This is a genomic window from Staphylococcus sp. AS1337 (assembly GCF_051408735.1).
GTDB lineage: Bacteria > Bacillota > Bacilli > Staphylococcales > Staphylococcaceae > Staphylococcus > Staphylococcus xylosus_B.
Genome location: NZ_JBOIHZ010000006.1, coordinates 1 through 115,343, shown reverse-complemented (window position 1 = coordinate 115,343; position 115,343 = coordinate 1). Strand labels below are relative to the sequence as shown.

111 protein-coding genes, 1 tRNA gene, 2 pseudogenes and 1 riboswitch (1 of these 115 running past the window's edge) are annotated in these 115,343 nt (G+C 32.4%); of the genes and pseudogenes, 31 read left to right on the top strand and 83 right to left on the bottom strand.

Annotated elements, in window-relative coordinates:
* The 16 genes and pseudogenes from ACSUE0_RS10660 to ACSUE0_RS10585 all read right to left on the bottom strand — a co-directional run.
* Positions 1-84 carry the 5' portion of a beta-class phenol-soluble modulin gene (locus ACSUE0_RS10660; protein WP_017724203.1) on the bottom strand. 51 nt of this gene lie to the left of the window's left edge, so 84 of the gene's 135 nt are visible here — the first part of the coding sequence; it begins with the start codon at positions 82-84; its stop codon lies off the left edge, out of view.
* A gap of 46 nt (positions 85-130) precedes the next feature.
* Positions 131-265 (bottom strand): beta-class phenol-soluble modulin, encoded by a 135-nt coding sequence (locus ACSUE0_RS10655; RefSeq protein ID WP_017724204.1) that lies wholly within the window; start codon positions 263-265, stop codon positions 131-133.
* Between the two features lie 44 nt (positions 266-309).
* The gene (locus ACSUE0_RS10650) at positions 310-444 is read right to left on the bottom strand and encodes a beta-class phenol-soluble modulin (protein ID WP_436957320.1); all 135 of its coding nucleotides are present in this window, start codon (positions 442-444) and stop codon (positions 310-312) included.
* Positions 445-490: 46 nt separating this feature from the next.
* Positions 491-625: a beta-class phenol-soluble modulin gene (locus ACSUE0_RS10645; RefSeq protein ID WP_436957318.1), complete on the bottom strand. Its 135-nt coding sequence runs from the start codon at positions 623-625 to the stop codon at positions 491-493.
* A 483-nt stretch (positions 626-1,108) separates the two neighbouring features.
* Entirely contained in the window at positions 1,109-2,992 is a 1,884-nt protein-coding gene (locus ACSUE0_RS10640; RefSeq protein WP_436957316.1) for a DUF5776 domain-containing protein, read from the bottom strand.
* 663 nt (positions 2,993-3,655) lie between these two features.
* Positions 3,656-3,862, bottom strand: a pseudogene (locus tag ACSUE0_RS10635) (ABC transporter ATP-binding protein); the annotation flags it as partial.
* A 696-nt stretch (positions 3,863-4,558) separates the two neighbouring features.
* A complete protein-coding gene (locus tag ACSUE0_RS10630) occupies positions 4,559-5,119 on the bottom strand; it encodes a PepSY domain-containing protein (RefSeq protein ID WP_119615213.1) in 561 nt (186 codons plus the stop codon).
* Between the two features lie 545 nt (positions 5,120-5,664).
* Positions 5,665-5,787, bottom strand: a complete 123-nt coding sequence (locus tag ACSUE0_RS10625) for a hypothetical protein (RefSeq protein ID WP_436957314.1) — start codon at positions 5,785-5,787, stop codon at positions 5,665-5,667.
* Between the two features lie 323 nt (positions 5,788-6,110).
* Entirely contained in the window at positions 6,111-6,842 is a 732-nt protein-coding gene (erm, locus tag ACSUE0_RS10620; protein ID WP_436957312.1) for a 23S ribosomal RNA methyltransferase Erm, read from the bottom strand.
* Between the two features lie 52 nt (positions 6,843-6,894).
* On the bottom strand, positions 6,895-6,957 hold the full coding sequence (locus ACSUE0_RS10615) for an erythromycin resistance leader peptide (protein ID WP_436957358.1): 63 nt from the start codon (positions 6,955-6,957) through the stop codon (positions 6,895-6,897).
* Positions 6,958-7,225: 268 nt separating this feature from the next.
* Positions 7,226-7,762: a hypothetical protein gene (locus ACSUE0_RS10610; RefSeq protein ID WP_436957310.1), complete on the bottom strand. Its 537-nt coding sequence runs from the start codon at positions 7,760-7,762 to the stop codon at positions 7,226-7,228.
* A 63-nt stretch (positions 7,763-7,825) separates the two neighbouring features.
* Complete coding sequence (locus ACSUE0_RS10605; protein WP_436957308.1) at positions 7,826-8,716, bottom strand: N-acetylglucosaminidase; 891 nt, start codon at positions 8,714-8,716, stop codon at positions 7,826-7,828.
* Positions 8,700-9,332 carry a hypothetical protein gene (locus ACSUE0_RS10600; RefSeq protein WP_436957306.1) on the bottom strand — a complete coding sequence of 211 codons (633 nt, stop codon included), beginning with the start codon at positions 9,330-9,332 and terminating at the stop codon, positions 8,700-8,702. Before ACSUE0_RS10600 ends, ACSUE0_RS10605 begins: the two co-directional genes overlap by 17 nt.
* Positions 9,333-9,740: 408 nt before the next feature.
* On the bottom strand, positions 9,741-9,917 hold the full coding sequence (locus ACSUE0_RS10595) for a hypothetical protein (RefSeq protein WP_436957304.1): 177 nt from the start codon (positions 9,915-9,917) through the stop codon (positions 9,741-9,743).
* Between the two features lie 607 nt (positions 9,918-10,524).
* Positions 10,525-11,121: a CHAP domain-containing protein gene (locus ACSUE0_RS10590; RefSeq protein WP_436957302.1), complete on the bottom strand. Its 597-nt coding sequence runs from the start codon at positions 11,119-11,121 to the stop codon at positions 10,525-10,527.
* Positions 11,122-11,281: 160 nt separating this feature from the next.
* A complete protein-coding gene (locus ACSUE0_RS10585; protein WP_436957300.1) occupies positions 11,282-11,698 on the bottom strand; it encodes a hypothetical protein in 417 nt (138 codons plus the stop codon).
* A gap of 99 nt (positions 11,699-11,797) precedes the next feature.
* Between ACSUE0_RS10585 and ACSUE0_RS10580 the strand changes: the two genes are divergently transcribed.
* Positions 11,798-12,334: a tyrosine-type recombinase/integrase gene (locus ACSUE0_RS10580; protein ID WP_436957298.1), complete on the top strand. Its 537-nt coding sequence runs from the start codon at positions 11,798-11,800 to the stop codon at positions 12,332-12,334.
* A gap of 52 nt (positions 12,335-12,386) precedes the next feature.
* On the opposite strand, the gene ACSUE0_RS10575 is transcribed toward ACSUE0_RS10580, so the two are convergent.
* From ACSUE0_RS10575 to zapA, 13 genes are all read right to left on the bottom strand, one after another.
* Positions 12,387-12,460, bottom strand: a tRNA-Arg gene (locus ACSUE0_RS10575).
* A 321-nt stretch (positions 12,461-12,781) separates the two neighbouring features.
* Positions 12,782-13,291 carry a YfcE family phosphodiesterase gene (locus ACSUE0_RS10570; protein ID WP_017724198.1) on the bottom strand — a complete coding sequence of 170 codons (510 nt, stop codon included), beginning with the start codon at positions 13,289-13,291 and terminating at the stop codon, positions 12,782-12,784.
* Positions 13,291-13,872 carry an XTP/dITP diphosphatase gene (locus tag ACSUE0_RS10565; protein WP_119613978.1) on the bottom strand — a complete coding sequence of 194 codons (582 nt, stop codon included), beginning with the start codon at positions 13,870-13,872 and terminating at the stop codon, positions 13,291-13,293. Before ACSUE0_RS10565 ends, ACSUE0_RS10570 begins: the two co-directional genes overlap by 1 nt.
* Positions 13,873-13,883: 11 nt before the next feature.
* Positions 13,884-14,684: a glutamate racemase gene (racE, locus tag ACSUE0_RS10560; RefSeq protein ID WP_119613979.1), complete on the bottom strand. Its 801-nt coding sequence runs from the start codon at positions 14,682-14,684 to the stop codon at positions 13,884-13,886.
* Positions 14,685-14,892: 208 nt separating this feature from the next.
* Positions 14,893-15,705 (bottom strand): succinate dehydrogenase iron-sulfur subunit, encoded by an 813-nt coding sequence (gene sdhB, locus ACSUE0_RS10555; protein ID WP_029379029.1) that lies wholly within the window; start codon positions 15,703-15,705, stop codon positions 14,893-14,895.
* A gap of 2 nt (positions 15,706-15,707) precedes the next feature.
* The gene (gene sdhA / locus ACSUE0_RS10550; protein ID WP_017724194.1) at positions 15,708-17,471 is read right to left on the bottom strand and encodes a succinate dehydrogenase flavoprotein subunit; all 1,764 of its coding nucleotides are present in this window, start codon (positions 17,469-17,471) and stop codon (positions 15,708-15,710) included.
* A gap of 45 nt (positions 17,472-17,516) precedes the next feature.
* Entirely contained in the window at positions 17,517-18,128 is a 612-nt protein-coding gene (locus ACSUE0_RS10545; RefSeq protein ID WP_119613980.1) for a succinate dehydrogenase cytochrome b558 subunit, read from the bottom strand.
* A 329-nt stretch (positions 18,129-18,457) separates the two neighbouring features.
* A complete protein-coding gene (gene uvrC / locus ACSUE0_RS10540; RefSeq protein ID WP_017724192.1) occupies positions 18,458-20,245 on the bottom strand; it encodes an excinuclease ABC subunit UvrC in 1,788 nt (595 codons plus the stop codon).
* Between the two features lie 333 nt (positions 20,246-20,578).
* The gene (trxA, locus tag ACSUE0_RS10535; protein WP_017724191.1) at positions 20,579-20,893 is read right to left on the bottom strand and encodes a thioredoxin; all 315 of its coding nucleotides are present in this window, start codon (positions 20,891-20,893) and stop codon (positions 20,579-20,581) included.
* 81 nt (positions 20,894-20,974) lie between these two features.
* A complete protein-coding gene (locus ACSUE0_RS10530) occupies positions 20,975-23,323 on the bottom strand; it encodes an endonuclease MutS2 (protein ID WP_119613981.1) in 2,349 nt (782 codons plus the stop codon).
* Between the two features lie 9 nt (positions 23,324-23,332).
* Complete coding sequence (gene polX / locus ACSUE0_RS10525) at positions 23,333-25,045, bottom strand: DNA polymerase/3'-5' exonuclease PolX (RefSeq protein ID WP_436957294.1); 1,713 nt, start codon at positions 25,043-25,045, stop codon at positions 23,333-23,335.
* A gap of 115 nt (positions 25,046-25,160) precedes the next feature.
* The gene (locus tag ACSUE0_RS10520; protein WP_119613983.1) at positions 25,161-25,682 is read right to left on the bottom strand and encodes a CvpA family protein; all 522 of its coding nucleotides are present in this window, start codon (positions 25,680-25,682) and stop codon (positions 25,161-25,163) included.
* A complete protein-coding gene (gene zapA, locus ACSUE0_RS10515) occupies positions 25,682-25,948 on the bottom strand; it encodes a cell division protein ZapA (protein WP_017724187.1) in 267 nt (88 codons plus the stop codon). The genes ACSUE0_RS10520 and zapA overlap by 1 nt, the downstream gene beginning before the upstream one ends.
* A 301-nt stretch (positions 25,949-26,249) precedes the next feature.
* Between zapA and rnhC the strand changes: the two genes are divergently transcribed.
* A complete protein-coding gene (gene rnhC / locus ACSUE0_RS10510; protein WP_436957291.1) occupies positions 26,250-27,179 on the top strand; it encodes a ribonuclease HIII in 930 nt (309 codons plus the stop codon).
* 313 nt (positions 27,180-27,492) lie between these two features.
* Here rnhC and pheT read toward each other — a convergent pair whose 3' ends face one another.
* The 6 genes from pheT to ACSUE0_RS10480 form a co-directional block, all read right to left on the bottom strand.
* On the bottom strand, positions 27,493-29,895 hold the full coding sequence (pheT, locus tag ACSUE0_RS10505; protein ID WP_436957289.1) for a phenylalanine--tRNA ligase subunit beta: 2,403 nt from the start codon (positions 29,893-29,895) through the stop codon (positions 27,493-27,495).
* Positions 29,895-30,953, bottom strand: a complete 1,059-nt coding sequence (gene pheS / locus ACSUE0_RS10500) for a phenylalanine--tRNA ligase subunit alpha (protein WP_119613986.1) — start codon at positions 30,951-30,953, stop codon at positions 29,895-29,897. The genes pheT and pheS overlap by 1 nt, the downstream gene beginning before the upstream one ends.
* Positions 30,954-31,282: 329 nt before the next feature.
* The gene (locus ACSUE0_RS10495) at positions 31,283-32,023 is read right to left on the bottom strand and encodes a TrmH family RNA methyltransferase (protein WP_017724183.1); all 741 of its coding nucleotides are present in this window, start codon (positions 32,021-32,023) and stop codon (positions 31,283-31,285) included.
* A 26-nt stretch (positions 32,024-32,049) separates the two neighbouring features.
* Entirely contained in the window at positions 32,050-33,009 is a 960-nt protein-coding gene (locus ACSUE0_RS10490) for a M23 family metallopeptidase (protein ID WP_436957286.1), read from the bottom strand.
* Between the two features lie 114 nt (positions 33,010-33,123).
* Positions 33,124-33,297: a 50S ribosomal protein L32 gene (gene rpmF, locus ACSUE0_RS10485; protein WP_017724181.1), complete on the bottom strand. Its 174-nt coding sequence runs from the start codon at positions 33,295-33,297 to the stop codon at positions 33,124-33,126.
* A gap of 80 nt (positions 33,298-33,377) precedes the next feature.
* Complete coding sequence (locus ACSUE0_RS10480) at positions 33,378-33,926, bottom strand: YceD family protein (RefSeq protein WP_436957284.1); 549 nt, start codon at positions 33,924-33,926, stop codon at positions 33,378-33,380.
* Between the two features lie 126 nt (positions 33,927-34,052).
* On the opposite strand from ACSUE0_RS10480, the gene ACSUE0_RS10475 reads away from it, so the two are divergent.
* Entirely contained in the window at positions 34,053-35,186 is a 1,134-nt protein-coding gene (locus ACSUE0_RS10475) for a nucleotidyltransferase (RefSeq protein ID WP_119613988.1), read from the top strand.
* 118 nt (positions 35,187-35,304) lie between these two features.
* Here the strand turns inward: ACSUE0_RS10475 and coaD are convergent, their stop codons facing one another.
* Both coaD and rsmD read right to left on the bottom strand, forming a co-directional pair.
* Positions 35,305-35,790 (bottom strand): pantetheine-phosphate adenylyltransferase, encoded by a 486-nt coding sequence (gene coaD, locus ACSUE0_RS10470; protein ID WP_017724178.1) that lies wholly within the window; start codon positions 35,788-35,790, stop codon positions 35,305-35,307.
* A gap of 1 nt (position 35,791) precedes the next feature.
* Positions 35,792-36,334 carry a 16S rRNA (guanine(966)-N(2))-methyltransferase RsmD gene (gene rsmD / locus ACSUE0_RS10465; protein ID WP_436957282.1) on the bottom strand — a complete coding sequence of 181 codons (543 nt, stop codon included), beginning with the start codon at positions 36,332-36,334 and terminating at the stop codon, positions 35,792-35,794.
* Between the two features lie 72 nt (positions 36,335-36,406).
* Here rsmD and ACSUE0_RS10460 point away from each other — a divergent pair, with 72 nt between their 5' ends.
* The gene (locus ACSUE0_RS10460) at positions 36,407-36,796 is read left to right on the top strand and encodes a DUF7147 family protein (protein WP_119613990.1); all 390 of its coding nucleotides are present in this window, start codon (positions 36,407-36,409) and stop codon (positions 36,794-36,796) included.
* A gap of 120 nt (positions 36,797-36,916) precedes the next feature.
* On the opposite strand, the gene ACSUE0_RS10455 is transcribed toward ACSUE0_RS10460, so the two are convergent.
* Positions 36,917-37,168 (bottom strand): YlbG family protein, encoded by a 252-nt coding sequence (locus ACSUE0_RS10455; RefSeq protein WP_107529720.1) that lies wholly within the window; start codon positions 37,166-37,168, stop codon positions 36,917-36,919.
* Positions 37,169-37,352: 184 nt separating this feature from the next.
* Between ACSUE0_RS10455 and ACSUE0_RS10450 the strand changes: the two genes are divergently transcribed.
* The gene (locus ACSUE0_RS10450; RefSeq protein WP_182475153.1) at positions 37,353-38,219 is read left to right on the top strand and encodes a glycerophosphodiester phosphodiesterase; all 867 of its coding nucleotides are present in this window, start codon (positions 37,353-37,355) and stop codon (positions 38,217-38,219) included.
* A gap of 59 nt (positions 38,220-38,278) precedes the next feature.
* On the opposite strand, the gene ACSUE0_RS10445 is transcribed toward ACSUE0_RS10450, so the two are convergent.
* Both ACSUE0_RS10445 and ACSUE0_RS10440 read right to left on the bottom strand, forming a co-directional pair.
* Positions 38,279-38,713 (bottom strand): YlbF family regulator, encoded by a 435-nt coding sequence (locus tag ACSUE0_RS10445; RefSeq protein ID WP_119613992.1) that lies wholly within the window; start codon positions 38,711-38,713, stop codon positions 38,279-38,281.
* A 17-nt stretch (positions 38,714-38,730) separates the two neighbouring features.
* Positions 38,731-39,780, bottom strand: a complete 1,050-nt coding sequence (locus ACSUE0_RS10440) for a CAP-associated domain-containing protein (RefSeq protein ID WP_436957279.1) — start codon at positions 39,778-39,780, stop codon at positions 38,731-38,733.
* A 187-nt stretch (positions 39,781-39,967) separates the two neighbouring features.
* Here ACSUE0_RS10440 and ACSUE0_RS10435 point away from each other — a divergent pair, with 187 nt between their 5' ends.
* Positions 39,968-42,226, top strand: a complete 2,259-nt coding sequence (locus ACSUE0_RS10435; protein WP_436957277.1) for an ATP-binding cassette domain-containing protein — start codon at positions 39,968-39,970, stop codon at positions 42,224-42,226.
* Between the two features lie 380 nt (positions 42,227-42,606).
* Here ACSUE0_RS10435 and ACSUE0_RS10430 read toward each other — a convergent pair whose 3' ends face one another.
* Positions 42,607-43,068 (bottom strand): DUF420 domain-containing protein, encoded by a 462-nt coding sequence (locus ACSUE0_RS10430; RefSeq protein ID WP_070053150.1) that lies wholly within the window; start codon positions 43,066-43,068, stop codon positions 42,607-42,609.
* A gap of 24 nt (positions 43,069-43,092) precedes the next feature.
* On the bottom strand, positions 43,093-44,004 hold the full coding sequence (cyoE, locus tag ACSUE0_RS10425; protein ID WP_119613213.1) for a heme o synthase: 912 nt from the start codon (positions 44,002-44,004) through the stop codon (positions 43,093-43,095).
* A 326-nt stretch (positions 44,005-44,330) separates the two neighbouring features.
* Between cyoE and ACSUE0_RS10420 the strand changes: the two genes are divergently transcribed.
* Positions 44,331-45,239 carry a COX15/CtaA family protein gene (locus ACSUE0_RS10420; RefSeq protein ID WP_119613212.1) on the top strand — a complete coding sequence of 303 codons (909 nt, stop codon included), beginning with the start codon at positions 44,331-44,333 and terminating at the stop codon, positions 45,237-45,239.
* A 600-nt stretch (positions 45,240-45,839) separates the two neighbouring features.
* Here ACSUE0_RS10420 and ACSUE0_RS10415 read toward each other — a convergent pair.
* The 3 genes from ACSUE0_RS10415 to ACSUE0_RS10405 all read right to left on the bottom strand — a co-directional run bounded on the left by ACSUE0_RS10415 (position 45,840) and on the right by ACSUE0_RS10405 (position 51,536).
* Complete coding sequence (locus tag ACSUE0_RS10415; RefSeq protein WP_436957274.1) at positions 45,840-49,295, bottom strand: pyruvate carboxylase; 3,456 nt, start codon at positions 49,293-49,295, stop codon at positions 45,840-45,842.
* A 360-nt stretch (positions 49,296-49,655) separates the two neighbouring features.
* A complete protein-coding gene (ftsW, locus tag ACSUE0_RS10410; RefSeq protein ID WP_119613210.1) occupies positions 49,656-50,891 on the bottom strand; it encodes a cell division peptidoglycan polymerase FtsW in 1,236 nt (411 codons plus the stop codon).
* A gap of 369 nt (positions 50,892-51,260) precedes the next feature.
* Positions 51,261-51,536, bottom strand: coding sequence for a YlaN family protein (locus tag ACSUE0_RS10405; RefSeq protein ID WP_017724164.1), 276 nt, complete (start codon positions 51,534-51,536; stop codon positions 51,261-51,263).
* 349 nt (positions 51,537-51,885) lie between these two features.
* Between ACSUE0_RS10405 and ACSUE0_RS10400 the strand changes: the two genes are divergently transcribed.
* Together ACSUE0_RS10400 and ACSUE0_RS10395 are read left to right on the top strand one after the other, a co-directional pair.
* Complete coding sequence (locus ACSUE0_RS10400; protein ID WP_119613209.1) at positions 51,886-52,368, top strand: hypothetical protein; 483 nt, start codon at positions 51,886-51,888, stop codon at positions 52,366-52,368.
* Position 52,369: 1 nt separating this feature from the next.
* Positions 52,370-52,543 carry a DUF2197 domain-containing protein gene (locus ACSUE0_RS10395; RefSeq protein ID WP_017724162.1) on the top strand — a complete coding sequence of 58 codons (174 nt, stop codon included), beginning with the start codon at positions 52,370-52,372 and terminating at the stop codon, positions 52,541-52,543.
* 361 nt (positions 52,544-52,904) lie between these two features.
* On the opposite strand, the gene typA is transcribed toward ACSUE0_RS10395, so the two are convergent.
* A complete protein-coding gene (typA, locus tag ACSUE0_RS10390; RefSeq protein WP_107555788.1) occupies positions 52,905-54,752 on the bottom strand; it encodes a translational GTPase TypA in 1,848 nt (615 codons plus the stop codon).
* A gap of 99 nt (positions 54,753-54,851) precedes the next feature.
* Here typA and ACSUE0_RS10385 point away from each other — a divergent pair, with 99 nt between their 5' ends.
* Positions 54,852-55,043, top strand: coding sequence for a DUF5325 family protein (locus ACSUE0_RS10385; protein WP_017724160.1), 192 nt, complete (start codon positions 54,852-54,854; stop codon positions 55,041-55,043).
* A gap of 102 nt (positions 55,044-55,145) precedes the next feature.
* Here ACSUE0_RS10385 and ACSUE0_RS10380 read toward each other — a convergent pair whose 3' ends face one another.
* A complete protein-coding gene (locus tag ACSUE0_RS10380; protein WP_119613208.1) occupies positions 55,146-55,961 on the bottom strand; it encodes an inositol monophosphatase family protein in 816 nt (271 codons plus the stop codon).
* A 265-nt stretch (positions 55,962-56,226) separates the two neighbouring features.
* Here ACSUE0_RS10380 and ACSUE0_RS10375 point away from each other — a divergent pair, with 265 nt between their 5' ends.
* Positions 56,227-56,838 carry a YktB family protein gene (locus ACSUE0_RS10375; RefSeq protein ID WP_119613207.1) on the top strand — a complete coding sequence of 204 codons (612 nt, stop codon included), beginning with the start codon at positions 56,227-56,229 and terminating at the stop codon, positions 56,836-56,838.
* A gap of 619 nt (positions 56,839-57,457) precedes the next feature.
* On the opposite strand, the gene ACSUE0_RS10370 is transcribed toward ACSUE0_RS10375, so the two are convergent.
* Positions 57,458-57,967: a DUF4064 domain-containing protein gene (locus ACSUE0_RS10370; protein ID WP_119613206.1), complete on the bottom strand. Its 510-nt coding sequence runs from the start codon at positions 57,965-57,967 to the stop codon at positions 57,458-57,460.
* A 203-nt stretch (positions 57,968-58,170) separates the two neighbouring features.
* Between ACSUE0_RS10370 and ACSUE0_RS10365 the strand changes: the two genes are divergently transcribed.
* A complete protein-coding gene (locus ACSUE0_RS10365; RefSeq protein WP_119613217.1) occupies positions 58,171-59,526 on the top strand; it encodes an Nramp family divalent metal transporter in 1,356 nt (451 codons plus the stop codon).
* A gap of 95 nt (positions 59,527-59,621) precedes the next feature.
* Here ACSUE0_RS10365 and auxB read toward each other — a convergent pair whose 3' ends face one another.
* The 12 genes from auxB to ACSUE0_RS10305 form a co-directional block, all read right to left on the bottom strand.
* Positions 59,622-60,812, bottom strand: a complete 1,191-nt coding sequence (gene auxB / locus ACSUE0_RS10360; protein WP_436957270.1) for a lipoteichoic acid stability factor AuxB — start codon at positions 60,810-60,812, stop codon at positions 59,622-59,624.
* A 72-nt stretch (positions 60,813-60,884) separates the two neighbouring features.
* On the bottom strand, positions 60,885-61,958 hold the full coding sequence (locus ACSUE0_RS10355; protein WP_436957268.1) for an ABC transporter substrate-binding protein: 1,074 nt from the start codon (positions 61,956-61,958) through the stop codon (positions 60,885-60,887).
* Complete coding sequence (locus tag ACSUE0_RS10350; protein WP_182475121.1) at positions 61,955-62,767, bottom strand: ABC transporter permease; 813 nt, start codon at positions 62,765-62,767, stop codon at positions 61,955-61,957. The genes ACSUE0_RS10355 and ACSUE0_RS10350 overlap by 4 nt, the downstream gene beginning before the upstream one ends.
* A gap of 5 nt (positions 62,768-62,772) precedes the next feature.
* Positions 62,773-63,576, bottom strand: coding sequence for an ABC transporter permease (locus tag ACSUE0_RS10345; protein WP_119613202.1), 804 nt, complete (start codon positions 63,574-63,576; stop codon positions 62,773-62,775).
* Positions 63,569-64,663 carry an ABC transporter ATP-binding protein gene (locus tag ACSUE0_RS10340; protein ID WP_436957266.1) on the bottom strand — a complete coding sequence of 365 codons (1,095 nt, stop codon included), beginning with the start codon at positions 64,661-64,663 and terminating at the stop codon, positions 63,569-63,571. The genes ACSUE0_RS10345 and ACSUE0_RS10340 overlap by 8 nt, the downstream gene beginning before the upstream one ends.
* Positions 64,664-64,675: 12 nt before the next feature.
* Complete coding sequence (locus ACSUE0_RS10335; protein WP_119613200.1) at positions 64,676-65,215, bottom strand: helix-turn-helix domain-containing protein; 540 nt, start codon at positions 65,213-65,215, stop codon at positions 64,676-64,678.
* A 168-nt stretch (positions 65,216-65,383) separates the two neighbouring features.
* Positions 65,384-65,656: a UPF0223 family protein gene (locus ACSUE0_RS10330; RefSeq protein WP_119613199.1), complete on the bottom strand. Its 273-nt coding sequence runs from the start codon at positions 65,654-65,656 to the stop codon at positions 65,384-65,386.
* A gap of 261 nt (positions 65,657-65,917) precedes the next feature.
* A complete protein-coding gene (gene lpdA / locus ACSUE0_RS10325; RefSeq protein WP_119613198.1) occupies positions 65,918-67,324 on the bottom strand; it encodes a dihydrolipoyl dehydrogenase in 1,407 nt (468 codons plus the stop codon).
* 3 nt (positions 67,325-67,327) lie between these two features.
* Complete coding sequence (locus ACSUE0_RS10320; RefSeq protein WP_436957263.1) at positions 67,328-68,623, bottom strand: dihydrolipoamide acetyltransferase family protein; 1,296 nt, start codon at positions 68,621-68,623, stop codon at positions 67,328-67,330.
* Positions 68,624-68,756: 133 nt separating this feature from the next.
* Positions 68,757-69,734 (bottom strand): alpha-ketoacid dehydrogenase subunit beta, encoded by a 978-nt coding sequence (locus ACSUE0_RS10315; protein ID WP_017724146.1) that lies wholly within the window; start codon positions 69,732-69,734, stop codon positions 68,757-68,759.
* A 3-nt stretch (positions 69,735-69,737) separates the two neighbouring features.
* Positions 69,738-70,850 (bottom strand): pyruvate dehydrogenase (acetyl-transferring) E1 component subunit alpha, encoded by a 1,113-nt coding sequence (gene pdhA / locus ACSUE0_RS10310; protein WP_107529743.1) that lies wholly within the window; start codon positions 70,848-70,850, stop codon positions 69,738-69,740.
* A 267-nt stretch (positions 70,851-71,117) separates the two neighbouring features.
* Positions 71,118-71,744, bottom strand: coding sequence for a YkyA family protein (locus tag ACSUE0_RS10305; protein ID WP_119613196.1), 627 nt, complete (start codon positions 71,742-71,744; stop codon positions 71,118-71,120).
* A gap of 123 nt (positions 71,745-71,867) precedes the next feature.
* Here ACSUE0_RS10305 and def point away from each other — a divergent pair, with 123 nt between their 5' ends.
* Positions 71,868-72,419, top strand: coding sequence for a peptide deformylase (gene def / locus ACSUE0_RS10300; protein WP_017724143.1), 552 nt, complete (start codon positions 71,868-71,870; stop codon positions 72,417-72,419).
* A gap of 61 nt (positions 72,420-72,480) precedes the next feature.
* On the opposite strand, the gene ACSUE0_RS10295 is transcribed toward def, so the two are convergent.
* Positions 72,481-72,753 (bottom strand): hypothetical protein, encoded by a 273-nt coding sequence (locus ACSUE0_RS10295; protein ID WP_017724142.1) that lies wholly within the window; start codon positions 72,751-72,753, stop codon positions 72,481-72,483.
* A gap of 503 nt (positions 72,754-73,256) precedes the next feature.
* Between ACSUE0_RS10295 and ACSUE0_RS10290 the strand changes: the two genes are divergently transcribed.
* Both ACSUE0_RS10290 and rnjA read left to right on the top strand, forming a co-directional pair.
* Complete coding sequence (locus ACSUE0_RS10290; RefSeq protein WP_119613194.1) at positions 73,257-73,472, top strand: DNA-dependent RNA polymerase subunit epsilon; 216 nt, start codon at positions 73,257-73,259, stop codon at positions 73,470-73,472.
* A complete protein-coding gene (gene rnjA / locus ACSUE0_RS10285; protein ID WP_436957259.1) occupies positions 73,472-75,340 on the top strand; it encodes a ribonuclease J1 in 1,869 nt (622 codons plus the stop codon). Before ACSUE0_RS10290 ends, rnjA begins: the two co-directional genes overlap by 1 nt.
* Before the next feature lie 304 nt (positions 75,341-75,644).
* Here rnjA and ACSUE0_RS10280 read toward each other — a convergent pair whose 3' ends face one another.
* From ACSUE0_RS10280 to ACSUE0_RS10270, 3 genes are all read right to left on the bottom strand, one after another.
* The gene (locus ACSUE0_RS10280) at positions 75,645-76,304 is read right to left on the bottom strand and encodes a potassium channel family protein (protein WP_017724139.1); all 660 of its coding nucleotides are present in this window, start codon (positions 76,302-76,304) and stop codon (positions 75,645-75,647) included.
* Positions 76,305-76,402: 98 nt separating this feature from the next.
* On the bottom strand, positions 76,403-77,419 hold the full coding sequence (locus tag ACSUE0_RS10275) for a cytochrome d ubiquinol oxidase subunit II (protein WP_119613192.1): 1,017 nt from the start codon (positions 77,417-77,419) through the stop codon (positions 76,403-76,405).
* A complete protein-coding gene (locus tag ACSUE0_RS10270; RefSeq protein WP_436957356.1) occupies positions 77,416-78,771 on the bottom strand; it encodes a cytochrome ubiquinol oxidase subunit I in 1,356 nt (451 codons plus the stop codon). The genes ACSUE0_RS10275 and ACSUE0_RS10270 overlap by 4 nt, the downstream gene beginning before the upstream one ends.
* 198 nt (positions 78,772-78,969) lie before the next feature.
* Here ACSUE0_RS10270 and ACSUE0_RS10265 point away from each other — a divergent pair, with 198 nt between their 5' ends.
* On the top strand, positions 78,970-79,200 hold the full coding sequence (locus ACSUE0_RS10265; protein ID WP_436957257.1) for a glutaredoxin family protein: 231 nt from the start codon (positions 78,970-78,972) through the stop codon (positions 79,198-79,200).
* A gap of 201 nt (positions 79,201-79,401) precedes the next feature.
* Here ACSUE0_RS10265 and ptsP read toward each other — a convergent pair whose 3' ends face one another.
* The 5 genes from ptsP to auxA form a co-directional block, all read right to left on the bottom strand.
* The gene (gene ptsP, locus ACSUE0_RS10260) at positions 79,402-81,117 is read right to left on the bottom strand and encodes a phosphoenolpyruvate--protein phosphotransferase (protein WP_436957255.1); all 1,716 of its coding nucleotides are present in this window, start codon (positions 81,115-81,117) and stop codon (positions 79,402-79,404) included.
* Between the two features lie 2 nt (positions 81,118-81,119).
* On the bottom strand, positions 81,120-81,386 hold the full coding sequence (locus tag ACSUE0_RS10255) for a phosphocarrier protein HPr (protein WP_119613189.1): 267 nt from the start codon (positions 81,384-81,386) through the stop codon (positions 81,120-81,122).
* A 164-nt stretch (positions 81,387-81,550) separates the two neighbouring features.
* Complete coding sequence (locus ACSUE0_RS10250) at positions 81,551-82,093, bottom strand: DUF697 domain-containing protein (protein WP_122064408.1); 543 nt, start codon at positions 82,091-82,093, stop codon at positions 81,551-81,553.
* A 59-nt stretch (positions 82,094-82,152) separates the two neighbouring features.
* Entirely contained in the window at positions 82,153-83,322 is a 1,170-nt protein-coding gene (locus tag ACSUE0_RS10245; protein ID WP_119613187.1) for a class I SAM-dependent rRNA methyltransferase, read from the bottom strand.
* A 313-nt stretch (positions 83,323-83,635) separates the two neighbouring features.
* The gene (gene auxA / locus ACSUE0_RS10240; RefSeq protein WP_436957252.1) at positions 83,636-84,937 is read right to left on the bottom strand and encodes a lipoteichoic acid stability factor AuxA; all 1,302 of its coding nucleotides are present in this window, start codon (positions 84,935-84,937) and stop codon (positions 83,636-83,638) included.
* A gap of 242 nt (positions 84,938-85,179) precedes the next feature.
* On the opposite strand from auxA, the gene graF reads away from it, so the two are divergent.
* From graF to ACSUE0_RS10220, 4 genes are all read left to right on the top strand, one after another.
* Positions 85,180-85,314 carry a glycopeptide resistance-associated protein GraF gene (gene graF / locus ACSUE0_RS10235; protein WP_017724130.1) on the top strand — a complete coding sequence of 45 codons (135 nt, stop codon included), beginning with the start codon at positions 85,180-85,182 and terminating at the stop codon, positions 85,312-85,314.
* A gap of 379 nt (positions 85,315-85,693) precedes the next feature.
* A riboswitch (TPP riboswitch) is annotated at positions 85,694-85,795 on the top strand.
* A gap of 80 nt (positions 85,796-85,875) precedes the next feature.
* The gene (locus tag ACSUE0_RS10230) at positions 85,876-86,451 is read left to right on the top strand and encodes an ECF transporter S component (RefSeq protein ID WP_119613185.1); all 576 of its coding nucleotides are present in this window, start codon (positions 85,876-85,878) and stop codon (positions 86,449-86,451) included.
* 12 nt (positions 86,452-86,463) lie between these two features.
* Positions 86,464-87,873 carry an ABC transporter ATP-binding protein gene (locus ACSUE0_RS10225; RefSeq protein WP_436957249.1) on the top strand — a complete coding sequence of 470 codons (1,410 nt, stop codon included), beginning with the start codon at positions 86,464-86,466 and terminating at the stop codon, positions 87,871-87,873.
* On the top strand, positions 87,866-88,672 hold the full coding sequence (locus tag ACSUE0_RS10220; RefSeq protein WP_436957247.1) for an energy-coupling factor transporter transmembrane component T family protein: 807 nt from the start codon (positions 87,866-87,868) through the stop codon (positions 88,670-88,672). Before ACSUE0_RS10225 ends, ACSUE0_RS10220 begins: the two co-directional genes overlap by 8 nt.
* 109 nt (positions 88,673-88,781) lie before the next feature.
* On the opposite strand, the gene purD is transcribed toward ACSUE0_RS10220, so the two are convergent.
* From purD to purE, 11 genes are read right to left on the bottom strand one after another with little or no spacing between them, the layout of a single operon-like run.
* The gene (gene purD / locus ACSUE0_RS10215) at positions 88,782-90,020 is read right to left on the bottom strand and encodes a phosphoribosylamine--glycine ligase (protein WP_436957245.1); all 1,239 of its coding nucleotides are present in this window, start codon (positions 90,018-90,020) and stop codon (positions 88,782-88,784) included.
* 20 nt (positions 90,021-90,040) lie between these two features.
* On the bottom strand, positions 90,041-91,519 hold the full coding sequence (purH, locus tag ACSUE0_RS10210; RefSeq protein WP_436957243.1) for a bifunctional phosphoribosylaminoimidazolecarboxamide formyltransferase/IMP cyclohydrolase: 1,479 nt from the start codon (positions 91,517-91,519) through the stop codon (positions 90,041-90,043).
* Between the two features lie 15 nt (positions 91,520-91,534).
* Positions 91,535-92,101, bottom strand: coding sequence for a phosphoribosylglycinamide formyltransferase (purN, locus tag ACSUE0_RS10205; protein ID WP_119613181.1), 567 nt, complete (start codon positions 92,099-92,101; stop codon positions 91,535-91,537).
* Positions 92,102-92,103: 2 nt separating this feature from the next.
* Positions 92,104-93,132, bottom strand: a complete 1,029-nt coding sequence (gene purM, locus ACSUE0_RS10200; protein ID WP_436957241.1) for a phosphoribosylformylglycinamidine cyclo-ligase — start codon at positions 93,130-93,132, stop codon at positions 92,104-92,106.
* Positions 93,125-94,612 carry an amidophosphoribosyltransferase gene (gene purF / locus ACSUE0_RS10195; RefSeq protein WP_119613179.1) on the bottom strand — a complete coding sequence of 496 codons (1,488 nt, stop codon included), beginning with the start codon at positions 94,610-94,612 and terminating at the stop codon, positions 93,125-93,127. Before purF ends, purM begins: the two co-directional genes overlap by 8 nt.
* Entirely contained in the window at positions 94,591-96,780 is a 2,190-nt protein-coding gene (gene purL / locus ACSUE0_RS10190) for a phosphoribosylformylglycinamidine synthase subunit PurL (protein WP_436957239.1), read from the bottom strand. Before purL ends, purF begins: the two co-directional genes overlap by 22 nt.
* Positions 96,773-97,444, bottom strand: coding sequence for a phosphoribosylformylglycinamidine synthase I (gene purQ / locus ACSUE0_RS10185; RefSeq protein ID WP_119613177.1), 672 nt, complete (start codon positions 97,442-97,444; stop codon positions 96,773-96,775). Before purQ ends, purL begins: the two co-directional genes overlap by 8 nt.
* Positions 97,444-97,704, bottom strand: coding sequence for a phosphoribosylformylglycinamidine synthase subunit PurS (purS, locus tag ACSUE0_RS10180; RefSeq protein WP_017724119.1), 261 nt, complete (start codon positions 97,702-97,704; stop codon positions 97,444-97,446). Before purS ends, purQ begins: the two co-directional genes overlap by 1 nt.
* A gap of 2 nt (positions 97,705-97,706) precedes the next feature.
* Positions 97,707-98,408: a phosphoribosylaminoimidazolesuccinocarboxamide synthase gene (gene purC, locus ACSUE0_RS10175; protein ID WP_119613176.1), complete on the bottom strand. Its 702-nt coding sequence runs from the start codon at positions 98,406-98,408 to the stop codon at positions 97,707-97,709.
* On the bottom strand, positions 98,408-99,541 hold the full coding sequence (gene purK, locus ACSUE0_RS10170; protein ID WP_119613175.1) for a 5-(carboxyamino)imidazole ribonucleotide synthase: 1,134 nt from the start codon (positions 99,539-99,541) through the stop codon (positions 98,408-98,410). Before purK ends, purC begins: the two co-directional genes overlap by 1 nt.
* Complete coding sequence (gene purE, locus ACSUE0_RS10165) at positions 99,528-100,010, bottom strand: 5-(carboxyamino)imidazole ribonucleotide mutase (RefSeq protein WP_436957237.1); 483 nt, start codon at positions 100,008-100,010, stop codon at positions 99,528-99,530. The genes purK and purE overlap by 14 nt, the downstream gene beginning before the upstream one ends.
* A gap of 202 nt (positions 100,011-100,212) precedes the next feature.
* Between purE and folD the strand changes: the two genes are divergently transcribed.
* Positions 100,213-101,070 carry a bifunctional methylenetetrahydrofolate dehydrogenase/methenyltetrahydrofolate cyclohydrolase FolD gene (gene folD / locus ACSUE0_RS10160; RefSeq protein WP_436957235.1) on the top strand — a complete coding sequence of 286 codons (858 nt, stop codon included), beginning with the start codon at positions 100,213-100,215 and terminating at the stop codon, positions 101,068-101,070.
* A gap of 467 nt (positions 101,071-101,537) precedes the next feature.
* On the opposite strand, the gene ACSUE0_RS10155 is transcribed toward folD, so the two are convergent.
* Positions 101,538-102,683 carry a globin domain-containing protein gene (locus ACSUE0_RS10155; RefSeq protein WP_436957233.1) on the bottom strand — a complete coding sequence of 382 codons (1,146 nt, stop codon included), beginning with the start codon at positions 102,681-102,683 and terminating at the stop codon, positions 101,538-101,540.
* Positions 102,684-102,925: 242 nt separating this feature from the next.
* On the opposite strand from ACSUE0_RS10155, the gene ACSUE0_RS10150 reads away from it, so the two are divergent.
* The 6 genes from ACSUE0_RS10150 to rihC all read left to right on the top strand — a co-directional run bounded on the left by ACSUE0_RS10150 (position 102,926) and on the right by rihC (position 108,574).
* Complete coding sequence (locus ACSUE0_RS10150) at positions 102,926-103,243, top strand: immunoglobulin-like domain-containing protein (protein WP_017724113.1); 318 nt, start codon at positions 102,926-102,928, stop codon at positions 103,241-103,243.
* 264 nt (positions 103,244-103,507) lie between these two features.
* Positions 103,508-104,629 carry a cytochrome aa3 quinol oxidase subunit II gene (gene qoxA / locus ACSUE0_RS10145; RefSeq protein ID WP_436957230.1) on the top strand — a complete coding sequence of 374 codons (1,122 nt, stop codon included), beginning with the start codon at positions 103,508-103,510 and terminating at the stop codon, positions 104,627-104,629.
* Positions 104,629-106,617 (top strand): cytochrome aa3 quinol oxidase subunit I, encoded by a 1,989-nt coding sequence (gene qoxB / locus ACSUE0_RS10140; RefSeq protein ID WP_436957228.1) that lies wholly within the window; start codon positions 104,629-104,631, stop codon positions 106,615-106,617. The genes qoxA and qoxB overlap by 1 nt, the downstream gene beginning before the upstream one ends.
* Positions 106,607-107,212: a cytochrome aa3 quinol oxidase subunit III gene (qoxC, locus tag ACSUE0_RS10135; RefSeq protein ID WP_119613169.1), complete on the top strand. Its 606-nt coding sequence runs from the start codon at positions 106,607-106,609 to the stop codon at positions 107,210-107,212. Before qoxB ends, qoxC begins: the two co-directional genes overlap by 11 nt.
* Positions 107,209-107,499 (top strand): cytochrome aa3 quinol oxidase subunit IV, encoded by a 291-nt coding sequence (gene qoxD / locus ACSUE0_RS10130; RefSeq protein ID WP_017724109.1) that lies wholly within the window; start codon positions 107,209-107,211, stop codon positions 107,497-107,499. The genes qoxC and qoxD overlap by 4 nt, the downstream gene beginning before the upstream one ends.
* Before the next feature lie 166 nt (positions 107,500-107,665).
* Positions 107,666-108,574 carry a ribonucleoside hydrolase RihC gene (gene rihC / locus ACSUE0_RS10125; RefSeq protein WP_436957225.1) on the top strand — a complete coding sequence of 303 codons (909 nt, stop codon included), beginning with the start codon at positions 107,666-107,668 and terminating at the stop codon, positions 108,572-108,574.
* A 107-nt stretch (positions 108,575-108,681) separates the two neighbouring features.
* Here rihC and ACSUE0_RS10120 read toward each other — a convergent pair whose 3' ends face one another.
* A complete protein-coding gene (locus ACSUE0_RS10120; protein WP_119613167.1) occupies positions 108,682-109,857 on the bottom strand; it encodes a serine hydrolase domain-containing protein in 1,176 nt (391 codons plus the stop codon).
* A 19-nt stretch (positions 109,858-109,876) separates the two neighbouring features.
* Positions 109,877-111,538 carry a phospho-sugar mutase gene (locus ACSUE0_RS10115; RefSeq protein ID WP_119613166.1) on the bottom strand — a complete coding sequence of 554 codons (1,662 nt, stop codon included), beginning with the start codon at positions 111,536-111,538 and terminating at the stop codon, positions 109,877-109,879.
* 460 nt (positions 111,539-111,998) lie between these two features.
* On the opposite strand from ACSUE0_RS10115, the gene ACSUE0_RS10110 reads away from it, so the two are divergent.
* The 4 genes and pseudogenes from ACSUE0_RS10110 to ACSUE0_RS10095 all read left to right on the top strand — a co-directional run.
* The gene (locus tag ACSUE0_RS10110) at positions 111,999-113,300 is read left to right on the top strand and encodes an LCP family protein (protein WP_436957223.1); all 1,302 of its coding nucleotides are present in this window, start codon (positions 111,999-112,001) and stop codon (positions 113,298-113,300) included.
* Positions 113,301-113,321: 21 nt separating this feature from the next.
* On the top strand, positions 113,322-113,792 hold the full coding sequence (locus ACSUE0_RS10105; protein ID WP_017724104.1) for a DUF2538 family protein: 471 nt from the start codon (positions 113,322-113,324) through the stop codon (positions 113,790-113,792).
* A gap of 69 nt (positions 113,793-113,861) precedes the next feature.
* Complete coding sequence (locus tag ACSUE0_RS10100) at positions 113,862-114,284, top strand: GNAT family N-acetyltransferase (protein ID WP_436957221.1); 423 nt, start codon at positions 113,862-113,864, stop codon at positions 114,282-114,284.
* Positions 114,285-114,517: 233 nt separating this feature from the next.
* Positions 114,518-115,343 (top strand): annotated as a pseudogene (locus ACSUE0_RS10095) (GW dipeptide domain-containing protein); the annotation flags it as partial.

Genomic DNA, 115,343 nt, shown 5'->3' with positions numbered 1-115,343 from the left:
TACAATACTTGAACCTAAATCTGCACCATTACCTGATTTCGCTGCTTCTACTGTGTTTGCAATTGCTTCTGCTAATTTAGTCATTTGAATATCTCCTTTATTAGTTAATTAATTTATATTAAATTAAAACCTAGAATCCGAATAATTTTGATACTAAACCTACACCATTTTCCACGATACTTACAATGCTTGTCCCTAATTTAGCGCCATCTCCTGCGATGCCTGCTTGTACTGTTTCTTTGATTGCTTCAAATAATCCTGCCATAATTAATTACCCCTTTAATTTGTATTTTTTTATTTATAAAAGACTTATAGTCCGAATAGTTTTCCTACTAAGCTTGCACCACTTGATACGATATCTACAATACTTGAACCTAAATCTGTACCATTACCTGATTTCGCTGCTTCTACTGTGTTTGCAATTGCTTCTGCTAATTTAGTCATTTGAATATCTCCTTTATTAGTTAATTAATTTATATTAAATTAAAACCTAGAATCCGAATAATTTTGATACTAAACCTACACCATTTTCCACGATACTTACAATGCTTGTCCCTAATTTAGCGCCATCTCCTGCGACACCAGCTTGAACTGTACTTTTAATTGCTTCGAATAAACCTTCCATTGTAAACACTCCTCGTTAAATTTTAATTATTATGACTGTTTTTATATTGAAAACGATGCTTTTAATTAATTATTTTGTTTAGCTATCGTTCCTTACGTTCACTATAAAATAATACGTAATTAAATTGTCTGTTTTTTCTTACTTAACTATAAATTTTCTTTATCTGTTAATTTATTTAATTTACGAAACAGTTTTGAATCCCTAAGTGTATTACGCACAATTAAATAAACCACAACTATGTAAATTTAATATTAAAACAGTATTTCGAATTCATTAATATTGTTAGACAATTCAAAACACTGCTTATATTGCATTTTTATTTTTAAATAAAAAGTAATCATTTAACGAGAATATGAATTAAAATTTAACATCACACCTTAAATGATTATGTTATGTAATAGAAAAAAGCTATAAAGACATCTATACAGATATCTTCATAGCTTAAATTCCATTATTTATTATATGTTAAATATCTTTGAAAATTCATGTTTCCGTTACAAATCCAAGATTTGCCGTAATAAAGGTGCCACGGTTAGTTTTGAGTCTCGGTGTACCTTTAGAGGATAAAACTATTTTTTGAATTTCTAAATTATCACCTGAATTTAAAATATTAACTGGTTCGCCCTCAAAATTTCTATTTTTGTACTCTTTACATTTCTTCAATACAGTAACATCATTAGGTTTACGATATATATACTTATCTTCCTTGTCTTTATCAACAGGGTACACATTCTTTTTATTAGCAGTTAAGTAATAACCATCAGATGTAATAAACCTTGGCGTACCTTTAGCAGTTTTCACAACATCCGTAATATCTACCAATTCTCCAATTTCTAAACTTTTTTCAGCAAGTTGTTTAAATTCAACATCTTTATATAAATTCGCTTTTTTAACAAGTGATACCGAATTCGGTTTATATGTTAAATATTCGTTTAAACTATTGGCTTTATTTCTAGACTTTGTTGCTGATACAAACTCGGCTTTAAAATTTTGTCTGTTTAAACTTGCCCTTTGACTTGCATTAGGTAAATTCATATTCACATAAATTGATTTATATCCATCATAAATTAAGAATATATTGAATGCAAAATCACATTGGTTCAAATCTTCCGTATCGATATAAATATAATTATTATTTATTTCAAAATTGATAGTCACATCATGTATTTCATTATTTATTTCATTCAGCATTACTTTATCAATAATTGTTTGATCATCTTTATATACACGAATTACATCTTTAAAAGCTCCCTCTATTAAATGTGTACCTTCATATACAGCAAATACTGGATCTTTAATTGGTAAAGCATCACTTAAAGTTTCTGGCATTAAGAAATGGACTCGGTTATTTTTAACAAATTTATTTGCTTTACCACCTTGTTGTAGCATAGTTATAAATTCTATTAATTTTTGATATTCTTTATTCTTCAAAAATTGATAAATATTTTTAAATGTATCAGTCAATAAATAATCTTCAATATTTTTACCATATGATGCTAACATTAATACCATTTCATCAAATAATTCATAAAATACGGGTTTATTTTCAGCTTTTAAAAACCTGGTATTTTTAAATAATCGCGACATATAATCAACTTCCACAATTCGACTAATCGCTTCAAACTCTGCGTTACTTGGAAGTTCAAGTTTCAGAACTTCATCTAAAACTGTTAAATTTAATTTAGTTTTTTCAATTATATCCGTTTGACCGACTAATGATTGATTATAAGTATAACGATTCACGTGATAAGTCGGCTTAGGATTCATTGAAGCTGTCTTACATTTAGATATTGCTTCTATGAAAAATAATTTATCTTCGCCGTATTTCATATGTTTAAAATAAATTTCATTATCAATGATAATATCACGCTTAATTATTTTGCCCGGTGGACCAACTGCTCTAAATATTTTTTCAATTTCGTATGGAACCAAATGATTATCATTTTTATAAGAACTAAATCTCCCAATTTTCTTTATAGCTTTTTCTGAATGTTTAACACTTTGGCCAAACGCTACATCAGAATGATGAACTTTTGCTTGATTTAATAATATTGGGAGCCCTTCCGGATCTAACCAATCATCAGCATCTAAGAAAGTTATATATTCACCTGTAGCATTCTTCATACCTACATTTCTAGGCTCAGATGGGCTACCTGTATTTTCAGCTAATTGTATTACCTTTATAAAATCATATTTAGTAGCAAATGATTCAACAATTTCTAATGAATTATCACTTGAACGATCATCAACAAAAATTGCTTCTATTTTATCTTTATTGATATTAAGTTTATTGATAGATTCTATACACGTTTCTAGAAAATACGCTTTGTTGTAAACAGGTACTATGATAGATAGTAATTTTTCCAATTCAATAATCTCCTTCTAATTCGCTTTTTGTATTAAAACTATTTATATTGATTATCAAAATGTGTATTTCCTTTCGCAATTGAACTACTCAATATGGAGATATGTTTTATACAAACCCTTAATTATTTTTTTAAATAAAGAACATTAATAAGATAACATAATTTAATAACTTACAACACAAATAACCTATTTGATATAAATTTAAAATCAAAGTTCTTACTATTAAATTTATTTACACTTTTCAATTTATTTTCAAACAATCATTTTAAAAAAACACATAAAAAATAACCACCTTCCAAGGGAGAAGGTGGCTCAAAAAGAATGAAGTAATGGAGTACTTCATAATACTATTTTATTACGTACAACAAAATTGTTCAATGCTTTTTACAGTAACTTAACATTTCTCTTTTTAAAACCTTCAAAATTGATGGTATACAGTGTCAAAGAATATTTAATTTGCTAGATAAAAATTGATACATATTCATAATTACTTATATCTTTATTTTCAAATATTCCATGAACTTCCCTCAATATATTTAAATGCCTCGATTAAACACCTATTATAATCTTCAACTTTATGATTGCTTTTTTATAGTTATAAAATTTTAGTACATTCCTCATGTTTGAAGTAATGTATGATGATTACGAGTTGAATTATTTGACTTCATTAAGTACGATAATCTCATTAGTATTTTTAATCGTTCCTATCCTATGTGCGATAGTCATTAAAGTTTTACCTTTACTTAACTCATCAATTGCTTGTTGTATGAGGTGTTCATTTTCTGGATCAATACTTGTAGTCGCTTCATCTAAAATAATAATAGGTGCGCCTTTCAAAATAACTCTAACAATGGCAATTCTTTGCTTTTCTCATCGTGGAAGTGATAATGGATGATCATATTTTTTATCCAGTAAAGTTCATATTTTCTAAAATATCTTCGGCTTGTGCTTCATCTACTTGAATATTTAGTAATTGCAGTTCTTGTTCTAAGTTTTCTATTGTACTTCATTGTAGACAAAATAAAAGAAACCCCGTCGTTATGAGGTTTCTAAGTTTGGAATGTGCGCTATTTAACGCTATTAGTGTCCTGGGAAGGCTACTATATTCCCCGTATCATCAGTGTTTTTGATGTTTCAGTGCCATGCCAGTGCTATAAAAATACTGATTGTATTTTTCTTTCATTTTAATGGTAGAAACTAGATTTTACTATTTATCTTTACTAAATATATTATTATTAAAATTCAAGCATTCCACCGGATACTATATAGTGGTTTTACAACTGTTCTTCATTGTCTATAAAGGCTGTTATATCAAGGTTTTTTAACTTTATTTAGAAAAAAAATATGTTTCTAAGTGTTTGCCCTTTTTTTGCCCTTAAAAATACCCATCCAAATTGATTGTTTCCACTTCAATAGTTTTATATTTTGTTTCTATTGAATAAGACATTATTTTCACAGAAAAAACACCTCCGTATGATTCATTTTAAATAAATTCAACGAAAGTGTTTTTATTTTATTCCCGTTATTTGGGGTCAGTTCATCATTTAGGTGGGTTTAAATAATTTACTAATCTTGTTCATTACTTAGTATTTCACCATTTTTTGCATCAACACTGATTTCATGTTTAGTCTTACCTTTTTTCAAGTCCATATCATATACAAGTTTACCGTTATCTTCTGATAGAGACCATTCTTTAACATCTCCATCAAATTCTTTTTGTCCTTTTTTGATTGCTTCTTTATAACCGATAGCATCTTTATATTTAAACTCATCGTTTTTATTAACAGAATCTTCTTTTTCAGTTTCTTTATTTAACACTTTTTTATTTTTATCTGAAATTATTACTTCAGATTCTTCTCCTGATTTTTGTTGTTCAATTTTATAAGACCATTCTCCATTACTTTTTTCATAGGAAATCCCTTTTAAATTTTGCCCACTATATACATCTTGAGCTTTCTTCACTGCATCTTCAGGATTTGTTTTTATTTTATTTAGCGCAATCACATTATTATTATTACCTTTATTATTTGAACTGTCTGCTTTAGTATCACTTCCTGATGATCCATTGCCACAAGCCGTTAACAATAATGCTGATACAGTTATAGTAGCTAAACTTTTTATTTTCATAAATATTACCTCCTAAAATGTTTACAAATTTATATTCCCTTTACTACATTCAGCAAAACAAAAAATCATTTTATATCCACATTATCTTTTTTATTGTTTGTAATATCTAAAATAAAAATTAGTTTCAAAAAACAAATTTATGGAGTGGATATAATTGAAAAGTTTATATGAAATAAGGAATGATTATAATTTAAGTATTTCTAAATTAACGCTTGAATTAAATAATATTTATAATACTAATATTAGAAACTCTAAAATATGGGAATGGGGAAAATGAACAAAGCGAAATTTCTGAAAGCGATGCTGAAATGTTATCGGATTATTTTAATGTTCCAATTAAAACGTTTATCTAATATCTAAATTTAAATCAACATGCACAAATTTGTTATAACTAATAAATTTGTGCATGTTGATTTATTACTTTCATACAATTACCTCATGAATAAAATGGAACACTTGTTCGTATTAATCAACAAAAAAATCCCCCCTCTATATAAGGAGGTACTCACATAATCTATAATTTGTTTTTAACTATAAATATACAATTAATAACCTAGAGCTTTCAAAAATGCATTAAGTGTATCTATAGCCGTAGGGGCAATCCAATTTAATATTTTCATGGCATTATTAAGTATGTATGTTATTGTATTAAAATCTTGTTCAAACATAGTATAACCTCCTTATTTTATATAATAATTATAACATTTTTATTATAGTTTACTTTTATATAGAAGTCTACTTATTTCTTAAATTAATTTTTATGTATTCATATATCTTTTTATTAATGTGAAAAATAGCCACCCAGTGACATGCTTGGATGAATTTGTATATAAAGGTAATATAAATATGAAAAAATGCATTTAAGCGTATTCTACCTCGTTTAAATTGTAATTAAACACAAAAAAGACAGCCGAATTAACGGCTGCCTTTAACTTATGGAATACAATAACTAAGTTATCAAAATGGCTATAAATATAAAATTCTTCACAATTTAATTAAACAATTTATAACTATGAAAAATTGATATAAATTGTTCTTTTGATATTTCATTTATATCCTGTATATTGGCGTGTTTTAGTGCCTTATTAAACTGATTCTTGGTAAACAGTTGTTTATAGTCTTTGTTCGTCCATTTATACACAAAAAAGTGATATAAATTTTTGTCTTTTTTTGAAATTAAAGATTTGTGCTGCTTGAGTAAGATTAGCGCCGAATCTACTTTAGGTTTAGGATGAAAATAAGAGTTGGGAATTACTTTTAATATTTCAATATCCATTTCAGATAAAAGTAACAGACTTAGTGCTCTTTTTTTATCCATAATTCGTTTAGCAAACCCTAATTCTACAATCAGGTAATTATATTTAGCATTGCTTTCATAAAATATTTTTTTAACTATTTCCGTACTTATATTATATGGAATATTGCCAAAAATCTTATATTGTCTATTTTCAGGGAATTGATAATCCAAGATATCTTTATTTACTAATTTAATGTTTGCTGAACAATCAATGTCATTTTTCAAATTACTATATAAAGTCTTATCAATTTCTATACCCGTCACAAACATAGCGATATTGGATATTTGTTTTGTAAAATGTCCTTTTCCAGTTCCTATTTCAATTATATTATCATCGGTACATATGCTTGTTTCATTTAATATCTCATAAATATGTTTTTGAGATGTCATAAAATTTTGTGAATTTTTAGGATTTTTGTTATTCATTATATTCTGCTCCTTATTTATCATAACGAACAGATTTCAAAGTTCATTATGATCAGTGTTTTAGGTTTGATATATAATGAACTTTGTTAATAACAAAAATTGAAAATATTCCCATTTTTATCTCCTTTCACTCATATTCATTATGAACGAAAAGAAATTTTATCTACAACAGCTATACTCGTACACATAGAAAATCCTCCTTTTATTTTTTAAATATTATAACATAAAAAAATAGGGCGAGCACATAAGTGCATACCCTAAAGATAGTTTTGATCTCGTGGTGCCATTACGAGTTATCAGTAATTAAATTTTACCACAATTCATTTGCGTGTCATATATTATTTATTTAATTTTATATAAAGTAATCGCTATAAACACATTCATTATTTAACTTCTAATTTACCCCATAATGTTTTTTCTTTTAATAACTTCTCTTCTTTGTCTGTAATTTCACCAATAGGCATAAAGAAGTTATCTTTTTTGTTTGCTCCATCTGCTTGATATTTAAATCTAATCCACCACAAACAATTTTTCTTATCTTTGATAACTTGGTCAAATTTCACATATTCGCCAAGATAAATCCATGAACCTTTATCTACTCCCGCTTTATATAATCCCATTACTCGTCTTACTACAATTGGTTCCGTATTACTTTTACTTGCTGTGAATATACCATTCCAACCCCAAACTGTACGTGGTGGTTTTGCTTTGATAGGTTCTTTTACATCTTTTGCTACTTCTTGTACTGGTGAATCACCCTTCATATGTTTGAGTACTAAGTTATCAAGAACACTTATCTCATTTCTACCGTATCCTGCGGCTGCTAATAAATTCCCTGGGTCTTGTTTATCATATTGTATTTGATGAAAGTACCGAAACCTAACATTAAGTGTAGCACTTCTACAATTGAAACCACACAAGGCGTCTCCTTTCTAAAGATTTTGTCGGTACTTTCATAAGCACCACCTCACTTTATACTGAGATTAGCCACCATAAATACCTTTAGCAGGTGTCGTCCAACCTCTATTTTTAGCATAACCAATGGCTAAATTTGGATTGTTATCATGGGCATTAATACCGAAGAAATTGTATATGCCATACCGACCACTAGCAAAATTAGACGTACCATACGCACTTTCTAAAAAGGCATGTGCAATTAAGTATATTTCGTTTACATTATACTTTTTACATGCATCTGCAAATGCTTTTCCTTGTCCATGTAGCTTGCCTTTACCTTTTAAAATTTGATTAAGTTTATCTACAGATACACCTTGGTATTTACCTAAATCCAACATTTGATATTTTTGTTTACTATCACTCCATATTTTATTTGGATCCATAGCAGCACTTACTTTTGCACGACTAGCATTAAACCATCCACCACCAGTATTAACTACTGGAAGTCCCTTTGCCATTTGAGCATTTAAGGCTTGTGTAAATGTGTATTTACTAATTTCAATATCTACCTTACCTTTCTCTTTGTTTTGAGTGGGTGAATTATTAGTTTTTTTGATAAGTACATTATTAGTAGCTGGTTTAAGTTTAATTCTCTTTTTAGATTTTTTGGGTGTAATTACTTGTTTAAGCAAATCTTCTTTTTTACGATGTATCTCTATTAACTTTTCTATAGTCTCTTTATATTTTTCTATTTCTGGATAACCTTTTGATATCAAATCATAGTTAGTAGTATCTTTCATGATTCTCCAAACGTTTTTATCCAGTTTCAAAGAATTTTCACTTAACTTTAAGTCATTCCATTCCAACATTTTCAACCCGTGAATCATTGCATAAATTAACGTCCCCATATATTCTTCTTTCGTTTCAGACTCAGAACCGCATACTTCTAATACAATCCAATCAGAATAAACTTTCAACTTGAAATTTAGTATGTCGACAATGCCACGTCATTTGTTTATCTACGAAACTGTGAGGAAAATCAAAATGATTATCATATTTATTTCGTTGCTTATAAATGTCTCCCACACTTCTAAACATGGTACTTTCTTTAATATACAATCCCTTAATAGGTGAAGTTTTCTTATTACCACCGACAATATAATGTGTGACGTTTACTCTCTCTTTATCATCTCTAAAACTTGTATAGGTAATATTAATAATATTTTTGAACATTGGCGTATTATCTTTTTTAGTTTCTGTTGGTGTATTATTCTTAATTGGCTCTTTTCCTTTACTAGGCTTTTCTTTCTTCGGTTCAGGGTGATATGGCGGCCTTACAAAATGTGTAACTCCACCTGGAGCATCAGTGTACCTATGTTTTATTTTATAAGGAGGGCTTCCAGACCAATTACCAGTATAATAATTTTGATCTACTGACCAGAAATAATCTTTAGTGGCTTTACCCACAACGATAGATACCTGTCCTGGATCACGATTAGTCCATACTGCCCAGTCTCCTTTTCGAGGTACAAAGTTTTTTGTGTTTTTATAAATTTTAAAATTGCGTCCTCGATAATTTGATTTTTGAGCCATCGCATTAGCATTTCCCCACGTAAAGAATCCCCAATATTTTTTAATATATAATTAGCTAAGTCCCAACATTGCGTATATATTTAATTTAATGCCTTTTCCTGTAATAATTTCTTATTACGCTTGTATAACATTAAATTGCTCTATAAAAAGATCCTCATGCTTTCACATGAGACTATACTATATCTTAATATTCATTTTTAGCTTTTAGGTATGCTTCATATGCTTTTTCAGCAGTTTCATACTTATATTCATCTGGTGCGTTTGGATTTATTACTTTTATGTTAGCACCTCATGAATATAATAGAGCACTTGTTCGTATAAGTAAAGATGAAAATTACATATAAATAGGCATAAAAATAACCACCCAGTGACATATTTGGGTGGTATAAAGTAGTTTTATAATTTTTATTAAGTTCTCTTTCTTCGGAAATAATATGCAAGCAACATGCCTACAGTAGCAGATGCTACCCCTCCAATAAATCTAGCAATCCAAATATTAATAGGAGCACTTTCTAAAATCATTAATACCATATTACCAATGAAAATTGAAAAACAAATTAATAAAAACAATTTTAATGAAGACATATTATACTCCTTTTTATACTTTTTTAATCGCTCAAATCACAAAACTTAATTTTAACATAAAAAAATAGGGTAAGCACATAAGTGCCTACCCTATCATCGAACAACGACAAGTACATAGATTTATTATCTAATACTATTACATTTAAAAAATGGGCACCCTTTGAAAGGAAGGATGCCCAATGTATAGTAAACAATGGTACGTTTGATAAACTTATCAAACATATAGATTAATCAAAATAGAATTCCACTTCCCAAAGCGGATTGAAAGAATAGAGATTCAGGGTCTCTTGTAAATAGAAGAAGTAGATTGGGTTTCTACCTCTTATTCAAGAGTAACACTAATCTCATTTAAAGCAAGTTAATGCATTCATTAATTTAATAACCACTCCGAAGAGTGGCTGTGAAAAGTAAGATATTTTAGACGATTAATTACCGTCTACTTTATTATAACAAATTTAAATTGTGTGTAAATAACAAAACCACCCTCTATAAAGAGAGTGGCTCAAAAAGGATGAAGCTCTGGAGGAACTTCATAAATACTACAATATATCACCCAATCTAATTGTGCAACACTTTTTTACATAAAGTTACTATTTTTTATTTCCACTTAATCGTACCAATTCCATTTTAATTTACCACAATATTTCTCTAATTTAATACGTTCCTTTTTATCAGTGATTTTACAAATAGCACTGTAATAAGTCTTACCTTTAAATGTGTAGCTTATCCACCAATACCCATCGGCTTTAACGATGAAATTAAACTTAATAGTTTTCACTTTTGTAAACGTTGAAACATTATTACTTACTACCTTACCTTTTACTTTAGGTTTCGGAACAGTTGCTACTTTATCTTTAACTTTTTCAACCACAGTAGCTTTCGCTTTGTATAATGGTCTAATGAAGTACATATTCATGTCGTATGTGTGAATTACAAGTTGAGCTACCTCTGTTTTATACCTTCCGCCTCCGTACCAATTTTGTTCTAATCCTACAAAGGTGTTTAGGTTAACACTCCACACCACGCCAGTGTGACCAGCACCTTCACCATACTTTTCATCCATTACAAATATATCTCCAACTTCTGGTAAAAATGATGGTGTATTTTTGTATACAGTAGCTAAACCGTTAAAATTATTTTTGAAAGATATATCTTTAGCATAGTAACCATATAGCTTACCACCTGTTAAATATTTCCATTGCATGTTACTTAGATCAAAGTATTGCCCGTTGTATTATACTTAACGCCTTTCCCTATATTGATTTCTCAATACACTTGTATAACATTAAATAGCTCTTAAAAAAGAGCCTTACGCCTTCACGTAAGACTAGACTATATCATATATAGAATCATTTTACATATTCTCATTTTAATGGTTCACCTGTTATATGGTGTTTTCCTGCAGTTTTTTGTTTATCTGAACATACCGCGCATATATTAATGTTGTTTTTTATTCCAGCATAGGTAGTTGCATCTCTTACTGTAGCAAAAACTTCTTGAGTGTTAATACATCTAACTTTTTTATATGATCTACCACTATTTCTAAAAGTTACACCTTGTCTTTGTAGGATATAGTTGATTTTGGTTTTGCTACAGTTGTACTCTTTAGCTAATTTATCTGTCGAAAACCCCTTATTATACAGCTTCAAAACATCTTTATACGTATCATTAACACATCTAGTACCTAAAAGTTCCTTTATAATTTTTATATCAAAATTTTCATTTTCTAGTTCTTTTATATTAGATATTTGCAGGATGATGTTATTAATATGAACGAACATCAGAAACAGTTAGAAAAGTACACTTGTATATATCTAGTTGTATAAAAGACGCTACTTATAAAGTGAATTATAAAGGGCTAAATTGCCTAAAAGGAAAGTGTGAAGTTTCTTACGATATTAGAGTATGAGCAATTAAGAAAACACTTCAAACGAAAAACTGATAAAAGTACACTCATGTTATATATTCTTTTAATTACTGGCGCAAGATTTTCAGAGGTAAATAGAATGACATATAAGGATTTATATTACAAACCTGGTTTGATTCATTTACCTGGAACCAAAACAGAAAATGCAGACAGAGAAATAGAAGTATCTGATAGTGTCTTAAATTATATTAAAAAAGCAATTTCAAAACATCCGCAAAAAATAAATGGCGATTTATTCGGACTTTCACACAACGCTATATCAACAGTGTTTAATAAGGCGAAAATGGAATTTAACATAAACGATGAAATAACACCTTACTCTTTAAGACATACACATGCTAGTTATGTTATTAGCAAAGGAATATCTGTTGAATATATTAGTAAAAGATTAGGACACGCAAACATATCCATAACACTTGAAGTTTATACTCATTTACTTGATGAACACAAAAAAGAGCAAGGTCAACGTGTCAGAGAATTATTCTCTTGACACATATTTGACACTCGCTCTCTCGAAACGTTGATATATCAACTGGTTATAGTGTCCTGGGAGGGATTCGAACCCCCGACCGATGGCTTAGAAGGCCATTGCTCTATCCAGCTGAGCTACCAGGACATATTCTTTTTGAACACAAGAATTATTATATCTAACTTATCGCTATAAAGCAATACTCCAAGCATTAAAAATAAATATGATTTTTCACTTTAATAGACTTTTTATCATCTTTTTTTAATTTCATTAAAAAATTAACTGATTTTAGCATTTTACTAGGATAAAATAGCTTACTAATTTAATGATTTTAGGAGCGAAACTGAAATCAAACTACATTAATCGCCCCTAAAAAAGATCTATACTCACCAATATTACTTTATTATTCCAATAACTACACATTATTTAACATAATTTATGTATTTTCCAGCTATATAGTTTTAATCATTATAGATTGAATGTTTCACTATCAATGATTTGATGAGTACGATTATAAAAATTTAATTTTACATATTTTTCAGTTTCATCAATCAACAATTCAGCATAGGTCTCTTCTATGTTACTTCTCGATTGTGAAATGCTCCCAGGGTTTATGACATGGACATCACCAATGTGCTCATGTTTAGCCACGTGTGTATGACCATAGAAAGCAAATTGACATCCTGATGCTTTGGCTTGTTCGGCAAGTTGCATACGTGTACGATTCACATTGTATAAATGGCCGTGAGTATAAAATGCCTTAATACCATTTACTGCTATAATTTCTTCATTTGGAAATTCAGGATAAAAATCCGTGTTCCCTTTAACTCTATAAAAATGGCTTAATTCACTGTCATGATACTCAAATTCGGAATCACCTAGGTGAATCGCAACATCAATATCATCATGGTGGCTTATTACGTCAAAAAGAATACCTTGTTCCGTGTGATTATCACTTACTATAATCCATTTCAACATTATTGTTCACCTTCTATGTATTGTTGTAACTTTTCAATTGCTTTACCTCTATGACTTACCTCGCTTTTTTCTTCAGCTGTAAGTTGAGCCATCGTTTTATTTTTGCCATCTAAATAAAATATAGGATCGTAACCAAAGCCTTGTTCTCCTATTTTACTTAAAGTAATTTCACCTTCAACTGTACCTTTAAATTGAACGGTTTCTTCTCCAGGTGCACTCATACTAATGACACACACAAATTGTGCAGCGCGGTTTGTTTCATCACCTAAGTTGGTTAGCAATTTTTCTATGTTGGCATTATCATCTTTTTCAGTTCCAGCGTAACGTGCAGAAAATATACCAGGTTCTCCACCTAAGGCAAATACTTCTAGACCACTGTCATCGGCAATTACTCGTTTATTTAATGCCTTTGCAGCAGCTTCTGATTTCAACTTCGCATTTGCTTCAAATGTATTTCCTGTTTCTTCTACATCAAAGTCCTCAATTAATTCTGTGATGCCTATTACATTATAGTCAGGGAATATGACTTTAAAATCATTTATTTTGCCTTTATTGTTTGATGCAATTACTATATCTTCCATCGTTTCGTCTCCTATTCTTGTATTTCAATTTTTTCAACTTTCACTTTCATTTTTAACCATTCTTCAATAATTAATTCTATATGTTCAGTTTCTCCAGTAGCAAAGAATTTATGTTCGGGTTGTCGTTTATATCCTGCATGTTCATTACTAAAAGTTAATAATGCACTTACCTCACGTGCAGTTTCTAACCCTGAAGAAATCACTACTTTTTCCCCACCAAAATAATCATTTATTGGCTGATATAATAGTGGATAGTGCGTACAGCCTAAAATTACTGTATCAGCGTTACTATTTCTCCAATGCTTTAGTGTTTGATGAATAATAATACTTGTGATTGTAGGGTCTTGGTAACGCATCTGTTCAACTAAAGGTACAAAACCAGGGCATGCTATCCCAGATACTTCTACATTTGGATTTATATTTTTAATCTGATGCCTATAGGCTTCAGATTTAATTGTACCTTCTGTGCCTAAAATTAAAACATCATTGTTTTTGGTAGTCATAATTGCTGTTCTTGCACCAGGTTCTATTACACCAATTACTGGTATTGGTAATATGTTTTGCAAATGTTTTAATGCTACTGCTGTAGCCGTATTACAAGCAATCACTAACATTTTAATATCAAATGCCATTAATTTCTGTGCTAATTCTGTAGTGAATTCCCTAACCTGTGAACCCTCTCTCGGGCCATAAGGGCAACGCTTAATATCACCTAAATAATATATTGTTTCGTTTGGAAGTTGGCGCATAATTTCTTTGGCAACTGTTAAACCACCAACTCCTGAGTCGATTACACCTATCGGTTTGTCCATATTCAATTACATCCTTATTTATTATCTTGTACTTTATTGTAGCATAGTCTTGTTTTCAAAATCATTAATCATGCTAATAGTTAAGTCTTCATTCATAATATATACAATATGTATTTACCCTATTCGACTATAAAATAATTATCTAATTTTATAAAAAAAGACTTAACATTTGTTATTTAAATGTTAAGTCTTTAATAATATTTTTCAATTAATGTACTTGGTGATCTGAACCAAAGAATGATTTGAACATGTGGAATGATGTTTCTCTATTTAAAGCGGCAATAGATGTAGTCAACGGTATCCCTTTAGGACATGCATTTACACAGTTTTGTGAATTACCACATTCTTGTAAGCCTCCACCGCCCATTAATGCTTCCAAACGCTCGTCTTTTGTCATTGAACCTGTTGGATGTAGGTTAAATAGTCTAACTTGTGAAATTGCTTGAGCACCAACAAAGTCGTTTTTACTAGTTACGTTTGGACAAACTTCTAAACAAACACCACAAGTCATACATTTGGAAAGTTCATAAGCAGTTTGACGTTTTTTCTCAGGCATACGTGGACCTGGACCTAAATCATACGTGCCATCTATTGGAACCCATGCTTTCATTCGTTTCAAGTTATCGAACATTCTAGTACGGTCAACTTGTAAATCACGAATAACTGGGAATGTGCTCATTGGTTCTAATTTGATAGGTTGTTCTAATTGATCAACAATTGCAGAACATGATTGTCTTGCTTGTCCATTAATTACCATTGAACATGCGCCACAAACTTCTTCTAAACAGTTCATATCCCAAATAACAGGTGTTGTTTTTTCGCCTTTACTATTAACTGGGTTACGTCTAATTTCCATTAAACATGCTATAACGTTTAGGTTCTCTCTATAAGGAATTTCAAATTCTTCATTATATGGTGTTGATTTGTCGTTGTCTTGACGTTTTATAATTAATTTAATTGTTTTTTGGCTAGGTTGCTCGTTTTGTGCAGGAGTTTCATTAACTTCTTTTGTTTCTACCATAATTATTTACCTCCCTTTGACGCCTTAGAGTAATCACGTTTACGTGGTGGTATTAAACTAATATCAACTGGTTCATAAGTAAACTTAGGTGCTTCTGTTTTGCCTTGATACGTAGCTAATGTTGTTTTCAACCATTCTTCATCGTTTCTTTCTGGGAATTCTGGTTTATAATGCGCGCCACGTGATTCATTTCTATTATAAGCACCAATAGTGATTACTCGTGCAAGTACTAACATATTCCATAATTGACGTGTAAAGAATACGGCTTGGTTACTCCAGGTTTGAGTATCTTCAATATCAATATTTTGATAACGTTCCATCAATTCTACAATCTTCTTATCAGTTTCTAATAGCGATTTATTTTCACGCACAACTGTAACATTTGCAGTCATGATTTCTCCTAATTCTCTATGAAGTTTATAAGCATTTTCAGTGCCTTTCATATTTAATAAGTGATCAAATTTTTCTTGTTGATCTTTAACGTGTTTTTCGTAAATACTCTCATCTAAATCTGTGTATGAATCTTCAATATTTGAAATATAATCTACAGCATTTGGACCAGCAACAGTACCACCGTAAATTGCAGATAGTAATGAGTTAGCACCTAAGCGATTACCGCCATGTTGTGAAAAGTCACATTCACCTGCTGCAAATAAACCTTTAATATTTGTCATTTGATCATAATCTACGTATAAACCACCCATTGAGTAATGTACTGCTGGGAAAATTTTCATTGGTACTTTACGAGGATCATCACCAGTGAATTTTTCATAAATCTCAATAATTCCACCTAATTTAATATCTAATTCATGTGGATCTTTATGAGATAAATCTAGATATACCATGTTTTCACCGTTGATACCTAATTTTTGATTCACACACACATCAAAAATTTCACGTGTCGCGATATCACGAGGAACTAAGTTACCATAATCTGGATATTTTTCTTCTAGGAAATACCATGGTTTACCATCTTTATATGTCCAAATACGGCCACCTTCACCACGGGCTGATTCACTCATTAATCTAAGTTTATCATCGCCAGGGATAGCAGTTGGGTGAATCTGAATAAATTCACCGTTAGCATACATCGCACCTTGTTGGTATACAATTGAAGCAGCTGAGCCAGTATTAATCATTGAATTTGTTGTTTTACCAAAGATAATACCAGGACCGCCAGTTGCCATAATCACAGCGTCTGAACCAAATGATTGAATTTCAGCAGTTGTCATATCTTGAGCAACAATACCTCTTGCCATATTATCATCATCTTTAACTATACCTAAGAATTCCCAGCCTTCATATTTTGTAACTAATCCGTCAACCTCATAGCTACGCACTTGTTCGTCTAATGCATAGAGTAATTGTTGACCTGTAGTAGCACCGGCATATGCAGTTCTGTGATACATCGTACCACCGAAACGTCTAAAGTCTAATAGACCTTCTTTAGTTCTATTAAACATTACGCCCATACGGTCAAGTAAATGAATAATTTTAGGTGCTGCATCAGTCATTGCTTTTACAGGTGGTTGGTTTGCTAAGAAGTCTCCACCATAAACAGTATCATCTAAATGCACTGACGGAGAATCTCCTTCACCTTTCGTATTTACCGCTCCGTTAATGCCACCTTGTGCACAAACAGAGTGTGAACGTTTAACAGGAACAAGTGAGAACAGGTCTACATGCGCACCCTGCTCTGCTGCTTTAATTGTTGACATTAGACCAGCTAGTCCACCACCGACAACAATAATTTTCTTCTCTGCCATAAATTGTCACTCCCTCAAATATATGTGAAACTTTATTTTGTAATTTTATAAAAATGCTAATATTGCGCTAATACCGATGTATGAAACAACTAGGAATACAACAAGTGAAACCCATGTAAAGATTTGTTGTGATTTTTTAGATTGTAATACACCCCAAGTAACTAGGAATGACCATAAACCATTCGCAAAGTGGAATGTTACGGCTAATAAACATACAATGTAAAAAATCAACCATCCTGGATGAGTTACAATGTCATGTACCATATCAAAGTTCACTTCATGCCCTAATGCACGTTGTATTCTTGTTTGCCATAAATGAATCGCTATAAATATGAAAGTTATGATACCTGTGACACGTTGTAACAAGAACATCCAGTTTCTAAACGCTGAATAGTGCCCCACGTTCTCTTTTGCCGTAAAGGCAATATGTACGCCGTATACTGCGTGATACAGAATTGGAATATAAATAACAGCAAATTCCAACACAATTAAAAAAGGTAATGATTCCATAAATCCAGCTGCCTTGTTGAACGCTTCAGCGCCTTTAGTTGCCTGATGGTTAACAAGTAAATGGACTAATAAGAATCCACCTATTGGTATTACACCTAGTAAAGAATGTAATCGTCTTAAATAGAATTGATTTTTCGAGTATGCCAAAAGGAAGTCCCCCCTGTGAAACAATTAATTTTTTAGATTTCTTTTTTTGATGTGAAAGTAATTAGAATTTCTATATAACCCCTGCGTACAATAACTCTTTATGCATTGTATGTTTGTTACAACACAATATTATTGCACAATTTTAAACATAGAAGTATTATACAAAGTCTATTTTTATACATAATTTAAAATACAGTGTTAATGAGAATATTCTCAATTAGAAAACGCTTCCACATACATGTAAAAAAAGAATTCCTGTTATTTGCTATTGTAACACTAATTAAATAGAAAATGGGCATGAGAATGATTCTCATGCCACAAAGTTTTCACTACTTTTTATCGTATAACGCTTGATGAAGATTCTCAGCAACATTTTGTGGGAGTCCTGATTTTTTTAATTCTTCTACGCTTGCTGCTTTCATTTTCTTAATAGAACCAAATGTACGTAATAATTTTGTTTTTCTTTTAGCGCCAATACCATCTACAGTATCCAACACAGATTGTAATCCAGTCTTCTGTCTTGTTTGTCTATGGAATGTAATCGCAAATCTATGCACTTCGTCTTGTATCCTTTGAAGTAAATAAAATGGCTGACTATTTTTCTTCATGGGAACAACCTCTGCATTTTCACCGTAAAGAATTTCTGATGTTTGGTGCTTATCATTTTTACGTAGCCCTGCTACAGGTATATCAAGGCCTAGTTCATTTTCAAGGACATCAAGTACACCACTCATATGTCCTTTACCGCCATCTACAATAATCAAGTCTGGTAATGGACTGCCTTCATTAAGTACTCGCGTATAACGTCGACGCACAACTTCTCGCATAGATTTATAATCATCTGGGCCAACTACCGTCTTTATCTTATATTTACGGTAGCCTTTTTTATTAGGTTTGCCATCCACAAACGATACCATTGCCGAAACAGGATTAACTCCTTGAATATTTGAATTATCAAAAGCCTCTATACGAATTGGTGTTTGAATGCCCATCACATCACCAAGCTCTTCTATTGCTTTTACTGTACGTGATTCATCTTTGGCAATTAATTCAAATTTATTTTCAAGTGTTATTTCCGCATTATGATTAGCTAAGTCTACCATATCTTTTTTTTTACCTTTAAGAGGCTGAACAATTTTAGTATCTACAACTGATTGGATAATTTCTTTATCAAGATGCTTTGGGACATGTACTTCTTTAGGTAAAATATGCTGATTCAAATCATAAAACTGACCAATGAATGTATAAAATTCTTCTTCTTCTGTCTGTTGAATAGGTATCATTGTAGCATCTCGTTTAATCATATTTCCTTGTCTTATAAAGAAGACTTGAATACACATCCACCCTTTTGACACACTATAGCCAAATACATCTCTAATAGTGCTGTCAGAGGATGTAACTTTTTGTTTTTTATTTAAATTGTGTATATGTTGAATTAAATCTCGGTACTCTTTTGCACGCTCAAAATCTAAAGACTCACTAGCTTCTTGCATTTTTTGTTCTAAATTATGCAAAATTGTTTTATCTTCACCGTTTAAGAAATCTGTAATTTCTTTTGTCATCTCTGCATATTTTTCTAAATCAACTGGATAAACACAAGGGCCTAAGCATTGTCCTATATGATAATACAGACATAATTTATCAGGCATTTTATCACATTTCCTAAAAGGATAAATACGATCTAATAGTTTTTTAGTTTCTTGTGCTGAATAAGCATTAGGATATGGTCCAAAGTACTTACCGCTTCCCTTTTTAACTGTACGTGTAACAATTAGTCTTGGATATTTTTCTTTAGTTATTTTAATAAAAGGGTAGCTTTTATCATCTTTTAATAAAATATTGTATCGGGGTTGGTATTGTTTGATTAGGTTCAATTCTAACAATAAGGATTCTGTTTCACTCGATGTTACTATAAATTCAAAATTACGAATTTCACTAACTAAGCGTGTCGTTTTAGCATCATGTGCTCCTGTAAAATAAGACCTTAATCTATTTCTTAACTTTTTAGCCTTACCAACATAAATGATTTGGTTATTGCGATCTTTCATTAAATAACAACCTGGTTCAGTAGGTACCACTGTAAGTTTTTGCTTAATCTCTTTTTGATATGTTTCCATAATTCAAGCAGCCTCCTTTCTTTATCATTTACATTTCAATTTTGTGTAGTTTATAAAGTCATAACAATTACTATTAAAATTCTATATCTACACCATTATAAAATAGCTTAGCTATATTACACAATTTATTGGAATTTTTACGCTTTAACTCTATGAATGATTATATAACATAGTAGCCATTAATTAAGCTGTACTGACCTCTAAATATAAACTGTTTAAATTTATACTCTTTTGAAAGATTAAATCGTTATTATCATTCCAATAAACTATTTTCTATCTGATTAAAAAATCCAGGACATTGATATGTCCCGGACTTGGTAGTTCTTTGGATTATTATAAGTGTTTTTCGATTACTTCAGCTAAGTTTTCTTTAGGTTGGAAACCTACAACTTTATCTACTGGTTCGCCATCTTTAAATACGATTAAAGTTGGGATACTCATAACTTCAAATTTAGCAGCTGTTGATGGATTTTCATCTACATCAAGTTTTAAAATATTAGCCTTACCTTCAAAATCACCAGCTAAATCTTCTAATACTGGAGCAATCATCTTACAAGGGCCACACCAAGTTGCCCAAAAATCTACTAAATTTACCCCTGATTGAATATTTTCATCAAAGTTTGAATCCGTTACTTTTACGATTGCCATAACTGCCAATCCTCCTTAAATTTCAAATGATGAAGAAATTATAACAGACTTTATAATATTCTGCATACCTCTTGCTCACGATTATTTTAATTCTACTACGGTTACGCCAAATCCACCTTCACTTGGCATGCCGTTTCTATATGATGACACACTTTTATGTCGTTTCAAATGATTTTGCACACCTTTTTGTAAAGCACCTGTACCTTTACCATGAATAATATAAACTTGTTCGTAATTACTCAGTACAGCCTGATCTAGATATTGATCTACAGCGACCATTGCTTCGTCGTAGCGATAGCCACGTAAATCAAGTTCCATTTTGATACTTTGTCTATTTTCACGCTTGATCATTTTAGTAGGTTCTTCTTTAGTTTTCTTAGTTTTTTCCAAGTCTTCTAAAGGTAGTTTCATCTTAATGATACCCATCTGCACTACTGCTTCATTATTATCGATTAGTTCTAAGACTTCACCTTTTTGGCCATAAGTCAATACTTTAACTTCGTCACCAGTTTTAATGGTATCCCATTTTTTCTTTTCAACATTTTGCTTAATTGATTTAGCTTCATACTGATCGTCTAGTTGTTTCTTCTTATCAATCAATTCATGTTCTTTTACATCTGCACCTTTTTTATCTCTCAATTCACGTAATTCTTTTAAGATCTCATCTGCTTCATTAGTAGCTGATTTCACACGTTGATTTGCTTTTTCTTTCGCTTCATTCATGAGTTGCTTTTCATGATTTTGGTATTGTTCATACTGTTTTGCTAAAGCATCATGTGTATCTTGAGCTTCTCTAAGCAGGTGGTCTAACTCGATTCGTTGCTCATCTACACGTTTTGAATTTGTTTCAAGCGAAGCAATCATTTCATTAATTTCTTGTTCGTCTTGGCCAATCATAGATTTAGCTTTTTGAATAACTTGAATGTTTAGTCCTAGTTTTTTTGAAATGTCAAAAGCATTAGAACGTCCTGGGACGCCCATCAACAATTTGTATGTTGGACTCAATGTATTAACATCAAACTCCACACTCGCATTCATAACACCGTCTCTATTATAGCTGTATGCTTTTAATTCTGGATAGTGTGTAGTTGCCATTACTAAAGAACCAATATCATGTACGTAATCTAAAATACTCATTGCTAGTGCAGCGCCTTCACTTGGATCTGTACCTGCCCCTAATTCATCAAATAAAATCAAACTATGTTTTGTAGTTTCTTGTAAAATTTCAACGATATTTTTCATATGAGAAGAAAATGTAGAAAGAGATTGTTCAATAGATTGTTCGTCACCAATATCACAGAACACATTTTCAAATACACTCAACTTACTACCATCAAGTGTAGGTATCAACATACCTGATTGTGCCATCATAATAATTAAACCAAGTGTTTTTAACGTAACAGTCTTACCACCCGTATTAGGACCGGTAATAATAACCGTCTCAATATCTTGAGCAAATTCAATCGTATTAGCTACAACAGTATCACGGTCTAATAAAGGATGATAAGCTTTTGGTAAATATACTGTTCTTTCAGCAGTGAACTCTGGTTTAGTCCCTTTAATTGAACTTGCATAACGTGCTTTAGCCGTTAGAAAATCAATTTGACCCATTATAGATTCTGACATCAAACAAGCTTCAGCTTCTTCAGCTACATAGCCTGTGAGTTCCGATAGAATCCTTTCCTTTTCAACTGCTTCATCATTGCGCAAACGACTAATTTGATTACTCATTTCTACTATAGATGATGGCTCAATATATAACGTTTGCCCTGAAGCCGATTGATCGTGAACAATACCATTAAAATCTTGTCTATACTCCGCTTTAACCGGAATAACATTACGCTCATTACGTACAGTTACAATTGCATCGGATAGTTTTTTCTGGTTTCCTTGACTTTTAACAATTTTATCCAAGTTTTGTTTGATTCGCTGTGTCGTACTAGAAATTTTACTTCTAATACCTTGTAATTCATAACTGGCATTGTCATATAAATCATAAGCATCACATTTTTCGTGTATACTTTGATATAAATCAGTCAAAATAGGTAACTGTTCCATTCTGTCATTGAGAATTGGGTAATTAATCGTCTCTTCTTCGTTAATAAGATTGTTGTAAAATGTCTTATATTGATTTTGTATTTGTATAAGACGTTTAATCACATTTAATTCACTCACATTCAGCACACCACCAATACTGGCTCTATGGATAAATGCTGAAACTTTTGCCAATCCGCTTAAACTAGGCATACGATGCTTATTGTAAATCTGTGCAATTTCGTCGGTCTCATTCATTTGAAATTCTACAGTTTCAAAATCCGTTGCAGGTGCCATAGCGACAACTTTTTCTTTTCCTAAATCACTAATTGCTTCATTTTCAACTAACAATTTGATTTTATCGAATTCTAAGACATCTAATGATTTCTGTCTCATCTAACCCCTCTATTTCTTCAATTTAATATTATTTTCTATTAGCGATTTAAAATCTTCGCGAGACATTGTGTTAATAACTCTGTCTTTTTTCACAAATCCTTTTTGTGCAGTTGCAATACCATATTTCATAAATTCTAAATGATCTACATGGTGTGCATCTGTATTAATTGTTAATTTAACATTCGGATGTTTTTTTACAGTTTCTGCATTTAAATCTAAGCGTTTAGGATTTGCGTTAATTTCTAAAATTGTATTTGTTTCAGCTGCTATCTCACATAATCTGTCAATATTCGGTTCATAGCCAGGACGTTTTCCTATGATTCGTCCCGTCGGATGCGCAATATGTCTAACATATGGATTGCGGCATGCGTTTTCCAAACGTTGCATAATTTCATCTTGTGATTGATTAAAACTTTGGTGTATTGCAGCTATAACATAATCTAATTGTGCTAATACTTCATCATCATAATCTAAACGACCATCTGGTAATATATCCATTTCTATCCCTGAATAAATATCAATTTCATCATATTTCTCGTTTAAAGCTTTTATTTCTTCATTCTGGCGTAATAACCTTTCCACAGACAAACCATTTGCTACTTTCAAACTCTTTGAATGGTCTGTTATCACCATAAATTGATATCCTTTTGCGATATTAGCTTTAATCATTTCTTCTAAACTAAATGCACCGTCACTATATGTTGTATGCATATGAATATCTCCTTGGATATCATCTAATTTTATAATTTCTGATAAGTCTTTATCAAACTCACTGCCATCTTCTCTAATTGCAGGTTCAATCCAATTAACACCAAAATGTTCGTAAATCTCTTTTTCGCTTTGGTATTGAATGATGTTTCCGTCTGCTTGTTCAATTCCATATTCGCTCACTTTTTCATCTTGTTCTTTTGCTAATTGACGTATGCGAATATTATGATCTTTGGAACCTGTAAAGTGCTGTAATGTATGATAAAACGCTGATGGTTCTATCAGCCTAAAATCAACACCAATGGTTTCATCATCAAAACTTAGTTCTAATGATACCTTTGTTTGACCAACGGCGACATCTTTTACTTTGTTCGGAATATTTAATAATGCTTGTTGCACATTAGCTGGTTCATCTGTACTAATTATATAATCCAAATCCTTACTCATTTCTTTATACCTTCTAAAACTTCCAGCAACTTCATATTGTACAATAGCGTCAATTTGTGACAAATAAACATCTATAATTTTATTTAACCCACGCATTTGATCAATAGGATAATTATCTTTTTTAGCGCCTAATGCTTTTACAGCTTCCAATATGTTTTGTTCTGTCTTTTTGGCAAAACCACTTAATTCACTTACTAATCCTTGTTCACATGCAGCTTGTAACGCTTCTTTCCCATCAATTTCCAATTCTTTATATAGTTTAGCTATTTTTTTACTACCTAAACCTTGAATTTTCAATAATGGAATAAGACCTTCTGGTACTTCTTGCTTCAAAGATTCTAATGTAGATGAGGTGCCATTTTTACGGTATTCATCTATTACTTCACCTACGCCTTTGCCAATACCTTTTAATTGAGTCACATCTTCTATTTGTTCTATTGGACGTTCGTCAATTTCAAGGCTTTGTGCGGCTTTTCTATATGCCGATACTTTAAATGTATTTTCGCCTTTTAATTCCATATAAGTAGCTATTTTTTCTAATAATTGAATAATATCTTTTTTTGTCATTATTTTCACTCCATAGAAAAAGGTCAAGACAGATTACTGTTCAAATTCAGTAAATTGATTATGTCCTGACCTCCTATATTTTATAAAACCTTATATGTTTATATTCTAAAGCACCCTATATATTTAGTACACATGATGATATGAATGGCGCATGAATTACAAAGTATTCAGCCAAATGCCCTTCCATCAACTGTTGTTGTATGAATTCAAGCGGGTATATTGAAACCATATAAAACAAAGTAGCACAAATAATAGTTGAAGAAATCACACTCATTATTACACCTAACGCACGACTTATCAAATTAGGTTGTCTAGATGTTATTACATTATCAAATAGAACGACAATACCATAGCAAAGTATTTTCGTAACAGTTGCTATAATTAAAAATGCTACGATATGATCAAAACGCTGCTGTAGGTTATCAAATTGAAATGCATAGTTCAAATCATATGCACGCGTTTTAGGAAACGGCACAAATAACTCTAATCGTTGTGAAATTTGTGAATATAAACGATGAGCCACCCAAAGTGAGAACAGTGTTGAACCTAAATGTAATGAACTTAACCAAGTGCCCCTTCTAAATCCAATCATTCCTATGTAAAGGAAAATAATTACGATTATTAAATCAATAATCATTATTCTTCTCTATTTTTTAATTGTTTTATTTCTTGTTGTAAACGGTAATTTTCTTCTTCTAACTGTACTTTTTCATGCATTATGTTTACAGCTGTAAGAATAGCTTTTCTAGTAGTATCAAGACCTGCGCTTTTACTAGCCAGTGTTTTCAGCCTCTCATCTACTAAATGCGCTACATAACGGATATGCTCAGGGTTGTCCTCTCCGACGATTGTATAATGTTGATCATTTATAGTTACGTTAATCCGATTTTTAAACTCACCCATATAATAACTCCTGACTTTGAATGTAAATTTCCGAACTTATTCTTCCATTAAGTATGTAATCTAGTTATTTATAATATTTATCACGAACTATTATACACGACATAATATTATTTTGTAAGTGGTGAGATTTGTTATATTAAAAAATCTTGTGATTTATTTTAATTTTGTCTATATTGGTAAAAATTTTCTTCAACTAAAACATATGTAACCCGTACAATCTGTTCTCAAATTCTACACATGTGATATGATGTTAACTGTCTAAAATTTAATTCAGTTATTTATATAAAGTGAGGTCAATAACATGTCTAATGTTGTACACAAATTAACTAAACAACAGATCGATCAATTAATGTCGAAAATATCTTTTGATACTACAAATGTATCCCAAGGTATGAAAGCTAAAACTAAATATAAAGACACATCTATTTCTGTATATAATTCAAATAAAGTAATGTTTCAAGGTAAAGATGCTGAATCCATCGCATCACAATTATTACCAAATGTCGTTCCAGCTAAAAAAAATACAGCTAAATCCTCAAATTCACAACAAGCAATACAATATAACCGTTATAATTGTATTGGCAGCGATGAAGCTGGTAGTGGTGACTACTTTGGGCCACTTACGGTATGTGCAGCTTATGTTTCTAAAAAAAATGTTCAAATCTTAAAAACATTAGGTGTAGATGACTCTAAAAGATTAACTGATGCTAAGATTATTGAACTAGCAGAACAACTTGTAACTTTCATCCCTCATTCATTGTTAACAATGAACAATGATAAATATAACGAAAAACAACAAGTAGGTTGGTCTCAAGTGAAAATGAAAGCTGTTTTACACAATGAAGCTATTAAAAATGTGACACAAAAAATTAATACAGAAGAATTAGATTATATTGTCATTGACCAATTCGCTGAAGCTGGTGTATACAAGCGCTATGCGTTGAGTGAACTACCCTTTAACAGTAAAACTAAATTCGAAACTAAAGGAGAATCAAAATCCATTGCTATTGCAGCTGCAAGTATCATCTCAAGATACGCATTTGTTAAACATATGGATAATTTATCTCGTTCAGCCAAAATTGAACTCCCTAAAGGCGCAAGTAACAAAGTTGACTTAACCGCAGCTAAATTAATTGAGCGTAGAGGCATAGCTTATCTTGATAGTATTTCAAAAAAACATTTTGCAAATAGGCAAAAGGCTGAAAACTTAGTACAAAAAAAGCATAAATAAGAGTATATATCTACCTTCAATACTATTATTTATCATTATCTTCCCTTTGTACTATGACCAGCCATTGAAATGTTTTTCTATTTACACTGTAAATTCAATAAGTCTTAATTAATACATTAAATAATTCTGATATAAATGTAAAACACACCTCCAAGTTTGAAATCGTACTGTTCCCCAAAAGTTGGACTTTCAGTCTAACTTTTAAGAGTCACTTCAAATGGAGGTGTGTTTTTTATTGATTTGTTTAAATCACTTTCAACTGTATGTCATACTTTTTTTAGCATTAAAAACATCTATCACTCTTTAATTATGGCTATCTGATTGTAGCGCCTTCTGCTTGTAAAGCAGTCAATATTGCTTCATGTACCGCATTTACTTTATCATCAGTAAGCGTATCTTCAGTGTCTAAATATGATAAACGAATTGCTATAGATTTTTCATCTTCAGCGACATGTTCACCTTCATAAACATCAAATACTTCAGCTTCTTGTAATATATCGCCACCATTTTGATGAATTGTATTTACTAATTTTGCTGAAGGCATATCACGGTTAATAACTAATGCAATATCTCTTGATACGCCTGGGAATCTAGGTATTGGTTGATAATTAATATAACCTACAGATACTGCCATTAATTCATCATAATTCAACTCGAACACGTAAGTACGTTTTAAATCGTTGTCTTTTTCAATTTGTGGATGTAATTCTCCTACAAATCCAATAACTTTTCCATTTAATTTCACGTAAGCCGTTCTACCTGGGTTTAAACCGTTAATTTCACCAGCTTCATATTCAAATTGTATATCTAACTTCTCAGCCACTCGATCCACAATTCCTTTAGCTACGAAGAAGTCGATTTCTTCTTTCTTACCTTGCCAAGCGTTCACAGTGTAATCACCTGTTAAAATACCACTTAAATATTCAACCTCGTCTGGTAATTCACCTTCATCGTTACCAAAGAAGACACGACCAAATTCATATAAGCGCACGTGGTTATTTTTACGTGCTACATTGTATGCGACAGCATCAATTAAATGTGGAATCAAACTTTGACGCAACGCAGAGTGAGCTTCACTCATCGGCATTAACAACGCAACTGTATCACGGTTTTGCAATGCAAAGTGATTAGCTCGTTCTTTATCGACAAGTGAATAATTAATTGCTTGGTTTAAGCCTGCACCTTCTAAAGATGCTTTTATAATACGAGACTTAGACTGTCTATCCGTTAACGAACCATGTGTAACATGTTCAAATACTGGTAGTGTTGAAGGAATTTCATCATAACCATATATACGTGCGATTTCTTCAATTAAGTCTTCTTTAATTGTGATGTCTTTACGACGTGAAGGCACCATTACAGTTAGTACATCATCAGTGTTAGTAGTTTCAAAACCAAGTTGAACGAAGATAGCTTCAATGTCTTTTGCAGATAGTTCAAAACCAATTGTTTGATTAACTTTTGCAACTGAAATATCAATAGGTGTTACAAACTCGCCTAAATCACCTTCAGCAACACGTCCTTGTGTGACGGTACCACCTGCGTATGTCTGAAGTAAATAACAAGCACGATCAACCGCTTCATCTACAAATTCTGTAGCAATTCCTTTTTCAAAACGGCTAGAAGCTTCACTTCTTAAATTCAAACGTCTTGATGTATGGCGAATTGATACTGGATCAAAAATAGCACCTTCAATAACAACATTTGTTGTCGCTTCAGTTACCTCTGAGAAATCTCCACCCATAACGCCAGCAATAGCGATTGGTGAATTACCGTTTGTGATTACGATATCAGATGCTACTAATTTACGTTCTTGATCATCTAATGTTGTTATAATTTCATCTGCTTTTGCTTGACGAACTTCGATTTGTTTAGAACCAATTTGGTCTTTATCAAACATGTGTAATGGTTGACCATATTCGATTAAAACATAATTTGAAATATCAACCACATTATTAATTGGACGAATACCTGCTTTAATCAAGCGCATTTGCATCCATTCTGGGGAAGGTTTAATTGTCACATCTTTTACAACACGTGCACTATAATAAGGTACCTTATCGTCATTTTGAACAGTTACGCTGATTTCATCATTAGTTTGTTCATCATTTTCATTACTTTGTGTTTCTGGTTTTACCATTGGCACATTATATAATGCTGCCGTCTCATAAGCTGTACCAATCATACTCAATGCATCAGCTCTATTTGGTGTAAGATCAAATTCCATAACTTGATCGTTTAAGTATAATGCACTTAAAGCATCTGTTCCTGGAGTCACTTCTGATGAAAACACATAGATACCGTCCTCGAATTGTTTAGGAACTAAGTTAGTTGGTACACCAATTTCCTGAAGTGAACAAATCATGCCTTCTGAAAGTTCTCCACGTAACTTTGCACGTTTAATTTTCACTCCACCCGGCAATCTACCTCCTACTGTTGCAACAATAACTGTTTGGCCTGCGTCTACATTAGGTGCGCCACAAACGATTTGGACTGGTTCTTCTTCACCGATATCAACTTGACAAATATTGAGTTTATCAGCGTCAGGGTGTGCTGCTTTTGATTGTACATAGCCTACAACTAGGTTTTTAATATCTTTTGTATAATCAATGATATCGTCTACTTCTATACCAGTTCGTGTAATACGTTCTGCAAGTATGTTAACAGGTTGATCAACCTCAACATATGATTCTAACCATTCTTTTGAAATAAACATTATTTTTCACCTCTATCTTCTACTGCTTTAAATTGACTTAAGAAACGTACATCATTGGTATAGAAATGTCTTATATCTTCTATACCATATTTCAACATTGCAATACGGTCCGGCCCCATTCCAAATGCAAAACCTGAATATTTAGTTGAATCAAATCCTGCCATTTCAAGTACGTTAGGATGTACCATTCCAGCCCCTAAAATTTCAATCCAACCTGTGTGTTTACATACATTACAACCTTCTCCTTTACACTTGAAGCAAGATACATCTACTTCTACTGAAGGTTCTGTGAATGGGAAATAGCTTGGGCGTAAACGAATCTCTCTATCTTCACCGAATAATTGTTTTGCCAATAATTCTAATGTCCCTTTTAAATCACTCATTTTAATATTTTCATCTACAACTAATCCTTCAATTTGTGTAAATTGATGGCTGTGTGTAGCATCATCTGAGTCACGACGATAAACTTTCCCCGGACATAAAATTTTAACCGGTCCTTGTCCATTACGCTTTTCCATAGTTCTTGCTTGAACTGGAGATGTGTGTGTACGCATCAATATTTCATCAGTTATGTAAAAACTGTCTTGCATATCCCTAGCTGGATGAGATTTTGGTAAGTTTAATGCTTCAAAATTATAATAATCTTGCTCTACTTCAAAACCATCTACAATTTCGTAACCAAGACCTAAGAATAAATCTTCAATTTCTTCAATAGTACGTGTTAATGGATGCTTTGCGCCATTAGCAATTTTACGGCCAGGTAATGTTACATCGATTTGTTCTTCTTTAAGTTGTTGTTCTAATTGTTCATTTGCTAACAATTCACGTCGTGAGTCAATTTCACCTGCAATTGTCTGTCTCACTTCATTTACTTGTTGACCATAAGCAGGTTTTTCTTCGTTCGGTAGATCTTTCATATGCTTCATTAAACCAGTAACCGAACCTTTTTTTCCTAAATACTTAACCTTTACATCTTGTAATTCTTTTTCATTTTGAGCTTCATTGATATCGACTAATGCTTGTTGTTTTATTTCTGACATAGCTTCTGTTTGTGTCATACTTAGCCCTCCTATTTTTAAAATATGATCGAGTTATTTAAATTAAAAAACACAAAAAAGACTTTCATCCCTTGAAACTGGGACGAAAGCCTTCCGTGGTACCACCCAAATTTATGCATAAGCATACACTTGTTGTCATTGATAACGGAAATGATATCCGACTTAAATTTCTTTAAGTAACCAAAAAGGTGAAAAAAACTAAATACAGTGGATTATCTTTCAGTCTTGAATAATCTCCCTTATACATCTGTATGGTATAGTTTAAGTCTTTTTATCGGTAATTATTTAAATTTCATTGTCTTTATTATATACGATTATTCACAAAGGGGTCAACCTTTCAAGTGATACATTACGATACTTCCTGCAATAGCAACATTTAAACTTTCAGCCTTACCATAAATTGGAATTATTAAATTTTGTGTTGTTTGTTCTAATAATTTCGAATTTACACCATCGCCTTCATTACCTAGTAATAATGCAAAAGCATCTTGACTTGAAACTTGATGGTAATCTACTGCGTTTTCTAATGCTGTACCATATACTTCGCCTTCAAAGTTTTCAATAAACTCACTTAAATCTTTTGTGACGATAGGTAAGTGGAATACACTCCCTTGGCTTGCACGTAATACTTTATCCTGATAAGGATCTGCAGTACCCTTTTCAAGCACTATCAAATCTAGCCCTGCAGCGTCTGCAGTACGGATTAAAGTGCCTAAGTTGCCTGGATCTTGTATACAATCGATAAGCAACACTTGTTTAGCAGAAGTTATTTCATATTCAGGTTTTTCAATAACAGCGAAAAAACCTTGTGGTGTCACTGTACCTGATAATACTTCCGCAACTTTCAGATTAATTTCAAATACTTCTTGTGCATAATTCTTTAAGTTGTCATCCAATCTATCTGCATCGACAACGTATAATTGTTGGATTATCAAATTACTTTTATATGCTTCTTCGATTAAGTGGTAGCCTTCAATAAGTGCTAATCCAGTTTTATCTCTTTCGCGTTTCTTTTTTAATTTATTCGCGCTTTTAACTTTACTATTTTGTGCTGAAGTAATCATTTCCATAGCATAGCCTCTTTATCAATTTATTTTCAACCTTTGAATAAGTGTGTAATATTTGTATGAATATTTTTTGCGATTTTAGAAAACGGTTGTTCTTTTTCTATTAATATACTATCACCATTATACGTTATTTCATCTCCTTTAACAGGAGCAATATTATTATGGAATTGAATTTTCAATGTTTGTGTTACTTGCAAGTTTTTATCATTCATTACTTGAAAATGAATATGCGGTTCCGATGAATTGCCGGAATTACCAACGTTAGCTATATGTTGACCACGTAATAATTCGTCACCTTTTTCAATTTTAAATGAATGTGGTTTAATGTGTGCAATCAAACTATATTCTTTATGACCATGTTTTATAACTATATAATTACCTTCCGGATGAACTGTATTCATCTCACCCGGTATACTATCTGAGATTCCATCGACAATTTCTTCAACAACGCCATTTGCTGGAGCAACAATGGGCAAACCATAAATATGATAATTTTCACATTGATTTGAATCACCGTTATATGTGCATCCGTCTTCAACTTTTATAAGGTCCATTGCTAGTCTCTGATTTTTATATTGATAGTGATAATTGATTAACTCATTGTCACCGCCCCAATAGACAAAACATTTGGATTTAATTGGTATTGTGTAATATTGCTTTGATTGTTTCATACCACGTATATGTTTAATCGGTACCAACGTCATCCCAATAATTTCCTGATATTTATTCAGAAAAACACTTACACCTGTAGTCATTTTATTATCAAACCAAATGTATTCTTGATGTCGATTTATATGTAAGTGTCTATATAAATGATTCTGACCTCTAATGGCATTATAATTACTTAATATTTGTTCCAAGTCATTTATAGATGTGACATCTTGAAAATATTCACTAAAGTGATTATATAGCCATTGAACCTCATTGTTTTCTATTTTATTTATAATAATTTGCGCATTTATCGTTTCCATCATTTTTACACAACCCATCAGTTGATAATAAAAGAATTCTACCTCTAAAATAAAAAATCGTCCAAAAATTATCAAGTGAATAATTAATGAACGATTCGATTAGGTTATAACGTAACCTTTAAATTATTGAAATTATTTTGATACAACTTCTTCGCCATTGTATGAACCACAGTTCTTACATACACGGTGAGATAATTTGTATTCTCCACAATTTGGGCATTCTGTCATACCAGGTACTGAAATTTTTAAATGCGTACGACGTTTATTTTTTCTTGTTTTTGACGTTCTTCTTTTTGGTACTGCCATGATAATCCTCCTTATATTCAAACACTAAATAGATATTTTTAGATTCAATAATCCATTATACTATAGATTAGTTAAATCCGCTATTGCTCTTCGTCATATAATTGTTGTAGTTTTTGAAGCCTAGGATCGATTTGCTCTGATTCGGAAGATTCCTTCTCTTGTGCAAGTTCAATCGCTTGTTCTTCGTCAATAACTTCCCAACCTTTACCTTCTCGTAACATCTGATCGCTTTCATTTGAAAAAGCACGCATTGGCTTTTCAATAATAACTAATTCTTCAGCAATATCCTTTAGATTTATCATACCGTCTGTTGCATCATGGTAATGTTCATCTTCTTCTTCATCGTTGCTATACTGCTCATATCCCTCTAAATCAAAAATCTCTTGAGATTTAATATCTAAAGGAACTTCAACTGGAACCAATGTACGTGCACACGCCATTGTGTATGTTCCTGTTATATGCATATCTGCAATGACTTCATTTGATCTGACGGTTAATTCACCCTCAACATCAATATCAGATAGATCTATTAAATCTAATGATTTTACTAAATGATCAAAATTAACCGTTTGATGGAACTCAAATGGTTTATCTTGGAATTTTCTTAATTGTGTTATTGACCATTTCATATGGCTTCACCTCTATCAAGCACAAAATTTATTTTAACTTTATAGACATAAGTTGTCAAGATTTTTTCTTAACACAATTATATCTGTTACAATAACTATAATGAATTCTGAAAGGAAGAATTGCAAATGAAAAGTGTTGCACTAGTCACTGAATATAATCCTTTCCACAATGGTCACTTATATCATGCTCAGCAATCAAAGTCAATAACCGGCTCTGAAGTTTCTGTCGCAATAATGAGTGGAAGCTTTGTGATGAGAGGACAACCAGCAATTTATAATAAATTTAAACGCACGCGTATGGCATTAAGTGCGGTCGACTTAGTAATTGAACTTCCTATCTTTGCATCGTTATCGGCAGGACAATATTTTGCTGAATTAGCCATAAAAGTTGCTGATTATTTAAATATTGATCATTTATCTTTTGGTAGTGAGTCTGGAAACATTGATGCTTTTCTAACATTAGCAGAAGACATCTCAAATGCAGAACAATCCATACAATTTGTCGAAAAAACAAAAGAAGGTAAGAGTTATCCTAGAATCCTAAGTGAACTAATAACTAACAATGAATTACTATCTTCACCCAATAACACATTAGGTATTTCTTATATCAGAGCAATTCAAAAATGGGCGCCAACAATACAACCATGGACTATATCACGTTTACAAAGTGCACATCATGACAAAGAAATAGCGAACTTAGGTTTTGCGAGTGGTACTTCAATTCGCAAATCACTTCAAAATGCTAATACACAATGGAAGCAAGTAGTTCCTGAGTCTGTTCACCCCTACTATACTGTTCCAAATGTTTCAGTTGATGACACATTTCACTATTTAAAATACGCAATATTAAGCCAAGATACAGATTCCTTAAACCAAATCTATACCATGAGTGAAGGTTTCGAAAATCGAGTTATTCAATTTATTGACCAAGCAGAGAATTTCGAACAGTTTATGACACTATTAAAAACGAAACGATTTACCTATACGCACATCCAACGATTATTAATGAATATTTTATTGAATTTTAAACAGCAACAAAAGCCTGAAGCAATACATGCTGTTAGGGTCTTAGGCATGACTCAAAAAGGACAACAATATTTGAAAGAATTGAAACAAGTCTTCCCTGAACGCAATTATATTACTCAACTCAATAAACAAAATTCACATTTTTTCAAACATGAAATACAAGCAACAAAAATTTATAACCTCATTTCAGGTGAAACTGCCAATGATTTTAATACACATGTCATACGTGTTTAAAGCATATCTGTATAACATAAACTCATAAACTTTGTTAACCTTACTATTTGTTTATAAATCCAAAAAGAGTGGTTCAATAACCAAAATCTCTAATTAGATTATTGAACCACTCTTTTTGTTATTTCTTGAATTTTTCATTTAAAGCTTTTTCAACATGTACAGGTACAAAATCTGACACATTAGCTTTATATGCTGCTACTTCTTTTACGACACTGGAACTTATAAAAGAATAATTTGTACTTGTCATCATATACATTGTTTCTACGTTGCTGTTAAGTTTTTTATTCATAGATGTAAGTCTTAACTCATATTCAAAGTCACTCACAGCTCTTAATCCCCTGATTATTGTTTGTGCGCCGATTTCGTCACAAAAATCTACCAATAACCCATTAAAATGATGTACTGTCACATTATTTAAATGTTTTACTGATTCCTCAATTAACTCAATACGTTCTTCAATAGAAAAAGTACCTGCTTTGTTACTGTTTTTCAAAACACAAATGTGTAACTCGTCAAAGCGATCCGCGCTTCTATCTATAATATCAATATGCCCATATGTAATTGGATCAAAACTCCCTGGAATGACTGCTTTAGTTGTAGACATTTTAATCTCCTTTTTCTAATAACAAAGTGTCTGTCAATCCATAGTGATAACGTTTTATCACATGGAATGGCTCAGTTTTTATATTCTCGTGATGATGGAACTCACAAACGATAATACCATTTTCTTTTAACAAATTAAACTTTGCGATACCTTCAAGTGCTTCATCTATCAAACCTTTTTCATAAGGAGGATCCAAAAATATCACATCAAATTGTATATCTCGTTTAAATAATGCTTTTAAAGCGCGGTCAGCACTGTTTTTATATACTTCTGCTTGCGCTTCAATATTTAATGTTCTTAAATTTGCTTTAATCACTTTCACAGCTTTAAAATTTTGATCGACAAAAATCATTTGATCCATACCACGTGACAACGCTTCGATTCCTAAAGCACCGCTTCCAGCAAATAAATCCAAACCTATGCCTGAAACTTCATGTAAACTATTAAAAATACCTTCTTTAACTTTATCCATTGTTGGTCTCGTATTGCGCCCTTCCATACTCTCTAACGCTTTACTTTTATGTACACCAGATATTACTCTCATATAATAGACACTTCCATTCTTAAAATAAATTTTATATAATGCTTAATGCACGATTAAGGAGGAACAATACTAATGAAACAATCATTTATAAAATTAGGTGAAGGCCTAACAGATTTGTTTGAGTTTAATACATTAATCGAATACAATTTCGAAAGAATTGATCACCTTGTTTATTTCCATTCACCTAAATCTGAACATCAACGTTCATCTGTCGCTCTAATTATGAAACCAACTAGTGGGCAGCATTTTCAAGCAATGTATATTATGCTTAATGCACTTAATTATCCATATCCAAATTCAAACAAAAAATTTGAAATGATTAACGATCAAGCAGCTAAATATAATATAGACGTAAAAGCCATTGAAGTTCAACCACTCGAATTATTCCACGAAACTGAGCTATATTTCAATTATTTAACTAGTGTCTTAAGATTACAAAGATGGATACCACCTTTACAATAAAGAAAAAAATAAGCCACATTAGACATAGGTTGTACTATTGTGGCTTCCATATATTCATCCGTTGATGAAGCTATTATTTATACACTATTGATGTGTAAAAAGTTGTGACCTGTAGAAAACTTACATGATTTCATGTTGCTCTTTCTCATAAGTTTTCTTCAAATACTTATAAGGTGAACCTTCTACATGTTTAACATATTTAAGTTTCATCAATTTGTTTACAATATCATCTGCTTCTGCCTCATTAATATACATAACTACAAAACGACCTTGTCTATTTGTACTTACAATATGACCAAATTTTCTTATCTGTCGTTCGTGTTTCATGTGTTTCAAATATATAATCAAACTCGTTCTAGGTATAATATTCATATTCTTATCACTCCAATTATTAGCCATTATATAATATCATGTCTTTTTCAATTTATAAATAACAATTATTTTGAACTCTCCTGTACTTTTGCTATATTACTTTATATACACAACTTGAGGAGGAATGTTCGTGACAAAATTCAACAAACTAATTAAAGGTGGATTTTTAGGTACTGTAGGCTTAATGGGTAGTATTTTCTTTTTTACTAAATACAACACTAAACCACATAATCAAAGTATACCACCTTTCTTTTCTAAACCTGCACCATATATTTTTGCACATCGCGGTGGCATGGCGGTTAGACCTGAACAAACTAAATTAGCTTTTGATAACGCGGTTGCCCACGAAATAGATGGATTTGAAACAGACGTTAGATTAACAAAAGATCATGAACTTGTTGTTTTTTATGATAATGACGTCGATCGCACTACAAATGGTTCCGGAAAAATATCAGAACATACGTTAGCAGAACTTAAACAATTGGATGCTGGCTACCACTTTACTGATATTAATGGTGTTCAGCCTTATCGCGGTCATGAAGATGCAAAAATTTTAACGTTTGATGAATTATTAAAAACGTATCCAAATCAACTTATAAGCGTTAATTTACAAGATGATCCAAAAAGTGAACAAGGTCAGCTTGCCCCTGAAATCATCTATGAAATTATCGTTGCTAATAATGCACAACAACGCGTTTTAGTATCAAGTTTCTATAGCAAACAGATTGAGCGCTTTAATATAATAAGTAATGGAACTGTAGCTATTGGTGCAAGTCAAAATGAAGTAGCAGAAGGATTGTTAAAATTTTATATGGGCTTAGGTAATACTTTTCAACCCCGTGCTAACACTTTCCAAATGTTTGTATCATTCAAAGGTATAAAGTTAACTTCACCTAAGTTTATCAAATGGTTAAATGAACGTAATATTGTCCCAGGTTATTGTGGTGTAAATAACCTTGATTTAATGAACGATTTGGTTTTTTACGGTGCACACACATTAGTAACTGACAGACCTGATTTAGCACAACGATTTAAAAATACTTACCATTAAAATTAAAAAGCAGGGCAGCGAAATCAAAATATATTTTTGATTTCGTTGCCCTGTTTTATTTATAATGAACAGCTACATGATCCACCTGTTGCACAACCACCTGCGTCTTTTTGAAAGAATGGGTTACCTGCTTCAATTTTTACATTTTCAGAAACAGCATATGCAATTTTCACAATCACTTGATCAATCAATTCCTGCAATGCAACTTCTTTTTGTTTGTGATCCATAACGACTGGTAGCATTTCATAAGCTCTTTTACGTTTGCGCGTATCTAACATCACGTTCTGGTAATCTGGGTGGTACTTACCAAAACGCATGATTTCATCATATTTATCTTTTGACTTTAAAAAAGCTTGATACAAGAGATGTGCTTCGTCATTATCAGCAAGTGCTTGTTCTGCTTCTCTATATTCTTGATACAAACGAGATTCTAAAATTTTATCGCTTAAGGCTTCTATTTCGTCGAGTACGGTCAGCGTTTCTTCAGTTATCATAATCAACTAACTCCTATCTATTTATCTTCTACAAAAATGAGCGTATAGTAACCGTTCGTTACTTCCCCACCCATTTCATTATATTTTGAGTTCAACATTCTAGATCTATGAATATCCGAATTTAACCAATTATGAATAAGTGTTGGCACTTCATTGAAATCATAACCCACGTTTTGACTCGTAGATACAAATGGTATCTCTTGCTCATTTAATTGCTGTTTTAAAGCATCCTCAGTAAATTCAACACTATCAGTCCCAATTGCTTCATACAAGTTAAATGAAGCAATATGTGCTAAATCATTATTTATACGCAAAGGTTTAGCATCTTTTAATTTTCTCATTTCATTTGTAATTTCATATAATGTCATCAATTGATTTGCATTTTGCTCATATGGTAAGTCTTTTTGTTTACGTGCAACTTCTCCATCTTCTTCGTCACTTAACATTTGATAAGGTTTAAACGTTGCTAATGCGTCACTATCTAAATATCTTACTGCAACAATTTTATTAACTTGTTGATCAATATAGATTTGAGCATAAATGTCTTTAAATTTTATAAGTGTTTGTGTTTTCATATCTGAATCAGAAATTTCTAACTCATATTTTTTCCCATTTGCATTGATTGTTGGTTCTGGATTTATGCTAAATTTCTCAAATACATTTGAAGCATTATCAGATATTTTAACTGGATTTACTTTTGCTTCTTTTCCAGTAGCATATACAGATTTAATTATATTATTTTTAGTTGTAACTAAATAATATTGATCCTTTTCTTTGAATACATAATTTTTAAAATCACCTTTATATGAATACACTCTTTCAGCTTGTCCATATGTATCTGTAAGTTTTTTTAGATTTTGGCCAATCCAAGTTCCTATTCCTTCCTTGGGCATTGGATTTTCAACATTTTGCTCATTTTCTTGAAAGTCTTTGTTTTGAGTTGTTTTTGTCGGATTTTTATTTGGATTTTCCAAAACGTCAAACTTCAAACGTGGCGAGTAAAAAAGATATATCAAGAAAGAAATCAATAACAGTACACCAATAACTTTTATTATTAGTTTTTTCATCACTCACCCACCTATAGTTATCTTTTGTTTATTGTACATGTTTCAATATATCACAAGCAAGGTATGTCATTATATAATGACGAATTATTAAAATATATGTGTTTTCCTACTAGCATATATTTTAATAACCAATTTAAGTATTTCACAACATTTTAAAGGTAGAATGTATTATAAGAGGTGAATGACAATGTCAATGATTCGCGTACATGGCGCTAAGCAAAATAACTTAAAAAACATTTCAATCGATATACCTAAACATCAAATAACCGTATTTACAGGACGTTCTGGATCTGGAAAATCTTCTTTGGTTTTTAGCACGATTGCTGCAGAATCTGAACGTTTATTAAAAGAAACTTATTCAACATACATACAACATCAGTTAGCTCAATTTTCAAAACCTAATGTAGATTTAATTGAGCATTTGCCAGTAGCAATGATAATTAACCAAAAAAGATTAGGTGGTAATTCACGTTCTACAGTAGGCACAATTTCAGATATTTATGCATCTGTCAGATTACTATGGTCACGTATTGGCGTACCATTTGTTGGTTACTCAGACATATTTTCTTTTAATAATCCTAAGGGCATGTGTCCCGAATGTTCAGGCTTAGGTTATGTAGAAGATATCGATTTAGACGAATTGTTAGATTATGATAAATCACTCAACGAAGATGCAATTCAATTCCCATCATTCAGACCGGATAGTTGGCGTGGCAAACGCTATTTATATTCTGGGCTTTTTGATAATGATAAAAAATTAAAAGATTATTCTGAAGATGAATTCAATACTTTACTTTATACAAAACCAACTAAATTAAAAAACCCTCCAGATAATTGGCCAAAAACAGCAAAATTTGAAGGCTTAATCCATCGGTTTAGGCGTTCTTTCCTACTAAATGATAACTTTGAAAAAAATAGATTTAAAGAAGCTATCGACCGCGTAGTCACATCTAAAAAATGTCCAACATGTCTCGGTAAAAGACTAAATCCAGATGTATTACAATGTAAAATTAATAATTTAGATATTGCAGACTTTACTAATTTATCCATAGACGAAGCATTAAATTTCATAAGACGAATTAATTCACCAAAAGCAAAAGTTATCATCGAACCATTGCAGCAACAGCTATCTTCTTTAAGCTATATTGGATTAAATTATTTAACGCTTTCCAGAGAAACAACTACATTATCCGGCGGTGAATCACAGCGTATTAAATTAATAAGGCACCTTAATAGTGCACTAAGCGATCTCGTCTATATTATAGATGAACCAAGCATTGGGTTACATCCTGATGATATACAACGAATTAACGAAATCATTCAATCATTAAAAGATAAAGGCAACACAGTTTTAGTAGTTGAGCATGACCCCGATGTTATAAGTATAGCTGATTATATCATCGATTTAGGCCCTCTAGCTGGTAAAAGCGGAGGAGAAGTTACTTTTACAGGAAGTTATGAAACTTTGTTGAAATCATCTACACACACAGGTTTAGCCTTACGGAAACAACATAAGTTAAAACCAAATCCTAGAATCCCTCATGATTTTATCAACTTAGAACACATTGATAAAAATAATTTAAAAGACGTTTCTGTTAAATTGCCCAAACAGGCAATGACTGTTGTTACGGGTGTTGCTGGTTCTGGAAAAAGTTCACTAATACACGCAGGTTTAACGCAAGAACTTAATACAATTTTTATAGATCAAAAACCCGTACATGCATCAAGTCGCTCAAATTTACTCACTTATTTAAATATATTTGATGATGTGAGAACTTATTTTAGTGAAGAAACTCATTTAAAAAAAGCTATGTTCAGCTACAACTCCGAAGGTGCATGTCCTGAATGTCATGGTAAAGGTGTCATCAAAGCGGAATTAGCCTTTATGCCAGACTTCACTCAAACTTGTGATTTGTGTCATGGAAAGCGTTATAAATCCGAAGTATTAAATGCAAAAATAGGAGGATATAATATTGCAGATATTTTGGCATTAACAGTAGATGAAGCAATTTCATTTTTCCAAGAAAAGAAAAATATTGCTCAACATTTAGAAGCATTAAAATCTACTGGTCTGGACTATATGACTTTAGGTCAAACTCTCGACACATTATCTGGCGGTGAAATACAACGCGTTAAACTTAGTAAATATTTAACACAAACTGTCCACCAACATATTTTCATATTTGATGAACCAACTACAGGATTACATGAAGATGATATCCCTATTTTATTAGACTGTTTTGAAAGTCTAATCCATGATAAAAACACAGTAGTTATTATCGAACATAACTTAACAATGATGACTCATGCTGACTGGATTATTGATATCGGTCCATTTGCAGGAGAAAAAGGTGGTAGGCTGCTTTATCAAGGTATACCTCAAGGATTGTTGGCTGTGAATGATTCTGTAACGGCTAAACATTTACAAAGATATATCACAAACTAATAAAATACTATATCCACTACCAAGTGGTAACGGGACTATATAAGTAGTTATTATTAGATAGATTGAGTTATATAACAAATTCATTTAAATCAAAATTGTTTCCCACTCTACTCTTTTATTTAAATTGTACTATCTACCTCTCTTATAAATTATAATTAAAAATAGCTATGAAGCAGTCTACCTTCCTGGATAGATAGCTTCATAGCTATTTTAATGAGTTGCTTATAAGTATTATTTATCGAATTAGTAAATACATTTCAAGTTTTCTAATCGTGAATAATGGAAACGGGCTATCAAACCTGTTTATAAAACAAATTTCTGCCCGCTGCCCTTTCCATATTCCCTAGTTCAAATAAAAGACTAACATTTTTCAATGTTAATTATAAACCGAATGTCGCTTTAATTAATGACGTTGTTTCTCCGCCTGGATAAAATACATAAAGTAATAAATACACAGCTACACCTGTTATTGCTGTGAAGAACCAGATTATAGAAGCAATTGGTCCGACAAATCTATGTACTTTGAACTTATCTTTAAAAGCAGTAATAATTTGTAAAAGTCCTAAAACTCCACCAATTGTTGCTAAATTTATGTGGAAGACTAAGAAAATTGTATAATAAAGTTTAACTGAGTCTGGACCACCAAATGCTGTATTGCCAATAAAAATAGTCCTTGATGCGTAAATAATAAAGAATGCTAGTGCAAAAACAGCAGCAACTAACATTACTTTTTTATGGCTTTCAATTTTTCTCAGCCAAATTTTGCGCCAACCTATAGCGACAAGGATTGCACTAATTACAATAAAGCTTGTACTGATTGTAGGTAAGATAGGTAAATTCATATATTACATCCTTATTTATAATTATTAAAACATTTGAATTAATGAGACGACAACGACGAGTACAAAGAAAACCACTAAGTAGTTTAATGAGTATATAAACATTTTTGTTGCCCATTTTGTTTGATCTGAATCCTTTTTAAAGCTTGTTAATCCTAAATATAACCATCCTAAATTTAATAATGTAGCCAACACTATAAATGTTGTTCCTAAATTACTTAATAAAAATGGAAGCGGTAATAAGAATACTAGCCATAAAAACATACTTACTCTCGTACGTTTAAACCCTTTCACTGATGGTAACATTGGAATATTTGCTAACGAATACTCATCTTTACGTTTAATTGCTAAAGCGTAAAAATGGATAGGTTGCCAACAGAAGATCACTAAAAATAGTGCTACTGCTACCAAGCTAATATTTCCTTCAATTGCTGTCCACCCAATTAAAGGCGGTACTGCACCTGGAAAACTACCAATCACTGTATTCCATACCGTATGACGTTTAGACCAAATTGAGTAAAACGATACATAACCCACTATACCTAGCAGTCCGATTACACCTGAAGGTATGTTTAACGTAAATAGTAATGCTTCCCCTACTAGCATCATTCCAAAGCTGAGCATTAATAAATTTCTATTCGAAATTCTGTCATTAACTGTTGGTCTCTGTTGTTTACTTGGCATGATACTGTCAATATCTTGATCGTAGTAATTATTTAAAGCACATGCGCCCCCCATAATTAACGTAGAGCCCACCAACATCATTAAGATCTGTGGTATTGACGAGAGGAAGGAATGATTTGCCAACACAATCGCTAACCATGATCCAGCAAACGCAGGGATCAAATTACCTTGTACCAATCCCATCTTGATAATTTGCTGCAACTCTTTAAAAGTCACACGACTAGAATTATGCGACAAAGTTTGTTCTTTGTTCATAATTTCCCTCCTAATTTTTGCATATAATACAATGATATATTAAATTTGTATCATTGACTACATTTATGTAAACTTATTTGTGACACTTTAACGACATTACTAAAAAGTCATTTTTGTGACACAAACAAAATAGTTTTTATTGTTATAATTATATGTGAGATTTATTAAAATAGTTTTTATTGTTATAATTATATGTGAGATTTATTAAAACAACTTTAAATGTATCATTACGGAATAAAATAATTACAGTGATAATAACTATATATTTAATAACTATTTGTAATTTAGTTTCTCAACTGTTTTATTTTTATGTGGGGGGTTAATTCTTGTTTAGCAAAAAAAACCTAAAATGGTTATCCGTGTTGGCAGCTGTAATTATGGCTTTTGTTCAATTAGGTGGCGCATTAGTTACTAAAACTGGATCAGCAGATGGATGTGGATCCGATTGGCCTCTATGTCATGGCGCATTTTTACCTGAGAACTTACCAATACAAACGATTATTGAATTAAGTCATCGTGCTGTTTCCGGCTTATCTTTAATCATCGTGCTCTGGTTAGTCATCGTTGCTTGGAAACACATTGGTTACATTAAAGAAGTTAAACCATTATGTATCATCAGTGTCGGTTTCTTACTAATACAAGCACTTGTAGGTGCTGCAGCAGTATTGTGGCAACAAAATGCCTATGTTTTAGCGTTACATTTTGGAATTTCACTCATTTCATTTTCTTCAGTATTTGTATTAACTTTAATTATTTTTGAAATCGATCGCAAATATGAAGCAGATGAATTATTTATTAGAAAGCCATTAAGAATTTATACATGGATAATGGCAATTATCGTTTATTTAACAATTTATACTGGCGCATTAGTCAGACATAAAGAAGCTAGTTTAGCATATGGTCAATGGCCATTACCTTTTAATGATTTGATGCCTCACAATGTCCAAGATTGGGTAAACCTTACTCACAGAGGCATGGCATTAATCGCTTTTATATGGATAATGGTTACATTCATTCATGCAGTAAATAATTACAAAGATAACCGTACAATACGTTATGGCTACACAGCTGCATTTATATTAGTTATGCTGCAAGTAATTACTGGCGCATTATCTATTATTACAGAAGTTAATTTATTTATCGCCTTATTACACGCTTTATTTATTACATTACTCTTTGGCTTAATAGCCTACTTCATTGTGTTGATGTTACGGACGATTAGAAGCGGCGGCTAAGTAAAACATCGAATATGTTATATCAATAAAAAACTGTCAACGAACTTTTTATGTTGTTGACAGTTTTTTTGCATATTTTTCTGTACATATACTCCAAATACCCCTTTACATTAGATACTTAATGCAACCTTGTAAGTTTTCTAACAATATAATATCCATATTTTTTGTGTAAATTCCAATGTATTCTAGCTTAATTTAGCGTTATTCTACAAAAATACATAAAGACGTGATTGGGACATAAATCCCAGAAAAAAAGCACTCAGATGATTTCATTCAATTCATATGAGTGCTTTTTTTATTCAATACTTCGTATTGTTGGCTCGCTTTCTTAGGGGACTGCTTCAACCTGTAGTCTTCAGCTTGTCCTGTTCCCTCAAGAGTCTCGCCAAAATACGTCTATCCACATATAATTTGACATTATAATACTCAAAAAATTAAGGCCCTTACGTATAATTTAATAAACACTACTAAACTAAACAATAATGAAAAAGACAATTTCTACATTATTTCAGTAGAAATTGCCTTTTTTCACTTGTCCAAGAACTTTATGTCCCAGACTCGTTCCAATTAAAAAGTTTATAATTCATTTGACTATAAAATTTAATCCACAGGTTCTTTTTCAATTTCTATTAATAAATCACCTGTTTCAATTGCCTCGCCACTTTGGATAGTCACTTGCTTCACAACACCGTCGAACGGAGCTTGAATCGTTGTTTCCATCTTCATAGCTTCAGTTATCAATAATGCTTGTCCACTTGTAACTGTTTCGCCTACTGAAGTTTTAACCTCGGTAACAGAACCTGGCATTTGGGCACCGATATGGTTTGGATTTAATTTATCTGCTTTCGGTTTAACACTTTCATTTGCTTTTACATTTTCATCTTGAATGAATATACGTCTCGCTTGTCCATTCATATCATAGAAAATTGTTCGAATTCCTTTTTCATCTGGTTCCGTAATCGTCTTCAATGTAATGATTAGACGTTTACCTGTATCTATTTCTATTTCCACTGTTTCATTTGAACGCATTCCAAAGAAGAATGTAGGTGTATCTAACAGCGATACATTTCCAAACTGTTCTTGCGTAGCAATGAATTGCTCATAAACTTTAGGATATAAAACATAACTTATGATATCTTGTTCTGTTACTTCTCTCTCTTGTTTTTCTTCTAATTCTTCTCTTACCGCTTCAAAATCAACAGGCTCTAAATATTCACCAGGACGATCTGTAATTGCTTCTTGTCCCTTTAGAATTACTTTTTGTAATTCTTTATTAAAGCCATTCACTGGTTGTCCAATATCACCTTTGAAGAATGAAACAACCGATTCAGGGAAATCTAATTTATAGCCATCTTTTATCACTGTTTCTTCATCTAAATCATTTTGTACCATATATAATGCCATGTCACCAACAACTTTCGAGGACGGTGTCACTTTAACAATGTCACCAAACAAGAAGTTTACACGTTGATACATTTCTTTAACTTCATTAAATCTATTACCTAATCCTAAGCTCTTCGCTTGTTGGCTAAGATTTGAGTATTGTCCACCTGGCATTTCGTGTTTATAAATTTCAGTATTTGGTGATTTAATATCACTTTCAAAGTCATTATAATATTGACGTACAGTTCCCCAATAATGTGATAATGCTTCCATTCCATCAACATCGGCACGCATATTTCTATCAAAACCATTTAATGCATAATATAGTGAATTACCACTAGGTTGACTTGTTAAACCACTCATTGAAGCAACAGCTGTATCGATAACATCTACGCCTGCATCTATAGCTTCTTTATAAACTAATAAACCATTACCACTTGTATCATGTGTGTGTAGATGAATTGGTAGGTCGACAGCTGCTTTTAATTCACCAATCAATTCATTTGCTGCTTTAGGTTTCAACAGACCTGCCATATCTTTAATTGCTAATATATGGAAGCCTTCACGTTCAAGTGTTTTCGCCATATTTACGTAATACTCTAACGTATAAATATCAGAGCGATTCGGATTTAGAATATCACCTGTATAACAAATAGTACCTTCTGATATTTTACCAGCTTTTAGTACAGCTTCATTTGCCACTTTCATTTGATCTACCCAGTTTAATGAATCAAAAATTCTGAATACATCAATACCGGCTTCCGCACTTTCTTCCACAAATTTTTCAATGACATTATCAGGATAGTTCTTATAACCGACAGCATTAGATGCACGAAGTAACATTTGGAATAATACGTTTGGAATTGCCTTTCTAAGTCTCTCTAAGCGTTCCCAAGGATTCTCTTTTAAGAAGTTATACGCTACATCAAATGTAGCACCTCCCCACATTTCTAAGGAGAAACTATCTTTCATTACTTGTGCTGTTTTCGAAGCAATATTCATCATATCTTTCGTTCTAACACGCGTTGCTAGTAACGATTGATGCGCATCTCTAAATGTAGTATCGGTTATTAAAACGTCGTCTTGCTGTTTTAGCCATTCAGCTACGGCTCTTGGCCCTTTACTGTCTAATAGTTGTTTGGTACCTTCTAATGCTGCAACTTCTTTTTTAGAAACTTGTGGTATAGGTGATGTTTCATAAATAGGTTTTGGTCGTTTTTCTACGTTTGGAAAACCATTAATTGATACATTACCAATATATTCTAACGTTTTTGTACCTCTATCGAGTGTTGGTGCAATATCAAAAAGTTCCGGTGTTTTTTCTATAAATTTAGTTGTGTAATCACCTGTTTTGAATTGTTCGTTTCTCGTAACATTAATTAAAAATGGAACATTGGTTTTAACACCACGAATTCTCATTTCTTGTAATGAGCGGTCCATTTTTTCATTCGCTTGTTTGAATGACATTGCATGCGTTGATAATTTCACTAATAAAGAATCATAATAAGGTGATATTTCGGCACCTTGGAATCCATCACCAGCATCTAATCTAACTCCAAAACCACCACTTGAACGATAAGCAATGATTCTACCACTATCAGGCATGAAATCATTTGTCGGATCTTCAGTAGTAATACGACATTGGATTGCATAACCTAGTGTTTGAATATTTTGTTGTTGTGGCATACTGATTGCTTCATCATATAAATTCTCTCCATCAGCAACTAATATTTGTGTCTTAACGATATCTACACCTGTAATCATTTCAGTTATAGTATGTTCAACTTGTACACGTGGATTTACTTCAATGAAATAAAATTCATCGCCAGAAACTAAGAATTCTACAGTACCGGCATTCACATACTCTATGTTTTCCATTAATTGAATCGCAGCAGCACATATACGTTCTCTTAAATCATCTTCAAGCGCTACTGAAGGTGCTACTTCAACAACTTTTTGATGACGTCTTTGTACTGAACAATCACGTTCGTATAAGTGCACTATATTCCCATGTTCATCACCGATGACTTGAACCTCTATATGTTTGGGATTATCGATATATTTTTCTATATAAACTTCACTATTACCAAAAGATTTTTCAGCTTCAGATTTAGCACGATGGAATGCATCTTCTAGCTCATCTTCAGAACGGACGATACGCATACCTTTACCGCCACCACCGCTAGTCGCTTTAATCATCAATGGATAACCAGCTTCATTCGCAAATGCAATTGCATCTGGTTGATTATCTATTGGACCGTCCGTACCTGGTATAACCGTCAGGTTTGCATTAATTGCTGTCGTCCTAGCTTTTACTTTATCGCCAAACATATCTAAATGTTCAACACGAGGCCCTATAAACTTAATGCCTTCTTCCTGACATCTTTTTGCAAAAGTTTCATTCTCACTTAAAAAACCATATCCTGGATGAATTGCGTCTACATCTGCTTGTTTAGCAACATCTATGATGCGTTCAATGTCCAAATAAGATTCAGCAGGTCCTAAATCCTCACCTACTAGGTATGATTCATCCGCTTTATATCTATGTAAAGATCCTTTATCTTCATTAGAATAAATAGCAACTGTTTTAACATCTAACTCTGTTGCTGCTCTAAAAATCCTTATTGCAATTTCACCACGATTGGCTACCAAAAGCTTGTTTATTTGTTTCACATCATGGTCCCCCTTAAATTTAGAATTTTCAAAAAAGTTTGATATAAAAATCATTATAGCAAAATCCGAACAATCTAGACAGTAAAAAATATATAGCCATTATTTTAAAACAGCTCAAAATACATATGTCACTCACTGACGGATAGGTAATGACCATCACATTAAAAACTACGTAAGACCTTGATACCATAACTTTCTTACAAAATTATATCATAAGAATTACATAATAAAAAGTTATTATTTACAATAAGTTTTAGTTATCGAAATTGAACTTTGATAAAAGTTTTTCAAAATCACTTTAAAGATGCAAAAAAATAAGCAAACGTTTTCAATACATTTGTATCAAAACGTTTGCCTTTATTAAGAATGTCTGGTTGGACTAATTCTTGTTCTGTTTTTTCTTGTTTTTTTATATTTTGCTTGTTCGATTTTAATTTGTTTTGCTGTTATTAACAATAAGCCCATTGCTATACTTAAACTAATCATCGAAGAACCACCAAAACTAATGAATGGTAAAGGCACACCTGTTAATGGAATAGTTCCAGAAATACCACCTAAATTAACAAAAGTTTGACTACCTATATAACTTGCTACTCCTACACAAACTAACTTATAAAAATAAGAATTTGTTTTGCTTGCGAGTTCAAAAGCTCTATAAACAATAAAAAAGAGTAAGCATATAACGAACAAACCACCTAATAAACCTAATTCTTCACAAATAATAGAAAAAATAAAGTCTGTATGTGGTTCGGGTAAATATCCTAATTTCATGATACTATTGCCTAAACCTCTACCTAGTAATCCACCATTACCAATTGCAATCAACGAATTTGAAATATGGTATCCTGTACCAGATTCTTGACTAAATGGATTGGTTAGCGTACTAAATCTTGCTGTTAAATAATCTGGAACCAATCCAACTAGTAAGAAAAGCGAACCAATAATTACAACCCCTACTATAATCAACAGCCCGTACTTTATTGATTTTTGAACACCAATACCCGCATAGAATAATATTGCAAAGAAAATAATCATAATAAGTAACGTTTGACCAACGTCTCGTTGCAATAATACAAGGCCTATACATATGCCTGCTAAAACAATAGGATATGTTAGCAATTTAGGTTCTTTGAATACTTTAGGCCGTTTCTTTTCAATCATATAAGGTATATATAAAATTATGCCAATTTTTAATAACTCGGAAGCTTGTAAATTCATAAAGCCTAAATTAATCCAACTTTTTGAACCATTGATATTACTACCAATCAATAACGTCGCAACTAATAATATAACGATGCCAAGCATCATGCCTTTTTGAAACCTGCTTGTTTCAAGAAATTTGACATTCATAAAGAAAGCCATAAAAAATACAATAATCAAACTCATAATTACATACATTAACTGTCTAGTATAAAAGTATGTTCCAGCTACTGATATACCGCCAGTTAATGAGCCTTTAGTAGCAGCGACCATACTTGCGCTGTAAACCATTACCAAACCTATCAAACATAGTAATAAGTAGGTAATGACTAACGGATAATCAATATATTTTGCATTTCGACCTATATATCGAAAAAATTGTTTCATATTATTCATTTGACATATCATCCAATTCTCATTATTTATTATCACTAACTAAATACTTTGTATTAATTCGACTTATGTTCAATACCTTAGTTGTCTTTAAAACTTTTTCAACGTTATGTAAAATAAATTGTACTTCAAACATTATAACAAACATTCTATCGATTTTTCGAATAAATATAACAAAATATTCTTTTTTAGATACTCATATATTTAACTTTTTAAACATGACAAAAGTGACTAAGATATAATCAACAATTATTGATATCCTAGCCACCCGCAGTATACTTATGTAGTTTGATAATGAACACCATATAAGTTTTTATATTTTTTGAACATGGAAAAAGTTTCCCAGTAATAAAACTATTTTATTTAACCCAATTAAACATTTGTAAATGCATCATGCAATTTAGAAAGTTCTTTTTCTAATCGAAGCATTAAATCTTTGCCCACTTCTCTATCAACTAAACCAAGTTGTACAGCGAAATCTACTTCTTTTTGTAATCCAAACATCTGTGTATCAAGTACTTCTTCATACAATGGGCATTGAGGTAATGTAAGATTATCCATTTGTACTTTAATAAGTTGGAGAATCCTATCAGCATCTTTATTCAACTGGTCATATGCCACATTACTAATATTTTGATTTTTTACCAAGACATACTCCCCCTATCAATTGTAACTTTATATGACGAGTTTATCTTAATGCATACTAAAAAGCAAGTAAATTCAGGAATATACGTAATACTAGTATTTGTGATAAAATTGTAATTAACAATTATTTATTTTGATTGAATTTATAACGATACTAAGTGTCAGACGGGCAATGCCAATATATAAGTTGATTTTTGTCAGAATATTTTGCTTTAAAATAAAATGTATATTTAATTTTAAACATGTATTTGTTCACAAAAAAGTCAGATTCAACGTAATAATATTAATGTTGTGAGTGATGACTTAATAGCGTTTTAATTTAGAAACAAGATATGCAAATAGGAGTGGGATTATGATTCAAATTAAGGGTGAAGTTAAATTTCCAATTACTTTAGATAGTACAACTTGGATTTTTGACGACAGAAAAGTTCAAATAGAAGATTTAGAGCAAGGTATATTCGACGGTACCAAACCAATCAATTTTGATGATAATCGTGAATGGAATAGAGCAATTTTAGAAGGTCAAACTAATCCACCAACGTTAAATTCTGAAATTAAATATAAAAAAAGAGCTGTTTTAGAAAATTCATTTGTCATTAATATGTCTCCATTTTTCAAAAATGCTGAACCGTTTGATCACGCAAAAACAATTCGTTTATTTAATGATAACGAGTCAATAGAAGTACCTATTGACTTATTACCATATCTTTTTTTCCAATTTGCAAAAGACGGTAAAAAATTATATGACGATTATTCAGTAGATAGTTTTGTATATATTCCAGAAGAAGGTTATTCATACGAATTTAAGTATGTCACTCATATCGAGGTGATTTAATATGAAAAAAGTTCAATGCATAATTTGCGATACTGAAGTATTTATAGATCAAAATACTTTAGAAGCTAAAAGATTACGCAATGATCCAATGCATACTTTTATGTGTGATGAATGTAAAAGTAGACTTGATACACCAAAACAACGTAATCAAATAACTACCTATGATCATCGTTAACATAAATCAGCCCCTTCTTTTTTGCGATGGGCTGATTTTAGACTGTCGACAAAGTTTCTGACTTTGTAGGCAGTTTTTTTGTGCACGCTTTCCGCTGGCACGGCCTTGGCCTGTAGTTTTTGACTAGCGCGCTTCCCTATGTTAATAATAAGCCAGATTGTAAAAAAGATGGCTCAGAACGTAAACAAACCTTAGGTGATAGTTCGCCTAAGGTTGATTTATATATTATAATCTTTTTAGTGTAATATAGTCAGTTATTTGAGCCGACTCCATAGTATTATCACGCTATCACTTTAACAATAAATAGAGCTGAGACATTTATGTCCCAGCTCCACAATCATACTAAATTAAATTTAGTAAGTTATTCATCTTCTTGCATTAATTGTTTAATACGTTTTGCTTCTTTTTCACGAGCATTTTTTTCTAATACCGTTTTTCTAATACGGATATTTTCTGGTGTAGCTTCTACAAGTTCGTCGTCATTAATAAATTGTAACGCTTCTTCAAGAGTTAAAGTTCTAGGGCGTTTCATAGTTACTGTTTGGTCTTTGTTAGAAGAACGTACGTTAGTTTGGTTTTTCTCTTTCGTAACATTGACTGTTAAGTCATTTTCACGATTATGTTCACCAACAACCATACCTTCATAAACTTCAGTACCTGGTTCCATGAAGTTAATACCACGGTCTTCTAAGCCCATAAGTGCATATGAACTTGCTTTACCAGTGTCTAATGATACTAATGCACCATTTCTTCTACCGCCAATACGACCTTTAACACGAGGTTTAAATTCTTCAAATGTGTGGTTTATAATACCATAACCACGTGTTTGAGACATAAATTCAGTAGTATAACCAATTAATCCACGTGCTGGTACCATAAAGATAATACGTGTTAAGCCATTATCTGTAGTTACCATATCTAACATTTCACCTTTACGTTGGCCTAATGATTCAATAACAGCACCTGTATATTCTTGTGGTACTTCACATTGTACACGTTCAAATGGTTCACATTTTACGCCATCAATTTCTCTTAAAATAACTTGTGGTTTAGAAACTTGTAATTCGAAACCTTCACGTCTCATATTTTCAATTAAAATAGATAAGTGTAATTCACCACGACCGGCAACAATCCATTTATCTGGTGAATCAGTTTCTGTAACTTTTAATGACACATCTGTTTCTAATTGTTGATCTAAACGTTCTTGAATTTGGCGAGATGTTACATAATCACCTTCACGACCAGCGAATGGAGAATTATTTACTCTGAACGTCATTTCTAACGTTGGTTCGTCAATTCTTAATACAGGTAAAGCATCTCTATTATCTATTGGGGTAACAGTTTCACCAACGTTGATGTCTTCCATTCCTGATACAGCAATTAAGTCACCTGCATGTGCTTCATTAACTTCTTCACGTTTCAATCCAAAGTAACCAAAGATTTTAGTTACACGGAAATTTTTAACTGTACCATCTAATTTAATTAGTGAAACGTTATCACCTACACGCATTGTTCCTCTAAACACACGTCCAACACCAATACGACCTAAATAATCACTATAATCTAGTAACGCCGTTTGGAATTGTAATGGCTCATCTCTATTATCAACAGGAGCAGGAACATAATCAATAATCGTTTCGTATAATGATTGCATGTTTTCGTCTTGTTTCTCTGGATCTAAGCTTGCTGTACCATTAACAGCTGAAGCATAGACTACTGGGAAATCTAATTGCTCATCATTTGCTTCTAATTCAATAAACAAGTCTAATACTTCATCAACTACACCTTCAGCTCTAGCTTCAGGTTTATCGATTTTATTAACTACAACTACTGGTTTTAAGTTTTGTTCTAAAGCTTTTTTCAATACGAAACGAGTTTGTGGCATTGTGCCTTCATATGCGTCAACTACTAAGACAACACCATCAACCATTTTCATGATACGCTCAACTTCACCACCAAAATCGGCGTGACCTGGTGTATCTAAAATATTAATACGATTATCTTTATAATTTACTGCTGTATTTTTAGCAAGGATTGTAATACCACGTTCTCTTTCGATATCATTTGAATCCATTGCTCTTTCATCTACATGCTCATTCTCACGGAAAATTCCTGATTGTTTTAATAATTCATCTACAAGTGTCGTTTTACCATGGTCAACGTGAGCGATGATTGCTATATTACGCACATCTTCTCTTAATTTAGTCATTTTATACAATTTCCTTTCTCGAGTAAATTCCCACTTTTCTTTGCAACTTTTTTATTATATCATATAATTGGTTAAAGAAAACTATAAAGGTGTGGTATAATGCAACAAAAAAAATCCAAATCAATTTTCTGGGTACTCGCTATAGTAGCTATTGTCTTTTTACTATTATTCAGCTTTAGTATAGCCGCTACAAATGTTCCATTCATGATTTTAACATTTATATTATTCATTGCAACATTTGGTTACGGTTTCACATTAAAAAAGAAATATCGTGAAAATGATTGGCTGTAATTGAATGATTTTGACTATATTTAATAATTGAGTGTCCCATTCCTTCAAAACAGGATTGAGACGCTTTTTTTATAAGTTTATTTATAAAATATACACTAATTCTTAGTTTTTTAATCGCTGCTGTAATAATTCAATAATTTCGTTATTTTTTTGAAAATGATGTTCGATTAATTCAGAATGTAACTGTGCATTGGCCATAATAATTGAATTAGGTTCATAAATCGATAATGTATCGCCCATTAAATTTGTACCAAGCCCCCCTACTTCATTTAAAATAATCAAACCACCCGCGAAATCCCAAGGTTGTAATCTGGGGGTGACATAACCACCCAATTTTCCTGTTGCGACATGTATAATCTCTAAAGCTGCAGAACCATATGCTCGTGCACTCCTAGCTTCTTCTACTATAGGTTTGAACACTTCTCCTAGTCTCGGCTTTGTAAGCCAATTTGGATTAATTCCAATAATACTTGTCTTTAATGGCGTGTTCTCGATTTTAGGTAACAATGTACCATTTTCATACGCGCCTTCACCAGTTTTAGCATGATACAACACATCATTCATAACGTCATAAACAAACCCAGCATATGGGTTCCCGTTATTATAAATACCAATAGATATTGCAAAATTTTCTTTTTGATGTACAAAATTTAACGTACCATCTATTGGATCGATGACCCAAACTACACCTATTTCATCTTTTAAGTCATGTCCATGACCTTCTTCTCCAATCACTAAATGATTAGGATAAGTTTCTGTTATATTATCAAAAAGGTATTTTTCTGTAGATTTATCGACATTTGTCACTAAATCATTAGGATTAGATTTAGTTTCTACTTTTATATCTTCTTTCATTATTTTTCTAACATTAATTCCTGCTTCTAATATAAGTCCTTTGGCAAATTCATAGACAGTCATCGTATCAGCTCCTTATTCATTCTTCATTATACATTAACTAACTTTCAAAAAGATATTAACCAACCTTTATTATTTCAATAATTATACGAATTAAGAATAAGGTGAATTTAAGATTATTCAATATAGTTTACCTTACCCTGTTCAAACATAGTGTACACAATGCATAACAAATCATTTTCTAACTAAAAATAAGAAGCATGTAAAATGTCTATCAGAGTATAATGTGCTACAATACATACTAAAATAATGATTATAGGAGGCACAAATGACTCAATATACATTTAAACCTAAAGACTTCAAAGTATTTACAGTAGATGGCTTAGATGCCAGAATGGAAGCACTTAATAACCATATTAGACCACAATTGCACGCTTTAGGTGATTATTTCTCACAATATTTAGAAACTGCTACAGGTGAAGTTTTCTATCCTCACGTAGCCAAACACGCTCGTCGAAGTGTTAATCCACCTAAAGATACCTGGGTAGCATTCGCAACTAATAAGCGCGGTTATAAAATGCAGCCTCATTTTCAAATAGGACTATTTGAAAATCAATTATTTATTATGTATGGTGTTATGCATGAGGCGAAAGATAAAGCACAACAAGTTACAGCTTTCGAAAATCAATTTGAAACATTAAAAAATCTACCAAATGATTTTAGTATAAGCTTAGACCATATGAGCCAAGAAAAGACATACATACACGAAATGACCGATGAAGACTTATACAAAGCGTTTAAACGTGTTAAAGAAGTTAAAAAAGGTGAATTTTTCGTAGCTCGTACGTTAACTCCAGGCTCTGAAGTACTTAAGAATGATAAGTCATTTTTAGAATTTTTAGAAGACACATTTGAATATCTATTGAAATTTTACAAATAAGTAAATAAAAGCGGGAGTATGATGATAGTCATTTTCTCTAAAATACTTGTGTTATATTATTCCATTACAAATAGTTATTGCATAAGAAGAGCTTGGGACATATATATCCATTCTCAAAATAAAGGACTAATCCATTTTAGAATGGTTTAGTCCTTTTTATATAAAAACTTCACGATTGCGTTCGTGCATGTTTGCCTGGTTTATGGTCCAAGCTTGGATTCCCTCCACTCATACTATCCTCTGGGTCAGCACGTTACTATATCGGTACAATTTTTTTATTAATATAGAATAAACCGGACCCTTTCCTATAATAAAATTAACATCGCATAATTTTGAAACGAGACGGCTTATTTATAAAATTTATAACATGACTCAAATTACACTACCAGTAGAAACTTCAATATTTCATACAATCAAAAAACATCAATTTCTATATATTCTAGTAGAAATTGATGTTTATTCTTTAGTCAGAGATATTTATGTCCGTACCCAATCATTATAGTGGTATTAGCTTGAGGTTTCATTTTTAAGGACACTTCTAAATTTATTGAGTTAGCCGGCCTTACACAAGAGCTTAAAATCTTGTGGATTGACTTAAAATTATCTTATCTAAAGGATTTTAGTAAATATATGGATCATCTTCTTTTTTCTTTTTCATTTCATTTTCTGGGTTAATTTCTGCTTGTTTACGCTGATTATTTTGCTCGTCAAAATTCTGTTGAGGAAACTCTCTGTCATTTTGGTTTATCCCATCATGTGGACCTTTTCTTACAAACAACATGATGGCAACAACAAACCATAATATCAGTGCAATAAAGTTTCCTGCAAATATACCAGTAATTGCTGCAATAATTAAAATGCAGCCTGCTAATATACGATTTCCCTTAATAGTCAATGTACCGATAATACCTAGTATCGTTGAAATGATTAAAAAGCTACCTTGGAAAATCATGGAAGTTTTAAATGCTTCAATTGACATTTCTACACCTTGTTGCTGATTCATCTCTTTAAATGTTTCTTGAAATTCTGGCACATTTAGGAAAGAAAATACAAGGATCATAAGTAACAAAAATAATATACTTAGACCATTTGCTACCCAGGCTGTTATTCTTTCAGCTTTTCTTTTCATAATCTTCCTCCTATTTTTTATTAATTCTATCATAGCAAATTTATATTGCTTTAAAAATCATCACGTCCTAATTGCTACGTATTTTTATTATATATGTTTAAATATAATAATTAATTCAGTAAAAATAAAATAACTTTCACCGTACTGTTTAGGTTGACCTAATCTTTTTTTTGGAGTAATCTATGAAATATTAACAAATGTATATGGAGGTGAGGGTATTGAGCAAAACGATTCAATCCCATAATAAGAGTTTAGATGAAATCAATAATACAGTTTCCGTCAATACTCACGGCAATTTTAGCCAAAAACTTTTTTCTTATCTAGGCCCCGGTCTACTAGTAGCTGTAGGATATATGGATCCTGGTAACTGGATTACATCTATGCAAGGTGGTGCACAGTTCGGTTACATTTTGCTATTCGTGATTTTACTTTCAAGTCTGTCAGCCATGTTATTGCAAAGTATGACAGTGAGGTTAGGAATAGCAACAGGTATGGACTTAGCACAAGCAACAAAACACTATTTAAATAAACCTATTGCTTTTGTATTTTGGATCATTGCAGAATTAGCAATTATCGCAACAGATATAGCTGAAGTAATAGGTAGTGCAATCGCACTTGATTTACTCTTTGGCATTCCCTTATTGGTGGGGGCGTTAATCACTGTGTTAGATGTGTTTCTATTATTGTTCATTATGAAATTTGGCTTTAGAAAAATTGAAGCTATTGTAGGTACACTAATTTTTACTGTGCTTGTTATATTTATCTTTGAAGTCTTTGTAGCTTCCCCACATGTATCAGAAGTCTTAAATGGATTCTTACCTAGTAAGACAATTATCACAGATAACAGTGCACTCTTTATTTCTTTAGGTATAATTGGAGCAACAATCATGCCTCATAACTTATATCTACACTCATCCATTGTTCAATCAAGGATGTATGATCGTAAAAGTACTAAATCTAAAGCGCAAGCAATTAAATATGCAATTATAGATTCAAACATTCAATTGTCCATTGCTTTTGTGGTTAACTGCTTACTTTTAGTACTAGGTGCCGCTCTTTTCTTTGGTGTCAATTCTGAACAACTTGGTGGGTTTTATGACTTATTCAATGCCCTACAAAATCAACCTATATTAGGAGCTTCATTAGGAGCAATTATGAGTACGCTTTTTGCTATCGCATTACTAGCTTCTGGCCAAAATTCTACAATAACAGGGACAATGGCTGGTCAAATTGTGATGGAAGGTTTTATAAATTTAAAAATACCAAATTGGTTACGTAGATTAATTACTCGTTCAATTGCAATACTGCCAATCATATTATGTTTAATTATCTTTAAAGGCAATGAAGCAAAAATGGAACAATTACTAGTATTCTCACAAGTATTTTTAAGCTTAGCTCTACCATTCTCATTAATTCCATTACAACTTTCAACAAATGATTATAGTTTAATGGGACAATTCAAAAATAAATCGTGGGTTAATATCATATCTTGGATCTTAATCATTATTTTAAGTTTGTTAAATATATACTTAATTATACAGACTTTCCAAGAACTATAAACGAAATAAAAAAGGAGTGAGACATCAGTCTCGCTCCTTTTTTAAGTTTCAAATGAACTAGCATATCTCATAGCACATTTTAAAATATTTGTATCTCATTTATTGTCTTCAGAGTTGTCCGATTCAGATGTTTTCTTACTATGATGTTCAGCTGTATCATCAACAGTTTGTGAAGTCATTTTTTTACGTTCTTCAAAATTTTGTCTGCGCTGATTTACTGCACTTGGTTGTTGTTTGCGTCTTTCTTTCTCACGTTTTCTACGTTCTTTCTTCTCTTCTTTAATACGAGCTTTTTCTTCTGCTTTCTCTTGTTTCAATCTTGCCGCTTCTTCTGCTTCAGCTTGCTTACGACGTTGTTCTTCTTCGTATGCTTCTTGCTTTCTTCGTTGCTCTTCTTCATACGCTTCTTGTCTTCTCTGTGCAGCTTCTGCTTCAGCTTGTTCATCATACTCTGTAGTTGTATTATCAACTTCAGTTTGACTTTGATTTGAAACTGTTTCTCCGTTTTCATCATAAACATCGCTTACTGGACCAAATTCATCTGTTTGTTGTTGGTCATCTTCAGTTTGTTTTTTATGTTTATAATTGTATTTCGCTTGTCTCGAAAGTACTTGAGGTCCTTCATGTGCCTCTTGCGTATCAGCGTTTACTTTTTCTGCTACTTCAGAAGAATAGCCGCCTCTTCTTAGCTGGTTCTCTTTTCTCGCTTGTTGTTCAACGTCAGAAGTATGTTCTCTCTCTATATATTGCGGTGTTGGTTCAGCTTGTTGTTCATATTCTGAATAACGACCTTGGTAACCTTCACCATAATAAGTAGGCACCGTTTCCACCTTATCTTTACGTGCAAACATCATAACTGCTACGATTAAAAATAGGATTGGAATAATCAGCGGAACAAATAATAACACTAACGGCAACGTAACTATTGTAGCTAAGAGGAATAAAAACCCTGACAGCATTCTAATATTCATTGAGATAAGTGCTAAGAATGATAATAATAAACACACAATAAAGTAAACGATAATAGCCCACACACCATTTTGTAACCAAATCACAAATTGCGTCGTATTCAAACTATTATTAGCTAAAATTTGCTGAACAAAATCATTCCCATTTAATGTAGTTTCTAAATTTTGTATTGATGTCTCACTGCTAAAAGATACTAGTGCAATAAACATCGTAATAATGGTTAGTAATAATAAAAATACCCAGCTTAACCAACCTAATACTTTTTCTGCTAGTCGACTCACAGGACGTCTAACTTGAGTATATTGCTCTCCTGACATGTCTATACAACTCCTTATAATGCTTTCAAACTATTATAGCGAAAATACGCCAAAATAACTACTAACTTAGATTTATTTTAATGACATTTTAAAATTTAAAAATCTTTCGTTATATTCACTCAATGTTTCTTTACCTAAATCTCTGTATACTTCTAAGTTTTCTTGTGACTCTTGTGATGGATAAAAGCGTTCATCATTTTTCACTTCATCTGGAAGTAAATGTCTTGCTGCTTTATTTGGTGTTGCATAACCAACCCATTCTGTATTCTGCTTATTATTTGGTGCGTCCAATAAGAAATTCATAAACTTATATGCGCCTGCTTTATTTTGAGCAGTTTTAGGTATTACCATATTATCAAACCATAAATTCGAACCTTCTTTAGGCACAACATAATCAAATTCATCACTACCTTGAACCATAGGAGCAGCGACACCACTCCACACAACAGCAACATTCGCTTCATGTTGTTCTAGCATCATAGTGATTTCGTCACCTACAACACCTTTAATGTTTGGACCTAAATGTCTTAAATTCCTTTCCGCTTTTTCTAGGTGTTGTGAATTCGTATCATTTAAACTGTATCCTAATTTATTCAATGCTAAACCTATTACTTCTCTTGCACCATCTACTAATAATATATCATTGCTATACTTTTTATTATATAATTGATTCCAAGAGTCAAAATTATCATTAGGATATGCTTTTTTATTATAGATAATTCCTACAGTTCCAAAAAAATATGGCAATGAATATTGATTATTTTTATCAAAAGACATATTCATATAATCTGAATCTAAATTTTTGATATTAGGAATCTTATCATGATTTATTGGTAATAACATGTTTTGTCTTTTTAATTTTTGAACAGTATATTCACTAGGAAAAGCGACGTCATAATGTGTACCACCGTTACGTATTTTTGCTTCCATAGCTTCATTAGAATCAAAAGTTTCATAGATTACTTCAATCCCTGTTTCCTTTTGGAATTTTTTAATTAAACTAGGATCAATATATTCTCCCCAATTATAAACATAAATTTTTTCGCCATTTTTTGAATGGTCTTTTGCTGTAAACTTATGACTGATAAACAGACATATCAATCCAACAACAACTGAAACTATGATTAATTGTAAGAATCGCTTCATTGCTGTATACCTCGTTTCACTTGCTTTTTATGTTTCATCATATTTTGGATGAAATAATAACCAAAAATACCTAACATAATGACTACAAATAATATTGTAGAAATAGCATTGATTTCCATGCTAATGCCTTTTCTAGCCATAGCGTAAACTTCTACTGATAATACACTAAATCCATTACCAGTCACAAAGAAACTTACAGTAAAGTCATCTAGTGAATATGTGAGGGCCATAAAAAACCCACCAATGATTGCAGGCATCAGATGCGGTAACATTACTTTATTTAATACTTGAAATTCAGTTGCGCCTAAATCACGCGCTGCATTTAGTGTGTAATCATTCATTTCATAAAGTTTAGGTAAAACAATGATGACAACGATTGGTATACAGAATGCAATATGAGAAATTAACACAGTCGTGAATCCAAGCCCTAGACCTGTAAAATGGCCAATAGCCGTAAACATAATTAAAAATGACGCACCGATAACAACATCTGATGAAACCATCAATACATTATTTAATGTTAATAATGAAACTTTTAACTTTTTATTTCTCAAATGAAATAAAGCAATCGCACCCATCGTACCAATCACAGTTGCAAACACTGCTGCTAATAAAGCAACAGCAATTGTATTAAAAATAACTGCCATGAGACGTTCATTATTAAATAAAGATTGATAATGTTCTAATGTAAATCCTTCAAAGTGAATCATGTTACCTGCAGAATTAAAGGAATAAAGCATTAAAAATATAATCGGGATATACAATACTGCCGTTAATATGTAGATATATAACTTACCATACCATTTCACTTGTTTCACCCTCTTCCATTCGAAGATTTAGTATTAGTAATAATCAAGACTAGCGCCATAAATATAATAAGGCATAGCGCAATCGTTGAACCCATCCCATAATTTTGAATTACAAGAAATTGCTCTTCAATCGCAGTTCCTATATTAATTACTTTATTTCCTGCAATTAATCTCGTTATCATAAACAATGATAATGCAGGAATGAACGTTACTTGAATACCTGTTAATACACCTTGCTTAGTCAATGGAAGTATTACTTTTCTAAAAGTAGTAAACGGACTTGCGCCTAAGTCACTAGATGCCTGTAATATATTATTAGGAATGTCTTTCATACTATTAAAAATAGGTAAAATCATAAATGGAATATAAATATAACTTGCTACAATTAAAAACGCAGGAATAGTAAACAATAAATCAATTTCAGGTAAATGTAATAACCTTAACATTTGATTGATAATACCATCATGACTCAATAACCCAATAAATGCATAGGTCTTCAGTAGTAAATTAATCCATGTAGGTATGATTAATATCAATAACCATAAATTTTGGAATTTTGAGGACCTAATAAAATAAGCTGCTGGATAACTGACTAACAATGTAATGAGTGTGATAATAGCTGCAAAAACTACTGAGTCCCAAATCATACGAAAATATTTCCATGTCATAATTTGCTTATAATTGTCAAAACTAAAATGCCCGTGTAAATCAAATAAGGAGAAGTACACAAGCAAAAGTACTGGAACTATAATAAATAGTATCATCCATAACACATAAGGAATGAATAAGAATTTGTTTATTTTACGCATGGTTATGCTCCTCATAACTTTCGATACGTTGATCAAATTCTGCTTCAGTTTCTCCTGGCACCATAATATGGATCGCTTCAGGATCAAAATACAAGCCAACTTTACTTCCTATTTCTGCTTTTTTAGTAGAATGAATCATCCATTCATAGCCTTTTCTGTCTATACAATTAATTTCATAGTGAACGCCTCTAAATAGCATCGAATCAACAGTGACCTCAAACAAACCTTCTGCAGCTGCTATCAAACTAATATCTTCTGGTCTTATAACAACCTCAACCTTTTTCTGAGAAGCTATGCCCATATCAACACAGTCAAAATCTTGACCATAAATATTAACTAAATAGTCATCAATCATTGTACCTTCAACAATATTAGATTCTCCTATAAAGTCTGCCACGAAGCGATTGACCGGTTCATCATAAATATCAGTTGGTGTGCCGAATTGTTGAATTTTACCATCTTTCATAACAAAGATATAATCACTAAGAGCCAAGGCTTCCTCTTGGTCATGAGTTACAAAAATAAACGTTATTCCTAATCTGGATTGTATCTCTCTTAACTCATATTGCATTTGTGTACGTAACTTTAAATCCAGCGCAGACAACGATTCATCTAATAATAGTATTTCAGGCTCATTAACTATAGCTCGTGCAATTGCTATGCGTTGTTTTTGACCACCACTCATACCATCAATTGTGCGTGTCTCATAACCTGTTAATTTCACAAGCTGTAAAGCTTCTTCAACTTTCCTTTTAATTTCAGAATTACTCATTTTTTTAAGTTTTAATCCAAAAGCTATATTGTCATAAATATTAAGGTGTGGAAATAACGCATAATCCTGAAATACTGTATTAACTTTACGTTTATTTGCCGGTGTTTGATTTATTTTCTTGTTTTGATAAATAATCTCTCCATTATCTGCAGTCTCAAAGCCAGCAATGAGTTTTAATATGGTAGTTTTACCACAACCCGATGGTCCAAGTAGTGTATAAAAATAACCTGACTCTATATCAATATCAATCTTGTCTAAAATCTGTAAATCATCATAACTTTTACTTACAGATTTGAAAGATAATAAAGGTTCCATGTATATTTCCTCCTATAAATAAGAAGCAGTAGCGACTATCATCACTTGAGCTTCTTCTGATGTTAGGTTTATTAACCTATGTAACTGGTTAGCCTTAAAATAAAGCGCATCCCCTTCTACAGCATGGTGCTCATCATCACCTAATTTCAAAGTAATTTGCCCTTTTAAACAATAGATAAAAGTATCTGATTCTGAAGGTTCAAAGTTTTTGTATGAGGCATTTCCTTTCAACGTTAGTAATAATGGTTCCATTTCAAATTCATTAGACTGTGTAACCGGCCAATTTAATATATATCCTTTATCATATTCATCATAAGTAACTTGTGATGCCTTTTTATATAACACTTTTTCTGTTCGTGGTTCTTTGAAAAAATCACTGGGAGTCGTGCCCAATACCTCTAATATGCTCAAAAAGGTTTCCATACTTGGCGATGCATGTTGACTTTCTATTTGTGATATATAACCTTTTGATAAGTCAGTACGTTCTGCTAATTCTTCTTGTGTTAAATGCTTAATGATACGTAAATTCTTAATTTTTTTACCTATATCCATTAATTTCACCTTTTCAAAAAATTATAGTGAAAATTTTTAATTTTCATCATAACTATAATTTATGGTCTTAAAAAAATAAAAAAGCCATATTCTGTTTACTCTTATCAAACATTTTGTTTAATGCTTAATAAAAATATCAGAATATAGCTATTATGACAATAGTTATTTTTATTTTGCTGAAAAATATCTTTGTTCTGGTGAAGTTTGTACTGCTTTAACTACTTGATAACTGTTATAACCACTACTATTTTCAAATTCTTTAAAGATCTGTTTCTCTTCAGCTTTGCCAGGTATAATTTCTTTAAATTGCTTATAACGATCTAGTACGCGTTGCCCTTCAACTTTAGATTCATAATAAGCTTCAACAGCATTGAAAAATGACACGACTTGCATCATCTCATCATTTGTCCAATCTAAATCTATTGGATATTGATATTCCATTGTTCATTACCTCCAATTCAACTGACTTATCTTCATTATATTTTAAACCAATATTTTGTATCATCTAAATGGTATATATAGAAAAAATCCGAGACATCTATTTATGTCCCGGACTCAATTGTCATATTGGCAATAAATGATTACGATGAGCATAACTTAATTTAAGCTATGCTCAATCACAAACATTTTTACCAGAGTGTGATAACAAATACTTGTTATGTCACATTCTTTTTTTAATTCTAGTATGAAATTCTAAAGAAATTACATTGTATGGATAGGTAATCCTAATGCTTTTTCAGCAGCTTCCATAGACATTTCACCTAATGTTGGGTGAGCATGAATAGTTAAAGATAAGTCTTCAGCATTCATACCTGATTCAATTGCTAAACCTAATTCAGAAATAATATCTGAAGCGCCAGTACCAACTACTTGAGCACCTACTAATGTATTATCTTCTTTAAGTGTTAGCAATTTAACAAATCCAGTTGTATCATCTAATGATAAAGCACGACCATTAGCTGCATAAGGGAATTTAGAAGCTGTAACTGCTAAACCTTCTTCTTTAGCTTGAGCTTCAGTGTAACCTACAGTAGCAAGTTCTGGTTCAGTGAAACATACAGCAGGCATACCAATGTAGTCTACTTCAGATGCTTCACCAGCGATTACTTCAGCAGCAACTTTAGCTTCATAGCTAGCTTTATGCGCAAGTGGTAAACCAGGAACGATATCACCAATTGCAAAAATGTTTTCAGCTGAAGTACGGCTTTGTTTGTCTACTTCTAATAATCCACGATCTGCAAATTTAAGGCCTAACTCTTCTAAGCCTAATTCGTCAGTGTTAGGACGACGTCCTACAGTAACTAATACGTAATCAGCATCGATAGTTTGTTCTTCGCCTTTTACTTCATAAGTTATTTTAACACCATTTTCAGTTTCTTCAGCAGATTTAGCCATTGCTTCAGTTACAATTTCAACGCCTTTTTCTTTCATACCTTTTTTAACAGGTTGCGTCATTTGTTTTTCGAAACCGCCTAAGATGTCTTTTGCACCTTCTAAGATAGTAACTTCTGAACCAAAGTTAGCAAAAGCAGTTCCTAATTCTGAACCAATATAACCACCACCAACGACAACTAATTTACCAGGAACTTCTTGTAAATTTAGAGCGCCAGTAGAATCGATTACGCGGTTACCAAATTTGAAGTTAGGGATTTCAATTGGTCTAGAACCAGTTGCAATAATTGCGTTTTTGAAGTTATAAGTTTGAGCACTTTTATCATCCATAACACGTAGGCTATTGTTATCAACAAAGTAAGCTTCACCTTTTACGATTTCAACTTTATTACCTTTTAATAATCCTTCAACACCACCAGTTAATTTCTTAACAACTGATTGTTTGAATTCTTGAACTTTATCAAATTTTAGTGAAACACTTTCAGCGATTACACCTAAATTTTCAGAGTTCTTAGTTTCGTCATAACGATGCGAAGCGTGCAATAACGCTTTCGAAGGAATACATCCTACGTTTAGACATACACCACCAAGTTCGCCTTTTTCTACGATTGTTACTTTTTGACCTAATTGTGCTGCACGAATTGCCGCAACATATCCGCCAGGTCCTGCTCCGATTACAATAGTATCTGTTTCAATTGGGAAATCTCCAACTACCATGTTTTACCCCTCCATTAATAATAATTCTGGATTATTTAATAAACGTTTAATATGATTCATAGCATTTTGTCCAGTAGCACCATCAATTTGTCTGTGGTCAAAGCTTAATGATAATGATAATACTGGAGCTGCAACAATTTCACCATCTTTAACGATAGGTTTTTGTGCAATGCGTCCGATACCTAAGATTGCAACTTCTGGGTTATTGATAACTGGTGTGAACCATTGTCCACCAGCTGAACCGATGTTACTGATTGTACAAGTAGCACCTTTCATTTCATCAGCTGATAATTTACCGTCACGAGCTTTAACAGCAAGTTCGTTAATTTCATCTGAAATTGCAAACATAGATTTGCGATCAGCATTTTTAACTACTGGTACTAATAAACCTCTATCTGTATCAGCTGCGATACCAATATTCCAGTAATGTTTGTGCACGATTTCGCCAGCTTCTTCGTTGAATTCTGTGTTAAGTGCTGGATATTTTTTAAGTGCAGAAACAAGTGCTTTTACAACGTAAGGTAAGAAAGTTAATTTAGTACCTTGCTCAGCTGCAACTTCTTTGAATTTTTTACGGTGATCCCATAATTCTTGAACATCAATTTCATCCATTAATGTTACGTGTGGTGCAGTGTGTTTTGAGTTAACCATTGCTTTAGCAATTGCTTTACGCATTGCAGGTATTTTTTCAGTAGTTTCTGGGTATTCCCCTTCAGTCGAAACTGCTGCTGATTGTGAAGCGCTTGTGCTAGTTGTTTCTTCGCTAGCTGCTGCACTTTCGTTTGAAGCAGTTGATTGACCGCCATTTAAGTAAGCGTCAACGTCTTCTTTAGTAGTACGTCCTTTTTTACCTGAACCTGAAACAGCTTTAATATTAACGCCTTTTTCACGTGCATATTTACGAACTGAAGGCATCGCTTTAACGCGTTTGCTTTCATCTACTTCTTCATCATTTGAAGATTGTGCAGGTGCTTCTGGTGTACTTTCTTCTGCTGGCGCCTCTGTTTCTTCACTAGCAGCTTCGTCACTTTCGCTACCTTTAAATTGCATATCTTCTGCATCTGGTGCATCGATTTTAACAATTGTATCACCAACAACTGCTACAGTACCTTCGTCTACTAAAACTTCTTCAATAGTACCTGAAACAGGAGATGGAATTTCTACAACTGATTTGTCGTTTTGTACTTCAGCTAATACATCATCTTCTTCAATTGTATCTCCAGCTTTAACAAACCATTTTACAATTTCACCTTCGTGGATACCTTCACCAATGTCGGGTAATTTAAATTCAAATGCCACGTTATTATCCTCCTAAAAATTCATATTAAGTCAAAAATTAGAAAACAGGTTTATATATACTACTCATACCTTCTTTGTTGTATATATAAACTTGAATGGAGTATCGTATAAGCTACTCCATTCAATGAGTATATTAAAATTCTAATGTTTCTTTTGCTTTTTCAATGATATCGTTTTTGTTTGGTAACCAAACATTTTCAGCCTGTGTAAACGGATAGACAGTGTCAGCCGCTGCAACTCTTGCAATAGGAGCTTCTAATGAAAGAATTGAACGCTCAGCTAATTCAGATGCAACTGTTGCACCAACACCAGCTTGACGTTGAGCTTCTTGAACTACTACCGCACGACCAGTTTTTTCAACTGAAGCGACAAGTGTTTCAATATCAATTGGTTGAACAGTACGTAAATCAATTACTTCTACTGAGTAACCTTCTTTTTCTAATTCTTCTGCTGCTTTTAATGACTCTTGTACCATTGCACCGTATGCAATAAGTGTGATGTCATTACCTTCTTGTTTTACGCTAGCTTTTCCGATTTCAATTGTGTACTCTTCTTCAGGTACTTCGTCACGGAAAGAACGATATAATTTCATGTGCTCTAAATATACAACTGGGTCATTACTTCTAATTGCAGAAATTAATAATCCTTTAGCGTCGTATGGATTTGAAGGGATTACCACGTGTAAACCAGGTGATTGAGCTAAAATACCTTCTAAGTTATCAGCGTGTAATTCTGGTGTATGCACACCGCCACCAAATGGTGCACGAATTGTAACTGGAGCTTGTTTAGAGTTACCAGAACGGAAACGCGTACGCGCAATTTGTCCTGCTACAGAGTCGAATACTTCAAATACAAATCCTAAGAATTGTATTTCCATAACTGGACGGTATCCTTGTGTAGTTAAACCTAGAGCTAAACCACCAATACCAGATTCCGCTAAAGGTGTATCGAATACACGATCTTCACCGAATTCTTTTTGTAAACCTTCAGTTACACGGAAAACACCACCGTTAACACCGACGTCTTCACCGAAAAGTAAGACATTTTCATCATTTTGTAATTCGGTTTTAAGCGCATTATTAATCGCTTGAACCATTGTCATTTGTGCCATCGGTTACTTCGACTCCTTCTCTTTATAAATTTCATATTGCTCAGCTAAATTTTGAGGCATTTCATCATACATATTTTCCATCAAGTCAACAACTGTTTGTTTTTCAGTGTTGTCTGCTTCTTTAATAGCAGCTTTGATTTCAGATTTAGCACGTTCAATAACTTCATTTTCTTTTTCTTCAGTCCATAAGCCTTTATTTTCAAGGAATTTTCTGAAGCGTACTAATGGATCCTTTTTCTCCCATTCAGAATCTTCATCAGATGTTCTGTATTTAGTTGGATCGTCACCAGCCATTGTATGAGGACCATAACGATATGTCATTGTTTCAATTAAAGTTGGACCTTCACCATTTACAGCACGATCACGCGCTTCTTTAGTTGCTTGATATACTGCTAATGCATCCATACCATCAACTTGGATACCAGGAATACCAACTGAGATTGCTTTTTGAGCTAATGTTGTAGCTGCTGTTTGTTTACTACGTGGTGTAGAAATCGCATAGTTGTTATTTTGAATAACAAAAATTGCAGGTGCTTTATAAGCAGAAGCAAAGTTAATACCTTCATAGAAATCACCTTGTGACGAACCACCATCACCAGTGTAAGTGATTGCTACAGCTTGTTTACCACGTTTTTTAATACCTAATGCAACACCAGCTGTTTGAACATACTGAGCACCGATAATAATTTGTGGACTTAGAGCGTTAACTCCTTCAGGCATTCTATTTCCTTTAAAGTGACCTCTTGAGAATAAGAAAGCTTCTGTTAAAGGTAAACCTTGCCAGATTAATTGTGGTACATCACGATAACCTGGTAAAATAAAGTCTTCTTGCTCTAAAGCGTATTGTGAAGCTAATTGTGAAGCTTCTTGTCCTGCTGTTGGAGCATAGAAACCTAGTCTCCCTTGTCTATTTAATGAAATAGAACGTTGGTCAAGGATACGTGTCCATACCATTCTTTCCATTAATTCAACTAATTGCTCGTCTGACAATTCTGGTAATAAATCTTCATTAACAACATTGCCATCTTCATTCAAAATTTGAATCATTTCAAATTTAGATTCAGTATCATTCAATACCTTCTCTGCATCGAATTGGGCTTTTAATTTCTGAGCCATTCAATTCACCAAACCTTTCCCGTATAGTAGAAATTCATTTTATCCTATCACATTGTACCACAAAACTGTTACACTGTTAAACAATTTGAAAAAGTTCTGTAATACTCAAAATGGATACAGTTTTTTAATCTGTACTAATGAAAATTATAACACTGTACCACTAAAATTTCTGTGGCTGATTCTAAAATCTTCCATTTAAATGTAAGCGCACCCAATGATTATGCTATAATCAATTAACGCAAATTTCAAATGTATTGCATTCAATTTTTAAGCAAGACTATCAACATCTTCTTTTTCTTGATTAACTTTGTTCATTGCATTTGAATATTTTTTAAATGCTTTATTCATATCTTTATATGATTTTGATACTGCTTCTGACTTTTTATCAATTTCAGATTGATCCACTTGATTACCTGATGTGTACTTGAACATATCTTTTTCTTTAGTCAAAATATTTTTATAAGCTTTAGAATAATTGTCGTGCGCTTTGTACTTATCTTTAAGCGCATTATTCAACTCTTCAACTTCTTTTTTCTTTTGTTTATCACTTATATTATCGACATGCTCTTGTGCTTTTTTAAATTCTTTTTCAGAGTCATTAAGAGCTTTTTCTTCTTTTTTAAACTCTTTTTCCCTTTCCTCTACGTTTTCCACAACTTTTTTTGAAGTTTCTTTAACTTCTTTCTGATCTTTTCCGTTTATTTCTTTTACTAATTTTTGTTTTTCTTGCTCAAGGCTATTTAATTTTTTACCCACTGATGAAACAGGTTTCTCTTCATCAAATGCTTTTTGTACTTTTTCATTGTAGTCTTTAATTTCACCTTTATCTGTTGTACAACCTGCGACTAACATTGTAGAAGCAATTACTGCACCGATGCCATATTTTAATTTCATTTTGAGAAATCCTCCTTTATTTGTATGATATATTATATAATATTTTATGATAAATCAAATCTATTACTGTATTTTTCCTATTAAGTTTTGGTATATTTTATATTAAGGAAGGTGTATGAACAAATGTTAACAATGAAAGATATTATCCGTGATGGACATCCAACACTTCGACAAAAAGCACAGGACGTGCCGTTACCGATTTCTGAGGAAAATCGCAATATATTGAAATCAATGCGAGAATTTTTAATTAATAGTCAAGATGAGGAAACTGCTAATAAATACGGATTACGTTCAGGCGTGGGACTAGCGGCCCCTCAAATCAATGTTTCTAAAAAAATGATAGCTGTATATTTACCAGATGATGGTAGTGGTAAAAGCTATGACCTTATGTTAGTTAATCCAAAAGTAGTAAGTCATAGTATTCAAGAAGCTTATTTACCTACTGGCGAGGGGTGCTTAAGCGTAGATGAAAATATTCCCGGACTTGTCCATCGTAAGAATAGAATTACAGTAAAAGCTACTGATATTGATGGTAAAGAAGTTAAATTACGTTTGAAAGGCTACCCAGCAATTGTAGTTCAACATGAAATTGACCATATCAATGGTGTTATGTTCTATGATCACATTGATCAAAACAATCCACTTCAACCACACGATGATGCAGTAGAAGTCTAGCTTATTCAGGTTTAAAAAATACCGTTAGCAATTTGATAATTTCAAGTTGCTAACGGTATTTTTACATAAAGTCATCTCTACGTTCATGATAAGGAATTTCTAATTCATTTAATTCTGATTTCAATAAATTTAACTCTTGAATATCTATAAATTCTGGATCATGATTATGTTTTACATAAATTTGATTTCCATTTACATTATCAATAATTTCATTATAATTAAAAAACATGATTACTTGTTCAGCACGCACCTCAAAAGTTACATCTTGAAATATTTTATCAGTTCGTTTTTTTTCAACTTTTACATCTTCCACAATTCTCTTCACTTGATCCATTTCTATCACCCTCAACATCACGTTCACTACGATAATCTACTGATTTTGCAATGACAATAATTTTTCCTTCTCATATTATCTTATAATAACTTTCATTTCTTACTCAAGCTTAAACTTATTTTTTTACAAATTTTCTGAAAAAACAAGAAGTTAATTTTACATTCTTTATAAAATATAAGCATAATTGTTCGTATTAATGGTATGCAACAAGATAAAACTGCTTTATTTATTCTACTACATCATGTAAAATGAGAGATAACTGAAAACATACAAGTAATTATATTTGTGTTTTTCTAATCGAACGAAATTAAGAAAATCGCCCTAGCAGCATACTGGGATAACTAGTATGTTCTATTTATATAATGGCAGCGTAAACATCACGTTTTTGAAAATAATGATGATACTTTATAATCTTCATCGTTTTCATTCCACTTATACCACTAGGGTTTTACAATAAAATAAAAAGAAAATCAATAGATGATTTTTAGGAGGAAAATAATAAAATGACAGTATTTAAAGTATTTTATCAACATAACAGTGAAGAAGTAATCGTACGTGAAAACACACAAACGATTTATGTTGAAGGACAAACAGAAGAGCAAGTTAGAAGATATCTAAAAAACCGTAATTTTAATATTGAATTTATAACTAAATTAGAGGGCGCACATTTAGAGTATGAAAAACAATCAGATCATTTCAACGTGGAGCAAGCTGAATAATGAAACAAATTCATAAAAATGAAGTTGCGGTTTATGCACTTGGTGGCTTAGGTGAAATTGGTAAAAATACTTACGCCGTTGAGTATCAAGATGAAATCGTTATTATCGATGCTGGGATTAAATTTCCTGACGACAATTTATTAGGTATCGATTACGTTATTCCTGATATTACTTACCTAGAGCAGAATCAAGATAAAATCGTTGGGCTGTTTATTACTCATGGACACGAAGACCATATAGGTGGTGTGCCCTACCTATTAAAGAAAATCAATGTCCCTATTTATGGTGGACCATTAGCTTTAGGCTTAATTAGAAATAAACTAGAAGAACATCACTTGTTAAGAACTACGGAACTTATTGAAATTGAAGAAAGTAGTGTAATTAAATCAAAACACTTTGAAGTTTCATTCTACTTAACTACACACAGTATTCCAGAATCATATGGTGTCATTGTAAATACGCCTGAAGGTAATATTGTGCACACAGGAGATTTTAAATTTGATTTAACTCCGGTTGGTGAACCTGCTAATATAGCTAAAATGGCTAGACTTGGTGAAGAAGGCGTTCTGTGCTTACTCTCTGATTCAACCAATTCACTAGTACCTGACTTCACATTAAGTGAACGCGAAGTTGGTCAAAACGTCGAAAAAATATTCAGAAATTGTAATGGTAGAATTATATTTGCTACATTTGCTTCTAATATTTACCGTGTACAACAAGCGGTAGAAGCTGCAATCAAGCATAATCGTAAGATTGTAACTTTTGGTCGTTCGATGGAAAACAATATCAAAATTGGTATGGAATTAGGTTATATCAAAGCGCCACCAGAAACATTTGTTGAACCCAATAAAATCAATACAGTTCCGAAACATGAACTCTTGATTTTATGTACCGGTTCACAGGGTGAGCCAATGGCTGCACTTTCAAGAATCGCTAATGGTACACACAAACAAATTAAAATAATTCCTGAAGATACAGTTGTCTTTAGTTCATCACCTATCCCAGGTAATACAAAGAGTATCAACCGTACGATCAACTCACTATACCGTGCTGGTGCAGAAGTTATTCATAATAAAGTATCAAACATTCATACTTCAGGACATGGTTCAAAAGGCGATCAACAGTTGATGTTACGTTTATTACGCCCTAAGTTCTTCCTACCAATTCATGGTGAATACCGCATGCTAAAAGCGCACGGTCAATCCGGAATTGAATGTGGTGTTGAACCCGATAATGTCTTTATATTTGATATAGGTGATGTGTTAGCTTTAACACGAGATACAGCGCGTAAAGCTGGTAGAATTCCTTCAGGAAACGTACTTGTCGATGGTAGTGGTATTGGAGATATTGGTAATGTAGTTATTCGAGATAGAAAACTATTGTCTGAAGAAGGCTTAGTAATCGTTGTAGTAAGTATAGACTTTAATACGAATACACTTTTATCAGGTCCAGACCTTATTTCAAGAGGTTTCGTATATATGAGAGAATCAGGACAACTGATTTACGATGCTCAACGTAGAATCAAAACAGATGTAATTGCTAAATTAAATCAAAATCCAGAGATTCAATGGCATCAAATTAAATCATCTATTATTGAAACGTTGCAACCTTATCTATTTGAGAAAACTGCACGTAAACCAATGATATTACCAGTTATTATGAAAGTTAATGAAGATGATAATCAATCATTTTCTAAAAAGCCTAATAATAATCAGCCTAAACCTAAGAAAAACAACACGAAGGCACCTGCTAAATCTAAAAAACCAACAGATAAGAATAATAAAAAGGTTAATAATAAAAAACCAAAACAAAATATTAATAAGAAGCAATCGACAGATTCAACAGATACATCATCAAACAAAGAATAGTAATACATTGTACAAAATGTTGATTTGCGATAACAAACCTAATAAAAATTAAAAGTAATTAATAACAATTCGTTTAGTAAATTCTAATAAAAAGATGAAGTTGAGACTTTAAATGACGTCCCAACTTCATCTTTTTTTATTGAATTTCAAACAACCACTTCTTAAGCAACTTTTAAAAAATGCGCTTAAAAGTAGCCATCCTATAAGTAGCTGCTTTTAAGCGCATTTTCTATTATTAACTGTTATGAAATATATAATTATTATAACTATTCATAAATTACTAACTTTAGTAGTTTAGTAATGATTACCTCACTACTTTTTTCTCGAAACGATTTAAATCGTTATCGTGTCCTATCATTATTAAAATATCGCCTATTTCTATACTCAAGTTAGGATCTGGCGATACTAAGATTTCTCTACCACGTTTAATAGCAATAATACTAATGCCAAATTGTGCACGAATATCCAATTGTATAATTGTTTGACCTGCCATTTTCTCACTTGCTTTGATTTCAACTATGGAATGTTCATCTGCCAGCTCTAAATAATCTAACACACTTGCACTAGCAACATTATGCGCAATTCTTCTACCCATATCTCGTTCTGGGTGTACAACGGTATCAGCACCAATTTTATTTAAAATTTTGGCATGATAATCGTTTTGTGCTTTTGCTGTTACCTTCTTCACACCTAACTCTTTTAAAATTAAAGTCGTTAAGGTACTAGATTGAATATTTTCTCCAATTGCAACAATAACATGATCAAAGTTTCTGATGCCTAAACTTTTCATTACAGCTTCATCCGTTGTATCTGCAACAACAGCGTGTGTTGCAATATCACTGTATTCATTTACTCGAGCTTCATTCATATCTATTGCCATAACATCCATGTCTAATGCATTTAATTCTCTTACTATACTGCCACCGAATCGGCCTAGGCCGATTACCACATATTCTTTATCCATATGCGTCCTCCAATTTAAAAATTGTGGCATATTACTTGAAAACTTTACTTTGAGAAGTATTTCTTTCAAGTAATATAACCACATTTGAAAATATTAAGTTATTTTTTGCCTTCTACATATTTTTTATCGAAGACAAATAATCTTAATAATAATATTAACGATGGAATGAGTAAAAGTAAACCTAAAATAAACGCAATAATTAAGGCTATTGCCATACTACTATTTACAACACCTTCATCTATGCGAATGTAAGGATATAATATATAAGGCAATTTACTTGCACCATATCCAAAGAATGCAAAGCCCATTTGTAAAATTACTAATGCAAAAGCATAACCATGTCCTTTTTTCATAAGTGTTAATACCATTGCACCAACAAAACATATAAAGCTTAATAGGAACATCCACCAATAATTTGTTACTGCATTTAAGAAGTGCCCTTCATTTTGTAAACGCAATGACAAGAATACAAATAACGATACCGCGATCATAGGTGCTCCCCAAATTAAGAACCAATACCTCAATAAATCATATGCTAGTTTATCTTTCGCTTTAGAAGCGTAAAATGTAAGAAAACCTGACGAGATATAAAGTACTGAAATAATCGCTAAAAATACTACCGACCATGAATATGGACTAAGTAATAGTTCTAACCAGTTTAAATCTAAATGATTCTCTGTGCCAGTAATATATCCACCTTCAGATATTGTTAACGTTGTAGCTAACGCAGCTGGAATCAATAATCCAGCAATGCCGTACATCGCTAACCACGGTAACTTAGTATCTGGACCATAGTTTTCAAACGCATAAAAGCCACCTCTAATCGAAAGCAAAATTAACGCGATTGACGCTGGCAATAGTAACACTGTACCAAAATACTTCGCTGTATCAGGGAAGAACCCAACCATTCCTACGAAGAAAAATACAAAGAACACATTTGTTACTTCCCATACTGGATTAAGATAACGAGCGATTAAATGATTAATTTTCTTATCTTGCTTCGTAATTTTTGCATGTAGTGTAAAAAAGCCTGCACCAAAATCAATTGAGGCGATAATGATGTAACAGAATAAGAAAATCCAAAGCACTGAAATACCAATGTAAGCAAATATCATTCTGCTTCACCTCTTTCTGAAGCTAATGCTTCAACGTCTTTATAAGCTGGTTTATGCCTAAACATACGAATCAGTACATAAGCAGAAGTAACCATAAGCACGATATAAAGTAACCCAAATAATATCGTTACGAGTGTCAGGCCACCTGCTTGTGTTGCAGCATCAGCTACTTTTAGGTAGCCACGAACTATCCATGGTTGACGACCTTGTTCTGTTAAGAACCAACCAAACTCAATTGCCAACATTGCCGCTGGTCCGGTCAATAATGCACCATATAACATCGGTTTAGAATGTGTAAATTTCCGTAATTTTTTAAACACAAGCGTCAACACGTATGCGCCTGATACTATAAGGCAAAATACACCCATAGAAACCATTAAGTCAAAATAATAATGTACAATCATAGGCGGATGTAATTCCTTAGGGAAATCATTTAAACCTTTTACTTCTGTATCTGTATTATTATCTGCTAAGAAACTTAAAATACCAGGAATTTTAATTGCACCTGAAACTTCTTGTGCTTTTTCATCTAACGAGCCAAATAATACTAAATCTGCATTCGATTCTGTATCAAAATGCCATTCATATGCTGCTAGTTTTTCTGGTTGCTCTTGATGTAAGAATTTTGCTGACAAGTCTCCAGCCAGCATTGATCCCAAGGTAAATACTACACCTAAAATCATAGTTAATTTAAGTGCTTTCTTATGATACTCAGTATCTTTTTTAAATTTATTTTTTAACAATTTAAATGCTGCAATAGCAGCTAATACAAATGCCATCGTCATTAATGCAGTGGCTACAACGTGAAATGAACGTATTAAAAATGAATCATTAAACATTGCTGCTAGTGGCTCTACATTTACCATTTTTCCATTTTTCATTTCAAATCCAGCAGGTGTATTCATAAATGAGTTAACTGCTGTGATAAAGAATGCGGAAAATGAGCCACCTAATATAACTGGAATACTTATAAGAAAATGTGTCCATTTCCCTTTAAAACGATCCCATGTATATAAGTAAATACTCAAGAAAATTGCTTCAAAGAAGAAAGCAAAAGTTTCCATAAATAACGGTAATGCTATAACATGACCACCCATTTGCATAAAGGTTGGCCAAAGTAGCGACAATTGTAAACCAATTATAGTACCGGTTACAACACCAACTGCCACTGTAATGGTATATCCTTTGGACCATCTTTTAGCCATAGCCGTATATGATGGATCATTTTTCTTAATCCCTAAAAATTCAGCAACAGCAAACATGACCGGTACACCTACTCCGATTGTTGCAAAAATTATATGAACTGCGAGTGTCATCGCAGTTAGAAAGCGTGCTAATTCAACTGAATCCATAATATCACCTTTTTTATTTATTTGTGACAAAAATCACAACGTCCATTCATTATAAACTGCTTTACATTTTTTTAAAATAAATTGCGCTCAAAATAAAGTGACAAATTAATGACCAATAACATATATTTTTTAAACTTGAAATATTTATTAAAGTTTCTTATATTTAAGTAAATTACAATTAAGAAAGGACAAAGTACCATGACTGGAATTATAATTTACACTCAAAACGATTGCCCGCCTTGTACGTTTATCAAAAATTACTTATCAGATAAAGCAATTGGCTATACTGAAAAAAATATTAGCAATTCAAAATTCAGAAACGAAATGATGGATTATGATGCATTTGCTACACCATTTATCTTAATAGATAACGAACCAATGTATCAAATTGATATGGATAAAATCAATCAAAGTTTGAATTTAAACTAGTTACCCTTTGCCATCCCATTAACTTATATATCAAACCTAACTCAGAAAGTTTCATTTTACAATAATTGTGCATTAAAAGACTTGAATAATCAAAAAAACTGTTCACAAAGTTATTTAACTCTGTGAACAGTTTTTAAACGTAGCGAAGCACTAAAGTAATTCAATGCTTATATGCATTCGCTTACAAAATTATTCAAAATTTTATTTCGCGTATTGTTCAACCAATTCTTGTACTTCTTCTGAAGTCGCACAATTAATTGCTCTATTTGCTAGTTCTTCCATTTCATTTTGACTTAAACCTTTGATTTGTCGACGTGCTTTCAATATAGATGTTGCACTCATTGAAAACTCATCTAAACCTAGACCTAGTAGCAATGGAATAGCAGTTTCGTCTCCAGCCATTTCTCCGCACATACCAGTCCATTTACCTTCATTATGTGAAGCTTCAATCACTTGTTTTACTAAACGTAAAATTGAAGGATTGTATGGTTGATACAAGTAAGAAACACGCTCAGACATACGATCGGCAGCCATTGTATATTGAATCAAGTCATTTGTACCAATACTAAAGAAATCAACTTCTTTAGCAAATACATCTGCTAAAGCGGCAGTTGATGGTATCTCTACCATAATACCTAATTCAATATCATCAGATACTTCAATGCCTTCGTTTATTAAATTTTCTTTTTCTTCTAATAATAATGCTTTTGCATCGCGGAACTCTTTGATTGTAGCAACCATTGGGAACATGATATTTAATTTACCGTAAGTAGATGCACGTAATAATGCTCTTAATTGCGGTCTAAAAATATCTGGTTGATCTAAGCATAAACGAATTGCACGATATCCTAAGAATGGATTCATTTCTTCAGGTAAGTTTAAATACGGCAACTCTTTGTCGCCACCGATATCTAAAGTACGTACAACAACACGCTTATCTTCCATTGTTTCCAATACTTTTTTATAAGCCTCAAATTGTTCATCTTCAGTTGGCATTTCATCTCTACCCATATATAAGAACTCAGTACGGTATAATCCAATACCTTCTGCGCCATTTTCGATAACACCTTTTAAGTCATCTGGTGTACCTATATTAGCAGCAAGCTCTACATGCATTCCATCAGCTGTTGTTGATGGTTCATCACGTAATTGTTGCAACGCTTGCTTATCTTCAAAGAAACGCTCACGTTTATTTTGATACGCTATAACTTCATCTTCAGTTGGGTCAATAATTACTTCACCAGTTAAACCATCAACGATAAGCATATCGCCTTGTTTTACTTCTTTAGTAATTGACTTAGTGCCCACGACTGCAGCAATTTCTAATGAACGACTCATAATTGCAGAATGTGATGTTCTACCACCAATATTTGTAACAAATCCTTGTACAAATTCTTTGTTTAATTGAGCAGTATCTGAAGGTGTTAAATCATTTCCGATTATAACAACGCTTTCGTCAATCATACTAGGATTTGGTAATTCTATACCTAAGATGTGTGCTAACACACGTTTTGAAACGTCTCTAATATCGGCAGCACGCTCTTTCATGTATTCATTATCCATTGATTCGAATATTGTGATAAATTGTCCAGTTACATCAGATAATGCAGTTGGTGCGTTAACTTGTTCGTTTTTAATTTTTTCTTCAATCGGTTGAATTAATTCAGGATCATCTAAAACTAATAAATGCGCATCAAAAATCGCTGCCTTATCGGCACCTAAATTCTCTTCTGCATTATTTCTAATCTTAGTTAATTCAACTTTAGATGTTTCGATAGCATGATTAAACTTTGCAATTTCAGCGTCGACATCTGTTACCTTTTCACTATCGAATGAAAGGTCAGGTTCAACTAATAAATATGCTTTAGCAATAGCTACACCATCAGATGCAGCTATGCCGTTAATATAATTAGACATAATTATTTAGTTAATCCTTCTTTAGATAAGATATCTGTTATTGCTTCAATTGCGTCAGCTTCATCGCTACCATCAGCGTAGATAGTGATTTCAGCATCTTTACCTACACCTAAACTCATAACACCCATGATTGATTTCAAGTTAACTTTTTTACCGTTATATTCTAATTGAATATCTGAGTCAAATTTTGAAGCAGTTTGAACAAGCATTGTCGCTGGACGAGCGTGAATACCTGTTTCGTCAATAATTACATATGATTTTTGTTCCATAATATGATATCTCCTTCGTATAGTTAGAATCGTTAGTTTATTATAAAACCTAGCATAGTTTTATATAATAACATTACCAAATTATACATATAAATTCAATTCGTTGCACCCATGATATGACAATATTCAACGAATTTTAATCATTTTGTGAAAACGCTACAGTTTTAAATAAGTGTTTTTACAACTTTTTCACATTTTTGAATATGTTCTTCCCCTATTTTCTTCATGAAGTAATAGCTTATTGAAGCTGAAATTGCTTGACCAAGAATAGGGAACCATTTAGTTTGTTTTGCCGCTACTCGTTTGGCAACATCTCGGATAACCACTTTCAATATTGCATTGGATACTTTCTTACCTATAAATTGGCTTCCTTGAATTGCAGCCGCTGCAAAAACACGTTCTTTCATATCGTCTCCCATATTATTAACCTGTTTATGGTCAAGACCATATATCTTGTTAACATCTTCAATAATATCTCTCATAAGCTTAATATCTACACCAAAGTCTAAACCTGGAATTGGCACAACACTTACACTTGAAGATAAAACCGATTTTTTTCTAACAAGTGCTTGTGCTCTTTCACGACGTTCCTCAATCTCAATATTTGTTGTAGGTATATTACTTTTTTGTTTAATATCCTCAATTTTCAGTACTTTATTGCCTACTTTATTTGTAAATTTATTTGTTATTTTATTTTTAAAGCTCATCTCGTTCACTCCTTAAGTAAATTCATTCACATTAAAAATAATACCCTTTTTTCAAAGTTTTACCTTATTTTCACAAAAATAGCTTTTAGATATTTAGATGGTTTGTAATGAGGATGTGTTTTAAAGTCTTTAGGCAAGCCCATTACATCAACAATTTCATAATCTACATTTTCGGCTTTTAATGTTGTATTCACTACATTTTTAAATGCTTTTAATGAAAATGCACTATTATTTGTACACAATAGTAGTGTACCATCTGGTCCAAGTATATCGAGTGCACCTAAAATTAATTTATCGTAATCTTTTTGTACAGAAAACGTTTTTTTCTTATTTCTAGAAAAACTTGGCGGATCTATAACAATCGTGTCATAAAATAAATCATGACGACGTGCATAATTATAAAAGTCAAATGTATCCATTACATAAATATATTGCGATTTAGGATCAATGCTATTTAACCCAAAATTTTCTTCTGTTAAAGGACGAGAACGGTTTGCTAAATCTACGCTTGTTGTCATTTCAGCCTTTTCTGCTGCAACTACTGAAAATGCACCTGTATAACTAAAAACATTTAACACTTCTTTATCTTCTGCGTATTGATCTTTTAATTTTTTACGTACTTCTTTCTGATCTAAAAAGATGCCAGTCATTGGTCCATCATCTAAGTGAACATTGTAGAAAGTATAGTTTTCTTCAATTACTATTGGGAATTCTGGTGCGTCACCATCAACAAAACCACCTTTAATTTCTGCATCTTTGAAACGCATTTTCTCGTATATTGAAGTGTAAGGAAATACAGCTTTTAAGGCTGATAGTACATTATAACGGAATTTATAAATCCCTTTTGAATACCATTGAATTAAGAAATGACCATCGTAGTTGTCTATTGTCAGACCTCCAACACCATCGCCTTCACCATTAAATACTCTAAAAGCGTTTGTTCCATCGATATTATAAAAATACGTTCTTTCAGATTTTGCTGTTTCAAATAATCTCTCAAAAAATTGCGTGTTAATCACTTCATTTTTATCGTAACTTAAAACCCAGCCAATTCCTTTATGTTGCTTACCGACATATGCAGTAGCAATATATTGTTCCTGGTTATTAACTAAATAAAATAAATCTCCTTCTTTTAAATGATCATGTGAGTAAATATCATCTTCATCTATAAGTGGATATTCATTTAAATACTTTGTTTCTTTACCTCTATTTAATGTGGCAGTTTTCATAAAATTATGTCAGCCTTTCTGCTTTTTATATTTATAATTTTTCTTCGCTTACTCATTCTATCATCTCAACCTTATCGTAACATCAATTATCTTTAAATCACTACATTATTGTTAGTAAAAATTAAAGGCCGAGACAACAAATATTTGTCTCAGCCTTTAAAAATTAATATTGGTAAAACCTGACTAAAATAGAAAGTGCGCTTATCATAAACTTAATTCTTTGATAGTCAACTTTAACGGAGTCAGTCGATATAACCTTATTTATTCATTAAGATCTAATCCTACGCTTTATCCGCTTCAATATTTTAGTAAATTAATATTTACTTGGTTCACGCAATTTCATTACAAAGGCTACAACAATAGCAATTAACATAATTAGTAATATTGGTGTTATGAAAATTGATAGTAATAAGCCATGAACCATAATATTCACGAATTCAGTAAGCAATTTGAAGAATAATAGACTAACCATAAATAATTGTAAATAGTAAAACCTATCTTTTAAGAAATTCGTTAATGTCGTTAATATATAAATAATGATAATAAACATTAAGATTAGCAATGTTATCCACTCAATTACATATTGCGTTTGAGAAATCTCCCAATTGCCAGAAACGAACAATGAATTTCTATTGTTAAATTCAATTAAAGTGAAAAATAATAGTACTGCGCCACAAAATAATTCTACATATGCTGATTTTACCCATTTTGGTATTTTCATCCAATTAGGAATATCATCCTCTTGAATGTCTATTTTATCTTTCCACTTTGTAATGAATTTATCTTTTTTATCTCTTGCTTTTTGAATATCTACACTTCTGCGTGTTTTTCTAGTAAATTCTGTTGTTTTATCTTGTAAGTTTTTCCAAGTTTCTTTCGTTTGATTCGTTACTGTGCCTTTACTTGTTCTTGATAATTCCGGTTCTTCTTCTCCAAGTTCTTGCTTAGTTAATGGAAGGGATCTTCTTAAAAATAAGAAGTTCCAAATTGACATTTGACCTAGTAACCACATAATTATGAAAAATGTGTTCACACTTAAAATATCAATCGGTATAATTTCATCACTATCAATTCTCCCATATAGCACAATTTGCGTAATCAAATAACTAAAACCATAACTGAAAATAATCCAAAGATAATGGTATTTTCTATGATCTGTATTTAACTCGTCCTTATAAACGATGTAACCAATGTGAATTGCAAATGGTATTACGAAAATAATAGCAAAGAAGCTATAAACTTGAGTCATTAATATTAACGTGATAATAAAGAACAATATACCAATAACTAAAAAGAATATTGAAATGTCATAGTCGTATCTTGTTGTTCTAAATAGAGTAAAACCAAGCAAAACAACACCAATACCAAATAAAATGATTATAATGGCACTAAATACTGGGAAATTACCTATATAATTGCTTATCACTCTAATTATTTCACCAAAAAATGCGTTTATAAAATCCCATACATTATGAATATGTAAGTCAATTTTACCCTTGTTATTTAATTTATCAATTAAAGGTAAATTGATTAAAATGATGAGACCTGTGAAAAGCGAAACGATGCCTATAATATAACTATATAATATCTCAGCGTGTTTCTTCAAAAAAGACATACCATTCACCTCAAAAGTTATTATATATTAACATTTAGTTCTTGTCTTTAACAATTTAATAAATAAGTCCATAGTATGATATAAATCGATGTATAGTCAACTTTCCACTTATATCATTCAATTAAACAATAAATTGATTATAACTAAGACTAAAATCTAAATCACTAGTTTTGTTTGATTTTTTTAAGTTGTGGTATATATATTTTATAGAAGTCATATACTTTAAAAGGAGTGTTTAATCTATGAGTAAAGAAGAATTAAACAAAAAAGCCGCAGAACAAGCAAAAGAAGCAGAAGATAAATTAAAAGATAAGAAAGAAACTGCTGAAGATAGTACAGAAGAAACTAAAAAGAATGTCCAAGATTCATTAGACTAAATTTTTCAATAATATAGGTTTCACATGCTTTAAAATATAAATGTAAATCCGACAAGTGAGGCTGGGTCATAATAAATGTCCCAGCCTCACCTTTATTGTAATTTTTCAATGCAATTGCATTAGATATGTATTATATGTGTGAAGACAATATCTTCAGATGTAAATACCATATGTATTGGGATGTAATGCGATTAAGATGGATAGTGGATATAAATAAAATAGCTCACCTCCTTTTTATATGAACAATTTTTAATTTGATTAAAGCGAAATAATTATTAACTTATATAGAAGTAAAGTACATATGTTATATATTAAATTTAATAGGCAGTCTTGACATTATTCCTTAAAAGTCATACATTATAGTTAAATTTAAATTAATCATTCGCACTAGGGGTGTTTTGTGACTGAGATGAGGTATACCCTCAAACCCTTTGAACCTGATCTAGATGAAACTAGCGTAGGAAAGTGTACTAATCACCTATTTTCCAGGTATTTGTATGCCTATATTTTAACGCGCAACTTTCTAGAAGGTTGTGCGTTTTTATATTAGGAGGATTTTTTATGTCAAAAGGATTAAAGCTTTCAGAAATTCTAGTGACTGTGCTAATTGCTGTTGTTTTTGCAATTATTTACAACATTTGGAATTTTGTGTATAAAGCGTTACAAGTTACAGGGTTACATTTTGAAGAATTAACATATGGTGCTTGGTTCATGGCTGCTATCGTCGCATACCTTATTATCCCTAAAGCTGGCATTGCAATATTAGCCGAATTTGCTGCTGGTGCCGGAGAAACTATTGTCATGGGTCGTTTTGATATTGCAACTATGGTCTATGCCTTATTACAAGGTTTAGCATGTGAAATTATATTTGCTATTTTCAGGTATAAATCTCGTTCAGCAATGGTCGCAATGCTCGCTGGTCTCTTAGCCTCTATTTCAACATTGCCTTTAGACTTTGCTTATGGTTATTTAGGTGAAGTTGTAGGTTGGAATCTAGCGTTATATATCGGATTCAGACTTATAAGCGGCATCGTCGTTGCCGGCCTAATTTCCTACTATATAGTAAAAGCATTGGATCAAACGGGAGTAACCAAATTGTTCAGACCTGCCACAGAAAGTGACTATGATAATTTATAAGGAGCAATTACGTTGATAGCTACAAAAAATTTACGATTAAAATATCCAAACGGTAAGAAAAAGATATTTGATCATTTAACACTCCAAATCAAAGAAAACGAAAAAGTATTATTACTAGGACCATCAGGTTCTGGCAAAAGCACTTTATTAAATGTATTAAGTGGTATTGTACCAAATCTTATTGATTTACCTATTAAATATGATGAATTAATTATCGATGATTCCAGTAGTGTTATATTTCAAGATCCAGATAGTCAATTTTGTATGCCTAAAGTTGACGAAGAATTAGCATTTGTTTTAGAAAACCAACAAATCCCTCGTCACGAAATGGATAAACGTATAGATAATGCATTAAAAGCCGTAGATTTAAAAGTTGATAAAAACCAATACATTAATCAGCTAAGTGGCGGTATGAAACAGAAATTAGCAATTGCCGAAACGATATTACAACAGTCGAAAACCTTGTTTTTAGATGAACCTACTGCAATGTTGGATGTTGAATCGACTGCAGAACTATGGGGGGAAATTAAAGCTCTTTGGCAAGATAAAACAGTAATCATTGTCGAACATAAAGTGGATCATATATGGCAACATATGGATCGTGTCATCTTATTAAATTATGAGGGTGACATTATCGCTGACAACACGCCCGATGAAATTTTGAATGAACATGAAGATTTGTTAACAGAGTATGGCGTTTGGCACCCTAATGCATGGCAATATGCTCCATCAACTATGCATTTCAATAGCAGTAGCTCAAAGTTAAACCTTGAATTTGGTAATGTAACCATAAAACGTGGTAAACATAATCTTATTAATATACCTCAATTAAGTGTAGGGACTGGAGAATGGATTACAATTACAGGCACAAATGGCTCTGGAAAAACATCATTACTCGAATCAATGATGCAATTAATTAAATATGAAGGACGTATGTTAGTGAATAATCGTTCTTTCAATAAAATTAAAGTAGCTGCTAAATATATGTATTTAGTTTATCAAAATCCAGAGTTACAATTCATAACTTCTTCCGTTTATGATGAAGTTCATATTCAATATAAAAATAAATTTAATTCTAAACAAGAAGCTGTTGCTCAGACTGAATCAATGTTGGATACACTTAATTTGCTATCCGTAAAATCTCAACATCCTTATGAACTTTCAATAGGTCAAAAGAGACGCTTAAGTGTTGCAATTGCACTAAGTTCATCATCTGAATTCATATTACTTGATGAACCTACATTTGGTCTCGATAGCCATAATACATTTAATTTAATAAAATTATTTCAACAACGTGTAGCTAGTGGTCAGACTATTATTATGGTGACACATGACTCAGAAATCATATCTCGTTACCCAACTCGAAGACTCCATTTATCACATCACGTCATAGAAGAAATGGTTGGTGATGATTATGTTTGATCTTTGGAAGAAACATTATACTTTTGTAGATGATGTAAATATAATTACTAAGTTAGCAATCGCTGTTATTTTATTTTTCTTTGTTATACTTGTTCATCAGTTTGATTTCATGCTCTACATTACATGTTTAATGCTTTTATTTTTATTAGCTTTTAATGGTTTGCAATTAAAAATCACCTTAACTTTTGTTATTTTAACGATGATATTCAGTGTCATATCTGCGTTGTTTATGATTTTTTATGGCGATGGTACGCACACACTATTCCAATTTGGTTTTATCCATATTACTTCAGAGAGTTTATATCGTGGCTTACATTTAGCCATGCGTACAACTACCATTTCATTTTTTGGAATTTTAATTGCTTTCACTTCTCAGATTGTTTTAGTTTTTTACAGTTTAATGCAACACTTAAAAGTAAAACCTAAAGTGGCTTATGCATTTATGGCAGCAATTCGTATGGTTCCATTGATGTTCATTTCATTAATACAACTTAGAAAATCATTAAAAATGCGTTATCAGTTAATTAACGCACAAAATTATCGTGGTTTAAAAAAATTAAAACATTTATTAATACCTTTATTAAGCCAAAACATTCGTAAAGCACATCAGCTTTCTGTAGCAATGGAAAAAAATGGATTTAAAGATGGTCCAAGAACGTATTATTATTATGCACCTTTCTCGTATAAAGATTTTCTATTAATTTTAGTAATAGTTATCATTTTATTGAGTGCTTATTTATTAGCTCAATATATTCCTATTACCGGCATTGAAGATATACGTGTAACAAATATTTATTAAAAAGATTAACCAACTTTTTAAGTAGACATATTATCCAAAAAGAAAAGCGATTGGACAAAACTTAAACCACTTTGTCCAATCGCTTTTTAACTTTATGATAAACTTTCAACTATTTTATCGCTTTATTACTAATATCTTTACGATAGAAAAGCCCATCGCTTTCTACTTTATCGACCGCTTTATATGCATTAAATTTAGCTTCAGCAATATCTTCACCTTCGCCTAATGCTAATATGACACGACCGCCCGAAGTAACATACACATCATTTTCTTTCTTCAAACCACTGATAAAGTAATCGCCATTTAAATTAAAACCTGTTACTTGATGTCCTTTTTCATATTGTCCTGGGTAACCTTTTGAAGCTAACATAACGCCTACAACCGCATTATCTTTCCATTCGAAATTGATAGGCGCTTTTGCTTCTAAATCAATTATATGTTGCATCAAGTCACTTTCCATACGTGTGAGTAGCACTTGTGCTTCAGGGTCACCAAAACGAGCATTAAATTCTATTACTTTTGGACCGTCTGCTGTAATAATCGCTCCTATATAAAGTACACCAAAGAATGAGTACCCTTCTTTGACCATAGCTTGGGCAATTGGCTGAGCAATTTCGTCGTTAGTACGTTTCAAGATTGATTCATCAATATGAGGTACTGGACAATAAGCACCCATACCGCCTGTATTTGGTCCTTTGTCATTATCATATGCACGTTTATGATCTTGCGCAATACAATCAAATGGCACTGCATAGTCACCATTAACCATAGTCATAAGTGAAAATTCTTCGCCTTCAAGGAATTGTTCAAATACAACAACACCATCTTCCTCAGGATATAAAGTTTCTACACCTGCTTGTGCTTCTTCATAATTATTTGCAATAATAACACCTTTACCAGCAGCCAATCCATCTTTCTTTAATACAACAGGATATTCACAAGATGCAATATATTGTAAGGCACTCTGTTTATTAGTAATTTCTTTGTATTCTGCCGTTGGTATTTTATATTTTTCCATTAATTGCTTTGCAAATAGTTTTGAACCTTCTATTTGCGCAGCAGCTTGATTTGGACCAAACACTTTAACATCTGCTGCTTGTAATTTATCTGTTAAACCTTCTGTAAGTGGTTGTTCTGGCCCAATAATTGCCCACGCTATTTCATGTTGTCGTGCAAATGCTACTATTTTTTCATGATCAGTTTCAGCTATTTCCGTATGGATTATTGCTACGTCTGACATTGCATCATTACCTGGAATAGCATGTATTTCATTAACGATTGGTGATTGATTTAACTTATGTGCTAAAATATGTTCTCTACCACCTGCACCAATTACAAGTACTTTCATATAATATATGGCCTCCATTATTAATGTTTAAAGTGTCTAACGCCCGTAGTTACCATAGCAATACCATGTTTGTTTGCCATATCAATAGATGCTTGATCCTTAATTGAACCACCTGGTTGAATAATCGCTTTGATTCCTGACTTGGCAGCTAGCTCGACAGTATCATCCATTGGGAAGAACCCGTCGGAAACCATTACTACATCGTCATTAATTTCAATTGCACGATCAATAGCGATTTGTGCTGAACCAACACGATTCATTTGTCCCGCACCAATGCCCACAGTTTGTTTGGCATTACTTAATATGATTGCATTACTTTTAACTGAAGCAACTACTTTCCATCCTAGTAACATCGCATCCCATTGTGCTTCTGTAGGTCCAACATCAGTTACAACATTCATTGCTTCACGTTTCAAAGCTACATTGTCTTTATCTTGTACTAAGTAACCACCTGAAACTGATACAACTTCTTGTTCACTATTATCAATAGTCATATCAATTTCTAATAATCTAATATTTTTCTTTTGACTTAAAACATCTAAAGCTTCTTGCGTAAATTTTGGTGCAATAATAACTTCTAAGAAAATACCGTGTAATGTTTCAGCTAATGATTTTTCAACTGTTCTATTTAAAGCAACAATACCACCAAAGATAGATTGGCTATCAGCTTCAAAGGCATGTTGATAAGCTTCATCTATTGAATCAGCAACACCAACGCCACAAGGATTCATATGTTTCACAGCAACTGCTGCTGGTTGTTCAAACTGTTTAACAAGTGACAAGGCAGCATCAGCATCTTTAATGTTATTATAACTTAATTGTTTACCGTGTAATTGTTTAGCTCCAGCTAGTGTATGTGATGCATCCGAAGTGCGTACAAAATATGCAGACTGCTGTGGGTTTTCACCATAGCGTAAACTTTCTTTGTTTTCTTTGAAATAATCGACAATCGCTGCATCATATTCATTTGTATGTTCAAATACTTTAATCATTAATGATTTACGATAAGCTTCATCTAATTGGCCTTCTTTTAATCTATTTATGATTTCATTATAATCAGCAGGATGAACTACCGTTGTCACGTGTTTAAAGTTTTTAGCTGCTGCACGCAACATTGTAGGGCCGCCAATATCAATATTTTCAATTGCGTCACCTTCTGTTACATCTGGGTTAGCAACCGTTTCTTTAAACGGGTAAAGATTCACGACGACCATATCTATTAAATCAATATGTTGTTCTTTTAATTGTTCTAAATGTTCAGGTTTATCACGATCTGCTAAAATACCACCATGCACAGATGGATGTAATGTCTTAACTCTGCCATCCATAATTTCTTCAAATTGCGTTAAGTCAGAAATAGATTTTACAGGTACACCCGCTTCAGCAATTGCACGCATCGTTCCACCTGTTGAATATAATTCATAACCATTTTCTATTAGTGATTGCGCAAACGCTACAATCCCTGTTTTATTAGACACACTTAAAATTGCTTTCTTCATTATTACTTGCACCTCTTATTGAATGATTTTTGAAATGACTGCTGGGTATAATTCATGTTCTAATGCTTTTATTCTCTCTTCTAAATCAGCTTTAGTATCGTCCGGGTATATATCACATGTTTTTTGTTCGATAATTTCTCCTGTATCCATCCCACTATCGACATAATGTACCGTTGTACCCGTTATGTCATCCCCACTTGCTAACGCTTGTCCCACCGCATCTTTACCTTTGTACTTAGGTAATAAGGATGGGTGAATATTTAAAATCCTTTTATCATAGGCTCTCAAAATATTTTCGCCAATTAATTTCATATAGCCTGCTAAGACTATCCATTCAACTTTTTCTGAAGTAAGCCACTCTATAATTTTTCGTTCGTAGTCTGCTTTAGAATCAAAGTTTTTCAATTCATTAATATGTACATCTAGATTGTATTTCCTAGCGCGTTCAATACAATATGCACTAACTTGATCTGTATACAATGCTGTCACTTCAATATGAGGAAGATTACCTTGCTCAATTTGTGTCATTATGCTTTCAAAATTACTACCTGACCCTGACGCAAAAATAGCTATTTTGGTCACTTTTATACCCCCGTTAATTGAATTGGTTCTTCGCCTTCAACGATTTCTCCAATTGCATAAGCATTTACATTTTGTTTGTTTAGTATATCTAAAGTTGTTTGTACTTGAGCCTCATCTACTACAATTGTATAACCAATACCCATATTAAATATGTTGTACATTTCTTCAGTTTCAATCTCTCCATGTTGTTGCAACCAATCAAAAATTGGTAATGTTGGGAATTTAGTTACATCTATTTTAGCAGTGACACCCTCGGGTAATGCTCTAGGGATATTTTCATAAAATCCACCACCTGTAATGTGTGTCATAGCATGAATATTAACTGCTTCTTTAACAGCTAATATTGGACTAACATATAATCTCGTTGGTTCTAAAAATGCTTCTAAATATGTTTGTTCATCATTATAGTTAGCTTGTAAATCAATCTTAGATTTTTCGATTAATTTTCTAACTAAGCTATATCCATTTGAATGAATTCCACTAGATTCAAGTCCTATGATAATTTGACCTGGCTTTACTGAAGAACCATCAATATATTCACTCTTTTCAACAGCCCCTACAGCAAATCCTGCCAAGTCATATTCACCTTCGTGATACATATCACCCATCTCTGCAGTTTCTCCACCAATTAAAGCAGTATGCGTTTCTTCACAACCGTCACTTACCCCTTTGACAATTTGTTCGATGACTTCTGGAACAACTTTATGTGTTGCAATATAATCTAAGAAATACAGTGGTTCTGCACCTGTAGTTAAAATATCGTTGACGCACATAGCAACGGCATCAATACCAATTGTGTCATGTTTATCGTGATCTATTGCTAATTTCAGTTTTGTACCTACTCCGTCTGTACCTGAAACAAGTAATGGCTCTTTCATGTTTAATTGTGATAGGTCAAATGTTGCCCCAAAACCACCTAAACCGCCAAGTACTTCTTTACGCATTGTTCTCTTAACGTGACTAGACATACGATTTACTGCTTCATAACCTGCATTAATATCTACACCGGCTTGTTGATATGCTTTAGACATTTAAATTACCCTCTCTATCAAAGAATTGTTTATGATCTGCTATATATGCTTTTTGGCGGTCGCTTAGATGTGCTATATAATCTTCTTCATAGTCATAAAGTCCTGCTGGATAGTCACCAGTAAAACTTTCTACACATAATCCACTGTATGGTGCATCTACTTCAAGCCCGATGGAATCAATCAATCCATCAACTGACAGATAAGCTAAAGAATCTGCACCAATATGTTCGCTTATTTCTTCTGGCGATTTGTTGGCAGAAATAAGTTCAGCTGTTGTCGAAACGTCGATGCCATAAAAGCTCGGGAACATAAACTCAGGCGATGCGATACGTACGTGTACTTCTCTAGCTCCAGCATCTTTCAACATTTGTACGATGCGTCTACTAGTTGTACCTCGGACAATTGAATCATCTACAAGTACAATATTTTTATCTTGTATAATATCCTTAACTGCTGATAATTTTACGCGTACACCTTGTTCACGTAGTTCTTGGGTCGGTTGAATAAATGTTCGTGCAACGTATTGGTTTTTAACTAAGCCCATTTCATAAGGCAATCCACTTTCTTCTGCGTAACCAGAAGCAGCAGATAATGAAGAGTTCGGCACTCCGATAACCATATCTGCGCTTTCAGCTGGACTTTCTTTAGCTAGTTGCTTACCAGATTGCTTTCTAACTGCATGTACATTTTTACCAGCAATTGTAGAATCAGGTCTAGCAAAGTAAATATATTCCATCGCAGAAATAGCTGTCGTAGTGTGTCTCGTATATGACTCTACTCTAATACCTTCGTCATTAATCACAACATATTCTCCTGCATGAATATCGCGCACAAATTCGGCACCTAAGACATCAATCGCACATGTTTCACTCGCAATCATGTAAGAGCCGTTTTTCATTTTACCTACAGCTAATGGTCTAATTGCATTAGGATCAACTGCGCCGTATAATGCATCTTTAGTTAAAATAGCAAAAGTAAATCCACCCTTTATCTTTCTCAAACTTTCTTGGAATGCATCTTCAAAGGTTGGTGCTTTACTTCTTCTAATTAAATGCATGATGACTTCTGTGTCCGATGATGAATGAAAAATAGACCCTTGATGTTCTAATGAACGCTTTAAACTTTGTGCATTTATAAGGTTTCCATTATGACAAACTGCAACACTCATATCGTAAAAGTGATATAAAAATGGTTGGATATTTTCAATACCTTTATTACCGGATGTTGCATATCTCACATGACCAATAGCGTGTTGGTATGATTTGAAAGTTTCAAGTTGAATATCCGATATTGCTTCTGTTAACAAACCCAAACCACGTTCACCAATTAACTTTTCACCATTAGAGCACACTATACCAGCACCTTCTTGCCCACGATGTTGTAAACTGTGTAAACCCATATAAGTTAATTGTGCAGATTCGGGATGGTCCCAAATACCAAATACACCACATTCTTCATTTAGTCCGTTGCTGTCATACATTTAGGTATTGCTCCTTCCCATATATCAGTAAGGTTTTGAACATCACGTGTTACTTGAACCTCATTATTAGTTACTTTAAATTGACCGTCATTTGTTAATTGACCAATTTCCACAGCATTTTCAATTTCTAACGTTTGTCCTTCTTTTACTGCAACAATATAGCGCCCTTGTGTTTCACTAAATAATTGCGCGTTCGTTACGTTTAATTGTACGTTTAATCCAAGTTGGTAATGTGCGCTCATACGTGCTAACGTCAATAATAAGCCACCTTTTCCAACGGTTTGAACATGTGATGCAACACCATTACGAATCACTTGTTTAATAGATTCACCCTTTTGTACTTCATTAGATAAATCAATTGCTTCAAATTCATGATTTACTTTCTTATATAGTAACTTCTCAACTTGGCTACCACCAAAGTCATCTTTTGTGTCACCCACTACATATAAAGAGTCACCAACACTCGGTTGGAAATCATTTAAATAATCGATGTCTTCGATTAACCCAACCATGCCTACAACTGGTGTAGGGAAGATAGATGTTTCTCTAGTTTCATTATAAAGTGATACATTACCTGATACGACTGGTGTATTTAATACTTCACACGCTTCTGACATACCTTTCGTTGAATCTGCTAACTGTTGATAAATTTCTTTCTTTTCTGGTGATCCATAGTTTAGGCAGTCAGTCATTGCTAAAGGCGTAGCACCTACGGAAATCAAATTACGGTACGCTTCTGCTACAACCATTTTCCCACCTTCATAAGGATTGTTAAATACATAACGTGCTTCACCGTCAATCGTAGATGCGATTGCTTTATTCGTACCTTCTACTCGAACTACAGATGATTGTAATCCTGGTTTCACAATTGTATTAGCGCCAACTTGTTGATCATATTGTTCATATAAATAACGTTTAGATGCAATAGTTGGATGTTGTAATAGTTCATCAAACACAGACTCTACATCAACTTTGCTATAATCATTTTTACTCTCATTATAGTTTGGTGCTTCACCTTCTAATACATAAACAGGCGCTTCATCAGATAAAGGTTGCACAGGAATGTCCGCAAACACTTCATCTTCGTACGTTAATACAAAACGATCTGTATCCGTTACTTCACCAATCACAGCACTATCTAATTCATGTTTATCAAATAAGTCTAAGAATTTTTGTTCTGTACCTTTTTCAACAACAAGTAACATACGCTCTTGTGTTTCTGATAACATCATTTCATATGGTGATATACCTTTTTCTCTAGTTGGGACTTGTTCTAAACGTAAATGTAAACCGCTGCTACCTTTTGCAGCCATCTCTGAAGAAGATGAAGTTAACCCTGCAGCTCCCATATCTTGTATACCTACCAGTTCATCAAACGTAATCGCTTCTAATGTTGCTTCCATAAGTTTCTTACCAACAAATGGGTCACCAATTTGTACTGATGGTCGTTTACTTTCACTATCTTCGCTTAGTTCTTCAGAAGCAAATGTAGCGCCATGAATACCATCACGTCCAGTTTTTAATCCTACGTAAATTACTGAATTACCTACACCTTTTGCTGTACCTTTTTGAACCATATCATGATCGATGATACCTACACACATAGCATTTACTAAAGGATTTCCATCATATCTATCATCAAACTCTATCTCACCAGCAGTAGTTGGAATACCTATACAGTTACCATAACCACCGATACCAGCAACCACACCACGTAATAAACGGCGATTTTGTTTTTCAGTAAGTTCACCGAAGCGTAGGCTATTTAATAAATTAATAGGTCTTGCGCCAATAGAAACGATATCTCTAATAATACCGCCGACACCAGTTGCCGCACCTTGATAAGGTTCTACAGCAGATGGATGGTTATGGGATTCTACTTTGAACACAACAGCTTGATTATCACCTATATCCACAACACCGGCACCTTCACCCGGTCCCATTAATACATGCTCACCAGAAGTTGGAAATTGTGTTAAGAATGGCTTAGAGTGTTTATAAGAACAATGCTCGCTCCACATTACAGAGAAGATACCTATTTCTGTAAAATTAGGTTCTTTACCTAAAATTTCGCAAACTTTTTCATATTCTTTATCACTTAACCCCATATCTTTATACAATTGCTCTAATTTAATTTCTTCTGCACTTGGTTCAATAAACTTAGACATTTTGTTCCCTCCAACTATTTACCATCGCTTCAAATAACTTCACTCCACTGTCAGTACCTAAAATGGATTCAATTGCGCGTTCTGGGTGTGGCATCATGCCACAAACATTTCCTTGTTCATTTACAATACCAGCAATATCATTAAATGAACCATTTGGGTTATCAACATATTTTAAAATAATTTGATTGTTTTGATCTAAAGCTTCGTATGTTTCCGGCGTGCAGTAATAGTGTCCTTCACCATGTGCAACTGGGTATACTACCACTTCATTTTCATCATATAAATTTGTAAATGCTGTTTGATTGTTAACAACTTTTAAAGACTCATTACGACTGACAAACAAATGCGAATCATTATGTAATAATGCGCCAGGTAATAGTCCTATTTCTGTTAATATCTGAAATCCATTACAAACACCTAATACTGGTTTACCTTCTGAAGCAAATCTTTTCACTTCTTCAGTAATCGGTGCCACACTAGCCATTGCGCCTGAACGTAGATAATCTCCAAATGAAAAACCTCCTGGAATTAACACGCCATCAAAACCATCTAAAGAAGTATTTCGATAATCAACATATTCTGCTTGTACGTCAGACTTTATAGCCGCATTATACATATCTCTATCACAATTGGAGCCTGGAAATTTTAGCACTGCAAATTTCATTATGCTTTCTCTCCTTCTTCCAATACTTTATAGCTATATTCTTCAATTACAGTATTAGCAAATAGTTTTTCACTTAATGTCGTAACCACATTGTGTACTTCAGCATCTGTAGCTTCATCTACTGTCATATATAAAACTTTTCCAACACGAATATCGTTAACTTGTTTATAGCCTAAATCGTGAACTGCACGGTTTAATGCTTGTCCTTGTGTATCTAATACTTGTGGTTGTAATGTGATGTGTAATTCAATTGTTTTCATTTTTATAAAGCCTCCAGTTTATTTAAAAAAGTTTGATATGTTTCAATGATTGATCCTCTATCTTCTCTATATACATCTTTATCAAAATTTGTATCACTATCTTTATCCCAAATACGGCATGTATCAGGAGAAATTTCATCAGCTAGTAAAATTTGTCCATCATTTGTACGGCCAAATTCTATTTTGAAATCTACTAACCTTAAATTCATTTCATTCATCAATTGAACTAATACTGCATTTACTTCCTTTGCCGCTTCTTTTAATATATTAATTTCGTTATCTTCAGCTAAATGTAGTAACTTAATATGATCTTCAGTTATTAATGGATCGTTTAGGTCATCATTTTTATAGAAGAACTCAACAAGTGGTTCGTCAAATTCATGTCCTTTATCAAAACCAAGTCTTTTAGTTATAGACCCTGCAGCAATATTTCTTACCACTACTTCTAAAGGTATAATTTCAACTGATTGTACTAGTTGCTCAGTTTCAGATACCTGCTCGATAAAATGGCTTTTCACGCCTTTTTCTTTTAAGTAATTAAAAATGCGAGAAGTGATTTGGTTATTTAAACGTCCTTTACCTTCTATTAAATCTTTTTTAGCACCATTTCCTGCAGTAACTTCATCTTTGTATTCAACGCGTAATACATCATTTTCACCAGTTGAAAATATTCTTTTTGCTTTACCTTCATATAATAAAGACATTATTCAGATCTCCCTTCAAATTTACCAAGTAGCGTTTGTTCACATCTATTTATGTCATTAGTCAACACTGTTAAATGACCCATTTTTCTATTTGGTTTTCTAGATGTTTTACCATATATATGTACATGCCATTCAGCATGCTCACTAAATTGATCCTCTAATAAATCTAAATCTTTGCCTAATAAGTTCATCATTATTGCGGGTTTTAACAATTCAATTTGTTTTGGTAATTTTTGACCAGTAATCGCTAAGATATGTGTATCAAATTGTGAAAAATCACAGGCTTCTATTGAGTAATGACCAGAATTATGTGGTCTAGGTGCGATTTCATTTACATACAAACGATTTTCACCATCTATAAAGAACTCCACAGTAAAAGTACCTACGAAATGTATTTTTTTGATTATTTTATCAACTTCATTTCGAGCTTCTGCTTCTTTTTCATGTTCTGTACGTGCAGGTACGACTGTTTTAAAGAGAATTTGATTCTGATGTTCATTTTCTTGCAGTGGAAAATACGTGATTTGATTATCAGTACCAATGGTTACAGTTAGAGATACTTCTTTCTCTAATTGCAAATATTGTTCAGCAACACATTCTTGTTTTTCTACAAGTGCCTTTGCTTCATCTATGTCTGATGTTGAATTAACTAATATTTGACCTTTACCATCATAGCCGCCGAATCTTGTTTTCACGATAAAAGGATAACCGATTGTTTCTATTGCAACATTCAAATCATCCGGCTTAGATAATTGTACAAATGATGCAATTTTGCAATTTGCTTCTTGTAATGTTTGCTTTTCAGTCAATCGATCCTGGAGTAATTTTATAGCTTGATATCCTTGAGGAATATTATATTTTGAGACAAGTGTCTTTAATTGATTTGCTGATATATTTTCAAATTCATAAGTGATGACATCAGATGACTCACCAAGCTGTTCCAATGCTTCTTGATTATCATAGTCAGCATTAATAAATTCATGTGCGACATGTTGACATGGACATGATTTATCAGGATCGAGCACAATCACTTTATACCCCATCTTTTGAGCTGATTGTGCCATCATCTTTCCTAACTGACCGCCACCAATAATGCCGATTGTCGAACCGAACTTTAATTTATTGAAGTTCATCTTGCATTTCACTCACTTTCTGAACCAATGATTTTTCATAATTTTCCAAATTCTTTTGGATTGAATGATTACCAATACTTAGTATTCTTGCAGCTAATACACCCGCATTTTTAGCACCAGCTTTACCTATAGCTGTAGTCGCAACAGGAATACCACCTGGCATTTGGACAATTGATAATAACGAATCTAAGCCTTTTAAACTTTTTGACTCAATTGGTACACCAATTACTGGTAATGTTGTCATCGATGCAACCATACCTGGTAAATGAGCGGCGCCACCTGCACCTGCAATAATGACATCATAACCATTCGCTCTTGCTTCTTTAGAAAAATCAACCATTAATTGTGGCGTACGGTGTGCTGAAACAACTTTCTTATCATACGGAATTTCCAATTGGTCTAACACAGAACAACTTTCTTTCATCGTTTCCCAATCTGACGAACTACCCATTATGACTACCACTTTCAAAACGAACACCCTTTCAGAAATTTGAAATATTACTACTATTAGATGTATATTACAGATATAGCATAACAATTAAACCATGCTTTTTCAATCAAAAATCGAACTTTAACAACAAAAAAGTTAATAATTTACGTCTTTTGGTTGTTAATTGCTATGGTTTTTATGTTAATGTTAAGTAAAGTTCATACATACAAGGAGGATTTTTATGGTCGCAAAGATTTTAGACGGAAAACAAATTGCTAAAGATTACAGACAAGGTCTCAAAGATCAAGTTGAAGCTTTACAATCTAAAGGTTATACACCCAAATTATCTGTGATTTTAGTGGGTAATGATGGTGCTAGCCAAAGTTATGTCAATTCAAAAAAGAAAGCCGCTGAAAAAATTGGTATGATTTCTGAAATTGTACATTTAGATGAGTCAACTTCTGAAGAAGAGGTATTGAAAGAGCTTAAACGTTTAAATGAAGATGATAGTGTTAGTGGTATATTAGTTCAAGTTCCATTACCTGAACAAGTAAGCGAACAAAAAATATTGGAATCTATAAATCCTGCTAAAGATGTGGATGGTTTTCATCCAGAAAATATCGGTAAGTTATATATTGACCAACAAACTTTTGTGCCATGTACACCACTTGGAATCATGGAACTTCTAAATCATGCTGATATTGATTTAGAGGGTAAAGATGCTGTTGTAATTGGCAGAAGCCATATTGTAGGTCAACCTGTTTCTAAATTATTACTTCAAAAAAACGCAACTGTTACAATTTTGCATTCTAGAACAAAAGATATGCATAGCCATTTAAAAAATGCTGATGTTATCGTGAGTGCAGTCGGACGTCCAGGCCTAGTAACTAAAGACGACGTCAAAGAAGGTGCTGTCGTAATAGATGTTGGTAATACTCCGGATGAAAATGGCAAATTAAAAGGCGACATCGCTTATGATGAAGTTAAAGAAGTAGCAGGAGCAATTACACCAGTTCCAGGTGGTGTTGGCCCAATGACAATTACTATGGTATTAAATAATACACTTATTTCCGAAAAAATGCGTAGAGGCATTGAATAGTCAAATAAATAACGACTGTTAAATACTTAATGAGTTTAGAGCATCAGTATTTATTCTCATATTAAAACAAGATGAACGAATAAACTCACTGCAATAATAATTATGATCAATTGTCAAGTACTTGTAATAAACACGTAAACTAGCCTTACCTTGACTTTCCACTATTGCTAATACAAAAATAATAGGTTAAAACATAAAGTTTTCTACCTAAAAAATAAACGTCAATTTCTAAATTATTTCAACAGAAATTGACGTTTATTTGCTTTATAATCTTTTATGAATTACGGAATGCAGATGAATTATGAGCAAGCTATAGAATCAGATCACACAATCCTCTAGTAATCTATACACCATTAAAACAGTAAGATTATAAATATAAATGAGAGGTAACTTATGTGATTAGCTCTCGTATTTTTAAAAGCTGATAAAGGTATTTTCCATCAGTAAAGGGGTTCAATTGTTTAGAGTTATACCCTCACGCTTAATCTAGGAATAAATGATTCGAAATGTATACGTTGTTCTTCAATACCGATTTCTTTTAATGTAGTAATAATTGATTGAAGGAATTTAACTCCTCCACAAACATAAATTTCAGTGTCTGCTGAAATAAATTGACTTAGATATGTTGCATCAATATATCCATTCTTTTGTTTATCGTGAATAATATACGACGCATTATCATTATTATTTGCAACATCTTCTATTTTACTGTTAAAAGGTATTTCTTGTACACTTTCAACATTTTGAATAAAGTCTACTTTTACATTTGATTTTGCAATTTCATTAAACATTGGAATTAAAGGAGTTACACCTATACCTGAACCGATAAACAACTGAGGCGCTGTACCATTTACTATTCCAAATCCTCCTACAGGAGCAGATAAATTTATCGTTCCACCTACTTGCATCTCATCATGTAAAATTGTTGATACTTCTCCCTCGTGTGAATCTGTCACATCTCTTTTCACTGCAAAAGTTAACGTATGTTCGTCGCCTTCAACAATCGAATAGTGACGTTTGGCACGATATTCCAATTTATCACTTTCTACGTCCACTGTAATATATTGTCCTGCCTCAAATTTACTTAAGTTATATTCATCTGACTTAACAGTAAACACCTTGATATCTGAAGTTGTTGGTTCTATATTGGTAATTTCAAAAGGTTTAAAACCATCCCAAGCCATCTCATTGTAAATATCTTTCTCAACATTAATAAATACGGAAGCTATTTCACCATATGCTTTTGCCCACGTAGCAATAATCACATCATCTTCTGGGAGCCCTAGTACATTTTGAATAGCTGCCAATAAGTTTTCTCCTACAATATCGTATCCGGCTTCTGGTACTTGTAACGCGCAGTGCTTATAAGCAATTTCTTTAACAACTGGCATGATACGCGTTAAATCATCGATATTAACCGCAGCAGCTAATACACTTTGTGCTAATGCAGTAGATTGCAAACCCTTTTTCTGATTAGTCTGGTTGAACATATTTTTCAACTCAGGATTTCTCGCAAACATTCTATTGTAAAAATATGAAGTGATTTCTTCTCCCTTTTGTTGTAATACAGGAACTGTCTCTTTAATTATATCTCGTTCTTTTTCATTCAACATTTAATCCACCCCTAATTTTATTTTATTGCTTTTTACATTTTTATCTTATTACAAAATTAGAAGTTACAAAAGATATATGTGATAAAATTCACAAAACGTTCAATTTACATAATTTTAACCGGAAATTACAATGAAATTTATAGAAATAAGATATATTAGGACTATAGTATGATGTGTAATATAGCAAATTAAAGTATAGTAAGATTTAATAAAATTAATGTTTTGCGTTCGGAGGTTACGTAATGAATAAATTAATACAATCTTTGTCTGCATTAGGTGTATCTGCTACGCTTGTATCACCTAATTTAAGCGCAGAAGCTACTGACAATTCAATTCCAGAACTAAAAGGGATTAACGATACAATTATCGATAAAGGCGACGACTACAATATATTAAACGGCGTGCGTGCTTATGATAAAGAAGATGGAGATCTTACACATAAAATCACAGTTGACGGTAATATTAATACTGAAAAAACTGGTAAATATAAGATTGAATATAAAGTTGAAGATTCAGATGGAGCAACTAATAAATCTATTCGTTATATAGAAGTAAAATAATTTCATAAATTTAATACATATATCCCTAAATGATAATGTTTATCACTGTTTTGTGTGTGATTTTGGTTTATCGTCTTAAATATGACACTTTTCACAAAATGTACACATAATTTTAACAAATCTTTGAAAGCCCACCAGACGTTGAGTTTGTTGGGTTTCTTTTAATTTTACAATATTTTTTTTCGCACAAACACTTGTAAATATTGCGTAATATCTTAAAATTGATGGTAAGCCCTACATTTGTAGTATTAGGAGGTCAAAAAAGTGTCAAAATTTAAGTCTTTGCTTCTACTCTTTGGCTCGCTAATTTTGCTTAGTGGTTGTTCTAACGTAGAAGTTTTAAACCCAAAAGGGCCAATGGCAAGCGATACGAAGTTTTTGATTATGTATTCAATCATCTTCATGCTTGTTATTATTGCCGCTGTTGTTATTTTATTCACGGTTTTCCTATATAAATATAGAATAGGAAATACTAAAGAATCAGGAAAGATGCACCACAATTCTTTAATGGAAACAATTTGGTTTATTATTCCTGTAATTATTGTAATTGCTTTAGCCATCCCAACGGTTAATTCGCTTTACAGTTATGAGGAAAAACCACAGAAAGAAGACGATCCACTTGTTGTTTATGCGACAAGCGCTGGTTATAAGTGGTTCTTCAGTTATCCTGAACAAAAAATCGAAACAGTTAATCATTTAACTATTCCGAAAGATCGCCCTGTTGTCTTCAAACTCCAATCAATGGATATGATGACAAGTTTCTGGATTCCACAATTAGGTGGCCAAAAATATGCGATGACAGGTATGACAATGGACTGGACATTAACAGCTAGTGAGGAAGGTACGTTCAGAGGACGTAACTCAAACTTCAATGGTGAAGGCTTCGAACGTCAAACATTTGATGTTAACTCTGTAAGCCAAAGTAAATTTGAGGATTGGGTAAAAGATGCGCAAAGCAAAAAAGTATTGGACCAAGATACATTTGATAAGCAACTTTTACCAACTACTGAAAATAAAAACTTAACTTTCAGTGGTACGCATTTAGCATTTGTTGATCCTGCAGCTGATCCTGAGTATATTTTCTATGCTTACGATCGTTACAATTATGTGCAGAAAGATCCAAACTTTAATACACCGGAAGAAATAAAAGAAGATGTATTAGATAAACCAGATAAACCTGCACGTAAGCCGCAAATCACAAATGCAAACTATGAACACCATGGAATGAAAGCCATGATTCTAGGTAATAATGAACCATATGATAGTGAATTCAAAGATGAAGAATCACATAATATGGATGAAATGGAAAAAATCTCTGAAGATGTTAAAGATGAGAAAGCATCTAAAATAGAGAAAAAAGACCATGAAAATGGAGGTGGACATTAATGAATTTTCCATGGGATCAATTACTCGTTCAAGGTAACTGGATGATAACGATGGCACAAATTGGCGCACCGTTTGCAGTTATAGCTGTGATCGCAGTAATTAGTTATTTTAAATTATGGAAATATCTATACAGAGAATGGTTCACATCTATTGACCATAAAAAAATTGGTGCAATGTACTTAATCTGTGCGGTATTAATGTTCGTACGTGGCGGTATTGATGCGTTAATGATGCGTACACAATTAGCAATTCCAGATAACACATTTTTAGAAGGAAACCATTACAATGAGGTCTTTAGTACGCACGGTGTAATAATGATCATCTTTATGGCAATGCCTTTCATCTTTGGTTTATGGAATGTCGTAGTACCATTACAAATTGGCGCGCGCGATGTTGCATTCCCTGTATTAAACAACGTAAGTTTCTGGCTATTCTTCTCAGGTATGATTTTATTCAACCTTTCATTTATAGTCGGAGGTTCACCTGCAGCTGGTTGGACAAACTATGCACCACTTGCAGGCGAATTCAGCCCAGGACCTGGGGTTAACTATTACTTAATAGCAATACAAATTTCTGGTATCGGTACATTAATGACCGGTATTAACTTCTTTGTTACTATACTTAGATGTAAAACACCAACTATGAAATTCATGGAAATGCCAATGTTCACGGTTACTACTTTCATTACAGCATTAATCGTTATCTTGGCTTTCCCTGTTTTAACAGTTGCATTAGCACTATTTACGACTGATAGAATATTCGACACTGCATTCTTCTCTGTCGCAAATGGTGGTATGCCGATGCTATGGGCTAACTTCTTCTGGGTATGGGGGCACCCTGAAGTGTATATCGTTATCTTGCCAGCATTTGGTATCTACTCTGAAATTATTCCGACATTTGCACGTAAACGTCTATTCGGTCATCAAAGCATGGTCTGGGCAACTGCAGGTATCGCATTCTTAAGTTTCTTAGTTTGGGTTCACCATTTCTTCACAATGGGTAATGGTGCATTAATCAACTCATTCTTCTCAATCTCAACCATGCTGATTGGTATACCAACTGGTGTCAAAATCTTTAACTGGTTGTTTACGCTTTATCAAGGCCGTATCACCTTTGAATCACCAATGCTATTCGCATTAGGCTTCATACCCAACTTCTTAATAGGCGGTGTGACTGGTATAATGCTCTCTATGGCAGCAGCAGATTACCAATACCATAATACGTACTTCTTAGTAGCGCATTTCCACTACACATTAGTGGCTGGTGTTGTATTTGCTTGTCTAGGTGCTTTAATTTTCTGGTGGCCTAAGATGACTGGATTTAAGTTAAACGAAACATTAAACAAATGGTGTTTCTGGTTATTCATAATCGGATTTAACGTTTGTTTCATACCACAATTCATTCTTGGTTTAGATGGTATGCCTCGTCGTTTATATACTTATATGCCAGAAGATGGTTGGTGGTTACTAAACGTAATTTCAACTGTCGGTGCCCTAATGATGGCATTAGGCTTTATGTTCTTAGTTGCAAGTATCGTTTACAGCTTCTTCAAAGCACCACGTGAAGCTACTGGCGATAACTGGGATGGCTTAGGTCGTACTTTAGAATGGTCAACTGCAAGCGCAATGCCACCTAAATACAACTTTGCTATCACTCCAGATTGGAATGACTATGACACATTTGTAGATATGAAAGAACATGGTCGTCATTATTTAGATAACCATAATTATACTGATATCCATATGCCAAATAACACACCTGTTGGTTTCTGGATGGGAATTTTCTTCACTATTGGTGGGTTCTTCCTTATCTTCGAAACAATTATTCCAGCAGTAATTTGTTTATTAGGTATCTTCGGTACTATGATTTATCGTAGTTTCCAAATAGACCATGGTTACCATATACCAGCGTCTGAAGTAGCAGAAACTGAAAAACGTTTACGTGATGCACGTATTAAAGAAAGGGAGGCTGTAAGTCATGAGTCATGATGCAAACACAATTGATCAACGTTCGCATGAAGGTAATTTAAATAAACTTGGCTTTTGGATTTTCCTTACAGCAGAATTCTCATTATTCGGTACGTTGTTTGCGGCATTATTAACACTTCAACACGGCGGCGATTATGCCGGCAAAATGACTACTGAATTATTTGAATTACCACTTGTATTAATAATGACATTTGCATTATTAATTAGTTCTTACACTTGTGGTATAGCAATATACTATATGAGAAAAGAAAAAGAAAAGTTAATGATGATCTGGATGATTATCACAGTTCTTCTAGGTGCTGTATTCGTAGGCTTTGAAATTTATGAGTTCGCGCATTACGTACACGAAGGTGTTAATCTAACTATTGGTTCTTACTGGTCTAGCTTCTTTATTCTATTAGGAACACATGGTGCCCACGTATCATTAGGTATTGTTTGGATTATTTGTTTATTAATTCAAATTGCAATGCGAGGATTAAATAAAGACAATGCTCCTAAATTATTTATAGTAAGCTTATATTGGCACTTTTTAGATGTTGTATGGATTTTCATCTTTACTGCCGTATATATGATAGGGATGGTGTTTAGCGGATGAATACAATTGTAAAACATACTGTAGGTTTCATTGCCTCAATCGTTCTAACAATCTTAGCAGTATTCGTAACCTTATACACATCTATGGCACTTAATGCTAAGATTACCATCATCTTTGGTTTCGCTTTTATACAAGCTGCAGTTCAATTATTAATGTTCATGCACTTAACTGAAGGTAAAGATGGGAATTTACAAGGATTCAAAGTTGTATTTGCGATTATCATTACTTTAATTACTGTTATTGGTACTTATTGGGTAATGCAAGGTGGACACTCAAGCCACTTATAATCCTAAAAAAGACTTCTCTTCGGAGAAGTCTTTTTTATTATTTTTAAAATCTCAGCCCAGCTCCCCCTTTTGTTATTTCTACTATGTTTAATACATTTTTTAAGCATTTAAACTACAAAAATTGTAAAATAAATATATACCCTATTTTATTAAAGGAGGTTAATTAATGAAACAACCTATAATTATAGACACTGATCCCGGTATTGATGATGCTGCGGCTATCAGTATTGCTTTAAATCATCCTGCGTTTGATTTAAAAATGATTACTACTGTCAATGGAAACGTAGGAATTGAAAAAACAACAGCAAACGCATTGAAACTTAAACAATTTTTCAAAAGTAATGTCCCTATACATAGAGGCGCTTCACAGCCCTTACTTTCAAACATCGTAGATGCAAGTTTAGTCCATGGAGAATCAGGTATGAACGGATATGATTTTCCTGAACCTAGCTATAATGATTTAGCTTCAGTGCATGCTGTGGAATCTATGTATAAAGAATTAAAAACGAATAAAGATCCCGTAACACTCATTCCCATTGGTCCACTAACGAACATTGCATTATTAATATCTACTTATCCTGAAGCTAAAGATTATATTAAAGAAATTGTCTTCATGGGTGGTTCCGCTGGTCGTGGTAACATAACACCATCTGCAGAATTTAATATTTATTGTGATCCAGAAGCTGCTCAAATCGTATTCAATTCAGGTTTACCCTTGACTATGGTTGGTCTTGATGTTGCAAGAAGTTCTACATTGAGTCATCGTACAGTAAACGAACTTCAGGCATTAAACCAAACTGGAGATATGCTACATCACCTTTTTAAACATTATAAAGGTGATGATTTTGAAAAAGGTATTAATGTTTATGATGTATATACTGTGCTTTATCTGCTTCATCCTGAAAAGTTTGATGTACAAGAAGCAGATGTTCAAGTTGAGACTAATGGTACATTGACAAAAGGTGCAACAGTTACAGATTTTAAATCTTCTTTCCCTAATTGTAGTGTAGTCATGTCTATTGAACCTACGGTATTTAAAGAGATTTTTATAGATGCACTCAAGTATTGTAAATAACTAATATTTTATTAATGCATAAAAAGACACTCCTTTTATGCTATTTGATCTGTAAGTTTTAAACTTTGATTAAATAGTAAAGGAGTGCTTTTTATATACGTTTTACTTTAATATTTTTGACCGACAATATTATATGACCCGCCTTGTTTTAAGATATCATAATAAATATGTTTGATTTTCTTTTCGTTATTAGTCTTACTATTTTCATAATTAGTACCTAACACTACTATATATTTGTTGTTAAAATAAGCTGTAAATACTTGACCAAAAAAACCACCATTAATTCTATTTTTATCTGGAAGTGAATAAAATCCATATCTATAAGGTTCAGGATACTGCGATGTTAAACTCTCATGTAAAAGTGGTTGAGTTATTTTACCATCAAAAAGTTCGTTTTTTTGTAAGCTTAAAATTAATTGCCCCATATCGTATGGTGCCATATAGAGATTACCCGCACCATAATACTGATCTAATATATTTGGTGTTTGTTTTACTGGATTACTAGACGTTTTATCTTTTTTATAACCAATTGCCATATTTTTTTGATAATCTATATCATCGAAGAATGCTGTGAAATTCAAATTATATGGATTTGCAAGTCTATCTTCAAAGTTCTTTACATAGGATTTACTAGTTACCTCTTCAATCACACGTGATAATACTAGATAATTCGCATCATTATATCTATTTTTATTATAATATTTAGATTCTATTCCTTTTTCCTGTATAGCATGTACAGCTTCATCTAAATTTTTATATTGAGGGGAAGCTCTATATTTATATAAACCGCTTTTATGCTGCATCAATTGATTTAATGTGATAGTTTGAGCTGTTTTAAACCAAGGTAAGTATTTTGTGACTGGCTCATTCATATTTATTTTCTTTTCATTTACCAGTTGCTTTAGCATTAATCCGGTAGTAAATTTTTGAGAAGAACCAATTAAATATAATGTATCCGCCCTATTCTTTTTACCTTCTTTAAAATTTTTCATACCATAGCCTTTATTTAGTTTCAATTGACCATTTTCAAATACAGCAGCTGTACCATTAAATTTGATCTGCTCTAAGTATCTATTAACTTCTACTATATCAGGGTTGTTTTCATCAACAACGGTATTTAATTTTCCTGTTTTTTTATGACCTTTTGATGCCTCTTCATAAGTTTTAGTAGCATTTAATTCTTCGTTATAACGTTGATAATGTTTATATATAATCAAAAATGTTATTGCTACAAGAAGTATAGTTAAAATAATCGTGAATCGTTTTAGTTTTTTCGTAGTCATCTTTTTGCCTCTATTTTACTCAATCTATATGATTAATATAGTCTTGTTCAAATTGATCCGTTATCTCATCAATATTATCCACATTAAGCGAGAAATACAGTTTGATTTTTGGTTCTGTTCCAGACGGCCTCAGGGCAATAAAACCATAATCAAATATGAATCTAATTAAGTTTGTATTAGGTAATGATAATGGTTCAGTTATCCCCTCTTTCAAATTCCTAATTTCACCAATTTGATAATCCTCAATTTGTTTGATATCCATACCACAAATTGAAAAAATATCTTTATTTCTAAACTGACTCATTATTTTAGAAATTTTTTCATTACCTTTTGAGCCTTCAAAGCTCGGTGCGATTGTTCTATCTTTAAATTCACCAATATTTTGATATATATCGTGAATTGTATCTTTAAATGTTAAACCATTTTTATTTAATAAATTTTTATATTTAATTAACAGTGGTACCATTTGAATTGCATCTTTATCTCTGGATATTGGTTTTGCTAAATATCCATGACTTTCTTCAAATGCTAACAGCAATTGCTTATTAGACGTGTTGTGATTTTGTTCGATTAAGTCAGAAATAAATTTAAACCCAGTTAATACATTCGCCACTTCAACGTCTAATGATTTAGCTAACTTCTCTGCTAACTCACTCGTAACGATTGACTTTATAATATATTGTGGTTTATTAGATTCTACTAAATCTTGAAACCTTAATTTCATAAATAATAAACCTATCTCATTACCATTAAAATATCTATAGTCGTTATCTCCATAGCGTTCAATAAAGCCTAACCTATCTGCATCCGGGTCTGTAGCAATGATTAACTGTGCATCTGTTTCATCTGCCAATTTTTTTCCTAGTGAAAACGCATCTTCGTCCTCTGGGTTAGCAATTGCAATTGTCGGGAAATGACCATCTGGTTTTGATTGATTTTCTTCTATTACATAATTATGATAATCCAACTCTGATAATATATCTGACATTAATGGTAAACTCGTACCATGTAAACTCGTTAGTACAACTTTGGCATCCTTTTCTTCAATCGTACCTACTAATGATTTAACTTCAGCTTTGTATTTTTCTGTCACTTCATTAGCCATGAATTGAATTTTCTCTTCATTTAATAATGTCTCAAAATCGCCTTTTTCAATTAACAATGGCGATTCAATTGAATTTATATAAGAACTTAAAGCTTCTGATGCTTCTGGTAGTAATTGACCACCATGATTATTATAAATTTTTATACCATTATAGTTTTTAGGGTTATGACTAGCAGTTATCATGACGCCAGCATTTACATTTAATTCTCTTACCGCAAAAGATAACTCTGGTGTAGATTTATAATTTTCTGATACAATCGTATTCACGCCATTTTCGGCTAAAACACTTGCTATTTCTTTAGAAAATTCTTTTGATAATAATCTAGTATCAAAATGGATAACCACTGATGGATCGCTACTAACACTATTTTTTAAATATTGTGCTAATCCTAATGCAACTTTTCGAACAGTAAAGGCGTTTAATCTTCCAGGACCTAAGCCAAAAGTACTTCTTATACCTGCAGTACCAAAAGATAAAGTAGTTTCAAAGCCTTCATTTTTTTCTTCTTCTGTTTGTAATTGATAAAATTCTTTAACTAAACTTTCATCAATTTTCTCTAACCAAGCTTGTTTCACGTCGATGTATCCTCCTTATATCTTTCAGAATAAAGATATATTTAATTTTAATTTCATTTTAAAAGTTAATTCACGATAAATCATCCCATACATTTTGCTATTCAAATAAAACCTATTAATTATTCGTTAGAGTTGATATTGTCTACAAGTTTATATTTCCAATGTATATTATATCCTATGTTTTAAAATAAATCATTTTTAATCAAATGACATAAATGTAATATCTATATCTATATCTAAACCTTGACTGTTCAAGTACTTAGTATGACGAATATCTTTAAATTTTATTTCAGACTTGTAAATAGCATATTGATAGTTGATATTTTTTAATTATAGTAATAAAATTATAAGTTATAGTACATTTTCTTCTTTACAAATATTTAACAAAGTTAAAAAGTTTAACAACTTCAACAAAATGATAGTTACATGTACCAAATCTTATACATGGGGAGCTCCAAACATGAATAAATTTTTAAAATATTTTTTAATATTTCTATCTTTACTTCTTGTAGTTGTTCCAGTGATATTTGCTGTTATACTATTAAAATCTTCTCAAGGTGCTTTTGAACATTCATATAATGATCAAGATTCAGCTAGGCAATCTAACATACGTGAATCAAAAGTCGACCCTTCAAAAGATCCTATCTCTATCTTATTCTTAGGTATTGATGATAATAGTGGTCGTGAAAAAAACGGGCAAAGTACTGAACAATCAAGATCAGATGCAATGATTTTCTCTACACTCAACACCGAGAAAGAACAAATAAGAATGTTAAGTATCCCACGTGATACTATAAGTTTTATCCCTAAAGTGGGTTATTACGATAAAATTGCACATGCACATGCTTATGGAGGTCCTAAATCATCAATGGACTCTGTAGAAGCTACTTTAAATGTGCCAGTTGATTACTATGTAAGAATTAATATGGAAGCTTTTGTCGATGCTGTAAATGAACTAGGTGGCATCGAATACGATGTGCCTTATGATATTAATGAGCCAAATGCTGATGATTCTGGAAAAATCAAAGTTAAAAAAGGCCACCAAAATTTAAATGGCGATGAAGCATTAGCCGTTGCGAGAACAAGACATCAAGATTCTGATTTAAAACGTGGTCAACGTCAAATGGATTTAATAAAAAAACTATTTGCTAAAGCTCAAAAAGCAGATTCAATTAGTAAGTTAGATGATGTTGTTGAAATTGTTGGTAAAAATGCCAAACACAATTTAAGTTATAAAGAAATCAAAGTACTCGCAACTTCTTATTTAAAAGATGATATTGATATCAAAAGTACACAACTAGAAGGTAAAGACGACTACTTAAATGGTTTATATTATTACAATCCTGATATAAAAAATATTCAAGATACGTCAAATCTTTTGCGTGATGACCTAGAATTACCTAAAATAAAAGATAAGTTAGAATTTTTAAACCAACGTGTTATTGATTTTTATGGTACACTCATACCACAAACAGAGATAGATAGTTCACTACTAAGAAAATCTCAAAACGATAGTACGAGTAATGATGATAACGATGAAAATCAAACATCAGATAATAATTCTACAGATTCAGATAATCAAATAAATAACAACAATGAAAATAGCCAACAATCTGACGCTAATCAATATGAAAATCAACAAGACGACCCAAATCAACAAAACAGCAACCAAAATACGCAACAACAGATTGATCCAAATCAGCAACAGCCTGTTGAAAATCAACAACCAAATGCACAAGAAATACCTACAAATCAATATTAACTTTAGGGAGGAGCTCACTGTATGTCACGTAAAACCTATGACAAACTTAACCAAATTAATGGTATGTTTAATGTATTAGAACAACAATTGATTCACAGCAAAGATATGGCACTTTTCAGGAATGAATTTTTCTACGTCAATCATGAACATCGGGAGAATTATGAAGCACTACGAATTTATTATAAAGATAGTGACAATAATCCAATTGTTGATGGTGCGTGTTATATTGTTGCGCTTCCAGAAATTTTTGAAAAAGTTGATGTATTTGAATCAGAACTCCCCTTCACATGGGTTTATGACCAAAACGGCATAACAGAAACAATGAAACAAATTAGTGTGCCAATTCAGTATCTAATTGCAGCTGCATTAGAAGTAACTGATGTAAATTTATTTAAACCCTCTGGTTTTGCCATGGGAATGAATAATTGGAACATTGCACAAATGCGTATTTTTTGGCAATACACTGCAATTATTAGAAAAGAAGCGTTATAAATATACTGCCCTACTATATAATTTATGGTAGGGTATTTTTAATATTAAAAATTGAAATGAGGAATCTTTATGTTCAAAATTGTTACAACTCAAAATATGATAGAAGAAACTCACAGTATACGTAAAAAGGTCTTCGTTGAAGAACAAGGTGTACCTTTAGAAAATGAAATAGATCAATATGAAAATATCGCGACACATGTAATTGGCTATGATCTAAATGCTGTGCCATTTGCTACTGGTAGACTTCGACCTATAGATAATGGCGTAAAAGTAGAAAGAGTGGCTATTTTAGCATCGCATCGTAATAAGGGTTATGGAAAATCACTAATGGAGTTTTTAGAAAATGTAGCCAAAAATAAAGGTGATAAAAAGTTAATGCTTAATGCACAATGTCATGCTCAATCATTTTATGAAGCTCTTGGATATGAAGCTTTCGGAGAACCTTTTATGGAGGAAAACATCAAACACATTGCAATGTCAAAAACAATTTAATATTATTTGTTATATTTTTACAGTAATATTTCATCTAACTTTTGTAATATTCTTCAATGTGTATTTTTTCAATATATTGTGAATAAGGCGTTATAACGCTTTAAATCGTATGTTAAATCTTTTCCAAAACTTAATAAGATTAATTTTATATTACAAATCGGTGAAAAATAAGTCACTCTATCCTTAGTCGTATTATAATGAGTTTAAATTTATAAAGTTAAAGGGGCAGTTTAATGGCTAAGAATAAAAACTCTTATAAGGTACCTTCAATTATAGCACTTACATTAGCAGGTACAGCTTTGACAACTCATCACGCACAGGCGGCAGATAAAACACAAGATCAAACGCCTAATAAGAATATTTTAAATGATGATAAAGCACTTAACCAAAGTGAAAAAATTAAGTCTGAAATTAGTAAACCAACAGCAAACATTTCAGGTACACAAGTCTACCAAGACCCTACACAAATTAAACAGGCATCTACTGATCACGACTCAAACTATGATGCTCAAATTGATGAGTTGAATAATCAAATTTCTGATCAAACACCAACTCAAAATACATATAACCAAAATGGTCAAGATCAAGAAGCGCAACAAAATGATAATCATAATATAGAGACGAATCAAGACGCTGTTCAAAGTAATGTTACTTCTAATGAAAAAACTAACAATGATAACGCATCAGATAATACAATCGAACAGGATACTGACGCTATTCAAAATGATAGCGCTGGTACTGATAAAGATGAAGTTACTTCTGAAGACAAGCAAGATGTAACTAATGATAATGTGAATTCTGATGATTCTTCTACTAAAGAGGATACTGACGCTGTTCAAAATGATAGCGCTGGTACTGATAAAGATGAAGTTACTTCTGAAGACAAGCAAGATGTAACTAATGATAGCGTGAATTCTGATGATTCTTCTACTAAAGAGGATACTGACGCTGTTCAAAATGATAGCGCTGGTACTGATAAAGATGAAGTTACTTCTGAAGACAAGCAAGATGTAACTAATGATAGCGTGAATTCTGATGATTCTTCTACTAAAGAGGATA

Coding starts and splice junctions, on each gene's coding strand:
- ACSUE0_RS10655 (WP_017724204.1), bottom strand. CDS start 265: ATGGCAGGATTATTTGAAGCAATCAAAGAAACAGTACAAGCAGGCATC.
- ACSUE0_RS10650 (WP_436957320.1), bottom strand. CDS start 444: ATGACTAAATTAGCAGAAGCAATTGCAAACACAGTAGAAGCAGCGAAA.
- ACSUE0_RS10645 (WP_436957318.1), bottom strand. CDS start 625: ATGGAAGGTTTATTCGAAGCAATTAAAAGTACAGTTCAAGCTGGTGTC.
- ACSUE0_RS10630 (WP_119615213.1), bottom strand. CDS start 5,119: ATGAAAATAAAAAGTTTAGCTACTATAACTGTATCAGCATTATTGTTA.
- ACSUE0_RS10625 (WP_436957314.1), bottom strand. CDS start 5,787: ATGTTTGAACAAGATTTTAATACAATAACATACATACTTAATAATGCC.
- erm (WP_436957312.1), bottom strand. CDS start 6,842: ATGAATAACAAAAATCCTAAAAATTCACAAAATTTTATGACATCTCAA.
- ACSUE0_RS10600 (WP_436957306.1), bottom strand. CDS start 9,332: ATGGCTCAAAAATCAAATTATCGAGGACGCAATTTTAAAATTTATAAA.
- ACSUE0_RS10595 (WP_436957304.1), bottom strand. CDS start 9,917: ATGTCTTCATTAAAATTGTTTTTATTAATTTGTTTTTCAATTTTCATT.
- ACSUE0_RS10590 (WP_436957302.1), bottom strand. CDS start 11,121: ATGCAATGGAAATATTTAACAGGTGGTAAGCTATATGGTTACTATGCT.
- ACSUE0_RS10585 (WP_436957300.1), bottom strand. CDS start 11,698: ATGTTCGTTCATATTAATAACATCATCCTGCAAATATCTAATATAAAA.
- ACSUE0_RS10570 (WP_017724198.1), bottom strand. CDS start 13,291: ATGTTGAAATGGATTATAGTAAGTGATAATCACACGGAACAAGGTATT.
- ACSUE0_RS10565 (WP_119613978.1), bottom strand. CDS start 13,872: ATGGAAGATATAGTAATTGCATCAAACAATAAAGGCAAAATAAATGAT.
- racE (WP_119613979.1), bottom strand. CDS start 14,684: ATGGACAAACCGATAGGTGTAATCGACTCAGGAGTTGGTGGTTTAACA.
- sdhB (WP_029379029.1), bottom strand. CDS start 15,705: ATGGTAGAAACAAAAGAAGTTAATGAAACTCCTGCACAAAACGAGCAA.
- sdhA (WP_017724194.1), bottom strand. CDS start 17,471: ATGGCAGAGAAGAAAATTATTGTTGTCGGTGGTGGACTAGCTGGTCTA.
- uvrC (WP_017724192.1), bottom strand. CDS start 20,245: ATGGAAACATATCAAAAAGAGATTAAGCAAAAACTTACAGTGGTACCT.
- trxA (WP_017724191.1), bottom strand. CDS start 20,893: ATGGCAATCGTAAAAGTAACGGATTCAAACTTTGATGAAAATATTCAA.
- ACSUE0_RS10530 (WP_119613981.1), bottom strand. CDS start 23,323: ATGAGACAGAAATCATTAGATGTCTTAGAATTCGATAAAATCAAATTG.
- polX (WP_436957294.1), bottom strand. CDS start 25,045: ATGACAAAAAAAGATATTATTCAATTATTAGAAAAAATAGCTACTTAT.
- ACSUE0_RS10520 (WP_119613983.1), bottom strand. CDS start 25,682: ATGATTATTGATTTAATAATCGTAATTATTTTCCTTTACATAGGAATG.
- zapA (WP_017724187.1), bottom strand. CDS start 25,948: ATGGGTGAGTTTAAAAATCGGATTAACGTAACTATAAATGATCAACAT.
- rnhC (WP_436957291.1), top strand. CDS start 26,250: ATGTCTAATGTTGTACACAAATTAACTAAACAACAGATCGATCAATTA.
- pheT (WP_436957289.1), bottom strand. CDS start 29,895: ATGTTTATTTCAAAAGAATGGTTAGAATCATATGTTGAGGTTGATCAA.
- pheS (WP_119613986.1), bottom strand. CDS start 30,953: ATGACACAAACAGAAGCTATGTCAGAAATAAAACAACAAGCATTAGTC.
- ACSUE0_RS10495 (WP_017724183.1), bottom strand. CDS start 32,023: ATGGAAATGATTACTTCAGCACAAAATAGTAAAGTTAAAAGCGCGAAT.
- ACSUE0_RS10490 (WP_436957286.1), bottom strand. CDS start 33,009: ATGGGTTGTGTAAAAATGATGGAAACGATAAATGCGCAAATTATTATA.
- rpmF (WP_017724181.1), bottom strand. CDS start 33,297: ATGGCAGTACCAAAAAGAAGAACGTCAAAAACAAGAAAAAATAAACGT.
- ACSUE0_RS10480 (WP_436957284.1), bottom strand. CDS start 33,926: ATGAAATGGTCAATAACACAATTAAGAAAATTCCAAGATAAACCATTT.
- ACSUE0_RS10475 (WP_119613988.1), top strand. CDS start 34,053: ATGAAAAGTGTTGCACTAGTCACTGAATATAATCCTTTCCACAATGGT.
- coaD (WP_017724178.1), bottom strand. CDS start 35,790: ATGTCTACAACTAAAGCAGTCATTCCAGGGAGTTTTGATCCAATTACA.
- rsmD (WP_436957282.1), bottom strand. CDS start 36,334: ATGAGAGTAATATCTGGTGTACATAAAAGTAAAGCGTTAGAGAGTATG.
- ACSUE0_RS10460 (WP_119613990.1), top strand. CDS start 36,407: ATGAAACAATCATTTATAAAATTAGGTGAAGGCCTAACAGATTTGTTT.
- ACSUE0_RS10455 (WP_107529720.1), bottom strand. CDS start 37,168: ATGAATATTATACCTAGAACGAGTTTGATTATATATTTGAAACACATG.
- ACSUE0_RS10450 (WP_182475153.1), top strand. CDS start 37,353: ATGGGTAGTATTTTCTTTTTTACTAAATACAACACTAAACCACATAAT.
- ACSUE0_RS10445 (WP_119613992.1), bottom strand. CDS start 38,713: ATGATAACTGAAGAAACGCTGACCGTACTCGACGAAATAGAAGCCTTA.
- ACSUE0_RS10440 (WP_436957279.1), bottom strand. CDS start 39,780: ATGAAAAAACTAATAATAAAAGTTATTGGTGTACTGTTATTGATTTCT.
- ACSUE0_RS10435 (WP_436957277.1), top strand. CDS start 39,968: ATGTCAATGATTCGCGTACATGGCGCTAAGCAAAATAACTTAAAAAAC.
- ACSUE0_RS10430 (WP_070053150.1), bottom strand. CDS start 43,068: ATGAATTTACCTATCTTACCTACAATCAGTACAAGCTTTATTGTAATT.
- cyoE (WP_119613213.1), bottom strand. CDS start 44,004: ATGAACAAAGAACAAACTTTGTCGCATAATTCTAGTCGTGTGACTTTT.
- ftsW (WP_119613210.1), bottom strand. CDS start 50,891: ATGAATAATATGAAACAATTTTTTCGATATATAGGTCGAAATGCAAAA.
- ACSUE0_RS10400 (WP_119613209.1), top strand. CDS start 51,886: ATGATTCAAATTAAGGGTGAAGTTAAATTTCCAATTACTTTAGATAGT.
- ACSUE0_RS10395 (WP_017724162.1), top strand. CDS start 52,370: ATGAAAAAAGTTCAATGCATAATTTGCGATACTGAAGTATTTATAGAT.
- typA (WP_107555788.1), bottom strand. CDS start 54,752: ATGACTAAATTAAGAGAAGATGTGCGTAATATAGCAATCATCGCTCAC.
- ACSUE0_RS10385 (WP_017724160.1), top strand. CDS start 54,852: ATGCAACAAAAAAAATCCAAATCAATTTTCTGGGTACTCGCTATAGTA.
- ACSUE0_RS10380 (WP_119613208.1), bottom strand. CDS start 55,961: ATGACTGTCTATGAATTTGCCAAAGGACTTATATTAGAAGCAGGAATT.
- ACSUE0_RS10375 (WP_119613207.1), top strand. CDS start 56,227: ATGACTCAATATACATTTAAACCTAAAGACTTCAAAGTATTTACAGTA.
- ACSUE0_RS10370 (WP_119613206.1), bottom strand. CDS start 57,967: ATGAAAAGAAAAGCTGAAAGAATAACAGCCTGGGTAGCAAATGGTCTA.
- ACSUE0_RS10365 (WP_119613217.1), top strand. CDS start 58,171: ATGGAGGTGAGGGTATTGAGCAAAACGATTCAATCCCATAATAAGAGT.
- auxB (WP_436957270.1), bottom strand. CDS start 60,812: ATGTCAGGAGAGCAATATACTCAAGTTAGACGTCCTGTGAGTCGACTA.
- ACSUE0_RS10355 (WP_436957268.1), bottom strand. CDS start 61,958: ATGAAGCGATTCTTACAATTAATCATAGTTTCAGTTGTTGTTGGATTG.
- ACSUE0_RS10345 (WP_119613202.1), bottom strand. CDS start 63,576: ATGCGTAAAATAAACAAATTCTTATTCATTCCTTATGTGTTATGGATG.
- ACSUE0_RS10340 (WP_436957266.1), bottom strand. CDS start 64,663: ATGGAACCTTTATTATCTTTCAAATCTGTAAGTAAAAGTTATGATGAT.
- ACSUE0_RS10335 (WP_119613200.1), bottom strand. CDS start 65,215: ATGGATATAGGTAAAAAAATTAAGAATTTACGTATCATTAAGCATTTA.
- ACSUE0_RS10330 (WP_119613199.1), bottom strand. CDS start 65,656: ATGGAATATCAATATCCAATAGATTTAGATTGGACAAATGATGAGATG.
- lpdA (WP_119613198.1), bottom strand. CDS start 67,324: ATGGTAGTTGGAGATTTCCCAATTGAAACAGATACTATTGTAATCGGA.
- ACSUE0_RS10315 (WP_017724146.1), bottom strand. CDS start 69,734: ATGGCACAAATGACAATGGTTCAAGCGATTAATAATGCGCTTAAAACC.
- pdhA (WP_107529743.1), bottom strand. CDS start 70,850: ATGGCTCAGAAATTAAAAGCCCAATTCGATGCAGAGAAGGTATTGAAT.
- ACSUE0_RS10305 (WP_119613196.1), bottom strand. CDS start 71,744: ATGAAATTAAAATATGGCATCGGTGCAGTAATTGCTTCTACAATGTTA.
- def (WP_017724143.1), top strand. CDS start 71,868: ATGTTAACAATGAAAGATATTATCCGTGATGGACATCCAACACTTCGA.
- ACSUE0_RS10295 (WP_017724142.1), bottom strand. CDS start 72,753: ATGGATCAAGTGAAGAGAATTGTGGAAGATGTAAAAGTTGAAAAAAAA.
- ACSUE0_RS10290 (WP_119613194.1), top strand. CDS start 73,257: ATGACAGTATTTAAAGTATTTTATCAACATAACAGTGAAGAAGTAATC.
- rnjA (WP_436957259.1), top strand. CDS start 73,472: ATGAAACAAATTCATAAAAATGAAGTTGCGGTTTATGCACTTGGTGGC.
- ACSUE0_RS10280 (WP_017724139.1), bottom strand. CDS start 76,304: ATGGATAAAGAATATGTGGTAATCGGCCTAGGCCGATTCGGTGGCAGT.
- ACSUE0_RS10275 (WP_119613192.1), bottom strand. CDS start 77,419: ATGATATTTGCTTACATTGGTATTTCAGTGCTTTGGATTTTCTTATTC.
- ACSUE0_RS10270 (WP_436957356.1), bottom strand. CDS start 78,771: ATGGATTCAGTTGAATTAGCACGCTTTCTAACTGCGATGACACTCGCA.
- ACSUE0_RS10265 (WP_436957257.1), top strand. CDS start 78,970: ATGACTGGAATTATAATTTACACTCAAAACGATTGCCCGCCTTGTACG.
- ptsP (WP_436957255.1), bottom strand. CDS start 81,117: ATGTCTAATTATATTAACGGCATAGCTGCATCTGATGGTGTAGCTATT.
- ACSUE0_RS10255 (WP_119613189.1), bottom strand. CDS start 81,386: ATGGAACAAAAATCATATGTAATTATTGACGAAACAGGTATTCACGCT.
- ACSUE0_RS10250 (WP_122064408.1), bottom strand. CDS start 82,093: ATGAGCTTTAAAAATAAAATAACAAATAAATTTACAAATAAAGTAGGC.
- ACSUE0_RS10245 (WP_119613187.1), bottom strand. CDS start 83,322: ATGAAAACTGCCACATTAAATAGAGGTAAAGAAACAAAGTATTTAAAT.
- auxA (WP_436957252.1), bottom strand. CDS start 84,937: ATGTCTTTTTTGAAGAAACACGCTGAGATATTATATAGTTATATTATA.
- graF (WP_017724130.1), top strand. CDS start 85,180: ATGAGTAAAGAAGAATTAAACAAAAAAGCCGCAGAACAAGCAAAAGAA.
- ACSUE0_RS10230 (WP_119613185.1), top strand. CDS start 85,876: ATGTCAAAAGGATTAAAGCTTTCAGAAATTCTAGTGACTGTGCTAATT.
- ACSUE0_RS10220 (WP_436957247.1), top strand. CDS start 87,866: ATGTTTGATCTTTGGAAGAAACATTATACTTTTGTAGATGATGTAAAT.
- purD (WP_436957245.1), bottom strand. CDS start 90,020: ATGAAAGTACTTGTAATTGGTGCAGGTGGTAGAGAACATATTTTAGCA.
- purH (WP_436957243.1), bottom strand. CDS start 91,519: ATGAAGAAAGCAATTTTAAGTGTGTCTAATAAAACAGGGATTGTAGCG.
- purM (WP_436957241.1), bottom strand. CDS start 93,132: ATGTCTAAAGCATATCAACAAGCCGGTGTAGATATTAATGCAGGTTAT.
- purF (WP_119613179.1), bottom strand. CDS start 94,612: ATGTATGACAGCAACGGACTAAATGAAGAATGTGGTGTATTTGGTATT.
- purL (WP_436957239.1), bottom strand. CDS start 96,780: ATGTCTAAGTTTATTGAACCAAGTGCAGAAGAAATTAAATTAGAGCAA.
- purQ (WP_119613177.1), bottom strand. CDS start 97,444: ATGAAATTTGCAGTGCTAAAATTTCCAGGCTCCAATTGTGATAGAGAT.
- purS (WP_017724119.1), bottom strand. CDS start 97,704: ATGAAAACAATTGAATTACACATCACATTACAACCACAAGTATTAGAT.
- purC (WP_119613176.1), bottom strand. CDS start 98,408: ATGTCTTTATTATATGAAGGTAAAGCAAAAAGAATATTTTCAACTGGT.
- purK (WP_119613175.1), bottom strand. CDS start 99,541: ATGAACTTCAATAAATTAAAGTTCGGTTCGACAATCGGCATTATTGGT.
- folD (WP_436957235.1), top strand. CDS start 100,213: ATGGTCGCAAAGATTTTAGACGGAAAACAAATTGCTAAAGATTACAGA.
- ACSUE0_RS10155 (WP_436957233.1), bottom strand. CDS start 102,683: ATGTTGAATGAAAAAGAACGAGATATAATTAAAGAGACAGTTCCTGTA.
- ACSUE0_RS10150 (WP_017724113.1), top strand. CDS start 102,926: ATGAATAAATTAATACAATCTTTGTCTGCATTAGGTGTATCTGCTACG.
- qoxB (WP_436957228.1), top strand. CDS start 104,629: ATGAATTTTCCATGGGATCAATTACTCGTTCAAGGTAACTGGATGATA.
- qoxC (WP_119613169.1), top strand. CDS start 106,607: ATGAGTCATGATGCAAACACAATTGATCAACGTTCGCATGAAGGTAAT.
- qoxD (WP_017724109.1), top strand. CDS start 107,209: ATGAATACAATTGTAAAACATACTGTAGGTTTCATTGCCTCAATCGTT.
- rihC (WP_436957225.1), top strand. CDS start 107,666: ATGAAACAACCTATAATTATAGACACTGATCCCGGTATTGATGATGCT.
- ACSUE0_RS10120 (WP_119613167.1), bottom strand. CDS start 109,857: ATGACTACGAAAAAACTAAAACGATTCACGATTATTTTAACTATACTT.
- ACSUE0_RS10110 (WP_436957223.1), top strand. CDS start 111,999: ATGAATAAATTTTTAAAATATTTTTTAATATTTCTATCTTTACTTCTT.
- ACSUE0_RS10105 (WP_017724104.1), top strand. CDS start 113,322: ATGTCACGTAAAACCTATGACAAACTTAACCAAATTAATGGTATGTTT.
- ACSUE0_RS10100 (WP_436957221.1), top strand. CDS start 113,862: ATGTTCAAAATTGTTACAACTCAAAATATGATAGAAGAAACTCACAGT.